This is a genomic window from Micromonospora hortensis, assembly GCF_022230935.1.
In the GTDB taxonomy this organism is placed as follows: Bacteria; Actinomycetota; Actinomycetes; order Mycobacteriales; family Micromonosporaceae; genus Micromonospora; species Micromonospora hortensis.
Genome location: NZ_JAKKFE010000033.1, coordinates 1 through 115,343 on the forward strand (window position 1 = coordinate 1; position 115,343 = coordinate 115,343).

The following is a 115,343-nucleotide window of genomic DNA, read 5'->3' on the forward strand; positions in this document are numbered from 1 at the left end:
ACCCCGCGCACCCCGCGCACCACCCAGCCCAACCACCACGCACCCCACCCACCAAGCGCTCCACCCGCCCACCCGCCCGGCAAGATCGCGCTCGATCCAGGATGTAGTGGCCTCCGCTTCTCGGGAGGCCACTACATCCATGTTCGAGCGCGATCATGGGGATAACGACGCGCATCGGCGCCGGTGTGAGGGGCTGCGGTTATCCACAGGGGCAGCGTGACGCGACCAGGTTCGGTCAGCCTGAGGCACATGCCGAAAGTCCCTCGTCGGCCGCCGCAGTTGCGGGGTCGGGTCTTCCGTGGCTCGACCGCCGTCTCTCGGGGCCTACTGACCCGCAATGAGCTACGCAGCTCGGCGTGGCGACCGCTGTTCCGCGACGTCTACGCCGATGCCCAGCTCGCAGTCACCCACGCCATCAGATGCACCGCCGTCGGACGGTGGCTTGTCCCACCCGGTGCGTCCATCGCGGGACGCGCTGCCGCCGGCCTCTACGGCTGCGCTGAGCCCAGCGCGAGCGAGCCCGTCGACGTCCTCGTTCCCGCCGCCACTCGGATCGGCCCGACCGCCGGCATCCGGGTCCACCACGGGGAGATCGACCCCGGCGACACCGTGGACCGGGCCGGGATCACTGTGACCAGCCCGGCGCGTACCTGCTGGGACCTGGCCCGCTGGCTCGATGTGATCGAGGCGGTGGTCGTCATCGACGCCATGCTGGCTCACCGGCTCACAACCGCGCCAGCCCTGCGCGAGTACGCGCTGAGCCGGGCCGGTCGACGCGGCTGGCGGTCGCTGCTACGCGCGGTCGACCTGGCCGACGCGGGCGCGGAGTCCCCTCAGGAGTCCCGCACCCGGGTCGGGCTGGTGCTCGCCGGCCTGCCGAGGCCGGAGACCCAGTGGGTCGTGGCCGAGCAGGGCCGATTCGTGGCTCGCCTGGACCTGGCCTGGCCGCAGTTCAAGGTCGCGGTGGAGTACGACGGGCTCTGGCACGACGACCCTGAGCAGTTCCATCGGGACCGCCAACGCCTCAACCGGCTCCTTGGCGGCGACTGGATCGTGCTGCATCTGACCGCCAAGCGCCTCCGGGACGACTTCGACGGGTTCCTCGCCGAGGTCCGAGCCGCCCTGAGGGCACGCTCGCGCTCCCCCTGGTGACGATGATCGCGCTCGAACATGGAAGTAGTGGCCTCCCTGGACGAGGAGGCCACTACATCCTGCATCGAGCACGATCATGAGCCGGCGCGGTGGTGCGTGCCCAGCGCGGGTGCGCGGGGGCGGATGACTTCGCGCGGGTGCGCGGGGGCGAGTGACTTCGCGCGGGCGGTGCTGGTGGGGTGTCAGGCGGCAGGGAGGTACTTGGCCAGGTCGTCGAGGATCTTGTTGGCGGCGCCGACGCCGATGCCGGTCATCCAGACCTCGTCGGAGACGGGGTACGCCTTGCCGGCCTTGACCGCGCCGAGGCCCTTCCACAGCGTCCCACCGGCGACCTTGGTCTGCTCGGCGGCGGCCTTGTCGCCGTACGCGGTCACGAAGATGACGTCACCGTCGACCTCGTTGACCCGCTCGGGGCTGACCAGGTCGAAGCGCTTGTCCTCCTTGTTGGCGAGCAGCTGCCGCTCGGGGCGGCCCAGGCCGGTGTCGCCGATGACGATGCCGGAGAACGAGTCCGGGCCGTACACCCGGATGTTGCCGGGCAGGAACCGCACGATGGAGACCTTGCGCGCGGCGGCGTCGCCGAGCGTCGCGCCGAAGTCCTTGGCCCGCTTCTCGTACGTGGCGAGCAGATCCTTGGCCTGCTGCTCGCGGCCGAGCGCCTTGCCGTCGAGGAGGAGGTTGTCCTTCCAGGTGATGCCCACCTTCTCGGTGAACACGGTCGGCGCGATGGCGGCCAGCTCGTCGTAGAACTTCTCCTGGCGGAACTTGCTGCCGAGGATGAGGTCCGGCTTCAGCGCGTTGATCGCCTCCAGGTCGGGCTCGGTGAGCACCCCGACCTCCTTGATGCCGGCGAGCTTGTCCGCGCCGAAGTACGTGGGCCAGCTCTTCGCCTCACCGGCGGTGGCCGCGCCGACGGGCGTGATGCCCAGCGAGAGCGCCGTGTCGATCTTGTCGGTGTCGAGCACGACGACGCGCTTGGGCTCGGCTGGGACCTTGGTGGTGCCCATGGCGTGGGTGATCTCCCGGGTGTCCCCGGTGGTGGAGCCGGCGACCGGGTCGCTCTCACCGCAGGCGGTGAGGCCGGCGCCAAGGGCGACGGCCGCGGCGAGAGCTGCGACGAGACGACGCATCAGAGTCCTTTCGAGGGGTGCGAGCCGGCGAGCGGGTTGGCCGCGTCGCCGGTGGCGGGTCGGGCGTCCGGTACGGACGCCGTCGACGAATTGGGGTCTTTCGCGCCGGCGGGCGCAACGGCCGGGCCACCCGAGGAAGCGACCGGGCCACCCGACGCGACAACGGGAACCGGAGCGTTGCCGCCGGTGTACGCGGGCACCACCAGCGGCGCGCCGGTCACCGGGCAGGGCACGACCACGCAGGCCAGCCCGAAGACGTCGCGGACCAGGTCGGCGGTGAGGATCTCCCGGGGCGGGCCGGCGGCGACCACCGCGCCGGCGCGCATGGCGACCAGGTGGTCGGCGTAGCGGGCGGCCTGGTTCAGGTCGTGCAGGACGGCGACCACGGTGCGGCCCCGCTCGGAGCGCAGCCGGTGCAGAAGGTCCAGCACCTCCACCTGGTGGGCCAGGTCGAGGAAGGTGGTCGGCTCGTCCAGCAGCAGGGCGTCGGTGTCCTGGGCGAGGGTCATGGCGATCCACACCCGTTGCCGCTGACCGCCGGAGAGGCTGTCCACCGGTCGGTCGGCCAGGTCGGTCACGTCGGCGAGGGCCATCGCCTGGTCCACCGCCGCGCCGTCCTCCGACGACCACTGCCGCCACCACCGCTGGTAGGGCTGTCGGCCGCGCCCGACCAGGTCCGCCACGGTGACGCCCTCGGGCACCAGCGGGCTCTGCGGCAGGACGCCGAGGCGGCGGGCTACCTCCCGGGTCGGCAGGTCGCGGATGGCGGTGCCGTCCAGCAGCACCGTGCCGCGGCGGGGGGTGAGCAGCCGGGCCATCGTGCGCAGCAGTGTGGACTTGCCGCACGCGTTGGGCCCGACGATCACTGTGAACGCGTCGGTGGGCAGGTCGAGGTCGAGCCCGTCGAGCACGGTCCGCTCGTCGTAGCCGGCGACCAGGTCGCGGGTGGAGAGCATCACACGACTCCTTGAGGCGTCACGACGACCGCCGCCGGCCACGCAGCAGCAGGAAGATCAGGTACGGGCCGCCGATCGCGGCGGTCAGCACACCGGCGGGTAGTTGGGTGGGTGCGAACAGGCGCCGGCCGGCCAGGTCGGCCAGCACCAGCAGGAGCGCGCCGAGCAGCGCCGCGCAGACCAGCGGTGGTCGTTCGGCGCGTACCAGGCGACGGGCCACCTGCGGGGCGACCAGCGCCACGAAGTCGACGGCGCCGACCTGGGCGGTGACCATCGCGGCGACGAGCACGCCGGTGCCGGCGAGGCCGATCCGGCGGGCCACCGGGCGCAGCCCGACGCCCCGGGCGGTGTCGTCGTCCAGGGCGCTGCTGTTCAGCGCCCAGCCGGCCCAGGCCAGCACCGGCAGCAGCACCAGCAGCGTGCCGGCGATCCAGGCGGCCTCGGTCCAGCCCTTGCCGGCCAGCGTGCCGATCAGCCAGATCTGCGCGCGCAGACCGTCGATCGGATCGGCGGTCAGCATGACCACCTCGGTGAGCGCCCGGAAGCCGAACGCGACCGCCACCCCGGCGAGCACGAACCGCTGCGCGGCCAGCCCGTGCCGAGCACCGAGAGCGAACAGCAGCACCGCCGCGAGCAGCCCGCCCACCAGCGCGGTGGGCGCCACCAGCACCGCGGCCATTCCGCTGGTCAGGGCCACTGTCGCGGCGAGGCCGGCGCCCTGGGTGATGCCGATGACGTCCGGGCTGGCGAGGGGGTTGCGGGCCACGCTCTGGATCAGCGTGCCGGCCACGCCGAAGGCGGCGCCGGCCACGGCCGCCAGCACCACCCGCGGCAGCCGAAGATCAAAGACCACGAGGTCGTACGGGGTGCCCGCTCCGGAGAGGGCGCGCAGCACGTCGGCCGGGGCGACGTACGGGGTGCCCAGCGAGAGGCTGAGCACGACGGCCAGCAGGAGCAGCACTGTCAGCGCGGCGGCCACCAGCACCGAGCGGCGGCGGATCAGCAGGCTGACCGGGCCGATCCGCAGCAGCGACCGTCCGGGCAGCCGAGCCGCATCGGCACGAGGCGTGCCCGCGCGCTGCGTGGTCGTCACGCGGTCACCACCCGGGCGCGGCGGACCAGCACGGCCAGCAGTGGCGCGCCGATCAGCGCGGTGACGATCCCGGCCGGGATCTCGCCGGGCGGGGCGACGAGCCGACCGACGATGTCGGCGGCGAGCAGCAGCGCCGGTCCGAGCAGGGCGGAGACGGCGAGGGTCCAGCGGTGGTCCGCGCCGACCAGGGCACGGGCCAGGTGCGGCACGGCCAGCCCGACGAACGCGACAGGTCCGGCGGCGGCCACCGCGGCGCCGGTCAGCAGCACGGCGGCGAGGCCACCACCGAGGCGGACCAGACCGATCCGGTGGCCGAGACCACGGGCCACGTCGTCGCCGAGGGCCAGCGCGTCCAGGCCCCGGGCGACCAGGGCGGCCAGCACCAACCCGACGAGGACGAACGGCAGCACCTGCGCGGCGACCGACAGGTCCCGTCCGGCCAGCCCGCCGACCACCCAGAAGCGGTACTCCTCGAAGGTGCGGGCGTCGATGCTGAGCAGGGCGTACACCCCGGAGGCCAGGCTGGCGTCGAGCGCCGCGCCGACCAACGCGAGGGTGACCGGGCTGGCGCCCTCGCGGGCGCGGGTGGCGATGGCGAAGACCAGCAGTCCGGCGATCAGGGCCCCGGCGATGCCGAACCAGACGTACCCGGCGAGCGTGCCGACGCCGAAGACGGAGATCGCGAGCACCACCCCGAACGACGCGCCCGCGCTGATGCCGAGGATGCGCGGCTCGGCGAGGGGGTTGCGGGTGAGCGCCTGGAACAGCACCCCGGCCACGGCGAGCGCGAGCCCGACAGCGAGGCCGAGGGCGGTCCGGGGCATCCGCAGCTCACGGACGATGGTGCTGGCGTCGCCGCCGTCCGGCGCGACGAGCGCGTGCCAGACCTGGTCGACGCCGAGTTGTCGGCTGCCGAGCGCGAAGCTGGCCAGCACGGTGAGCAGCAGCACCAGCGCGGCCGCGACGGTGACGGCCACCCGACGGCCGGTGCGGGTGCCGGACCGGTTGCGGGCCGGGGTCGGCCGGGTGGCGAGGGTGGTCACGAGTCTCCTGCACGTTCACGCTTAGGTTCGCCTAACCTTAGCCGCTCAGTTGAGGGTCACCTAACTGGCGCTCATCGATCCGCAGGAGGCTGAGCAGGGCAGACGCCCGCGCGAAGGGAGCCGCGCGCCTACTGTTGGCTCATGCGATTCGACCAGCACACGGTCGTCCTGCTGACCCGGCCGTCGGATCCGCCGGAGTTGCCGCAGGACGCGATCGACCGGTTGCGGGACGCGCACCTGGCCCACCAGGCGGGCCTCGTGCAGCAGGGGCTGGTGCTCGCGGCCGGGCCGTTTCTGCACCCCGACGACGAGCAGCTGCGGGGCTTCGTGGTGTTGTCCATCGCCCCGGACGAGGCCCGCGCGCTGTTCGCCAACGACCCCGCCGTGCGGGCCGGTCGCCTCGTCGCGCGGGTCACGTCGTGGCTGCTTCCGGAGGGCACCCTGCGGTTCGAGAGCGTGCCGGTGCCGCAGTCGATGCTGGAGGCGGCCTCCGGGGACTGACCCCGGGCCCGGTCAGCCGGCCGATTCGCTGCCGGTCTCCGCCGGCAACTCACCGAGCGGGACCACCCGCAGGGCGTCCATCGGGCCGACGACCACCCGCAGCTCGGGGAAGTAGTCCCGCAGCACCTGCTGGCACCGGTCACAGGGCGCGACGACCTCGCGGCCACGGTCGGCGACAGTGACGATCGTCTCCAGCGCGGTGACGCCCTGCGTGGCGGCCGTGCCGATCACGACAAGCTCGGCGCAGGCCCCTCCGGTGGCGTGCTGGACGTTCACGCCGGTGAAGACCCGCCCGTCAGCGGTCCGGGCCGCCGACGCGACAGTGTGGTGCTGGCTGCGGCAGCGCAGCTTGGAGACCGCGGTGGCGGCCTGCACCAACGCGCGGTCGGTGTCGCGCATCTCCATCCGGCTCCCCCAGCGCTCGACGTCGGCCGCCAACTCTAGGGCCCGCTCGTGGCCGCCAACGGACCGGAGGTGGCCGTCGGAGAGCCGGCCGCTCGGTAACCCAGGGGCGGTGCGCCGCCGGGCTGCCTATCCTTGGGCACGACATGCAGAATCCAACCGCCTCCGTCGCGTCCGACTCCGTTCGCGAGCTGCACCGCCGCCTCACACCTCTGATGTTCCGCGACCAGCGCCGGCTCCAGCAGCGACTGGACGGTGCCCGCAAGCTGCGCGACCCGCAGCGTCGGGAGGCGGCGCTGACCGAGATAACCGCCGACCTGGTCCGGGCCGAGCAGCGGCTCGCCGCCCGGCAGGCGGCGGTGCCCGTGATCACGTACCCGGTGGGCTTGCCGGTCAGTGAGCGCAAGGACGACATCGCCGCCGCCATCCGCGACCACCAGGTGGTGATCGTGGCCGGCGAGACCGGCTCCGGCAAGACCACCCAGATTCCCAAGATCTGTCTGGAGTTGGGGCGCGGGGTGCACGGCCTGATCGGGCACACGCAGCCCCGCCGGTTGGCCGCCCGGACGGTGGCCGACCGGATCGCCGACGAGCTGGGCACCGAGTTGGGCGACGTGGTCGGCTACAAGGTGCGCTTCACCGACCAGGTCAGCGAGCGCAGCCTGGTGAAGCTGATGACCGACGGCATCCTGCTGGCCGAGTTGCAGACCGACCGGATGCTGCGCCAGTACGACACGCTGATCATCGACGAGGCACACGAGCGCAGCCTCAACATCGACTTCATCCTCGGGTACCTGCGGGAACTGCTGCCCCGCAGGCCCGACCTCAAGGTCATCATCACCTCGGCGACCATCGAGACCGACCGGTTCGCCAGGCACTTCGCCGGTCCACCCACCGCCGACGAGCCGGAGGGCGTACCCGCGCCGGTGGTCGAGGTGTCGGGTCGCACCTACCCGGTGGAGGTGCGCTACCGGCCCCTCGTCGAGCTGGCCGAGGGCGAGGAGGACGGCGACGGCGACGACGAGAACGTCCGCGACCAGATCCAGGCGATCGGCGACGCCGTCGAGGAGCTGGCCGCCGAGGGCCCCGGCGACATCCTGGTCTTTCTCAGCGGCGAGCGGGAGATCCGGGACACCGCCGACGCGTTGGGCAAACTGGTGCAGAAGAAGCGCTCGCTGCTCGGCACCGAGATCCTGCCGTTGTACGCGCGGCTCTCCTCCGCCGAGCAGCACCGGGTCTTCGCCGCGCACTCCTCGCGCCGGGTGGTGCTCGCCACCAACGTCGCGGAGACCTCGCTGACAGTGCCCGGCATCAAGTACGTGGTGGACCCGGGCACAGCCCGTATCTCCCGCTACTCCAGCCGGCTCAAGGTGCAGCGGTTGCCGATCGAGCCGATCTCCCAGGCGTCGGCCAACCAGCGCAAGGGCCGCTGCGGCCGTACGTCGGACGGCATCTGCATCCGCCTCTACGACGAGCAGGACTTCCTCTCCCGGCCCGAGTTCACCGATCCGGAGATCCTGCGGACCAACCTGGCGTCGGTCATCCTCCAGATGACAGCGATCGGGCTCGGCGACCTCGCCGCGTTCCCGTTCATCGACCCACCGGACAAGCGCAACATCACCGACGGCGTCAACCTGCTGCACGAGCTGGGCGCGTTGGACCCGACCGAGGCCGACCCGGCGAAGCGGCTCACCGCGCTCGGCCGGCGGTTGGCCCAGTTGCCTGTCGACCCGCGCCTGGCGCGGATGGTGGTCGAGGGCGAACGCAACGGCGCCGCCACCGAGGTGCTGGTGATCGCCGCCGCGCTCTCCATCCAGGACCCGCGGGAGCGGCCGGCCGAGAAGCAGGCCCAGGCGGACCAGGCGCACGCCCGGTTCGCCGACAAGGAGTCGGACTTCGTCGCCTTCCTCAACCTGTGGCGCTACCTGCGCGAGCAGCAGCGGGAGCTCTCCTCCAGCGCGTTCCGTCGGATGTGCAAGGCGGAGTACCTGAACTATCTGCGCATCCGCGAGTGGCAGGACATCGTCAGCCAGCTGCGCCAGGTGCTGCGTACCCCGTCTGAGGGCGACCGGCGTGGCGGGCGGCCGGCACGCGACAGCTCTGACGACGCGGACGCCGGCCGGGGCCGCCGGGGTGGCGCGGACCTGCCGGAGGAGATCGACACCCCGAAGGTGCACCAGTCGCTGCTGCCCGGCCTGTTGTCGCACATCGGCCTCAAGGACGCCCAGAAACACGAGTACCTGGGGGCGCGGGGCGCCAAGTTCGCCCTCTTCCCCGGGTCGGCGTTGTTCAAGAAGCCGCCGCGCTGGGTGATGGCCGCCGAGTTGGTGGAGACCTCCCGGCTGTGGGGGCGCATCGCCGGCCGGGTCGAGCCGGAGTGGGTCGAGCCGCTCGCGCAGCACCTGGTCAAGCGCAGCTACAGCGAACCGCACTGGGAGAAGAAGCAGGCCGCGGTGATGGCCTACGAGAAGGTCACCCTGTACGGCGTCCCGCTGGTCAGCTCCCGCAAGGTCAACTTCGGGCGGATCGACCCGACGCTGAGCCGGGAGCTGTTCATCCGGCACGCCCTCGTCGAGGGCGACTGGCAGACCCACCACCAGTTCTGGACGGACAACAAGCGGCTGCTCGCCGAGATCGAGGAGTTGGAGAGCAGGGCCCGGCGCCGGGACATCCTGGTCGACGACGAGACCATCTTCGGCTTCTACGACCAGCGGATCCCGGCCGACGTGTCCTCCGGCCGGCACTTCGACAGCTGGTGGAAGAAGACCCGCCGCGAACAACCCGACCTGCTCACCTTCACCCGCGACCTGCTGATCAACGACGGCCGGCCCGGGGTGGACGAGGACGACTACCCGGACGAGTGGCAGGCCGACGGGGTGAGCCTGCCGCTGACCTACCGGTTCGAGCCGGGCACGCCGGACGACGGCGTCACGGTGGACATCCCGCTGCCGCTGCTCAACCAGGTGCCGGCGGAGACCTTCGACTGGCAGGTGCCGGGGCTGCGCGAGGAGACGGTGATCGCGCTGATCCGCTCGCTGCCCAAGGCGATCCGCCGCAACTTCGTCCCGGTGCCGGACTACGCCCGGGCCGCGCTGGCGGCGATCACCCCCGGCGAGGAGTCGCTGCTGGACGCGCTCACCCGGCAGCTGCGGCGGATGACCGGGGTGACAGTGCCCCGCGACGCCTGGGAGCCGGGCAAGCTCCCGGCGCACCTGCGGGTGACCTTCCGGGTCCTCGGTGACGACGAGAAGCCGGTCGCCGAGGGCAAGGACCTGCCGGCCCTGCAACGCCAACTCCGCCAGGAGGTACGCCAGGTGGTGGCGGCCGCCGCACCGGAGGTGGCCCGCACCGGGTTGCGCGAGTGGAGCATCGGCACGCTGCCCCGGACCATCGAGCAGGTCCGCGCCGGTTACGCGGTCACCGCGTACCCGGCGCTGGTCGACGAGGGCGCCACGGTCGGGGTGAGGGTGTTCGACTCCCCCGCCGAGGCGGAGGCGGCGCACTGGGCCGGCACCCGCCGGCTGCTGCGGCTCACAGTGCCGTCCCCGGCGCGGTTCCTGCAGGGGCGGCTGGACAACGAGGCGAAGCTGGCGTTGAGTCGCAACCCGCACGGCGGCGTGCAGGAGCTGATCGAGGACGCGGCGGGCGCTGCCATCGACCGGCTGATCGGTGTGGCCGGCGGGCCGGCGTGGGACGCCGACGGCTTCGCTGCCCTGCGCGAGAAGGTACGCGCCGACCTGGTCGACACCGTCGTCGAGGTGATGGACCGGGTCCGCAAGGTTCTCGCCGCCGCGTACGCCGTCGAGCAGCGGCTCGGTGCGACCCGCAACCTCGCCGTGGTGGCGGCGCTGGCCGACATCCGCAACCAGCTCGCCGGGCTGGTGCACGCCGGTTTCATCACCGAGACCGGGTACGCGCGCCTGCCCGACCTGCTGCGCTACCTCACCGCCATCGAACGTCGGCTGGAGCGGCTGGGCGGCAACCCGCAGCGGGACCGCCAGCAGCAGGACCGGATCGCCGTGGTGCAGAAGGAGTACGCCGACCTGCTCGCCAACCTGTCGCCGGCCCGCCGTCAGGAGTCGGCCGTCCGGCAGATCCGCTGGATGATCGAGGAGCTGCGGGTGAACGTCTTCGCCCAGGCGCTGGGCACTCCGTACCCCGTCTCCGAGCAGCGGATCTACCGGGCGATGGACGACGCCGAGGGCCGCTGAGCCGACGGCCGGGCCGCTGCCGGCCTCTTCGCGGCAGCGGCCCCGGCTGGCCTCTTCGCGGCCGGCGGGCCCCGGCGGGTCAGGTCAGTGGCTCGACGCCCGGGGGCAGTTCGCCGAGGTCGATCGCCGACTGGATGTAGTCGAGCAGGATGCGCCGAAGCTCCCGACCGGCGTGGGTGGGTACGACGTCGCGCCGACGGGCCACCGCGATGGTCCGCCGCACCCCGGGCGGGGCGAGTGGTGTGATCCGCACGCCCGGCCGGCGAGCCAGCACGATGCCGGGCACGAGAGCGATGCCGAGCCCCGCCTCGACGAAGCTGAGCACAGCGTCCATCTCGCCGCCGTCCACAGCGAAGGTGGGTTCGAAGCCCGCCTCCCGACACGCCTGGATTGTCGCGTCGCGCAGGTCGTACCCCTCGCGGAACATCACCATCGGCTGGTCCCGCAGGTCGGTGATGCGCAGCTCCCCGGTCGTCGACGCGGTGGGCACCTCCCCCACCGAGGCCACCACCAGGCTCTCCCGCAGGATCGGGTCGACCCGCAGCCCCGGGTCGGCCCCCTGCGCCGGCATGATGATGAGGGCCAGGTCGAGGTCACCGCGGAGCAGGTCGCGCACCAGGTCCTGCGAGCCACCCTCCTCGACCTTGAGGTCGACGGTGGGGTGCGCGTCGCGGAACCGGCGCAGCACCGGCGGGGCGAGTGAGGTGGCCAGACTGGGGGTGGCCCCGAGCCGCACCCGGCCCCGGCGCAGCCCGACCAGTTCCTGGACCTCCCGGGTCGCGGTCTCCACGTCGGCGAGGATCCGGGTGGCCAACGGCAGCAGCACCTCACCCGCCGCGGTGAGGGCGATGTTGCCCCTTACCCGCTCGAACAGTGGTGCGCCGAGGTCGGCCTCCAGAGCGTGAATTTGCTTACTGAGAGAAGGCTGAGTGATGCCGACCAGGTCGGCGGCTTGGGTGAAATGTCGTACTTCGGCCACCGCGACGAAGTACCGAAGCTGATGGAGCTGCATCTACATAGCCTACGGCTATCAACACTGCGAGTTTGATGCATTGGACGACTGGTCGAAGTGCTCCTAGCGTCGGTCCTGTGGTAATCACGAAGACTCGGTCGCCCATCCGCTCGAACGTCGGCCTCAAAGCCGTCATGGCGGTGACGGGCATCCTGCTGGCGCTGTTCCTCATCGCCCACATGCTCGGCAACCTGAAGGTGTTCACGGGGGAAACCTCGTTCGACCACTACGCGCACTGGCTGCGCGACATCGGCAAGCCACTGCTGCCCGGCGTCTGGTTCCTGTGGATCCTGCGCACCGTGCTGGTCGTGGCGGTCGTCGCCCACATCGTGGCCGCCACCGTGCTGGCCCGGCGGGCCCGCGCCGCCCGCCCGGTCAAGTACGCCCACCGCAAGAAGGTCAACGGCAGCTACGCGGCCCGCACGATGCGCTGGGGTGGAGTGATCATCCTGCTCTTCGTGATCTACCACCTGCTGGACCTGACCACCGGCACGCTGAACCCGGTCGGCAACGAGAGCAAGCCGTACGGCAACGTCGTCGCCGACTTCGCCCCGGAGCGCTGGTACGTCACGCTCTTCTACACGCTGGCCATCCTCACGGTGGGCTTCCACCTGCGCCACGGCGCGTTCAGCGCGTTCCGCAGCCTCGGCCAGCAGACGCCGCGCGGCGAGCGCAGGGCGCGTACCGCGGCTCTGATCTTCGCCGTGCTGCTCTGCGCCGGGTACCTGGTGGTCCCGTTCGCCGTACTCACCGGATTGGTGTCCTGACATGGAACTCTTCACCGAGGGCGACCCGATCGCCGACACCAAGGCTCCCGCCGGCCCGGTCGAGAAGCGTTGGGAGACCCGGCGCTTCGAGGCCAAGCTGGTCAACCCCGCCAACCGCCGCAAGATGACGGTGATCGTGGTCGGCACCGGGCTGGCCGGCGGCTCGGCCGCCGCGACCCTGGCCGAGCAGGGCTACCACGTCAAGTCCTACTGCTACCAGGACAGCCCGCGCCGGGCGCACTCCATCGCGGCACAGGGCGGCATCAACGCGGCGAAGAACTACCGCAACGACGGCGACTCCGTGCACCGGCTCTTCTACGACACCGTCAAGGGCGGCGACTTCCGCTCCCGGGAATCGAACGTGCACCGGCTCGCCGAGGTGTCGGTCAACATCATCGACCAGTGCGTCGCCCAGGGAGTGCCGTTCGCCCGCGAGTACGGCGGCCTGCTGGACACTCGCTCCTTCGGTGGCGCCCAGGTGCAGCGCACCTTCTACGCGCGGGGCCAGACGGGCCAGCAGTTGCTACTCGGCGCGTACCAGGCCCTGGAGCGGCAGATCGGCCTGGGCAACGTCGAGATGAACACCCGGCACGAGATGCTGGAGCTGGTCCTCGTCGACGACAAGGCCCGGGGCATCGTCGTCCGGGACATGGTGACCGGCGAGATCAGCACCGAGATGGCCGACGCCGTGGTGCTCGCCTCCGGCGGCTACGGCAACGTCTTCTACCTCTCCACGAACGCCAAGGGCTGCAACGTCACCGCCACCTGGCGGGCGCACCGCAAGGGCGCGTACTTCGCCAACCCCTGCTACACGCAGATCCACCCGACCTGCATCCCGGTCTCCGGCGACCACCAGTCGAAGCTGACCCTGATGAGCGAGTCGCTGCGCAACGACGGCCGGGTCTGGGTGCCGAAGACCAAGGGCGACGACCGCAGCCCGAAGGACATTCCGGAGGACGAGCGGGACTACTACCTGGAGCGGATCTACCCCTCCTTCGGCAACCTGGTCCCCCGCGACATCGCCTCCCGCGCCGCCAAGAACGTGTGCGACGAGGGTCGGGGCGTCGGGCCGACGAAGCTCGGCGTCTACCTCGACTTCGCCGACGCGATCGGCCGGCTGGGCCGCAAGGCCATCGAAGCCAAGTACGGCAACCTCTTCGAGATGTACGAGCGGATCACCGGCGAGGACCCGTACGAGGTGCCGATGCGCATCTACCCCGCCGTGCACTACACGATGGGCGGCCTGTGGGTCGACTACGACCTCCAGTCGAACATCCCCGGCCTGTTCGTGATCGGCGAGGCGAACTTCTCCGACCACGGCGCGAACCGGCTCGGCGCCTCGGCGCTGATGCAGGGCCTCGCCGACGGCTACTTCGTGCTGCCCACCACCATCGCCAACTACCTGGCCTCCGGTCCGCTGGAGAAGGTCGACGCCAGCCACCCGGCGGCCGTCGAGGCGCGCACCGACGTCGAGGACCGCGTCCAGCGGCTGCTCGCCGTCGACGGCGACCGGACCGTGGACTCGTTCCACCGGGAACTGGGCCAGATCATGTGGGAACACTGCGGCATGGAGCGCAGCGAGGCCGGGCTGCGCAAGGCGATCGACGAGATCCGTGCCCTGCGCGAGCAGTTCTGGCAGCGGGTCAAGGTGTCCGGCACCGGCGAGGAACTCAACCAGTCGCTGGAGAAGGCCGGCCGGGTGGCCGACTTCTTCGAACTGGCCGAGCTGATGTGCATCGACGCCCTGCACCGCGAGGAGTCCTGCGGCGGCCACTTCCGGGCCGAGCACCAGACCCCCGACGGTGAGGCGCAGCGCGACGACGACCGGTTCGCGTACGTGGCGGCCTGGGAGTTCACCGCCGACGGCGAGCCCTCGGTGCTGCACAAGGAAGACCTGAAGTTCGAATACGTCCACCCCACGCAGCGGAGCTACAAGTGAACCTGACCCTGCGCATCTGGCGCCAGAAGGGCCCTGAGGACAAGGGTCGGATGGTGACCTACCCGGTCGACGACGTGTCCCCGGACATGTCGTTCCTGGAGATGCTCGACGTGCTCAACGAACGGCTGATCCTCGCGGGCGAGGACCCGGTGGCGTTCGACCACGACTGCCGCGAGGGCATCTGCGGCATGTGCGGCCTGATGATCAACGGCGACGCGCACGGGCCGCAGCGCGGCACCACCGCGTGCCAGCTGCACATGCGGCAGTTCACCGACGGCGAGACGATCGACATCGAGCCGTGGCGGGCCAGCGCCTTCCCGGTGGTCAAGGACCTGGTCGTCAACCGGAGCGCCTTCGACAAGATCATCGCGGCCGGCGGTTACGTCACCGCGCCGACCGGCAGCGCGCCGGAAGCCCACTCCACCCCGGTGGCCAAGGCCAACGCCGACGCCGCCTTCGAGTCGGCCGCCTGCATCGGCTGCGGCGCCTGCGTGGCAGCCTGCCCCAACGGCTCCGGCATGCTCTTCACCGCCGCCAAGCTCACCCAGCTCTCGCTGCTGCCGCAGGGCCAGCCCGAGCGCTACACCCGGGTGATCGGCATGGTCGACGCGCATGACGAGGCCGGCTTCGGCGGCTGCACCAACGCCGGCGAATGCACCCCGGCCTGCCCGAAGGGCATCCCGCTGAACACCATCGGCCGGCTCAACCGCGACTACCTCGCGGCCACCGCCAAGGGAGCCAACAACACCCCCGGTTCCTGACGTCCGCCGTACCGACCGCCGTATCCCGCTTTCCCCGGGGGTACGGCGGTTTGGCGTTCGGCTCTGGCTCTTTGGCTTTGGCTCTTTGGCTTTGGCTTTGGTTGCGGTGGGGGCTGGGGCGACCGTCCCCGGCTCCGGGCGGTCAGGCTTGATCCCTCCGCCGGGGACGGTCGCCCCAGCCCTGACCCTGGTCACGGCTCGTCCGCACCACCGGCCCCCTCGCCTTATCTCGCCTCGTCTCGCATCGCTGCGCATCGCCGCGCTTGCCGCGCGCATGGCCACGCATGGCCGCACCGCGCCTCACCTCACTGCACCGCATCTCACCGCGCCTCACCTCACCTCACCTCGCCTCACCTCGCCTCGCGTGATCCACTCGGGTTTCAGGAAATCGGCCTGTTGCCGGGCGCCGGATACCGCGACTTCAAGGAACGCGAGTGGATCAGCTCGATCTCGGCCCGGACGAGCCGTACAGCAGCGCGACAAAGACCGTTAAGGCGCGCATATCGCCGCCTCGATGCGCTGGCTCGTTGACTCCCCCGGCGAAGCGCACAAGCAATAGCCATCCATGCACCCAAGCCACAGGCCCGAACCCGGCCCACAAACCGGCCCACGGACAGGGCCACGAACCGGGCCGCAAACCGGGCCACAGACCGGGCCACAGACCGGGCCACAGACAAGGCCACGAACCGGGCCACAGACCGGGCCGCGGAGCGCACGGGGTTGATCGACTCGCGTTTCTTGAAGTCGCGGTATCCGAGGCGCGTTGACAGGCCGATTTCCTGAAACCCGAGTGGATCATGTGCCGCTTGGGAGATGCGGCGGGCGCACCGCGTTGGGCTCGCTCCGAGGCACGGGGCACACCGGGCAAGGGCACACCGAGACACGAGCCAGACCGAGACGCGGGTCAGGCCGAGACGCGGGGCACACCGCGGGATGGGGTCGAGCCGGCTACGGGCAGTGGCCACCCACGGGCTGGGGGGCGACCGTCCCCGGCGTAGGGATCAAGCCTGACCGCCCGAAGCCGGGGACGGTCGCCCCCCAGACCCCCACCGCAACCGACAAGAGCGCAACCGACAAGAGGTCGCCCTCCAGCCCTCACCGCAACCACTCACAGGCCAGCGACGGGCGGCCGGTTCAAGTGCCTGAGCCCGGGTAGCAGTCTTTCGAGACGGCAGTGAGAAGGGATGAGGGACATGAAGGCACTCACCTGGCAGGGCAAGCGAGACGTACGGGTCGAGGAGGTCCCGGACCCTCGGATCGAGGAGCCGACCGATGCGATCGTGAAGATCACCTCGACTGCGATCTGCGGTTCCGACCTGCACCTGTACGAGGTGCTCGGGCCGTACCTGAAGCCGGGTGACGTGCTCGGACACGAGCCGATGGGCATCGTCGAGGAGGTCGGTTCGGAGGTGACCGGGCTCAAGCCGGGCGACCGGGTGGTGGTGCCGTTCAACATCGCCTGCGGCAGTTGCTGGATGTGCCAGCGCCAGCTCTACGCGCAGTGCGAGACCACCCAGGTCACCAGCGAGGGCAAGGGCGCGTCCCTGTTCGGCTACACCTCGCTCTACGGTTCGGTGCCGGGCGGGCAGGCCGAGTACCTGCGCGTTCCGCAGGCCCACTTCGGGCCGATCAAGATCCCGCAGACCGGCGCGGACGAGCGCTACCTCTACCTGTCCGACATTCTGCCCACCGCCTGGCAGGCGGTGAAGTACGCGGACACCCCACCGGGTGGCACCCTGGCCGTCTTCGGCCTGGGCCCGGTCGGGCAGTTCTGTGCCCGGATCGGCCGTCACCTCGGCGCGGGCCGGGTGATCGGGCTGGACCTGGTTCCCGAGCGACTGGAGTTGGCCCGCCGGCACGGCATCGAGGTGCTCGACGTGAGCCAGCTGTCCGACGTGCCGGGCGCGTTGATCGATCTGGTCGACGGGCGCGGCCCGGACGCGGTGATCGACGCGGTCGGGATGGAGGCGCACGGTTCGCCGGCGGGGAAGTTGGCCCAGACCGCCGCCGGGCTGTTGCCGGACAAGCTGGCCCAGACGATGACCGACCGGGCGGGCGTGGACCGGTTGTCGGTGCTGCACGCCGCGCTCAAGGCGGTTCGTCGCGGCGGCACCGTGTCGCTCTCCGGGGTGTACGGCGGCGAGGCGGACCCGATGCCGCTGATGGAGATGTTCGACAGGGGCATCCAGTTGCGGATGGGGCAGTGCCACGTGCGCCGGTGGACTGACGAGATCCTGCCGCTGCTCTCCGGCGACGACGACCCGCTGGGCGTGGAGGACCTGCGTACCCACCGGGTGCCGCTGGTTCGGGCGCCGCAGGCGTACGAGATGTTCCAGAAGAAGGAGGACGGCTGCATCAAGGTCGTCCTCGAACCATGAGTGCGAGGAGTGAGCCGGGGTTGCGAGCCCCGCAGTCACGAATTCAAGTGGCACCGTGAGCCGGGTGGTCGTGATCGTTGGCGCGAGCAGCGGGATCGGCCGGGCGACGGCCCGGGCGTTCGCCGAGCGCGGCGACCGCCTGGTCCTCGCCGCTCGCGCCACCACGACCCTGGCCGAGGTACGCGCGGAGTGCGCCGACGTCGACGTGCTGACCGTGCCGACGGACGTGACCGAGCCGGACGCGCTGGACGCGCTCGCGGGCGCCGCTGTCGACCGCTTCGGCCGCATCGACGTGTGGGTGCACACGGCGGCGGTGATGGCCTACGGGCGCTTCGACGAGCTGCCGGAACGGGTCTTCGACCAGGTGGTACGGACGGATCTGCTCGGCGCGGCCGGCTCGGCGCGGGTGGCGCTGCGGCACTTCCGGGCCACCGGGGCCGGCACGGTGATCCTCACCGGTTCGGTGCTCGGGCACATCACCGCGCCGTACATGAGCGCGTACGTGGCGAGCAAGTGGGGGTTGCAGGGTCTGGTCCGGACGGTCCAGCAGGAGTTGCGTGACAGCCCGGAGATCCGGCTGTGTCTGGTCAACCCGGGCAGCGTGGACACACCGGTGTACCAGCAGGCGGCCAACTATCTGGGCCGGATCGGGCGGCCTCCGCCGCCGGTCGCCGGCCCGCAGCGGGTGGCGCGGGCCATCGTGGACTGCGTGGACCGACCCCGCCGGGAGGTCTCGGTGGGCCGGCTCAACGTGGTGCTGCGGGCCGGCTTCACAGTGCTGCCGGGGGTCTACGACGTCCTCGTCGGCCCGCTGATGCGGGCGGCGGGACTGAGTGGACAGCCAGTCGCCGCGCACGACGGCTCGGTCTTCGCTCCGAACCCCCCCGGTGAGGCAGTCCGCGGCGGTCACCTGCCCGACCTGCGGCAACTCCTGTTCGGACCGGTCGGAGCTGTGCACGCCGCACTGCGCCGACGGTTCGGTTGACCTGTTCGGGACTGTTCGGGACATATTCGGGGGCATCGTGCGTCGATCAACTCGCCTAGGGTGGTGGGCCAGCAAGCGCTCAGGCACACCACGATCGGGGAGACGATTGACCATGCGACTGAACCGCAGAACGGCACTCGGACTGGGCACGGTGGCCACCGCCGGCACGGTGCTGGGCGCCGCTGCCCCGGCGAGCGCCGCCGAGACCACCGAGGCGTCGCCGACCACCCCTGCTCGGGCCGCCCTTCGGGTCGCCTCCGTCTTCACCAAGCACAGCGTCGCGGCCGGCGGAAACTGGCAGGCGTACGTCAGCGTCGCCGACCCGGCCGGTGCGCCGGTGGTCGCGGTCGAGGCTGACGCGGACCGGCGGATCGAGGCGTACAGCGTCAACAAGATCGCCGTCGCCACGGCGGTGCTCGACAAGGTCGACCGGGGGCTGCTCACCCTGGACCAGCAGGTCGAGGTGAGCGCGGCGATCGTCGTACCGGGCGGTGACGGCATCTTCAGCCTGGACGGCGCGTACCCGAGCCTGGTGACCATCGGGCACGTGCTGGCCAACCTGCTGACCGTCTCGGACGACACGGCGGTGCGGCTGTGCGGGCTGGTCGCCCCGGCCGCCGAGATCAACTCCATCCTGGTCGCCAAGGGCTTCCCGAACACCCAGGTGCAGCCGGTGGCCAACCCGAACCGGTTCTTCCTCGGCACCAGCACCCCCCGGGAGACGCACGACCTGCTGCGCGCCCTGGTCGCTGGCACGCTGCTCTCCCCCGCCTCGACGACGTACCTGTTGGGCATCCTGCGCTCCCCGGTGGCGTTCACCGACGGCATCCGGCGCACCATGTCCTCCGACGAGCGGGCCCGGATCGCCACCAAGGCCGGTTGGTACGCCGACGCCCGGCACGAGGCCGGCGTGATCTTCGACCGCTCCGGCGCGGCGGTGCTCACCTACGCCCTCTTCGCCGACGGGCAGGCCAACCCGGAGGACTTCGGCGCGACCCACCCGGCGGTGCAGGCCCGGGCCGCCATGGGCCCGAAGTTCCTGGCCGCCGTGGACCGGATCGCGGGCGTGGGCAAGACGTTCCGGATCACCGCCCGACGCCCCAGCAACGGCGGCTAGGGCACCCCCTGAGCGCGTCCCGGGTCGGTCGCCGCTGCCGGCGACCGACCCGGCGTGGCCACCACCGAGGCACGGGTCGGTCCGGGTGACTACCGTGTAGGGCGGACACGTCGGAGGGACGGCAATGGCACGAGCGCAGAACACGGACGTCGAACGGTCGCTCGGGCGGCGGATGCGGGGCGCCGCTGGCCTGGCCGCGCTGGCCGGCCTGGCCTGGGTCGCCCGGGATGTGCCGGCGGCGCTGGGTGGCCGGCTCAGCGGGGCGCGGGCCGAGCGGGCGGCCCGCTCGCCCCAGTTCCGCGAGGGGACCTTCCACAACCGGGCCGGCACCCGCACGATGATCGCCGAACCGGGGCGCAACCTGGTCCGCGAGCTGATCTTCGGCAAGCAGAAGCGGCGTCCCACCACAGCCGTCCCGCTGCTGCGCCCCAGCGCCGGCGGACCGGAGGCCGCCGACAGCGCCGACGAGCTCAACATCGTCTGGTACGGCCACGCCTCGACCCTGATCGAGATCGAGGGCCGGCGGGTGCTGCTCGACCCGGTCTGGAGCGAGCGGTGCTCCCCCTCGGGTCTCGTCGGCCCACGCCGGCTGCACGAGCCACCGGTGGGCATCGACGAACTGCCCCCGCTGGACGCCATCCTGATCTCGCACGACCACTACGACCACCTCGACATGGCCACCGTGCGGGCCCTGCTCGCCGGGCAGTCCGCGCCGTTCCTGGTGCCACTCGGCGTGGGCGCGCACCTGGACCGCTGGGGCGTACCCGCCGAACGGATCATCGAGCTGGACTGGTCCGAGTCGCACCGGGTGGCCGGCCTGGAGATCACCGCCACCGCCGCCCAGCACTTCTCCGGACGAGGACTACGCCGCGACGGCACGCTCTGGAGTTCGTGGGTCGTGGCCGGTGCGCGTCGCAAGGTCTTCTACACCGGCGACTCCGGCTACTTTGACGGGTACGCCGAGATCGGCGCCGAGCACGGGCCGTTCGACGTGACGCTGATGCAGATCGGCGCGTACGACAGGGCCTGGCCGACGATCCACATGTTCCCGGAGGAGGCGGTCGACGCCCACCTCGACCTGCGCGGCGGGCTGTTCGTGCCGGTGCACTGGGCGACGTTCAACCTGGCCCTGCACGACTGGTCCGAGCCCGTCGACCGGCTGTGGGCCGAGGCGAAGGCCCGCGACGTGCGGCTCGCCGTGCCCCGGCCGGGCGAACGGGTGGTGGTCGACGAGCCGCCCGCCGTCGACGGTTGGTGGCAGGCCGTCGCCTGAGTCAGGCCGAGCACGCGTCGCCTGACCTCGGGCCGCCGCCTGACCTCGGGTCAGAGCACGAACGCGTCGGTCCAGAGCGCGCCGGACCGGCCGGAAAGCGCGTCCAGCATGGCCACCGCCTGACCGTCGGTGAGCTGCGCGACGAAGTCCACGATGGCTCGGCCCCGGGCACGACCGATCCGGTCCGAGGTACGCGGGTGCAGCTCCGCCTCGGCCAACTCGACCAGATCGTGCAACCGCCGGGGGAGGCGGGACTCCTCCTCCGGGTCCAGCAGCCACTCCCAGAGCGCCTCGACCAGGGTGCCCAGCAGTCGGGCCTGGCCGCGCTGGTGCAGGGCGAGGTCCGGGCGGGCCAGCACGAACCGGTGGTGGACGAACTTGAGCACCTGCACCTCGTGCCACTGGGCGCAGCCCAGGAGCACGTGCCCGGAGCGCACCGACGGCTGTTCGGTGACCGTTATCGCCTCGACGAAGCGGGTGGACCAGCGGGCGGAGAACCGGGCCACGTACTGCTCGGCCTCGATCGAGCCGTCGAACGGCATCGCGAGCAGCCCGTCCACCAATTCCTCGCGGACGTGCTCGACGGCGGCGGCGAACGCGTCGTCGTCGGCGATCCAGGCGTCCTTGCGGTGCAGTTGCCGGCGTAGCCGCTCGATCGCCGCCCCCGGTCGCCGGGCAGCCGTGGCCAACGCCGCGTCGGTGATCGCCCGCAGTTGCCCGCTCTCGCGCTGCCAGGCCATCAACTCAGCGGAGACCGAGCCCTGCTGGAGCACCCCGACCCGGTAGAAGTCCTCCACGTCGTGGATGGCGTACGCGATGTCGTCGGCGGTGTCCATCACGGACGCCTCCACCGTCTGCTGCCAGTCCGGGATGCGACCGGCGAACGGGGCTCGGGCCTGCCGCAGGTCGTCCAGCTCGGTCCGGTACGCGCCGAACTTCGAGGAGCCGCTGTCGGGGTCGTCCGGCGGCGGGGTGGCGCCGCGCGGCGGCGGGTCCATGGCGCGAGGGTGCGGATCCGGGTGATCCAGCCGGGTCCACGGGTACTTCAGCATGGCCGCGCGGACCGCCGCGGTCAGGTCCAACCCGGTGGTGGCGGCGCCGCGGATCTCGGTGCTGGTGACGATGCGGTACGACTGCGCGTTGCCCTCGAACCCGTCGGAGAGGCCGAGACGCTGTCGGGCCAGCCGGTCCAGCACCCGCTCCCCCAGGTGCCCGAACGGTGGGTGGCCGAGGTCGTGGGCGAGCGCCGCCGCCTCCACCACGTCGGGGTCGCAGCCGCCGAGCTTGTCCAGCAGGTCACGCCACCGTTCGTCGGCGCTCAACCGCTCGGCGACCGCCCGGGCCACCTGGGCGACCTTGAGGCTGTGGGTGAGCCGGTTGTGCACCAGCAGCCCCGAGCCGACCGGGCTGATCACCTGGGTGACACCACCGAGGCGGGCGAAGAACGGCGAGCCGACGATCCGGTCCCGGTCGGCACGAAACGGGTTGGCCGTGAGGTCGCCGAGGGCCCGGGCGCTGCCGCCGAAGAGCCGCCGGGCGCGCGGCTCCGCAGCAGATTCCATGATCGCCACGCTAGCGCAGGCCCGACGGGACCGCCGCCGGTCACCCCGGCCGGGCGCCGCGGTTCGCTCCCCCGCCCCGGCCGGGCGCGGCGACAGCACCCGGGCGCGCCCGGCAGAATGCAGGCGTACCCACTCCCGAAGGCGGATCGAGATCGTGACCCAGTCTGTTCATCAGCGGATCGCCGACGAGCTCGGCGTGGCCGAGCGTCAGGTGCGGGCGGCCGTGGAGCTGCTCGACGGCGGCGCCACAGTGCCGTTCATCGCCCGCTACCGCAAGGAGGCCACCGGCCTGCTCGACGACACCCAGCTGCGCACCCTGGAGGAGCGGCTGCGCTACCTGCGCGAGCTGGACGAGCGGCGGGCCGCGGTGCTGGAGTCGATCCGCGGCCAGGGCAAGCTGGACGAGGCCCTGGAAGCGCAGATCATGGCCGCCGACTCGAAGTCCCGGCTGGAGGACATCTACCTCCCGTACAAACCGAAGCGGCGGACCCGTGCGCAGATCGCCCGCGAGGCCGGGTTGGCGCCGTTGGCCGAGACACTGCTGGCCGACCCCGGTCAGGACCCGCGGGCCACCGCCGCCGGGTTCGTCGATGAGGACAAGGGTGTCGCCGACGCCGCCGCCGCACTGGAGGGCGCTCGGGCCATCCTCATCGAGACCTTCGCGGAGGACGCCGACCTGATCGGCACGCTGCGCGAGCAGATGTGGTCGCGAGGCCGGCTGGTATCCCGGGTACGCGAGGGTCAGGAGGCGGCCGGCGCGAAGTTCGCCGACTACTTCGAGTTCTCCGAGCCGTACCCGAAGCTGCCCTCACACCGGATCCTGGCGATGTTCCGGGGCGAGAAGGAAGGCGTGCTCGACCTGACCATGGAGTCGGAGGAGGCGGGCGAGGCGGACGCCGTACCGACCGGCCCGACCCGGTACGAAGCGGCCATCGCCGGCCGGTTCGGGGTGTCCGACGCGGGCCGCCCGGCCGATCGTTGGCTGACCGACACGGTCCGCTGGGCGTGGCGTACCCGGATCCTCATCCACCTCGGCGCGGACCTGCGGATGCGGCTGTGGCAGGCGGCCGAGGAGGAGGCCGTCCGGGTCTTCGCCACCAACCTGCGGGATCTGCTGCTCGCCGCGCCGGCCGGCACCCGACCCACGATGGGCCTGGACCCGGGCCTGCGGACCGGCGTGAAAGTGGCAGTGGTGGACGCCACCGGCAAGGTGCTCGCCACCGACACGATCTATCCGCACGAGCCGCGCCGGCAGTGGGACGCGTCGGTGGAGACCCTCGCCCGGCTGGCCGGGGCGCACGGGGTGGAGCTGATCGCGATCGGTAACGGCACGGCCTCCCGTGAGACCGACAAGCTCGCCGGTGAGCTGATCGCCCGGCATCCGCAGCTCAACCTGACCAAGGTGATGGTTTCCGAGGCCGGCGCGTCGGTCTACTCCGCCTCCGCGTACGCCTCGCAGGAGTTGCCCGGGATGGACGTGTCGCTGCGCGGCGCGGTCTCCATCGCCCGCCGCCTCCAGGACCCCCTCGCGGAGCTGGTCAAGATCGACCCGCGCTCGATCGGCGTCGGCCAGTACCAGCACGACCTGTCCGAGGTGAAGCTGTCCCGTTCCCTGGACGCGGTAGTGGAAGACTGCGTGAACGCGGTCGGAGTGGACGTCAACACCGCCTCCGCGCCGCTGCTGACCCGGGTCTCCGGGATCGGCGCCGGCCTGGCCGAGAACATCGTGCTGCACCGGGACGCCAACGGGCCGTTCCGTACGCGTACCGAGCTGAAGAAGGTGGCCCGGCTCGGGCCGAAGGCGTTCGAGCAGTGCGCCGGCTTCCTGCGCATCCCCGGTGGCGACGACCCGTTGGACTCCTCCAGCGTGCACCCCGAGGCGTACCCGGTGGTGCGCCGCATCCTCTCCACCACCGGGCAGGACCTGCGCTCGGTGATCGGCAAGAGCGGCATTCTGCGCGGGCTGCGGGCCACCGACTTCGTCGACGACCGGTTCGGCCTCCCTACCGTCACCGACATCCTCGCCGAGTTGGAGAAGCCGGGCCGGGACCCCCGCCCGGAGTTCCGCACCGCCACCTTCGTCGAGGGGGTGGAGAAGATCAGCGACCTGACGACGGGAATGGTGCTGGAGGGCGTGGTCACCAACGTGGCCGCGTTCGGCGCGTTCGTCGACGTCGGGGTGCACCAGGACGGTCTGGTGCACGTCTCGGCGATGTCCCGGACCTTCGTGAAGGACCCCCGCGAGGTGGTGAAGTCCGGCGACGTGGTCAAGGTCCGGGTGCTCGACGTGGACGTACCCCGCAAGCGGATCTCGCTGACCCTGCGCCTGGACGACGAGCCCGCGGCCGGCGGTGGTGGTGGTAGCCGGACCGACCAGGAGGGACGTGGCGGCCCGGCGCAGCGTGCGCCGCAGGGTGGTCGCGGTGGGCAGGGCGCATCCGCTGGCCCGCAGGGTGGTCGCGGCACCGGACAGCAGGACGGTCGTGGAGGCCAGGACGGTCGTGGAGGCCAGGACGGTCGCGGCGGACAGGGCGGTCGCGATGGACAGGGCGGTCCTGGCGGACAGGGCGGTCGTGGTGGACAGGGCGGTCGCGGCGGGCAGCAGGGCGGTCGTGGCGGCGGGCAGCAGGGAGGTCGCGGCGGGCAGCAGCGGCAGGGCGCGCCGGCGCCAGCCAATGACGCGATGGCCGAAGCCCTGCGCCGCGCCGGACTGGCCTGACCCCGTTCGGCACGTAAACCCCGTCCCGTCCCGTCGATCATGGAGTTGTGGTCGGGCGACAAATCGCCCGAATAAGACCAAGCCCCGGCACCACAACTCCATGATCGACGAAGCCGATCCGCCCTTCTCCGTCGATCTTGCATTTACTGTCCCGACATAAGTTGGCATTCCGCCTATTTCGACGACCGAAAGTGCAAGATCGGCGCGGGTGCCGCACCCCCTGACCCAGCCCGACCGGGCCCACCGCGGGCGGTGGCCCGCGTGGGCGGTGGGGGCGGTGGGAAAACCGCTCGCTTGGCCGCGAGGTTCGGGGTGATGATCTCGCGGTGAGGATGCACGCCGATCAGGTGGACGTGAGCGTGGACGTGGTTTCCGCGCTGGTGGCCGAGCAGTTTCCGCTGTGGCGGGGCCTGCCGGTCCGGCCGCTCCCCTCGACCGGCACGGTGAACGCCCTGTTCCGGCTCGGCCGGGACATCGTGCTGCGGTTTCCGCTGCTCCCCTCGACCGATCCCGAGCTGCGCGCCGAGCTGCGGCGCGAGCAGGCGCACGCCGTGCTGCTCGGCGGAAACCTGCCGGTCGCGGTGCCCGAACCGCTCGGCCTCGGCGAGCCGGGCGACGGCTACCCCGGGCCGTGGACGGCGTACCAGTTCATTCCGGGCGAGACGGCCCAGCCCGACCGGATCGCCAACCTCGACGTCTTCGCGCGGGACCTGGCCGGCGTGGTGACCGCCCTGCGCGGCATCGATACCGGCGGGCGGGTCTGGTCCGGGGACGGGCGCGGCGGGCGGCTGGCCGCCGAGGACGACAGCGTGCGGGCCGCGCTCGCGCTCAGTGGCGCGCTCACCAACACGACCGCGCTCAGCGAGGTGTGGGAGCGGTGCCGGGACGCACGCCGCGACGACCTCGCCGACGTGTGGATCCACGGCGACCTGATGCCGGGCAACCTGCTGGTCCGTGACGGCCGGCTGGCCGCCGTCATCGATCTGGGTGCGGTCGGTGTGGGCGACCCCGCGGTGGACCTGATGCCGGCGTGGAACCTGTTCGACGCGGGTTCCCGCGAGACGTACCGGCGGGCGCTGGGCGTGGACGACGCGACGTGGGAGCGGGGGCGCGGCTGGGCCCTGGAGCAGGCGATCAACGCCCTGCACTACTACGTCGAGACCAACCCGGTGATGGCCGGCATCGCCCGGCACACGCTGCGGGCCGTGCTCGACTGAGTCGGCTCGCGTACCGTCGGCGTCGTGGGTGAGCGAGACGCCGGGGAGTGGCGGGATCGGCAGCGGCAGGCGGTGCGGGCGCACGCCGACGCGGACGCGCGGCGGCGGGCCGCCGAGCACGCGGAGGCGGCGGAGCTGGTGGCCTGGTTCGTGGCCGAGGCGACCCGGCGGGGGCTGCGCACCACCCGGCTGGTCGCCCGGGGGTACGACGGGCGTGGGCGCTACCGGACCGGGTTGACCGGCTGGTACGTCGACCGGGCCGAGACCCGGGCGGTGGACGTCGCTGGCCGGTTCCATCTGCTGACCGTGCCGGGCGGTCTGCGGGCTCGGCTGTTCGGCGTCGATCCGCAGCCCAGTCCGGCGCCGTTGGTCGTCGGAGCGGGAGGCCGCGACGGTGAGTCGATCCCGCTGCGGACGCTGCTCACCCGGCTGCTGGGCGACGGGACCGCCGGGCCAGGCTCCACCACCACGCCTGCTGCACCACGAGGGTGAGCAGGCCGGCAAGGACGATCGCGGACAGGTTGATCACCAGTTGCAGCGCCGAGCCGCCCGCTTCGTCCCACACTCCGTAGGCGGCCGCTACCGCCACGTTCGCCGCCGCCGGAACCGTGGTGACCGAGATCAGCACGCCGACCAGGCTGCCGGACTTCTTCGACGTCAGCGAGAGCATGCCGGCGACACCGGCGAGTAACCCGACCACCCAGGACAGCGCGTCCGGCCGCCAGATGAAGTCGGTGAGCGGGCGTTCGGCGAGCAGCATCTCCCGACTGACCAGGCCGACGGCGGTCAGCGCCCAGGTGCTCAGCACGGTCGCCACCATGGCCGTCAGGAAGCCGACCGCGAGAGCCTGCACCGAGCGGCCGACCACCCCGAGTTCGCGGCGCAGCAGCGCCACGCACAGCGCGGCGAGTGGGCCGAACTCCGGGCCGACCACCATCGCCCCGACGATGAGGATCGGCTGGTCCAGCAGCACACCGATGCCGGCGATCATGGTGGCCACCACGATCAGCACGAGGTAGGTGCCGGACAGTTCGGTCTGCTCGCCGGTCTTCGCGGCGATCTCGTCCCAGACCACCGCGTCCGCGCCGCTGCCCGGTGCCGTGTCCGCCGCCCGGTCGGCCGACGCGGAGATGGTCAACTCGACGTCCTCGGCGGCGATGCCGCCGCTGGTGTCCACGCCGATCCGCTGCAACTGCCGCAGTACGCGGTCGGCGCTCTCCCGCACCACGTCACAGAGGATCAGGTCGCCCGATGGCTGCCGGGCAGCACCGGGCAGCACGGCCAGATGGGTCACCCCGGCCTCCGCGGTGAGCAGGTCGACGACCTCCGCCGACCGGTCCACCGGGGCGATCACCCTCAGGTGCAACACGTCATTCCCCCTCGCCCGACCGGCCAGTTCTTCCCTCGCCCGACCGGCCGCCGCGACTCTACCGCTCGGTCTATTGGCCGCAAGAGCTGCACAAGGCCGCGGATCTGGCCGTGTCCGACTACGGGGTTTCGGGGTTGATCGGGGGAATGCGGACCGACCGTCGCTATTCAGCATCGGCGCACGGTCTGTCCTGGTATGACGAATACATACCTTTTTGAAATATCGCGTGGGAGGTCACAACGTGCCGGTGCCTGGTCTCGTCGACGCCGACCTGTCGCTGCCCCGGACCAGCCCGGAGCGGGGTAAGCGAATCATCGACGTCGTCGTGGCGGCGGTCCTTCTCATCCTGGCGTCACCGGCGTTGATCGTGGTGACGGTGCTGGTCGCGGTGGGCCTCGGTCGCCCGGTGCTGTTCCGCCAGTGCCGCGCCGGACTGCACGGCCAGCCCTTCGAGATGGTCAAGTTCCGCACCATGCGGCCACCCAACCTGAGCCTCGGTCTGCTCGGCGACCGGGACCGACTCACCCCGCTCGGACGCTGGCTGCGCGCCAGCAGCCTGGACGAACTGCCCACGCTCTGGAACGTGCTGCGTGGCGACATGAGCCTGGTCGGCCCACGGCCACTGCTGCCCGAGTACCTCGGTCGCTACTCGCCCCACCAGGCCCGACGACACGAGGTGCGGCCCGGCATCACCGGGTTGGCCCAGGTGCGAGGACGCAACAGCCTCAGCTGGGACGAGAAGCTGGACTTCGACGTGCGGTACGTGGACAGCCACAACATGAGAACCGATCTGTCGATTCTCGCCGCGACAGTGCGGACCGTGCTGCGCCGCGAGGGGATCTCCGCGGCGGGGTTCGTCACGGCTCCCGAGTTCATGGGTACGTCGCACTGGTCGCCGCCCCCACGCAGCGACTCGAACACCGCGACCACAGGCTCGGGCGGCGCCCGATGAGTGAAACCGTCTACCTGTCCCCGCCGGACGTCGGGCCGCTGGAGGAGTCGTACCTGGTCGCCGCCCTCCGCTCGGGGTGGGTTGCCCCGGTCGGCCCCGATCTCCAGGCGTTCGAACACGACGTCGCCGAGCGGGTGGGCACCGGCGGGGCCGTCGCCGTCAACTCCGGGACGGCCGCCCTGCACCTGGCGCTGCTCGGCGTCGGCGTCGGACCAGGCGACGTGGTCATCGTGCCCACGCTGACCTTCATCGCCACCGCCAACGCGGTCCGCTACACCGGGGCCCGTCCGGTCTTCGTCGACTGTGATCCCCGTACCGGCAACGTCGACGTGGGTCTCGTCGACGACCTGGTGCGACGGCTGCGGTCCCGCGGCGAGCGGGTCGGCGCTGTCGTGCCGGTCGACATGTTCGGCAGCTGCGTCGACTACACCCGACTCGTCCCGCTCTGCGCCGAGGCCGGTATCCCGCTGGTCGAGGACGCCGCCGAGGCGCTCGGCTCGCACCATCGAGGCCGCCCGGCCGGGTCCTTCGGGCAGGTCGCGGCGCTCTCCTTCAACGGCAACAAGATCATGACCACCTCCGGCGGTGGGATGCTCGTCTCCGACGACGCGGCACTGCTCGCCAAGGCCCGCCACCTCGCCACGCAGGCGCGGGAACCGACGCCGCACTACGAGCACCGCGAGACCGGCTACAACTACCGGCTGAGCAACCTCCTGGCCGCGCTCGGCCGGGCCCAGTTGGTCCGGCTCGACGGGATGATCGCCCGCCGCCGTCAGCTACGTGACCAGTACGCCAAGGTGTTCGCACCGGTGCCCGGTGTCGAGTTGGTCGGCGTCGAGGACACCGACTCGAACTGCTGGCTCACCGTCATCACAGTGGACGAGGAGCACTGCGGCTGGCGGGCCGCCGACCTGGCAGCCCACCTCGCGGGGCGGAGCATCGAGACGCGGCCCGTCTGGAATCCGATGCACCGCCAGCCCGTCTTCGCCGGCGCCGAAAGTCTGCTCACCGGGGCCTCCGACCGACTCTTCACCCACGGACTCGCCCTGCCCAGTGGCAGCGCCCTGACCGAGCACCAGGTCGGGCGCGTCTTCGAGGCGATCGACGAGTTCCTGACCAGCCACAGCGGGGTGCGGGCGGCATGACGACTCCACTGGTGATCGTCGGCTGCGGTGGCCACGGACGCGAGGCGCTGAGCATCGCCCGAGCGATGAACGCCGCCGCGGGCCGGCCGCGATGGCACCTGGTCGGCTTCGTCGACGACCGACCCAGCGAGGAGAACCTCAAACGGGTGCAGAAACTGGACGTCGCGTACCTCGGCGGGCTGCCGTGGCTGCGCGACGCCCCTGCCGACACCCATCACGTCATCGGCATCGGGGACCCTCGGACCCGACGGGCAGTGGCCCAGCGCGTCGACGCCTACGGCACGCCGGCGACCAGCCTCATCCACCCGGCCGCGACGGTCGGGCCGGACACGGAACACGGCAGCGGGTTCGTGGCGTTCGCCGGGGCCCGGGTCACCACCAACGTGGCCATCGGCCGGCACGTGCATCTCAACCAGAACGCGACGGTCGGCCACGACAGCGCTCTCGCCGACTTCGTCTCGGTGAATCCACTCGCTGCCGTCTCGGGCGACTGCCACCTCGGCGAGGCAGTGCTGATCGGCACCACCGCCGCGGTGCTCCAGGGGCTGCGGATCGGTCGCGACGCCACCGTCGGCGCGGGCGCCTGCGTGACCAGAGACGTTCCCGCCGATGCCGTGGTCAAGGGCGTACCAGCGCGCTGACCAGCACTGACCGAGACCAGACGGGATCGACACCGACGCCGCGCGCCCCTGTGGTCCGGCACGAGGAGCAGGACGTGAGCACAAACCGCCGCGGTGCCAGCAACAGGCCACTGCGCGTTCTCCAGGTGACGAGCACAGCCGTCGGCGGTGACTGGTTCTACGACCAGGTGACCGGGTTGGCGCGGCTGGGGCACGACGTCTGCGCTGTCGTACCGGGCGAAGGTCCGCTCACCGACCGCCTCCGGACGGCCGGGGTCCGCACCGAGATCGTGTCGATGTCAGGTTGGCGCCCGGGGCAGCTCCCCCGGGTCGCGGCGGCACAACTGCGTCTCGTCCGCCTGGTCCGGCGCTTCGACCCCGATGTGGTGCACGGCCATCTGGTGAAGGCGAACATCTTCTGCCGGTTGGCCAGTCTGGCCGCCCGCCGACCGCTGCTGGTCAACCAGATCGCTGGCGTCGTCCACCTGCGCAGCCCGATGTTCAACCGCATCGACCGCGCGACAGTGCGCCGGGTGGACGTCCTGATCGGGTCGTGCCACGCGTTCGCCGAACAGTACCGACGCTTGGGTGCGCGGGCGGTGACGGTCAGTCACTACGGGTGCGACGTGCACCGGCTCGACCCGACAGCGAGTGGGGAGTCCTTCCGGGCGGAGTTCGGGCTGGCCGCCGGCACCCCCACCGTCGGAATGCTCGCGCACATGTACCGCAGCCGACTCCAGGCGTTCCAGGACATTGGTTTCAAGGGCCACGAGGTCTTCCTCGACGCGGCCCCGCGCCTGCTGGACCGGGTGCCGGCCGCCCACCTCTTCGTCGTCGGCGACGAGTTCACCGGTGACGTGGGCTACCGGCGTGAGCTGGAGGAACGCGCCGTCCGGCTGGGAGTGGCCGAGCGCGTGCACTTCACCGGTCGCCGGAGCGACGTGCAGACCGTTCTGGCCGGTCTCGACGTGGCGGTCACACCGTCGCTCGAGGAGTCCGCGTCGTACGCCACCATCGAGGCGCTGCTGATGGAGCGGGGCGTGGTGGCCAGCGACGTCGGCGGGTTGCCCGACACCGTGCAACATGGCGAGAGCGGCCTGTTGGTGCCTCCGGCAGACCCGGACGCGCTGGCCGACGCCGTCGCCGACCTGTTGGAGGACCCTCAGCGGCGGGCTGCCATGGCTCGGCTCGGGCGCAGCCGCTGTCTGGACCTGTTCGACATCGAACGGACGGTCGCCGACGTCGAGGCGATCTACCGGGCGGCGCTCGACCGTCGTCCACTGCCGCAGGCCGGACGCCTACCCGAGGCGGCCCGGTGACGGCCGCGAGGCCGCCCCTCGGTCCGGGCGCCAGCCCCGGTGCCGACGCCGGGCCGGCGGTGACCAGCGGCCGGGACCTCGCCGACAGCGGCCGACCCACCACCGATCCGGGCGCTTCGGCGCGGGTCTCGGAGCAGAGTGTGTCGGCCGCCGCCGCCGGGTCCGTCGGGACCAGGGTCGTGCTCCTGGCCATCAGCCTGGCGACCGGCGTGTTGGCGGCCCGGGTCCTCGGCCCGCACGACCGGGGCGTGGTGGCGGTCGTGCTCGCCTGCGCGGCGATCTTCGGAGCGCTCCTCACAGTGGGAATGGAGACGGCCAACCTCCGCTACGCGGGGGCTTCGGTCGCCGCCCATCGGCGAACCGTGTGGTGGAGTCTGCGCCACGTCGCAACGGTGGGAGTCGGCGTGGCAGCCGCCTGGGGGGCGCTGGCGCTGGTGGTCGGGCCAACCGTTCGGGTCGGGCTCGACCCGGTCACCTTCGCCCTCGCGCTCAGCCTCGGCCCCGTGGTGCTGCTCTCCTCGCTGCTCGGCACGGCCGAGATCGGCCGCAGTCGCGCCTCGGTCTACAACTGGACAGTCATCGGAGGACTGCTCGTCTACGGCCTGCTGCTCGTCGCCCTGACGGTGACCGACCGCGCGGACACCGACACCGTCATCGGCGCGTACCTCGTGGGCCAGGTGTGCGCCGCGACGGTGCTGCTCGTCCGCGCTCTGCCGTTGAGCCGCGACCCCGGCACACCCCAGGACTCGGCCGCCTACCGGGCGTTCGCCCGCCGGGTGTACGCACCCAACCTGGCCCAGTTCGCGATGGTGCGCAGCCAGGTTCCCGCCATCCACCTGGTGGCCGGTGCGGGCGCCGTCGGCGTCTACTCGGTGGCGGTGCCGTTCGCCGAGATGCTCCTGGTGCTCCCGGTGGCGCTCAGCCTCATCCTGGTGCCGGCGCTCGCACACGGCGGTGCCGACTGGCACACGGTCCGTCGGATGTCGGTGCAGACACTGCTCATCACCGCCGTCGGGGCGGGACTGCTGGCAGCTGTCGCGCCGCTGGCCTTCCCGCTGCTCTTCGGCCCGCAGTTCGCCGAGGCCGTACCGGTGCTCTGGGCGATGCTGCCCGGCCTCGTCGTGCTCGCGGTAGCCCGCACCGCGCAGAGCTACCTGACGGCCGTCGACCGTCCGGGGCCGCCGACCCTGGCTGCCGTGAGCGCCGCCATCGGCGGGCTGCTCGCCATGGTCGTCCTGATCCCACGCTTCGGCACGCTCGGCGCGGGCCTCGCCGTGTCGGCCGGATACGTCCTCTACGGCCTGGTCGTCGGCTGGGCCTTCCTCGATCACCGGCCTGTCCAGGGCCGGAGAAACGGTCCGACCACAATGACGACTGAACGCGGCGGCCGGCACTCGAGGCCAACGACACGGGACCGCGACTCCCTGCTGCCGGCGTGGGGAAGAGCAGCCGGCGTGCTCGTCGCCGGCGTGACGGCCGGTGTGGTGGCGGTGCAGGACACGTCGCTCCTGCTTCGGCTGGCCGCTCTCGCCGTGGTGGTGCTCGTCATCACCCTGCCCGGCTTCGGCCTCTACTGCATCGCGCTGGCGGTGCCCGCGTCGCAACTGCCCATCGCCCCGGCGGCAAGCAGCACCACACCGTTGCTGGCGCTGATCCTCTGCACCCTGCTCGGCACGTTGCTCCGCGGCCGTACGACCCGCCGCAGCACCCCCGCCGTCCTCATCGTGGCTGGCCTGACCTGCGTCCTCGCTCTCGGCGTGACGGTCGGTGGCCAACCCAACCAGGCCTTCCGGTCGGTCGCCGCGATCGCGATACCCCTGGCCTGCATACCGCTGATCGACACCGCCCGAGCCCGCTCACGGTCCGTCCTGCTCGTGTTCGCGGTCGCGGCGACCGGCGTCGGCCTGTTCCATGCCGCACTCGCCCTGATCGGTACACCGGTGCTTGCCGAGGAGAACCCGGCCCTCGCCGAATCCCTGAGCAGCCTGAACCACAACGCGTGGGGGCCAATGTTGCTGCTGGCGCTGGCGGTGTTGCTGGCCAGGCTGCGACCGGGCGTGTCGGGCACGGCCCGCGTGTTGACGGTCGCGGGGATCGCCGCCGTTGTCGTCAGCGTGGTGCTGTCATACAGCCGTTCGACGTACATCGGCGGAGCGCTGCTCCTGCTCTGCTTCGTGATCCAGCGACGACGCACGGTGGCCCTGGCCCTCACCGGCATGGTCGCCGTCCTCACCATCGGCCTGACCGGGGTTCAACTGGTGCCGGATCAGGTGGCCGAGCGGATCGCGTACACCACTGTGGACGGCCGACTGGACAGCTCCAGCAGCGTACGTCTCGACCTGTGGCTCAGTGCCCTGCGGATGGCCGCCGACCACCCTCTCGCCGGCGTGGGCTTCCAGAACTTCCGGGCCCACCTGCCCGAGTACTTCCAGCCCGAGGTCACGGTGGCCGCTGTCGACGTCCAGCTCGACAGCCTCAACCACGCCCACAACACCTACCTCACGGTGCTGGCCCAGACCGGGTTGGTCGGCGTCCTCCTGGTGGGCGGCCTCCTGTTCATCGTGATCCGCCAGGCCCGCCGACGCCTGCTCGCCGGCGACCAGACCGCGGAGGCGGCAGTGCTCGGCATGGCCGCGATCGGGGGATGCAGCCTCTTCGGGGAGCCGCTGCTCACCCTGCCGGTGCTCATCCCGTTCGTGCTCCTCCTGGCCGTTGCCACAGCCCGCTCGCAGGCCGAGCCGGAGCCCGCGACCGACAGGCGTCCCGCCGGACCGAAGCACTCCGTGCGGACCCGACCGGCCTGGACGCCCGGCCAGAGCGGCTACGGCGTGCGCCGCGGACGGTCCACCGCCGACAAGGTCCTGACGTGATCATGAAGGAGACGAAGGTGACCGCGACGCGTCCCGACACACCGAGGGTCGACAGCCACGACCAGCCGCGCCGGCAGCGGGCCGTCCCGGGCTCGGCCGCCGCCCCCGTCCTTCCGTCCGTGATGTTGCTCTGCGGCGCGAGCTCGCTGCACGCCCGCAAGTGGGCGGTCGCGCTGGCGGAACGCGGTCATCCGGTCATCGCCGTCAGCTGGATCGACGCGGAGCCGATCGACGGCGTCGAACTGCGCGTGGCGCCCGGGACCGGCCGGACCCGCAACGGGCGGTGGGGGGCGGTGTGGCAGCTCGCCGCCGCCGGCTGGTGGCTGCGCCGGCAGACGCGCGAGGCCCGCCCCGACGTGCTGCACGTGCACTCGGTGGGGATGGCGGGTCTGCTGTCGCTGCTGGCCTCGCGCCGACCCGCCCGGGTGGTCACGCCCTGGGGGGTCGACCTTCAGTCCGCGCGTCGGTCCCGGGTCCGCCGATGGGTCGCCCGGGCCGCCCTGCGCCGCTCCGACCTCGTTCTCCCCACCGCGGAGTCGGTCCGCACGGAGATCATCGAGCGCTACCGGATACCGGCGGATCGCAGCCGCACCGTGTCGTGGGGCGTGGACGACAAGCTGTTCGCGCTCCGCGACACCGTGACGCCGGCGTCGGTGCGGGCCGAATTCGGCATCCCGGCCGACGCGACGGTGCTGTTCGCCGCCCGGACGGCCGGTCCCGTCTATCGCACGTCCGAGGTGCTGCGGGCGTTCGCCCGGGTGGCCGCCGCTCGTCCCGACCTTCACCTCGTCGTCCTGGCCGGGCACCGTCCCGCCGAGGCGGCGGCCGCTCAGGCGCAGCGGCGGTGCGTCACCGAAGCCCACGAACTCGCCGCGAACCTACCCGGACGAGTCACGGTGGTGGACCGGTCACTGACACCGGAGGACACCTTCCGGCTGATGCGGGCGAGCGAGGTGAGCATCTCGGTTCCTCGCTTCGACCAGCGCAGTTGCACGGTGCTGGAGGCGGCGCTCGCCGGTTGCCGGCTGCTGCTCGCGGACCTGCCGCCGTATCGCGAGATGGTCGAGGACGGCATGGCGGCCGACATCCTCACCGGGCCGTTGGAGGCCGCGCTGGCGGAACAGCTCATGGCCGCCCGCCCGCTGGAGCCGACTCTGCAACAGCACAACCGGCGCTTCATCGAGACGTCGGAGTCCTGGTCCCGCCAGGTCTCCGTCGTGCAGGAGTTCTACCGGCGGCTGAGCGCCGACCGCGCCGGACAACGTCGGGACGGGGTGGCCCGGTGAGGATCGTCTACCTGCACCAGTACTTCCGCACACCGGCCATGTCCGGTGGCACCCGGTCCTACGAGTTCGCCCGGCGTCTGGTCCGTAACGGCCACGACGTGCACGTGGTAACCAGCGACACCGAGTCCTCGTCGGGCGCCGCGAAGACCTGGCGGACCACAGTGGAGGCGGGTGTGGTGGTGCACTGGGCGGCCGTCCCCTATCGCAACGCGATGTCCTTACGAGAGCGGCTCTCGGCCTTCGGGCAGTTCGCCCGGTTGGCAGCTCCGCGAGCGGCGTCGCTGGAGCAGGACGTCGTCTTCGCTACCAGCACGCCGCTGACCATCGCGTTGCCCGCTGTCTACTCCGCCCGCCGCCGCCGGACGCCGATGGTGCTGGAGGTACGCGATCTCTGGCCGGAGGTGCCGATCGCGCTGGGCGCGCTGCGGTCGCCGCTGACGCGGCGCGCTGCCACCGGTCTGGAGGGGTGGGCCTACCGCAACGCCGCGCACATCCTGGCGCTGTCGCCGGGAATGGCGGCGGGCGTTCGGGCGCGGCACCCCGAGGCCGCGGTGACAGTCATTCCCAACGGCTGCGACCGTCAGTTGTTCGCCGACGCGGACGCTGCCGGCCGAGCGCTACGGGATCGCACGCAGTGGTTGGGCGACCGTCCTCTGATCCTCTACGCGGGGACGCTCGGTTTCGTCAACGACGTGGGTTATCTGGTGCGGATGGCCGCGACGCTGCGTCGTGACCACCCGGACGTGCGGATCGCTGTCGTCGGGCAGGGCGCGGAGACGGCGCAGGTGCGCGCACAGGCAGCCGCGTCCGACGTCCTGGACCGGAACCTGTTCATGTTCGACCAGGTGCCGAAGGCCGAGGTGGTGGCGTTCTTCGGTGCGTGCGATCTCGCCGTCTCGACGGTGCGCGACGAGCCCGCGTTGCACGCCAACTCGGCAAACAAGGTCTTCGACGGGTGGGCCGCCGGTCGACCGGTAGCGGTCAACCACGAGGGGTGGATCGCCGACATCCTGCGCCGCAGCGGTGCCGGACTCGTGCTGCCCGCGGGAGATCCCGCCGCCGCGGCGACGCTCGTGGGCGCGTTCCTCAGCGATCCGGCCAGGACCGCCACAGCGCGGGCCGCGGCGCGGCAGGTCGCGGCCAACGAGTTCGACCGCGACCTGCTGTTCGAACGGTTCGAGGACGTGCTGCGGGGGGCGGTGGTGCCACGACAGTCGGCCAGGTCAGCAGCCGGACAAACGTCGTAATCAGCTAAAAACCAGTCATAAAGTGATTAGTTTTGGTAGGACGTAAATAAGACCATTTGGTGGTTTCCCCCGGATGGGCCGCTATCGCAGCAGGAGTTTCCACATGCAACTTTTGGGGACAAGCCCCAGCGAGTCCACACGCCTCGGTCGGTCGCATCGCAACCTCCGCCTGGCCGGCGGCCTCCTCGCAGGGGACGCCCTCGCCTGGATCGCGGGTTTCGCCGTCGCCGCGTGGGTGCGCTTCGAGTTCTCGCTCACCGGCCCCGCCCTGGCCCGCGCGATCGGCATGGGAGTGGTCGCCGCGGTCGCGCACGTCGCAGTGTCCGCCGTTCGCCGCAACCTGTCCGGCCGGCATCCCCTGGGCAGCGTCGAGGAGATGCAGGGGCTCGCCAACACGGCCCTGACCACCGGCGTGCTCCTGCTGATCGCCCTCGTGCCCATGACGTCCCGGCCGGTGCCCGCGAGCACGCCACTCGTCGGCGCGGCGATCGCGCTGGCCGTCATGCTCGGCACCCGCCTGGCGTACCGCAGCCGCAGCGACCGGACGTTGCGCCCGGACGCCGGCCGAGCGGAACCGGTCCTGCTCTTCGGCGCGGGCTCGGCCGGTCAGGGGCTCCTGCGGGCCATGCTGAGCGATCCGGCAGGACAGTTCCTGCCGGTCGGCATGATCGATGACGACCCGCAGAAACGCCACCTGTCGCTGGGGGGCGTGCGCGTGCTCGGCTCTCGCGCTGACATCGACACTGTCGTGCGGCGTACCGGCGCGAAGATGGTGATCTTTTCCGCCGCCAACGCCGACTCCGAGCTGATCAACGAGGTCCGCGAAAGCACGCTGAAGACCGGAGCGACGTTCAAGATCCTTCCTTCGGTACGGGAACTGGTCGACCATCGGATCACCGTCAACGACGTTCGCGACCCGGACATGGCGGACCTACTCGGACGACGACAGGTGATCGGCGACCTCCGGGATGCGGAGTCCCAGCTGCGCGGACGCCGGATCCTGGTGACCGGCGCCGGTGGGTCGATCGGCTCCGAGCTGTGCCGCCAGATCATGCGGGCCGATCCGGGCGAGCTGATGATGCTCGACCGCGACGAGTCGGCCCTGCACGCCCTGCAACTGTCGATGTCGGGTCGCGCGATGTTGGACAGTCCCGAGCTGATTCTCGCCGACCTGCGCGACGAGGAACGGATCCGGCGCGTGATGGCGGAACGCCGACCCGACATCGTGTTCCACGCGGCGGCCCTGAAACACCTGACACTGCTGCAACGCCACCCGGGCGAGGCGGTCAAGACGAACGTGTTCGGCACGCAGACGGTGCTCAACGCCTGCCGCGACGTGGCGAGGTTCGTCAACATCTCGACCGACAAGGCCGCCGACCCGGTCAGCGTTCTCGGCTACTCCAAGCGGATCACGGAGCGGTTGACAGCGAACGCCGCCGCGACGCACGGCGGCACGTTCCTCAGCGTCCGCTTCGGCAACGTCCTGTCCAGCCGAGGGTCGGTGGTCACGGCGTTCCGGGCCCAGATCGAGGCGGGACTGCCGATCACTGTCACTCACCCCGACGTGACGCGCTACCTGATGACAGTGCAGGAAGCGGTGCACCTGGTGCTCCAGGCCGCCGGCATCGGCCGCGACGGCGAGGCGCTCGTCCTCGACATGGGCGAGCCGGTACGGATCGACGACATCGCTCGCCAGTTGGCGAGCCAGGCGCCGGGGCCGGTCCAGATCGTCTACACCGGGCTCCGGCCGGGCGAGAAACTCCACGAGGCTCTGATCGGTGCTGGCGAGCGGGACCTTCGCCCGCTGCACCCGCTCATCTCGCACGTGGCAGTGCCCCCACTCGATCCCATCGAGATCACCACGCTGGACCCGTTCGAAGACCCAGACAAGATCATCGACCGTCTCGCGTGGCTGTGCGGTCAGTCGACCGGCGTCGTCGCGCAGCAGACCGTCAAGTCGACAGCTCCGGCACCCAGCGCGAGCTGAGCCGACGCCGACCCCGCAGGTGACGTCCGGGATGAATTCTCGACGCGCCTGCGGGGTACGGCTTGCCGGCCCGCCTCGAGCATCGCGGGGTGGCCTGGCGAACGCCCGCCCGCGCCGGCAGCCCGCGTCGCGGTGAGCGTCACAGTTGGCACCAACGCCGACACGGTCAGCAACGAAGCTCCCATCGACTGATTGACATCGATAACGGCACGCCGAAGGCTCGCGCCTACAAGGTCCTTCACCCAAGGAGGCGCGATGAGACCGAGACGACTGGCGATCGCCGGCGTGGTCACCCTGCTCGGCGCACTGGCACTGACCCCACCGGCCAGCGCGCGGCCGCCGTCCGACCCGGGCGTCCGCGACGGCCTGGAGGTGTACGTCGGCACTGTCGACCCGAAACAGCGGGAGCAACTGCGCGCCGCGGGGGTCGACCTCGGCCACGACGCGAAGACTGACGCGGCCGGTCGCACGACTGTCGAGACGGTCCTCAGCCGACGGCAGGCGAAGCGGTTGACCGACAAGGGCGTACCGCTGTCGGTGAAGAAGGTGCGCGGCAAGGACGCGTCGCAGGCGCTGCGGGAGCAGGCCGCGGCCGGCTGGACGAGCTTCCGTCCCTACGGTGAGCCGGGCGGCCTGCGAGACGAGCTGAACGCCACGGCGGCCCGGTATCCCAAGCTGACCAAGGTGGAGACGATCGGTCGCAGCCAGCAGGGGCAGCCGATCGTCGCGGTCAAGGTCACCAAGAACGCGCGCACCGTTGCGGACGGCCGGCGACCGGCGGTGCTCTACGCCGGTGCGCAGCACGCCCGCGAGTGGATCACGCCGGAGATGACCCGCCGGCTGATGCATCACGTGCTGAACAGCTACGGCACCGACCGGGAGATCACCCACCTGCTGGACACGACCGAGCTGTGGTTCCTGCCGGTCGCCAACCCCGACGGCTACGACTTCACATTCACCGCCGGCAACCGTCTGTGGCGCAAGAACCTGCGGGACAACAACGGTGACGGGCAGATCGGCTCCGCCGACGGCGTCGACCTCAACCGCAACTTCAGCTACAAGTGGGGCTACGACAACGAGGGCTCGTCACCGGAGCCGAACAGCGAGACCTACCGGGGCCCCGGCCCCAACTCCGAGCCGGAGACCAAGGCGCTGGACCGGCTCTTCAAGCGGGTCGGGTTCGAGTTCTTCGTCAACTACCACTCGGCGGCCGAACTGCTGCTCTACGGCCTCGGCTGGCAGGTGAGCACCCCCACTCCGGACGACGTGATCTACGAGGCGATGGCCGGTGACGACGCGCACCCCGCGGTGCCCGGGTACGACCCGGACATCTCCGCGGAGCTGTACACCACTAACGGCGACACCGACAGCCACGCCACCGTCAGGTACGGCACGCTGGGCTTCACCCCGGAGATGTCCACCTGCGAGGCCGCCTCGGCCGTCGACCCGGACGACCAGTGGCGCCCGGAGGACTGCGTCAGCGGCTTCATCTTCCCCGACGACGAGGCGCTGATCGCCGGCGAGGTGAGCAAGAACCTACCGTTCGCGTTGGCAGTGGCCCGGTCGGCGGCGGACCCGGACGACCCGGTCTCGGTGGTCGGTCGGAGCACTCCGGACTTCGTCGTGGACGCCTTCGACACCTCGTACGGACGCACCCAGCAGGTCGCCGCGATCACCCGTCGGGCGCTGCGGAACGTGCGGATGCACTACACGGTCAACGGTGGGCGGCCGAAGACGGTCGCGGTCCGCGAGTGGCGCGGCGGCGAGCGGTACGGCGAAACACACGACGACTACTACGCCGAGCTACGGGGCACTGTCAACGGCGCGAAGCCGGGCGACCGGGTGGAGGTCTGGTTCACCGGGAACAAGCCGCGTGCCGGGGTGGTGGCCAGCGAACACTTCACCTATCGGGTGCACGACGACATCGGCGGCGACGTGCTGGTCCTCGCTGTGGAGGACGTCACCGGCCTCAGTCCGGCGCAGACCGGCACCACAGCGAAGTACGCCGACGAGGTCGCGGCGTCGCTGGGCGCCGCCGGGCGCAGCAGCGACGTGTACGACTTCGACGCGATGGGCCGCAAGGCGCCGCACCCGCTCGGCGTGCTGTCGCACTACGAGGCGGTGGTCTGGGAGACCGGCGACGACGTGATCCTGCGCTCCCCCGGTCAGGTGGCCGGCACGACGGCCAGGGCGGCGCTGGAAACCGAGCTGGCCGTTCGGGACTACCTGAACGAGGGCGGCAAACTGCTGGTCAGCGGCCAGTACGCGTTGTTCGCGCAGGGCGCCAACGGGTCGTACGTCTATCACCCGGACGCGCCACCGGAGTGCACCGACGCCGAGGCCGCCAGCTGTCTGCCGCTGCTGAACGACTTCCAGCAGTACTGGCTGGGCGCGTACACCTATGTCAGCGACGGCGGGACCAGCCCGGACGGGGAGCCGTACCCGGTCGCCGGGACCGACGCGGCGTTCACCGGCTTCGACGGGCAGCTGAACGCCTCCGGCTCGGCGGAGAACCAGGCGCACACCGCGTCGTTCCTGACCACGTCGAGCTTCCTGCCACCGGACGAGTTCCCGCAGTTCGCCAGTTCCGCGCCGGTGGGCTGGTCCCGACCGGGCGGCGCGCCGTTCGATCCGCGTACGGGTGAGTGGTACCTGTACAGCGGGCAGACCGACGAGTCGTACAAGCGCCTCACGCGCACTGTGGATCTCACCGGGGCGAGCAGCGGGGAGTTGCGCTTCTTCACCTCCTACGAGATCGAGCAGGACTGGGATTTCATGTTCGTCGAGGCGCACGAGGTGGGCAGCGACGACTGGACGACCCTGCCGGACGCCAACGGCAATACCAGCACTGTCACCGGGGACAGTTGCACGCAGGGTTGGGTGGAGCAGTTGCACCCGTTCCTCGCGCACTACCAGGGCGCTGACTGCTCCCCCACCGGGAGCACCGGCAGCTGGAACGCGGCGAGCGGGTCGTCGGGGGGCTGGAAGGAGTTCGTGGCCGACCTGTCGGGCTACGCCGGCAAGCAGGTCGAGGTGTCCATCACGTACGCCTCGGACTGGAGCACCCAGGGTCTCGGCGTCTTCCTGGACGACGCCCGGGTGCTGGTTGACGGGTCGACAGTGGCGGAGACCTCGTTCGAGTCGGCCGACCTGGGTGGCTGGACGGTGGCCGGCCCACCGCCCGGCTCCGCTGGCAACGCCAACGACTGGTCACGCAGCCAGCAGGCGTTCGAGGAGGGCTCGGTGGTGGTCACCGGGGACACCGTGTATCTGGGCTTCGGGTTGGAGGGTCTGCCTCCGGCGGCCCGCGACGACCTGGTCGCCCGCTCACTGACCCACCTCACCGGGCAGCCCCGCCCCTGATGGCGGCGAGGTGCGCCGACGGTCCGCGGACCGTCGGCGCACCTTCGGTGTACGCCGGGTACGGTCGCCGCCGATGTGGTGAGCTGTACGGGTGTCGGGGCTGGGACTTGTGCTGCACCCCACCCGGGATGTCACCGAGGTGGTCGGGATCATCGAACGGTGGGCGACGCGTCACCACAAGACGCTGATGGTGCGCGAGGAGGACCAGCACCGCGTCTCGTCCTGCATCGTGCCGGTGCCGGCGGACGAGGTGGCGACCCGCTCCGACGCCCTGATCAGCATCGGCGGCGACGGCACCATGTTGGGTGCGCTGCGATCCGCCGTCCTCGACCCGAAGCCGGTGCTCGGCGTACACCTGGGTCGTGTGGGTTTTCTCGTGGAGATCGAGCCGCCGGAGCTGCCTGAGGCGCTGAGCCGGTTGCTGTCGAAGGAGTTCACCGTCGAGTCGCACGCCTGCCTCGCCTGCGACGTGTGTGGCGACGACGTGGTGGCGTTCAACGACATCGCGCTGGTGCGCCAGCCCGGCTCCGGCTTCGTCAACGTCACACTCGCCATCGACGGCCAGCAGTACGGCTACTACCGGTGCGACGCCGTGGTGGTCAGCACCCCGATCGGCTCCACGGCGTACAGCTACGCCGCCGGCGGCCCGCTGATCTCCCCCGCGGCGGACTCGATGGTGGTCACGCCGTCGGCGCCCATGGCCGGCATCTCCCGGTCGGTGGTGCTCTCACCGGACGAGAAGATCCGGCTGGAGCTGGAGCCCGACTCGTCCCCAGTGGTGGTGGAGATGGACGGGTTGGTGTTCCGCGACCCGGCCACCGAGGGAGCTGTGGAGATCAGCTACCGCCGCAACGCCGGCCTGGTGGTGCGCTTCGACCCGCTGCGCTACCAGGAACGCAACCAGTTGAAGATGACGCTGCTCGACCTGCCGTTCCTACCCGAGCAGCTCCGCGAACTGCTCCCCGAGGAGCTGCGCCGCGCCCAACGAGAAATACCCCCACCCTGCTGACCCCGCCCACCCTGCTGACCCCGTCCACCCCTCCCCGTCGTCCGGGTTGATCAAGAGGTTTGCGTCACGACACGCCGGGTGGAGTGACGCGAACCTCTTGATCAACGGCGATAAGCCGGCGGGGTGGGGTGCGGCGGGGTGGGCGGGTTAGGACTGGGTTAGGGCTTGGTCTACCAGGGCTTTGGCTTCTTCTTGGATCTGCTTGAGGTGGTCGGGGCCCTGGAAGGACTCGGCGTAGATCTTGTAGACGTCCTCGGTGCCGGAGGGCCTCGCGGCGAACCAGCCGGACTCGGTGCTGACCTTGAGGCCACCGATCGCCGCACCGTTGCCGGGGGCGGTGGTCAGCGTCGCGGTGATCGGCTCACCGGCGAGCTCGGTGGCGGTGACCTGCTCCGGGGAGAGCTTGCCGAGCACTGCCTTCTGCTCCCGGGTGGCCGGGGCGTCGATCCGGGCGTACGCGGGCGCGCCGAAACGCTCAGCCAACTCCGCCCAGTGCTCGCTCGGGCTGCGGCCGGTGGTGGCCTGGATCTCGGCGGCGAGCAGGCAGAGCAGCAGGCCGTCCTTGTCGGTGGTCCAGGTCGAGCCGTCGCGTCGCAGGAACGACGCCCCGGCGCTCTCCTCGCCGCCGAAGCCGACTGCGCCGTCCAGCAGGCCGGGCACGAACCACTTGAAGCCGACCGGCACCTCCAGCAGCGGCCGACCCAGGTCGGCGGCGACCCGGTCGATCATCGACGAGGAGACAAGGGTCTTGCCCACCGCGGCGTCCGGCCCCCACTCGGTGCGGGTGCGGAACAGGTGACGGATCGCCACCGCCAGGTAGTGGTTGGGGTTCATCAGCCCGGCGTCCGGTGTGACGATGCCGTGCCGGTCGGCGTCGGCGTCGTTGCCAGTGGAGATCTGGTAGTCGGCACGGGCGGCGATCAGCGACGCCATCGCGTTCGGCGAGGAGCAGTCCATCCGGATCTTGCCGTCGCCGTCCAGGGTCATGAACCGCCAGGTCGGGTCGACAGTCGGGTTGACCACTGTCAGATCCAGGCGGTGCCGCTCGGCGATCTCACCCCAGTACGCCACGCTCGCCCCGCCCAGCGGGTCCGCGCCGATACGGATCCCCGCGTCGCGGATGGCGTCGATGTCGATCGCGGTCGGCAGGTCGTCGACGTAGTTGGCGAGGAAGTCGTACTCCCCGGTGGTGTCGGCGGCCCGCGCCCGCGCGTAGGTGATCCGGCGGACCTCCTTGAGCCCCGCGGCGAGGATGGCGTTGGCCCGGTCCTGGATCCACCGGGTCACGTCGGTGTCGGCCGGCCCACCGTTTGTGGGGTTGTACTTGAAACCGCCGTCGTCGGGCGGGTTGTGCGACGGGGTGATGACGATGCCGTCGGCGAGCCCGCTGGTCCGCCCACGGTTGTGCGTGAGGATCGCGTGCGACAGCGCCGGGGTCGGGGTGTAACCGTCGCGGCTGTCCACCAGAACGGTGACCCCGTTGGCGGCGAGCACCTCCAGGGCGTCCACCGCAGCCGGCGCGGAGAGCGCGTGGGTGTCCCGGGCGAGGAAGAGCGGCCCGTCCAGCCCCTGCTCGCGCCGGTAGTCGCAGAGCGCCTGGGTGACCGCCAGGATGTGGTCGGAGTTGAACGCGTTGCGCAGGCTGGAGCCGCGGTGGCCGGAGGTGCCGAAGGAGACCTGCTGGGCCGGGTCCGCGGGATCCGGATGCTCGGCGTAGTAGGCGGTCACCAGGCGCGGCACGTCGACCAGGTCGGCGGGCTCGGCGGGCTGGCCGGCACGGGGGTGGGTCACTGCGGGATCCTCCTCAGGAAGTGCTGGTCGGTCACGGCACGACCTTCTGGCCCTTGCCGATCACCACGATGCCGTTGTCGGAAACGGTGTAGCGCTGCCTGTCCTTCTCCAGGTCGACGCCGATCTCGACGCCCTCCGGGACGAACACGTTCTTGTCCAGGATGGCCCGCCGGACCACGGCGTGCCGGCCGATCTCCACACCCTCCATCAGCACCGAGCCCTCGACGTGCGCCCAGGAGTGCACCCGCACCTTCGGGGAGACGATCGAGTTCTCCACCAACGAGCCGGAGATCACCACACCCGGGGAGACCATCGAGCCGACCGCCCGGCCGACCCGCTCACCCCACTGGTGCACGAACTTCGCCGGCGGCCACGGCGGCTGCTCGGTGTAGATCGGCCAGTCGAAGTTGTACATGTTGAAGACGGGGTGCACGTTGATCAGATCCATGTGCGCGTCGTAGAACGAGTCGAGCGTTCCCACGTCCCGCCAGTAGCCGCGATCACGGTCGGTGCTGCCCGGCACCTCGTTGTCGCGGAAGTCGTAGACGTTGGCCTCGCCGCGTTCGACGAGCATCGGGATGATGCTGCCGCCCATGTCGTGCTTGCTGGACTTGTCTTCCGCGTCGCGCTCGACCGCCTCGCAGAGCGCCCGGGTGGTGAAGACGTAGTTGCCCATCGAGGCGTAGATCTCGTCCGGCGCGTCGGGCAGACCGACCGCGTCGGTGGGCTTCTCGCGGAACGCGCGGATCCGCTTGCCGTCCTCGCCGACCTCGATGACGCCGAACTGGTCGGCCATCGACAGCGGCTGGCGGATGCCGGCCACTGTCACCGCCGCGCCGGAGGCGATGTGGTCCTCCACCATCTGCCGCGGGTCCATCCGGTAGATGTGGTCGGCGCCGAAGACGATCACGTAGTCGGGCTGCTCGTCGTTGATCAGGTTGAAGCTCTGGTAGATGGCGTCGGCCGAGCCGGCGAACCACCACGGACCACGACGCTGCTGCGCCGGCACCGGGGTGACGTAGTTGCCGAGCAGCGTGGACATCCGCCAGGTCTTGGTGATGTGTCGGTCGAGGGAGTGGGACTTGTACTGGGTCAGCACGACGATCTTGAGATAGCCGGCGTTGGCCAGGTTGGAGAGGACGAAGTCGACCATGCGGTACATCCCGCCGAACGGGACGGCCGGCTTGGCCCGATCCGTGGTGAGTGGCATCAGGCGCTTGCCCTCCCCACCCGCCAGGACGATCGCGAGCACCTTGGCAGCCATGCCCCGACGCTATCCACCCGCGTCCCACTTCACCACTCGTACGGGGAGTCTTCTGCACTAGGGTGCGCACATGACCGACTCCTCCCCGGCCACCGGATCCCTGCGCGTCGATCTGCTCACCCGCGAGTACCCACCGGAGGTCTACGGCGGCGCGGGCGTGCACGTCGAGTACCTGGCTCGGGAGCTGCGCAGCCTCGCCGACGTACGGGTGCACTGCTTCGGCCTGCCGCGCACCGAGCCGGGCGTCACCGCGTACGCCGAACCGCCGGGCCTGACCGGCGCGAACGCCGCGCTGCGCACGATGGGCGTGGATCTGGAGATGGCCGCCGGCGCGGCCGGCACCGATGTGGTGCACAGCCACACCTGGTACGCGAACCTGGCCGGCCACACCGCGAAGCTGCTGCACGGGGTGCCGCACGTGGTGACCGCGCACAGCCTGGAGCCGTTGCGGCCGTGGAAGGCCGAGCAGCTCGGCGGCGGTTACGCGCTCTCCTCCTGGATCGAGCGCACCGCCATGGAGGCCGCCGACGCGGTGATCGCGGTCAGCGGCGGAATGCGCAACGACGTGCTCACCGCGTACCCGCAGATCGACCCCGACCGGGTCCGGGTGGTCTACAACGGCATCGACACCATCCAGTACGCCCCGGACCAGGGCACCGACGTCCTCGACCGACTCGGTGTCGACCCGTCCCGCCCCAGCGTGGTCTACGTGGGCAGGATCACCCGGCAGAAGGGGCTGCCGTACCTTCTGCGGGCCGCCCGGGAGTTGCCGGCGGACACCCAGCTCGTCCTGCTCGCCGGCGCGCCGGACACCGCCGAGATCGCCGCCGAGGTGGAGGAGTTGGTCGCCGAGCTGCGGGCCAACCGTTCCGGCGTGGTCTGGGTGGCCGAGATGCTGCCCAAGCCCGAGGTGATCCAGGTGCTCACGCACGCCACCGTCTTCGTCTGCCCGTCGGTCTACGAGCCCATGGGCATCGTCAACCTGGAGGCGATGGCCTGCGAGACGGCAGTGGTGGCCACCGCGACCGGCGGCATCCCCGAGGTCGTGGCCGACGACGAGACCGGCCTGCTGGTGCCGATCGCGCAGGCCACCGACGGCTCCGGCACCCCACTGGACCCGGCCCGCTTCGTCGCCGACCTGGCGGCCGCGATCAACACGCTGCTCGCCGACCCGACGCGCACCGAGCGGTTCGGCCTGGCCGGCCGGCGGCGCGCGGTGCAGCACTTCTCCTGGGACGCCATCGCCCGACAGACACTGGAGGTCTACCGCTCCGTCGGCGCGGCCTGAGGCAGACGGACGTCAGATCGCCGTGCCCGGCGGCGACTTGAACAACGCTGTCGCCTCGGCGGCATGACCACCACGCCCGTTCCGTAACGCGCTGGCCGCGATGCGGATCAGGTCGATGTTGACACCGGCGGCGCCGCTCGGGTCGTGCACCTTCAGCTTCACGTCGAGGCTCACCGCTGTCTCACCCCAACCCTGCGCCTCAAGGTTGAGGTGAGCCACCTTCTGCGACGCCAGATGCGGCAGGTACCCGAGCGGGGCCACCTCGACGCTGTCCGCCTCCGAGAGAGCGTTGAGCTTGGACTGCTTCTTGGTGTTCGGGTTCTCGACCAGGTTGCGGAAGTCTTCGGTGCCGCCCAGATTGACCTGGTAGGAGCTGACCAGCGTGAGGCCCCGCTCCCTCAGGAGCCGCAGCAGCGCGTTGTGCAGCACCGAGGTGCCGAACTGGCTCGCCAGGTCGTCGCCGAGCAACGGCAGACCGGCAGCCTCGAAGCTGTCCAGCAGCTCTGGATCGCGGGCGACCGGGTCGGCTGTGGTGTTGATGAAGGCGACACCCGCCGTGCGGGCTGCCTCGGCGTACGCCCGGGCGGTCTCCGGCCGGCCACTCGGCGCCGAGTAGAGCAGCACCTCCGCCCCAGCCAGGACCGCTGCCACCCGTCGCACCTCGCTCGCGTCGACGAGGCCCTTCGTGACCGGCACACCCGCTCTGGGCAGGTCGCAGTCCAGCCGGGGGAAGTTGTTGGGCGCCAGGAAGATCGCCTCGGTCAGGTCCCGACCGATCTTCTCCTCGGAGGTGGCGAAGGCCGCCACGACGTCGATGTCCCCCACTCCGAGCCCGTCGATCATCGGCCTGCGGATTCCGACCAGGCTGCCGCTCTGGCGGTAGAGAGCAAGCCCCTGCACCAGTGCGGAGGTGTTGTTACCGACACCGACAACCGCGACCTTCACCCGTTCGATCATGGCCGGAGGCTACGTCACCCTCGGCTCGGTGGTGTGCCCCCAACACCGGAAGATGTCGTACACGAGCCGTCCGGCAAACACCCGTCCAACTGCGCCTCCTCCCGGCACGACGATGTCGGGTCACGGAGGCCGTGCGTGATATCGGTAGTGGATGACACCGCCTCCGAGACCGGAACCCGGGCCTGGGGTGTCCACCGCCATCAAGGTCACGCTCGAACCAAGATTTAGTGGCATCTCCGACGCGGCGACACCACTACAACCAGGATTCTGCGTGATCTTGCAGTTTTTCGGATCGTCGCGGCGGAGCGGGGCGGGGCGGGGCGGGTCGGAGAGAGGTGCTTGGCCGCGCGCAAGCGGACGACGGCCGGACGACGAGAACGGCGGTCAGTTGTCTGGCGTGGTCAGTGTCAGGGTCGGGAAGTACGTGCGGTATCGCGCGCCGTCTCGGGTCAGCAGGTTGTACCGGCACACGGCCGCGTGCGCGCCGATGTAGAAATCGGCAAGTGGCGAGCGCTTCACGCCGCCCAGCCTCCGATACCGCGCGTACGCCTTGCCGGCGAGGAAGCCCGCCAGGTAAGGCAGTTCCTCGCGAAGGAAGTCCCTCGCCGGCAACGCCTCGTCCAACTCCTCGATCCGGTCGAAACGGACCGACACCTCGGCGTACACGATGGGGTTGATCACCAGGTTGCCCGCGTCGCGGGCCTCGGCGAGGGCGCTACCGGACCAGTCGGCCCACTTGGGGTCATCGGTGAGGATGTCCAGCAGCACGTTGGTGTCGACCAGGGTCGTCACCGCGTCGGGCGGACGTGGTGGCACTGCCCGACGCCGGTCACTCGCCACGCAGCAGCTCCATCAGCTCCTCGGTGGACATGTGCTCGGTCTCCTTGGCGCTGCCCCGGCCCCGCATGTGACCGACGAGGCGCTGGCCCCGGGTTTCGGCACCGTGAACTCGAACGATGCGGAGGGCACCACCCTCCTCGACCACGTCAACCTCGTCGCCCTCATGCAGGTTGTATCGAGCCCGCAGCGCCGCCGGGATCGTCACCTGGCCCTTGCTGTTCAACCGCATGCTCTGAACCTCCGTCACGTAATACCAACGATACGTGACACTCCCCGACTCGCGGTCTGAGCGATGTCACTGCGGTTAGCAGCGGGTGGGGTGCTTGGCCGCGCGCGAACGGATCTCGCGCAGTAGGTTGGCGGGGTGACTGGACGGTTCCCGATCGAAGACGTCTCCCCCGTCGTCTCGTGCGGGCGATACCCGGCCAAGGCGGTGGTCGACGAGCCCATTCCGGTGTCGGCGCGCGCCTACCGGGAGGGGCACGACGCGCTGGGCTGCAACGTGGTGTGGGCTGGGCCGGACGGCGCGAGCCGGCCGTTCACCCGGATGCGCCCCGGCGAGCCCGGCCAGGACCGCTGGCACGCCACCATCGCACCGGACGCCGTCGGCTCGTGGACCTTCTCCGTCGAGGCGTTCCAGGACCCGTACCTGACCTGGCAGAACGCGGTGACCAAGAAGATCGCCGCCGGGCAGGGGCCGGAGGACCTGGCCAACGACCTGGCCGAGGGCGCGCGGGTGCTCGCCGCCGCCCGGGGCCTCGTGCCGACCGCCGACCGGCCCCGGGTCGCCGACGCGCTCACCGCGCTGGTCGACACCGACCTGCCGCTGGCGCAGCGGGTCGGCCCGGCGCTGGCGCTGGCCGACCTGCTCTGGGAGCACCCCGTCCGGGAGTTGGTCACCGCCGGTGACACGTACTCGATCTGGGTTGACCGCAAGCGCGCGCTCTACTCGGCCTGGTACGAGTTCTTCCCCCGCTCAGAGGGAGCGGCGGGCGGCCGATCCGGCACCTTCGCGACCTCCACCGAGCGGCTGCCAGGGGTGGCCGCGATGGGCTTCGACGTGCTCTACCTGCCGCCGATCCACCCGATCGGCCGGGTCAACCGCAAGGGCCCCAACAACGCGCTCACCGCCGGGCCGACCGACGTGGGCTCACCGTGGGCGATCGGCGCCGCCGAGGGCGGCCACGACACGATCCACCCCGATCTGGGTACGCCGGCGGACTTCCGGGCCTTCATCCAGGCGGCGGCGGCACAGGGCCTGGAAGTGGCGATGGACCTGGCGTTGCAGTGCGCGCCGGACCACCCCTGGGTCACCGAGCACCCGGAGTGGTTCACCACCCGGGCCGACGGCAGCATCGCGTACGCGGAGAACCCGCCGAAGAAGTACCAGGACATCTACCCGGTCAACTTCGACAACGACCCGGAGGGCATCCGGGCCGAGGTGCTGCGGGTGGTGCTGCACTGGGTCGGCGAGGGCATCCGGATCTTCCGGGTGGACAACCCGCACACCAAGCCGTTCGACTTCTGGCACTGGCTGATCGCCGAGGTGAAGGCCGTCGACCCGGACGTGCTGTTCCTGGCCGAGGCGTTCACCCGGCCGGCCATCATGCACGGCCTCGGCAAGATCGGTTTCACGCAGTCGTACACCTATTTCACCTGGCGCACGACGGCGGCCGAGATGCGGGCGTACTGCGAGGAGCTGATCGAGGCGGCCGACTACATGCGGCCGAACTTCTGGCCGAACACCCCTGACATCCTGCACGAGTCGTTGCAGCACGGCGGCCCGCCGATGTTCAAGATCCGGGCGGTGCTGGCCGCGCTGCTCTCCCCCTCCTGGGGCCTGTACGCGGGCTACGAGCTGTTCGAGCACGTGGCTCGACCGGGCGCGGAGGAATACCTGGACAACGAGAAGTACCAGCTGCGGCCGAGGGACTGGGCCGGCGCCGAGGCGCAGGGCCGCTCGCTGGCACCGTTCCTGGCCACCCTCAACCGGGTACGCCGAGACAACCCGGCCCTGCACCAGCTCCGCAACCTGGTCTTCCACGAGATCGACAATCCGGCGTTGCTCTGCTGGTCGAAGCACGATCCGGAGACCGGCAACACGGTCCTCGTGATCTGCTCGTTCGACTCGCGCGAGGTGCAGTGGGGCAACACCACCCTCGACATGCCGGCGCTGGGCTTCGACTGGCACGAACGGTTCACCGTTTACGACGAGCTGACCGGCACCAGCTACGACTGGGGTCAGCGCAACGCGGTACGGCTCGACCCGTACCTGCAACCCGCCCACGTGTTGACGGTGCGTCGCCCGGCCCCGCCGACCGAGCCGCAGCCGGCGGGCATCGAGCCGGCCGACCTCACCGTCGCCGACGTGCCGGACGACCTGTCCGGTGGCACCGCACCGACAGCCCCCGTCCCGACACCTCCTGCGCCGACACCTCCTGCGCCGGCGCCTCCTGCGCCGACAGCTCCTGCTCCGGCGCCTCCTGCGTCGACAGCTCCCGTTCCGACTCCGCCCCGCCGGTCGGGCCCGGTTCCGACCCCACCGCGGCGAGCGGCCACCCGCCCGTCCGCCCCCGTACCGACCGACGCCGCTCCGAAGGACGCCCGATGGACCAGCTGATCTCCGGCGCGACGCACGACCCGCACGCGCTGCTCGGCGCGCACCCCGCCGACGGCTCGACGACGATCCGCACGATGCGCCGTGGTGCTGGCGACGTCGCGCTGCTCGTCGGCGACGAGCGGCACCCGATGAAGCGGGTGCACGACGTGGGCGTCTTCGAGGCGCAGGTCGACGGCACAGTGCTCGACTACCGGGTGGAGGTCGACGGCACCGCCCACGACGACCCGTACCGCTACCCGCCAACCCTCGGTGAGCTGGACCTGCACCTGATCCGCGAGGGCCGGCACGAGCGGCTGTGGGAGGCGCTCGGCGCCCGGGTCTTCGACGAGGGCGTGGCGTTCAGCGTCTGGGCGCCCAACGCCCGCGGGGTTCGGGTGATCGGCGACTTCACCGGCTGGGGCCCCGACGACGGCTGGCCGATGCGGTCGCTCGGCTCCAGCGGGGTGTGGGAGCTGTTCGTCCCCAACGCCCGGGCCGGGGCCCGCTACAAGTACCGGGTGCTGGGCGCCGACGGGCAGTGGCGGGACAAGGCCGACCCCCTCGCGGCGTACGCCGAGGTGCCCCCGGCCACCGCCTCGGTGGTGCACCACTCGACGTACCGGTGGGACGACGCGGACTGGCTGGCCCGGCGTGCCGAACGACAGCCGCACCAGGAACCGATGAGCGTCTACGAGGTGCACCTCGGCTCGTGGCGGCCCGGCCTGGGCTACCGCGAACTGGCCGAACAACTCACCGCCTACGTCACCGAACTGGGCTTCACGCACGTGGAGTTCCTGCCGGTGATGGAGCACCCGTTCGGCGGCTCCTGGGGCTACCAGGTGACCGGCTACTACGCGCCGACCTCCCGGTTCGGCGACCCGGACGAGTTCCGCCACCTCGTCGACCGGCTGCACGCCGCCGGCATCGGCGTACTCCTGGACTGGGTGCCCGCGCACTTCCCGAAGGACGAGTGGGCCCTCGCGCGCTTCGACGGCACACCGCTCTACGAGCACCCCGACCCGCGGCGCGGCGAGCACCCCGACTGGGGCACCTACGTCTTCGACTTCGGCCGCAACGAGGTCCGCAACTTCCTGGTCGCCAACGCGCTCTACTGGTGCGACCAGTTCCACGTCGACGGGCTGCGGGTCGACGCGGTCGCTTCGATGCTCTACCTGGACTACTCCCGCAACCACGGCGAGTGGGCCCCGAACAAGTACGGCGGCCGGGAGAACCTGGAGGCCATCGCGCTCATGCAGGAGGTGAACGCGACCGTCTACAAGCACCACGCCGGCGTCGTCATGATCGCCGAGGAGTCGACGGCCTGGCCGGGGGTCACCCGCCCCACCGCCGACGGCGGGCTGGGCTTCGGGTTCAAGTGGAACATGGGCTGGATGCACGACACCCTGCTCTACACCTCGAAGGACCCGATCTACCGCCAGCACCACCACCACCAGCTCACCTTCTCCCTGGCGTACGCCTGGAGCGAGAACTACGTGCTGCCCATCAGCCACGACGAGGTCGTCCACGGCAAGGGCTCACTGGCCGGCAAGATGCCCGGCGACACCTGGCAGCGGCTGGCGAACGTACGGGCGCTGCTGGCGTACATGTGGGCGCACCCCGGCAAGCAACTGCTCTTCATGGGCTCCGAACTGGCCGACGACCGGGAGTGGAGCGAGGAACGCGGCCTCGACTGGTACCTGCTGCACGACCCGGCCCGCGCCGGCGTGCAACGACTCGTCGGTGACCTCAACCGGGTCTACCGGGACACTCCGGCGCTCTGGGCACAGGACACCGAGCCGGCCGGGTTCCGCTGGATCGCCGGCGACGACGTCGCCAACAACACCGTGTCGTTCGTCCGGATCGCCCCGGACGGCTCGACGCTGGTGTGCGTGGCGAACTTCTCCGCCCAGCCACTGCACGACTACCGGGTCGGATTGCCCGCCGGCGGGACGTGGCAGGAGGTGCTCAACACCGACGCGCACCACTACGGCGGTTCCGGGGTGGGCAACATGGGTGCGGTGCACGCCGAGGACGTGCCGTGGCACGGGATGGTCGCCTCGGCCGCCCTTCAGGTGCCACCCCTGGGCGTCGTCTGGCTGCGGTCCGCGACCACACCGGCATAAGTAAGTGTCCAGGCGCCGATAAAGCGCGAAAACTAGGACAAGGCTGACGAAAGCTTCGGGTGCGGCGTAATCGCCGCACCCGAAGCTTTTTCTAACCTAATCCGCACCCCTAACGCTGGATATCAAAGATTGAACCGCAGCTACCAGGCCAGCCAGGAGCAGGAAGGCCAAGATGAGAATCGAGTAACGCGGGTATCTCTTGATCTGTGCCAGGGGATCCCAACGGGAGGGCGATGAAACCCCCTCACGCCGCATGGAGCGCCTTGCAACCCAGATCAGAAAAGCACTGGACAGTACGACAAATACGCTGCATACCAGGTCCTGAGCGGAGTTGCCAGAGTTCACGATTAGACACTCTCGAGGTAGAAGGAATTACCAGCCAATAATTTTCTTACTCCAGGCGGTTCCGCCGCTAAAGTATCCGATGCCTCCACCGAATCCGATGCCACCGCCATGCCAGTAACTGCGATGCCCTTCCACGGAACCATTGCGCTCACCCCCCACATAACATGGGCCAGCATAGTAGACGACACAAGCCCCATACGAAGTGGGTTTTACGGGCACGCCGAGGAAGTTGGCATCATCGGTTTGTTGCTCTTCCGGTGGAGCGGTTGTGATTCCGATTGCCCCGCCCACCTTGCAGCAACCATGGCCGCCGAGGTTCAGATAGGCCCCCGTACTGTTCACCTGGACTTGGGCGCAAAGAACTAGGCAGTATCCTGCCTCACCGTAAAGACCGTCGAGTGCCCGGTCTTCAACGCGCTGAAGCCGGCGCCCGGCCTCCATCAACGCGCAGTCCAGGCACCAGTTGCCCGCTTGCCAACCCGTACACCGATTGAAGACACACACCTGAGAGGACGTAGCGCTTGGATCCACGCCAGGACCGGACCGGGTGGTTGGCTTCGTCGGCGGCGGTGTCCTCCTCGCGGGCGGTACGTACTTCGCCTTCGTCGATGACCTGTGGTGCTTTTTGCCCCAGCTCACGTTCTTCTTCGTGCCGCAGCCGCCGGGGCAGCCACCGGCGCCGCGTCCGTCGCCCTTCTTAAGCGGCCGCGGATCGTAGCCGTAGCAGTCGAAGTGCCGGCAGTCCTCGGGGATGAGTCCCGTCGGGTCGCTCAACGTGACCGGTGTGTTGTTGGCGTACGAGTAGCCGTTCCACTGCTGGGGCTGCTGAGCGTCCTGCAGCGGGTCCACCGAAACGAACTTGCCGATGGTCGGGTCGTAGGAGCGTGCGCCGACGATGGTAAGACCGGTGGGGCTCATCGGCTTGTTGAGGAAGCCGTGGTTGTCGGGCCCTGTGATAGCGGCGCCGCGTTGTCCGCCGTAGGGGGTGTACTGCCGCCACGTCGGGTTCTGGGCGGTGCTGTCGAGATAGAGGGTCGGCGTTCCCTGGTGGTCGGCGATGGCGAAGGTGTAAGCGGTGCTGCCGGTGCGGATGCAGGTGCCGCCGCCGGGAAGGGCGTAGTAGCGGCTGCCGGTGACAACGCTGCTGGCGGTGTTGAGGGTGAGTTGCTGTCCGGGCAGGTAGAGCGTGTTCTTGCCGGGTTCCTTCTGCAACAGAAGGTTGCCGTCGGCGTCGTAGATGAAGGAGTTGTTGCCGCTGGTGCCTCCGGTGACCGTGCCGAGCTTGCCGGCGTCGTCCCAGGTGAGGGTTTGGTTCCCCTGGGCGGCGTTGCGGCCGGTGGTGTTACCGGCGTTGTCGTAGGTGTACGACGTGGTGCCGGTAGACCCACCGGTCTTGGTGGTGGAGGTCAGGGTGTGCGGCTTGTTCTGACCGTTGCCGTTGTAGGCGTAGGTGGTGGTCGTGTCGGTGCCGCCGGTCAGGTTGTGCTCGACCTGCTTGGTGCGGTTGCCGATGAGGTCGATCTGCCAGCTGGTCCAGTAGGCGCTACCGGCGCCGATGGTGTTGCCGACCATTGACTTGTTGGTGTCGGTGGGTGTGGTGGCGCAGGCGTCGGTGCCGGTCCACGCTTCGGTGAGCCTGGCCAGGCCGTCGTAGCCGTAGCACTGCGTCTCCGCCGGGGTGGTGGCGCCCAACCGCTTGCTGATCTTGCGGGTGATGTTCCCGACCAGGTCGTACCTGTACTCCTGCTCATCCACAGTCGTCGGGGTCGTCGTGGAGCGGGTGACGAGTTGGTTGGTCAACCGGGCGGTGTGCGGGTCGTACGTGTTGGTGACGAAGGCATGGCTGCTCGCCGAGCCGATCTTCTGCTGGTCGACCCGGCTGTAGGCGTCGTAGCTGACGCTCTGGCTGTATCCGGCGAGACCGGCGAGCGTGGTGGGCAGGTCCAGCACACCGGTGTAGCCGTGCAGAACGGTCTCCGAGGGCAGGCCGCCCTTGGACGGGTAGGTGTCCGTCAGGGGCAGACCCAGCACTGAGGAGTAGGTGTGCCCGAACACGTACGACCCACCGAGCGCGCCCTCGGTGTCCGGGACGGTGACCGTCGTGCCGAGAGAGCTGCCGAAGACGTTGAACGCCTTCTGCTGGGTGACGTACGCCTGCCCATCACGGTAGGCGGTCGTGGTGGTCAGCTTCCCTAGCGCGTTGGTGACCCCCGCGACGCTGTTGCTGTTGTCGTACACCCAGGTCGCCCGCCGGTTCGCCGTCGACTGGTTCGCCACCGTCGCCGCGAACTCGCCGATCTTGCGGTCGAGGGAGTCGTAGGTGAACGACAGGGTCTTACCGCGCCCGTCGGTGGACTGCTCGAGGTTGCCGTTGGCGTCGTAGCTCATGCTGCTGGTGCCGGCATCCGGGTCGACCCTGCTCACGACCTGGCCGAGCAGGTTGTAGGTCGAGGTCCACACGTTGTTGCTGGCATCGGTGAGCGTCGACTGGTTGCCGTGCTCGTCGTAGCCGTACTTGCTGACCGTCGCGGTACCACCGGTGACGGTGAACATCCCGGTGAACGTGTCCGCCGGCGTCGTCACCGTCGGACGAGCGCTGTACTCGTGCAGTTCCTTCTTGCGACCGATGGGGTCGGTGAGGGTGGCGGAGACGACCCCGCCGGTAGGCGGAACAACGGTCGTGCGGTCACCGGCGTACACGGTGGTCGTCGTCGAGACGGTCACGCCGTTCTTCGCGTTGGTGACGACGACCGCCCTGCCCAGGCCGTCGTAGGTGGTGAGGGTCTGGTTCGGCACCTGCTTGCCCAGGTTCGCAGCCGATACCGGAGTGCTGACGGTCGGCAACGACCCGTCATCCCACCAGCCGTTGTACGACGCGCGAGTCCCACCACGGGTGTCGTAGAACGTGTCCGTGATCATGCGGCCACCCGCCGGGGTGATCGACTGGGTCTGCCGCGTGCGCAGCAACGCGTCGTAGATCGCAACGGACGTCTGATAGCCGTTGGAGTTGTTCAGCGTCTGCGTGGTGGTAGCCGACACGCCCGTCTTCGACACGGTGTAGGCGAACTTGTGGTTCGCCGCGACGCTGGTGGCGCGCGAGTTCAACCACACCGACGTGGCGCGGCCGAGCGCGTCGTAGTGCTGGGTGGTGACGATGCCGTTGGCGTCGGTGCTGACCAGCGGGATGCCGCGCTTCGTGTCGAGCGTGACGGACCCACCGTGTCCCGCGGCGTTGGTGCTGGAGGTCGCGGTGACCAGTTTGACGGCGTTCATGGTGTAGCCGCTGGTGGTCTTGTTGCCCTTGGCGTCGTACGAGTCGGTGACCCGGCCGTAGCTGTCGTAGGTCGACCGTCCGGTGGTCTGCCAGGCGTACGCCCCGCCGGTGTAGTCCTTGGCGACCTGGGTCATCGTGACGTTGCCCTTGGACGGGGCCGCCGCCTGCGGGAACGTGGTGGAGAAGTCCGTCACGTCGTAGAAGCTGCGTTCGGCCTTCACCACCTGGGCGGGTCGGTTGACGCTGCCCGGGGCGGTGAGGGTGTTGACGCTGCCGGGCACCGAGGCGGGGCTGCCCTGGGTGAACCCGCCGCAGGCCACGGAGACGGTTTCGGTCTGGCTGACCAGCCCGGCGAGGTTCTTGGTGGTGTTGGCCGGGGCGTAGGTGTAGGTGGTGCACTGGTTGTACGCCGCGTCGACCGGCACCGTGTAGGTGTAGGTGTTCTTCAGTTCACCGAAGGTGGCGCTGGCGGTGTTCGCGTCGTAGCTGCTGTCCGTTCCGGTGTTGCGCCACGTCACCGATCCGCTGCTCGTGACGGCCTGACGGGTGTAGGTCTTGATGGGGGCGACCCACTGCGCCGTCAACGCCGGCAAGCCGGTGCGGGAACGCGTCGCGGTCGCCCCGGACACCCAGTACGAGGTGATGGTGGAGGAGTCGACGCGGCCGTTCTCGCCGAGGTACTGGGTGGTTTCCAGTTCCTTGCCGGCGAGTTCGTCGATGTCCTCGTGCAGGCCACCGGCGGAGTCGGTCAGGTTGACCACTGTCGTGTTGTTGTTCTTCGACATGCCGCGGTAGTAGGCGGTTTCGGCTTGGGTACGGCGGTCGTTGACGCCGTCGCCGGTGAAGGTTTGCACCTTCGCGTAGCCGCGGAACTGCCCGTAGCTGCGGTACTTGGTCTTGACGACCTCGTTCTCGTCGAAGTGCCAGGCCGCCCCGCCGAGGTACTTGTAGCTGGTCGACAGGGCAGCGGCGCCGCCGGTCGGGTCGGTGGAGGTGACCCGGGTGACGGCGTACTTGTTGAACCAGTCCTTGAACGGGTCCGTGTACCCGTCCGGGGTCCAGTACACCGGGTAGCAGGACTTCGTGTTCGCCGCCGGGTCGGTGGTGACCGGGGCGGTGCACGGCACCGGCAACTCGTAGCTGGGACTGATCACCGATCCGGTTTCGGTGGTGATCGTCGCGATGCGCTGCCGGTAGAACGACGGCAACCCACCGGCGGTGTCGACCCGGTTGGGCAACTTGATGCCGGTGAACGACACCGACGGCAACGTGATCGCCGCCGTCGACCCACCCGCGCTGGTGTCATGACCGGTACGGACGACCCCGGTCAGCCACAACGTCGGCGACGTGCCGTCACCGGTGGCCGGCATGCTGTGTGACAGGGCGTACGAGTCGACCTTCTCGTAGGTCGAGGTCGCCGTGTTGTACTGCCTCGCCTCGATCGACGTCAACCGGACGGTGGAGAAGAACGACGGGCTCCAGTCGTCACAGTCGGCCCCCGAGGCGCAGATCAAGTCGAACGGCACGTCCGGCCAGTTCGCCTTGTTCGCCGCATTCAACGGCTGACACGTCCCCGACAGGCACCGGTCACCGGTGTTGAAGACGATCTGGTTCGCCACCGTGCCGTACGCGCCACCGTCGGTGAACCCGTAGTCGATGCGCGCCAGGTTGCTGTCGCGGATGTAGGACACATCCGTCGCGCCCTTGTTACGGCCGTAGAAGTTGGTGGCCTGGTTGTAGTAGTACGCCATCGCGTTGCCGTTGGTGTCAGTGACGTAGTCAAGGTTCCACCGGTACGCCATCGTGCACACCGACGACGAGAACCCCGCCGAGTTGTAGCACGGGTCGCCCGAGTGCGGTGAATACACCGGCGAGTGGTCCACCGACTTCGTCTCCGCCTTACCTGAGGCCCACCCCGGCAACCGGTTACGACCGAACTCGTAACTGGTGCCGTCGCGCAGAGTCACCCGCCAGTAGTCGGTGTTGTACGTCCCCGAACCGTTGTTCGCGTTCTCGACGTGCGTGACGACCTCACCGTTGTCCGACTCCGGCTTCCACACCTTCTTCGCGGCATCCCACACCAACGCCGTCGAGGAACCATTCAACGACAACGTCAACAACGGGCCGTCGTAACAGCGGTCCGGGGTCTTCACCGGCGACGCGCTGCCACCCGGCTCGTCCATGCAGGACGCGAACGTCTGCTCCACGTACGAGCGCGGCGTGGACCAACCGTCACCCACCCACGACGCCTGCGCGTTCGTCGACGCGGTCTGCCCATCCACGCTGCCCGAGTCATACGACAACGCCACCGTCGGCACCAGATCCGACGCCGCCGGCGGCACCGTCACCGGATACGAATACGTGAACGAACCCGTACTCCCACCACCGGTCCACGATCCCGACGGCTTCAAGTCCGTGGCCGCGTACGTGCCACCCTTGCCGCCCTCCTCAGCAGCCGCGGCAACCGCCGCCAGCACGGTCACGCCGCCGGCCGCCCGAGCGCCCGCATCCGCCGCCAGCGGCACCTCGGCAGACACCGACCTCGCCCCGGCGTCGTTCGTCGAGGCCAACGGCTGACCCGTCCGACACTCGCTGCGCGTCGGCGTCGTCAGCGCACACGCCGGCAACCGGACCAACCGCAACCGCGACCCGTAGTTACCGCCGAACGCCTCGGCGAACCCCGCGTAGTCCACACCAACCCGTACCGAGCCGGAGCCAGCGTCCGGAGACACCGACAGCAGCACGCCATCCACCCCAGCGGCCTCGGCGGCCTTGCGGTCGGCCACCTTCACGTCCAGGCGCCGCGCACCGACCGACTCACCGGCCTTCGCCGCCACCGACTCGGCCCACACCGGTGTACCGGCGGCACGTACCCGCGCCGGCGACGCGGCCCGCGCACCGGCGGGAACCGCCTCCAGTTCCACCCGCGCCGAGGCGGCCTTCGGCCACGCCGTCCGCGTCGGCGTGAACGTCGACTTGGCGTCGTCCGGCGGCGTCACGAACTTGGTCGGCAGCGGCTTCACACCCTTGACCGACTGTCCCGGCGACGTCGCCGGCGCCTTCGCCAGCTCCGGTTCCTTCGGCTTCGCCAGGGCGGGCGCGCCCGACAGGAGACTGGCGGCGAGCGACGCGGCCGCGACAACCGCGACCAGACGTCTGGGACGTGTGAGCAGGCGTAATCCCCCGTGGACGGCCATGCGTACCTCAGCTCTACGAGACGGGATGGGGGCCACGCAGAGTGATCGATCACGCACCCCCGTGGCGCGAACAATGTTTCATGTTTGATCACCCAAGAAGGTCACGGAGTCATAACGATGATTGGCTTCCGATGCCATCAAAACCGTCTCACTGAGTGCTAAAAGGACAGCATTTAGTGACCGGAGACGTTCCCCGTAGGCCGGCGTGACTGCTTCACTGTGGCCGCTCGGTCGGACGCGCCCTCGCGTTCACGTCACTAACGGGGAGAACTACATATGATCAAGAGACGACTGCGCCTACGCGCCGTCGCGTCGGTTGCGGTGGCCGCTGTCGCCATCGCCGCGGCCGCAGTGCCCCTCACCCTGCCAGCCGCCGCTGCTGCTCCGGCGAAGCCGAAATCCGCCGCTGAACCGGCCGGACCGCTCGGGGTGGACGCGGCGCTGGCCCACGCCAAGCGGACCGGCAAGCAGGTCGAGGCGACCGCCGCCGGCACCTCGACGGAGACCCTGACCGCCCGCCCAGACGGACGGCTCCTGCTCAGCCAGAGCGCCATGCCGGCCCGCAAGCGTGTCGGGGACACCTGGAAGGCGCTGGACCCCACCCTGGTCCGACGGGCCGACGGTGCCATCACGGCGACCACCACCACGCATGACATCACGCTCTCCAGTGGTGGCACCGGACCGATGGCACACCTGGTCAGCGGGGACCGCTCGCTCACCCTGACGGCGCCCGTGGCCCTGCCCGTGCCCACGCTTGCCGGGCCGACGGCCACCTACGCCAACGTACTGCCCGGTGTGGACCTGACCGCGACCGTCAACGCCCAGGGCGGCTTCTCGCACGTCTTCGTGGTCAAGGACGCGAAGGCCGCAGCGAACCCGAAGCTGGCGACGCTCGAGCTGGCCACCGCCACCAAGGGCTTCACCCTCGGTGCCGACTCGGCAGGAAACATCAGCGGGCAGAACCGGGCTGGCGACGCGGTCATCACCGCACCGGCGCCGCTCATGTGGGACTCCTCGGCGTCGGGCACCAACGGACCGACCGCCCGCAGCGGCGCCGCGTCGACGAGCGCTGCTCCCGGCCGGGTGGCGCGCACCGCCGCCATCGGGGTCTCCATCGCCCCCGGCAAGCTTGGTCTCAAGCCCGACCGCAAGCTGCTCACCGACGCCGCGACCGTCTACCCGGTCTACATCGACCCCAGCTTCAACTGGAGCGCCACCGGCCCGCGGATGTCCGGCTGGGCCAGCATCTCCTACCAGCACCAGTCCACCAACTACTGGAACAACACCCCCGACCCGATCGGTCGGATGCAGGTGGGTAACTCCGGTGAGCAGCGCTCGAACACGCTGATCAACTTCCCGGTGCCCTACAGCGCCCTGAAGGGTGCCGAAATCAGCTCGGCCATCTTCAAGATCACCAACACCCGCTCGTGGTCCTGCACGGCCAAGCGGGTGAACGTCTACGCCCCGAACACGGTGCTCACCAAGTCCAACGCCACCTGGAACTACTGGGAGACGCAGAGCAACACCCGGCTCGCGGCGTCGGCGAGTTTCGCCCACGGCTACAGCGGCTGCGCCGCGGCCGGCGTTGCCTTCGACATCACCAGCCAGATCACTACCGACCTGGCGAGCAACCGGACAGCCGCCCGGACCCTGCGGCTGGTCGGCGACAACGAGGGCAGTGACGCACAGAGCTGGAAGGAGTTCCTCCAGACCAGCCCCACGCTGGAGATCCTCTACAACCACAAGCCGAACAAGCCGGCCGGTATGACCACCTCGCCGCGGACCGCCTGCGCCGGTGGGTCGACCGTCGGCGACAACCCGGTCTACCTCTACGCTCCGGTGTCCGACCCCAACGGCGGCACTCTCGGGGTGAGCTTCAAGCTCTGGAAGACCGCCGACGCCTCGCAGACCGCCCTGGCGTCGTCCAACCCGAACCTGCTCACCTACTCCTCCGGCAGCACCGGCGTGCTGATCGTGCCGTCCGCCACGCTGCGCGCCGCCGCCGGTGGCACGATCACCAACTTCTCCTGGAAGGTCCAGGCGACCGACTTCCGGAGCGCCAGCGACTGGTCGGCGACCTGTAACTTCACCTTCGACCCCACCCGGACCGGCGCGCCAGAGATCAGCCAGCCGCAGGGCGAGTCGAAGATCGGCCAAGAGGTCAGCTTCGCCATCACGCCGCCCAGCACCGGCACCCAGCCGACCAGCTACAGCTACCAGCTCAACGGCCTGCCCCCGGTCACCGTCTCCGCCGCGGCCGGCGCTGCCACCGTCCTCACGACGCCGACCCGGTTCACCAACACGCTCGCGGTGACCAGCCTCTCGGCCGGTGGCAACTTCGGCGAGACCGCCACCATCACCTTCAACGCGGACCCCGCCGCCACGACTGCCGACGCGGACCTCACCGGTGACGGTGTCGCCGACCTGTTGACCGTCGGCGCCCGCAACGGGCTGCCCTCCGGCCTCTGGCTCGGCACCGGCATGAACAGCGGCGCGGTGCGCACCACTGTGAACGACATTGGGGCGCGGGGCAACGGGGTCACCGGCAACGAGGACCCGTCCGACTTCAACGGAGGCCAGGTGCTCTCCGGTCACTTCTTCGGGTCCGGCCTGCAGGACGTTCTCGTCTACTACACGGCGGGCACCAACGCCGGCAACGGAACCATCCTGCGGGGCAGTGGCGACGGCTCGGTCATCCAGCCGTACAACAACCAAGTCAGCGTCCTCGGTGACCTGCTGCTCGACGGCAACGGCAACGCGCCGCTGCAGCTGGCCAACGCCGGCGACTCCCGTGCCACCGGATCCACCCTGCCGGACCTGATCGGCACCAGCGGCGACGCCGCCAACGGTTACTACCTCAACTACTACCCGGTGTCCTCCGCGCCCGGCCTCTACTACTACAGCGCCAGCACCCAGACGCCGACGCCGACGGGCGGGGTGGACTGGAACAACTGGACCATCTCCACCGCCCAGGTCAACGGCAGCACCTCGATGTTCCTGTGGAACAGCGGCACCGGGGCCCTGCACCTCTGGACGAACCTGGCCTACAACCAGGACACCGAGCAGCTCACCTACACGCCGTACACGCTCTCGACCAACTGGAACCGCAGCGCCGCACTGAGCCTGCGGGCCGCCGACGTCAACTCCGACGACACCCCCGACCTGTGGACCATCGGCGCCAACGGCCTGACCACGGCGTACCTGGTGACCGGCCTCGGCGGCACGCCCGCCATCGCCACCCAGCAGGCGCAGGGCCTGGTCACCGCCAAGCACACCTGGGCGCTCAACGACGGCGCGGCCGGAGCGACAGCGGCGACCGCGGCCGACACCTCCGGCGGCAGCACCCTCACCGGCACCGGCAACGCGTACTGGCACGAGGGTGACCTCTTCAGCCCGGACCTGCGGCTCAACACCGATGCCACCGGCACGGGCGTGGACGCCAACGGCACCGGCAGCCTGGTCAGCGCCAACAGTCCGGTACTGATCGACACCACCAAGTCGTTCAGCGTCGCCGCCTGGGTGAAGCCCACCACCGCCGGCAAGATCATCCTCTCCGAGGAGGGAACGCGCTCCGCTCGGTTCATCCTCTGGCAGGAGCAGAGCGACAACACCTGGCGCTTCGGGATGGCCCGATCCGACAGCGACGCCTGGTCGTACGACCAGGCCATCAGCGCACCGAACGCGCAGCTCGGGGTGTGGACGCACCTGGTGGCCACCTACAACGCCACCACGAGCACGATGGCTCTCTACGTCAACAACAACCTCGCCGGCACGGCACAGCACGCCGCCGCCGCCGTGTCCTGGCCGAGCACCGGCCGGTTCGTCATCGGCCACTACCGCTACAGGGGCGCACCGAGTTCGTACTACTCGGGGCAGGTCAGCAACGTGCAGCACTGGGACCGCGCGTTGAACCCGGCCGAGGCCACCGCACCGGGCAACTACGCCCAGACGCTCCTCGCACCCAACGTCCGCGACGTCACCGGTGACGGCCGGAGCGACATGTTGATCAGGCAGAGCAACGGCGACGTGCTGCTGCGCCGCGGAACGAACCTGGACAACACGCTCACGTTCGATGCCGGCGTGGTGGTCTGCGGCAAGTGCGGAGGCTACGACTCGTTCAACATCGCCGATGCCAACAACGACGGCAAGCTGGACCTCTTCATGCGCCAGATCAGCACCGGCGACATGTACGTCTACCCGAACACGGTCGCCAACGGCGACCCGGTCTGGGCCACCCGCCAGCTGGTCTGTGGCAAGTGCGTCAACTTCGGCACGTCCGACCTGGCCGATGTGAATCGCGACGGCAAGACCGACCTGTTCATTCGGGAGAACAGCACCGGGGACATGTACGCGTACCTGGGCAACGGCCCGACCGGCGGCGCAATCACCTGGAGCAACCGGATTCTGCTCTGCGGCTCCTGTGGTGGATACGACAACGTGCACATCGAGGACGCCAACAACGACGGCAAGCCGGACCTGTTCATGCGCAACTCCGGCACCGGCGACATGTGGGTCTACCCCAACACGGCCGCCAGCGGGGCCCCGGTGTGGGGCCCCCGTGTCCTGGTCTGCGGCTTGTGCCGGGACTTCGACATGAGCAGCCTCGGCGATGTCAACAACGACGGGAAGATGGACCTGATGGTCCGTCGCAGGAGCAACGGCACCCTGAACCTCTACACGGGCAACGGCGCCCCCGGCACCGTCACCTGGGGCTCACGGTCGTTCATGTAGTCCGAAGGGCCGAAACCCCCGGGCACCGCGAAAGCGGTGTCCGGGGGTTTCGCATGTGCGGGCCGAGCTCCCGGCCTCGGGGGCGGCTGTGCACCGCGAGGACAGGCCGTGGCACGGGACGGTGGCGTCGGCGGCCCTGCAGGAGCCGCCGCTGGGCGCGGTTCGCCTGCGGCAGGGCTGAGCTGGCCGGGTCATGCCGCCGACGTCGACGAGGGGTCGCCCCTCAATTGACGAACGAGGAGATGTCGGCGGCTATCTCGTTCGGGTATTCGCCGTTGATGGCGTGTGAAGCGTCCGGGTAGGTCTTCACCGTGCCGTGGGTCAGGGACCGCTTCGCCAGCTTCGCGGCCTCGCCAGCGTCGTGCAGGCGGGACTTTCCCGCCATCAGGACGAGCACCGGGACGTCGACCGCCGCGAGCTGGTCCTCGGACGGCCGGGTCGGGGCGGACAGCTTCATCACGTACGCCTGCATGCCGGCCTCGATCATCCGTGCGACCGGTACGTCCTCCACCGGGGCGCCGTTCGCCGTCCAACTGGTGAAGCTGTCCCGCCAGGATCGGGGTGCCCAGCGGACGCTCAACGGGATGGACCGCAGCACCACCTCCGTCGACAGACCAGCGAAGACCAGGACCGGATCGAGCAGTACGACGCTCCCCACCTTCTGCGGCCGGTGCACGGCGAGGTTCATCGCCGTCCAACCGCCGAACGACACGCCGACCAGGTGGATGGTCGGCTCGGGCAGCGCCAGCAGGACCTCGTGCAACCACTGCGCGTGCGCGGTCGTGTCCGTGATGGGGCGCTGCTGGATGCTCATGCCCGGCTCACCGAGCAGGTCGACGGTGTAGACGTTGCGCGACCGCAGCAGCGACGGCAGGTTGTCCGCCCAGACCGGTGACGCCGACGCCCGGCCGGGCAGAAGCAGCAGGGGCGCGGCCGCCGGGTCGGTGCCGCCGCTGAAGTGGTAGAGCCGTACGACGCCGTATCCGGTCCGGACGTCGAGGGTGCGGTCGGGCTCGGGCAGGTCCGCCATCGCCTCCCGGTACGCACCGACGAAACGATCGTGGGACTGCGTCGACGTGAAGTAGCCGACGGGTGCGGGGTCGCGCAGCGCGTACGCGATCGCCACCGTGATCACCGCGAGCACCGCGGCGGCTCGGAGAAGGCCGCGCCGATGCGCTCGCAGGAATCTGCCCACCCCCCGCACGACCTTCGTCACCATGAGGTCAGATTACTAACCGCATGGTAGAAAATACAACCGTCAGGTCAGAGAGTGGTAGGCGAAGGGGCCGGTACGGTAAGCGGGTGCACCCGAACGACGCCACGTCAGCCCAGGTCCGCGCCGCCAAGCCACTCACGATCACCGAGCAGGCGCGACGGGCGCAACTCATCGGCGTGACAATCGATCTGGTTGCCCGGCACGGCTATCGGGGCACCTCACTCGCCCGCATCGCGGAGGGGGCCGGCATCTCCAAGGCCGCCGTCCTCTACCACTTCCCGTCCAAGGACGCGGTCGTGCGGACCGCCTACGCCTCGGTCCTGGAATCCCTCACCGCGTACGTCGGCGCCGAAGTCGGGGCACGATCCGGTGCGTCCGCGGTGGAGGCCTACGTCCGGTCCCTGGTGGCGTACCTGCGGGACCACCCGGACCACACCCGGATGATCGTGGAGGCGTTGAGCGAGGACACCGGCATCAATGACACGCCGAACGCGCGCAGTCGGCGGGAGGCGGTCGCCGGTCTGATCAGCGCGGCGCGGGCGGCCGGCGACTACCGGCCCAGCGTCGACCCGCAGGCCACCGCCGTCATCGTGAACGGGGCCATCGACGCGATCGTGTCGGAGTGCCTGGCCGACCCCGACTTCGACAGCCGGCACGCAGCCGAGGAACTGGTCACCATGCTTCGCCGGTCCCTCGGCACCGCACCGAAGGCCGGGAATCCGTCGTCCTGATCGGCCGTCAGACCAGGCCGGCGTCGCGCAGCAGCTGCCACAGGCCGGCGCCGTCCGGCGCGGACAGCCACTTCTGCCCGACCGGACCCGACGACGGGCGGCCGGCCGGGGCGGGCAGGGTGCCGGCCAGCACCGACTGGGTCGGGGAGAGCCGGCGGATCGCCACGCCTGCGACGTTCTCCGGGTGGGCGGCGGCGAACTCCCGGTAGATCTCCTGGTCGTGCTGACCGTCGTCGCCGACGAGCAGCCAGCGCACGTCGGGGAACTCCCGGGACAGCCGTGCGAGGGTGACCCGCTTGTGTTCCATGCCGCTGCGGAACCAGCGGTCGGCGGTCGGGCCCCAGTCGGTGAGCAGGAGCGGCCCGGCCGGGTAGAGGTGCCGGGACAGGAAGCGGGTCAACGTGGGCGCCACGTTCCAGGCGCCGGTGGAGAGGTAGAAGACCGGTGCGCCGGGGTGCGCGGTGACCAGCCGCTCGTAGAGCACTGCCATGCCGGGCACCGCGTTGCGAGCGTGCTCGTCGAGCACGAACGTGTTCCACGCGGCGAGCAGCGGCCGGGGCAGCGCGGTCACCATCACCGTGTCGTCGATGTCGGAGATGATGCCGAACTTGACCTCCGGGTCGAGGATGCGCACCGGCGCGTCGACCGGCTCGGCGTCCGGGACACTGAGCCGGACCGTACCCCAACCGGGCGGCAGGTCCGCCTCGACCAGGGTGTCGACGAAGCCGCTGCGGTCGGCCCGCGTCTCGTGCCGCACCCCGCCGGCCTCGATGGTCACCGTGACGTGCTTGTTCGGCAGCGTCGTGAAGCTGCGCCAGCCCCGGACCTTGTCCAACCGACCCCGCTGGCGGGTGTCCGGACGGCCCAGCAGCACCCGGCACATCACCCGCACCCAACCCGGCGCGCCGTAGCCGGTGTACGCGACGATGTTGACCCGCCAGCCGGTGCGCCGCAGCCGGCGCTCGACGAGCTGGTGCACGGCGTCCTCGATCCGCGCAGCCCGGTGCAGGTTCGGAACGGCCAGTTGGCCGGCGGGAGTGGGTGGCACGCGCCAACCCTGCCACACGTCGACAGCCACGGCCACGCGAGCCGACCCCGGCAGCGCCGGTGCGGCCCGGCCACCGTGGAGCCGATCCAGCCCCACCCCGCTGCGCCGATCCGCCTCGGTGACCCGGCTGAACGTGAAACACTCCGGTCGGGACGACGACGGGGGCGTTGGTCGTGTCGCATCCAGAGCAGCACCGTGGGCGATGGCGCCCGCGACTCGATCGGCCGGCGCTCGTCGCGCTGCTGTTCGGGCTCGCCGGGGTCGTCTACCGGCTGGTCCTGACGCTGTTCACGGTGCCGGTGTCGAACAGCGACGAGGCGACCTTCGGCTTAGCCGCGCTGCACATCGGGCAGGGCCGGGAACACCCGGTGTTCCTCTACGGCCAGCACTACATGGGGATGTTGGAGTCGTACCTGGCCGCTCCCCTGGTGGCGGTGTTCGGGCCGAGCTGGCCGGTGCTGCGGCTGCCGATGCTCGCGCTCTACGCGGTCTTCCTCTACCTGATCCACCGGTTGACCCGCCGGCTCGGCACCCCGTGGTTCGCCGCCTTCGTGGTGGGTCTGCTCGCGCTCGGCCCGGAGCGGGTGGTGCGCGACCAGCTCACCGTCGTCGGTGGGCGGCCGGAGGTGAAGCCGGCGGTGCTGCTGATGCTGCTGATCACCGTGGGGTTGGCCGTCGGCACGGTCCACCGCCGACGGCTCGCGATCGGCCTGTTCGGGCTGCTCGTCGGGCTGTCCGTCTGGTCGGACTGGCTGATCCTGCCGTACCTCGCGGTGGCCGGGCTGGCACTGGTGTGGGCGGTGCGGCGGGAGCTGCTCGGCTGGTCCGGTCTGCTGCTGGTGGCGGGGGTGGTCGTCGGCGTGGCCCCGATGATCGTCGACAACCTGCGGGCCGGGCCCGGTGAGGACTCGCTGTCGGTGTTCCGGGAGGTCAGCACCAAGGCCGGGCCGCAGCCGCCGTGGTCCGACCGGGTCCGGGGCGGCCTGCTGGAGGGGGTGCCGCTCGCGCACGGGCTCTGCCCGGTGGACGGCTGCGGACGCTGGCAACAGTGGTTCGGCGTGCTGTACCCGGTGCTGCTGCTGGCCGGCGCGGCACTCGCGGTGCTCGCGTACCGTCGCGCCGCCGGGGCGCCGCGCGGGGAGCGGAGCGGACGCGGGGCCGAGGCGCTGCGCGGGGAGCGGGTCGGGCCGGTAGTGCAGCTCGCGCTGATCGCCGGCGCGGCGTTGACACTGCTGTCGTACGTGCGCAGTCCGCTCGCCGCTACCAGCCCGCTGGACAACGCCCGGTACCTGTCGGTGCTGCAACTGTCGCTGCCGGCGGTGCTCTGGCCGCTCTGGGTGGCGGCGCTGACCGCCTGGCGAGGCACCAGCAGCGTGCTGGGACGGTTCACCGGCGCGCTGTCCGCCGCCGTGCTGGCCGCGCTGACAGTGACCACCCTGGTGATCACCGTGCTGTTCGCGACCACCGGCACCGCGCCGTCGCGGACCGAGGAGCGCCAGGCCCGGGAGTTGGCCGCCGCGCTGCGCGCCGACGGACCCCACGAGGTGTACGGGGACTACTGGACCTGCAACCGGTTGATCTTCAACACGGATGAGTCGGTGGTCTGCGGGGTGCTCGACGGGGACCTGTCGCCGGGGCAGAACCGCTACCGGCCGTACTGGCGGCAGGTGGGGCGGGCCGAGCGACCGGGCTACGTGGTGGAGGTCGACTCGCCGATGGACCGGCGGTTGCGCCGGTTGCTCGCCGACCGGGCCGACGCCACGCCGGTGCGGGAGGTCGGCGGCTATCGCGTGTACCACCCCGACACCCCGGTGCGGCCCTGGCGGTAGGGGCTGGTCGTACGCTGGCCGGGCCGGCGCGTGGGGCGCCGCCGTTTCGCCCGTCGAGGAGACCCATGCTCATCCTGTTGCCGCCCTCGGAGGGGAAGGCCGACGCCGGCACCGGGCGGCGCTGGGCCCCGGACCGGCTCTCGCTGCCCGAGCTGAACCCGGCCCGCGAGCGGGTGCTGGACGCCCTGGTGACGCTGAGCGCCGGGCCGGACGAGGAGGCCGCGCGAGCGGCACTCGGCCTCAGCGAGGGCCAGCGGGGCGAGCTGCGGCGCAACGCCCGACTGCGGGAAGCGGCCACCGCACCGGCCGAGCGGCTCTACACCGGTGTGCTCTACGAGGCGCTGGACCTGGCCTCGTTGCCGGCCACCGCGCAACGGGCGGCCCGCCGGTCGATCCTGATCAGCTCCGGGCTGTGGGGCGCGGTCCGGTTGGCCGACCGGATCCCGCCGTACCGCTGCCCGATCGGCGCCCGCCTGCCCGACGTCGGGGCGCTGTCGACGTACTGGCGCAAGGAGCTGACGCCCGCTGTGGACGCCGCCGCCGGGCGCGGCCCGGTGCTGGACCTGCGCTCCGGCGCGTACGCCGCCACCTGGACGCCGCGCGGCGAGCTGGCCGAACGCACTGTCACGGTGCGGGTTCTGCACGAACGGGAGGTCGACGGCGTGCTGGTCCGCTCGGTGGTCAGCCACTTCAACAAGGCGACCAAGGGCCGTCTGGTCCGGGACCTGCTCGTCGCCGGCGCCCGGCCGCGCACCGCGGCGGAGCTGGTGGGCACCCTGCGGGAGTTGAAGCACACGGTGCTGGAGCAGGCCACCGCCGCGGGCCGGGTGCGGCAGGTGGATCTGGTGGTCACCGACCTGTAGGGGCACCGCAGCCGCAAGATTTGCTCAAGGCTGGGCCGGACCGGTTCCGTAACGGCGTGGCAGGGGCCACGGTAGGGCAACCCAGACTCCGACAAGGGAGCCTCCGTTGACCCACGAACCCGCAGTGCTCGACCGGCCCCACACCCCGACCACCCCATCCCCGCTGGGCTGGCTGACACTGGGCGACGCGTTCGAGGCTGCCTGCCTGCTGCGGTGCACACCGCCACCGACCGCCGCCCGGCCCAACGCGGTCCGTGCCGAGCACACCGCCGGTGTGGAGTTCAACAGGGAGGACGCCGCGCAGCGGATGCGGCAACTGCTCAACCGGCTGGAGATCCCGGTCACCCACGAGGTGGCCGTCGGCGGCCTGCGTCGCCGCTACGAGTTGCACCGGCTGTGGGTGCCCCGGGAGCACCAGGGCGCGTACACCCGGATGTTGGACGCGGGCTGGTGGCAGGGGCGACGCGAGCTGCTCGGCGGGCCGCTGCCCGGCGCCTCACCGGCCCGCCGACGGTTGGTGACCCGCCTGGCGGAGGCGGCCTGGCGCTCGGCGTTGCTGGCCGCCGGGCGGCACGTCCGCCGGCACATTCTCGGTGTCCGGCTCACCGACCGGGAGCTGGCCGCGGTGCTCATCCGGGGCGCGGCGGTGCTCGACGTGCCGGCCCGGCTCCGCCCCGGCACCGGTTGCTTCCTGGTCAGCGTGGCCGACGGCCCGGACCGGCAACGGATCCTGCGCAGCGCGGCGTTGGAGCCGGCGCGCGGCCCGATGGCGGAACCCGGGACGACGACGACGCGCGGGGTGACCCCGACGTCGGCGCGGGGCGCGGGCCTGGCGCCGGCAGGTCGCGCGGCCTGCTGAGCGGGTTCCGACCGTCCGGCACCTCGCCAACCCGGGCTTGCGCGCACCCGCCCGACGGCGCACAGTGCACCGCGTGAGTCGTACCTCGTCCCGCCGCGCCGGCCTGGCCGCCCTGTCGACGGTGCTGCTGATCGCGAACCTGGCCGTCGCCAGCTGCCGGGACGCCCCGACCGAGCCGACGTCGATCCGGATCGCCACCGGTAGCCCCACAGCTGTCTACTACGCGTTCGGGCAGTCCCTGGCGGCCATCCTCAACCGGGAACTCCCCGACGTACGGGCCAGCGTGGTGATCACCGCCGCCTCCGCGGAGAACGTTCAACTCGTCGGCTCCGGCGGGGCCGAGCTGGGCTTCACCCAGGCCGACGTGCTGCCCACCAGCACGGCGGGAAGCCCCACTGTCGACGCCGTCGCCCGGGTGTACGACGACCAACTGCACCTGGTCACCACGAGCGGCGGCCCGGTCCGCACGGTCGCCGACCTGCGCGGCCGGCGAGTCTCCGTCGGCGCGGCCGGCTCGGGCACCGAGATCACCGCGACCCGGCTGCTGGAGGTGGCCCGCCTCGGTGGTGACGAGGTGCGGCGGGAGCGGCTCGGACTGGACGACTCGGTGGCGGCGCTGCGCTCCGGGCGGATCGACGCGTTCTTCTTCTCCGGCGGGTTGCCGGTCCGGGGCATCGAGGAGTTGGCCGAGGCCAGCGCCATCCGGATCGTGGACCTCAGCGAGTGGACCGAGCCGCTGCGCTCGCGCTACGGCCAGGTCTACGTCTCCCGGGACATCCCCCGCTCGGTGTACGGGGTGGACGCGGTGACCACCGTCGCCGACCCGAACTACCTGATCGTCCGGGCCGACCTGCCGGAGCCATTGGTCCGGGAGGTGACCCGGCTGCTGATGGAACGCCGGGCCGAGCTGGCCGCCGCCCATCCGGCGGCGGGCCGGATGAGCCCCCGCTCGGCGATCGTCACCGCGCCGCTGTCGCTGCACCCGGGCGCCGCGTCCTGGTACCGCGCCACCAAACCGTGACGGCCGGGCCTCACAGTGCCGGTGAGGGGCGCAGGTCGGCGGCCGGTTCCTCCTCCGCCGACTCCGCCGCAAGGGTCGGCGTCGGGAACCACAGGGCGGCGATCAGCCCCCGCGACTCCCCCGGGCGCATGGTGAGCCGCCCGTCCGAGGCGTCCACCAGCACGGCGGCGATGGTCAGACCGAGCCCAGCGCCGTCCACGTTCTGCGCGTCCGGGGCCCGCCAGAACCGCTCGGTGGCCTGGCCGAGCTGACTCTCGGTCATGCCGGGGCCGGAGTCGCTAACCTCCAGCGCCACCCCGCCGTCGCGGCTGGCCACCGTCACCGTCACCGCCCCGCCTGCCCCGCTGAACTTCACCGCGTTGTCGATGAGGGCGTCCAGGGCCTGGTCGACGGCGGTCGGCACGGTCTGGGCGTACGCCGGGGCGTCGGTAGTGGCCAGCCGCAACGCGACCGACCGGTGCCGGGCCAGCGGCGCCCACGCGGCCACCCGGGAGGCGGCCACTGCGGCGGCGTCAACTGTGACGCGCTCGTTCTCCTCCCGTTCGGCCCGAGCGAGGGTGAGCAGCGCGTCGAGGACCAACGCGAGTCGGTCGGTCTCCTCCAGGGCCAGCCGGTGCTCGGACCGACCGTCCGGGTCGGTGAGGCTGGGCCCCAACTCCTCCACCCGCAGCCGCAGCGCGGTGAGCGGGTTGCGCAGTTGGTGGCTGGCGTGGGCGACGAAGGCACGCTGCCGGTCCATCACGTCGGAGACCACGTCGGCCATGTGGTTGAAGCTGGCCGCGAGGCGGCGCAGCTCGGGCGGTCCCAACCGGTGCTGCACCCGGGCGCCCCGGTCGCCCTCGGCGATCTCGTGGGTGACCGCGTCCAGTTCGGTGACCGGGCGCAGCACCCAACCGGCCAGCCCGAACGCGGTGAGCACGCAGGCCAGCACGGCGAGCAGACCGGCCAGGGCGAGCAACAGCCACCACGCGATGACGGCTCGACGGATCGGACCGGCCGGGGTCACGATCACCACCGCTCCGAGCACCTCACCCCCGTCGTTTATCGGTACCGCCACCATCACCGGGTCGGTCGTCCAGGGCCAGACCGACTCGGGGGCGCTGGTCTGCTGCCCGGACAGGGCGACGTCCAGCACCGTCGCGGTCCCTGGGCTGGCCTGCCACCTCGGCGACGAGACTGGGATGTTCCGGTCCCGGTCGACGATCGCGGCGCTGATCGCGTACAGGTCGTCGTAGCTGGTCAGCTCCGACTCGATCGGGCCGGGCCCGCCGTCGCGCAGCGCCGGGCCGGCCAGCGAGGCGAACCGGGTGGCGTCGGCGAGCCGGTCGGCGCGGACCCGTTCGGTCTCGCGGCTGGCCATGGTGGCGGCCAGTGGGGTCTCCAACGCGATGAGGACGAGGACCATCAGCAGCAGATAGCTGATCACCAGGCGACGGCGCACGTCAGCTCCTCACGCGTCGCGCAGCCGGTAGCCGACGCCGCGCACGGTCTCCACCAGGCGGGCGTCGCCGAGCTTGCCGCGCAGCGACCCGACGTGCACCTCGACGGTGTGCCGGTCGGCCCAGGTGGTGCCCCAGGCGTCGAGCAGGATCCGATCGCGGGGCACCGCCACCCCGGGCTGGCGGGCCAGCGAGAGCAGCACATCGAACTCCTTGCGGGTCAACGTGACGGCCCGGCCGTCGACGGTCACTGTCCGCGCGGCCACGTCGATGCGGACCGGCCCGGCCTCGATGAGGTGCCGCTCGGGCGCCGCGTTCGCGGCGCGGCGCAACACCGCCTCGATCCGGGCCTGCAACTCCACCATCGAGAACGGCTTGACCACGTAGTCGTCAGCGCCCAGGCGCAGACCCAGCACCCGGTCACGTTCCTCACCCCGGGCGGTCACCGCGATGATGCCGAGCTGACTGCTGCGCCGACGCAGCTCCCGGCACAGGTCAGTGCCGTCCCCGTCGGGCAGGGTCAGGTCGAGCAGCACCAGGTCACAGGGTGCGGCGGAAAGCGCGGCGGCGACGGTGGCGGCGTGCTCGACCTCGTACCCCCGGCGGGTGAGGGCGGAGGACAGCGCGGCGGCCACCCGGCGGTCGTCCTCCACCAGCAGGATCCGCACCCGTGCCCCCGTCCCTCGCAGCGCTGTTCTGCGAATGGTGGCAGAAGTGCGCGCGGACCGGGAGGCCGCCCACCCGCGCTGGGCGGGCAGCCGGCCGCTACAGGCCGAAGGTGTCGTCGGCGGTGGCGTCCCGGACGCCGTCGGTGAACCCGCGGAAGCCCGGGTCCTCGTGGCTGGCCGGCACGCTGGTGACGTTGACCCCGCTGGCCTGGGTGACCGCGTCGACCAGGGCCGGATAGTCGATTTCGGCGTCCTGGAAGGCGTCGTCGTCCGCCTCGGCCAGGTTGATCACGTGCTGCACGTCGTCGGACGACGTGTCCGGGTCGTCGGCCCACTCGCCGCCGGCCTGGTAGCACTCGTCGTACAACGCGCGCTGGCTGTCGGTCCAGTCATCGTCGTAGCTCTTCATCGCCCATCCCTCCGCGGCCCGTGACCTGAGCATGCCCGGCGGGAGGCGACGGGCGCGGCGGTACCGGCGAAAACCGGGCGGGCGCGCCGACCACTGCCCCGTACGCTGCTGTGGTGATCTACAAACTGCTGTCGAACGCCGAATGGGACGACGCCCTCGCCGCCGGCGCCTTCACCGGCTCCGCGGTGGACCGGCAGGACGGGTTCATCCACCTCTCCGGCGCCGACCAGGTGGTCGAGACGGCGCGGCGGCACTTCACCGGGGCGACCGGGTTGACACTGCTCAGCGTCGAGGAGGAGCGACTGGGCGACGCGCTGCGCTGGGAGCCGTCGCGCGGCGGGCAGCTCTTCCCGCACGTGTACGGCCCGCTGCCGGTCGCGGCGGTGGCGGAGTCGCGGGCGTTGCCAGCGGACCTTCCGGCCGCCGACGCGGTGGCCGCCCTGCTGGGCTGACCGGTCGCGGCACTGCTGGGTTGACCCGGTGGCCGCTCTGCTGGCCGACACGGACGCGCCCGGCCCGACAGTGTCGGGCCGGGCGCGATGCCGAAGGGACGGGGGCTCAGTGGCAGAGCCTGGCGATCTCCTGCTGGAACCGGTCCATCGGGTTCGCCTCGGCCGGGCCGAGCAGGTAGGTCTTGAGCTCCCGGCGGGCCTCGGTCATCGGGTCGTCACCGGCCCGGGTGACCGACACGATCTTCTCCAGCTCGCCGCAGTCCTTCGAGAGCAGGTACGCGGCCCGCGCCGTCGGGAACTCGCGGCGGAAATCGTCCTCCGACAGGCCCGCCGGGTTGGCCACCACGTACGGCCGCTGGCTCTGCACGAAGTCGGAAACCACACTGGACACGTCGCTGACCAGCAGGTCGGTCTGGTTGAAGCAGTCGAACAAACCCGGTGTGCGGCCGGTGACCACCAGGTGCGCGGTGCCGTCCAGCGAGGACGCGTCCGGGTTGCCGCCGGCCGCGCGGATCGCCGTGACGATCCGGTCGTGCACGCCCTTCGCCGCCTTGGACCGCGAACCGGTGAGCGGATGCGGCTTGTAGATCAGGCGGACCCGCGGATTCGTGGCGAGCAGCCCCTTGACGATCCGCTCACCCATCAGCACCAGCGAGGTGTGGTACGGGTCGTCGTCGAGCCAACCCTCCCAGGTGGGCGCGTAGAGCACCGTGAACGGCCGGTCCACCGACTCGGCGCCGAAGGTGTGCACCCCGGCGAGCTGCGGCCGGCCGATCTCGACGATGTCCGCGTCGAGCACCCCCACGCCGGCCCGCGCGTAGCGCTCCCGGCCGGCCAGGCCAGCGACCCAGACCTCGTCGTACACCTTGCTGTAGGGGTTGACGCTGGCCTGCTTGTCGCTGTCGCCGTGCCCGACGAAGACGTGCTTCGTACCCGGCTCGCGGAGCATGTGGATGTTCGCGCCGACGTTCGCGGAGTAGAGCGCCGCGCGGATGCCGCCGAGGTCGAGGTTCATGAAGTCGACCCCGGCCGGTACGCAGATCACCGGCAGCCGGGTGTCGGCCAGTTCCAGGAACGCCTCGCGGCTGCGCATCAGCACCACAGCGCGCTGCTGAAGCGCCTCGGTCGGGGCGAGCCACATGTTCGCCTGGTAGACGTCCTTGGCCGGGCCGGCGAAGTAGAGCGCCACCTCCGGCCGGTAGTTGTCCAGCCAGCGCTGCACCGCGGGCAGCAACGGACCCTGCCCGGCACCCCGACCCCGCAGCCAGGTCAGCGCGATGATGGCGCCCACCAGGCCGGTCGCCACGACCGCCACCGCGCCGGCCACGAAGAACGGCGTCGAATCGTGCTGCACCGCGGCGGCCACGCCGGCCGGCACCAGCAGCAGGTTGAGCAGCGGCATCCGGTCACCGGCGACCGCCGCCGCCCAGGCAGGCGGTTGGGGGGCGCCGGACAGTGGACCCAGGTCGATGTTGCGCACCATGGCGGAGAGCGGGTTACGACGATCGATCATGGTGGAGAGCGCACCCGCGAAGACCGACACGACCCACACCGCTGCCGGCAGCACCAGCAGCAGGGTCAGCTCGCCGCCGCTGAGCCGAACCTCGGCGACGACCAGCAACACGGCGGCGAGGTCGCGGGTCAGCTGCCGGTACGACCAGTGCAGGCCCACCTTCTCCAACAGCAGTTGCGACGGCGGTGACCAGCGGGCGACGGCGAACTCGCCGATGATGGCGGCCAACCCGGCGACGGCGAACAGGCCGATCCAACCGAATACGCCACCGACGAGCATGACCAGGTAGGCCAGTACCAGTAGCGCACTCTGGGCGGCCACCCCGAGGCGTCCTGTCAACGTGCCGAACAAACGAGTTCGCTCCCTACGAGTTCCATGACGGGCTGAGCCCGTGGTGTGGTCGACGTCAACCTCGGCGGCACTGCGGTTGCGGCCCGGGGCTGTCGGCCGGCATGGCGCGTAGCCTCCGACCGGACGACGCCGGTCGACCTTTCCGCGCAGGTCACATGCCGTGCCCCAGGTCCGCAGCGCAGTTTGTCAGGAAGTGGCGACCGAACTTGTCTGCTCGGGCCCCAGTCACTGACTGCGACCTTAACGCGAGACGACGGGCGGGCGTCACTCGGGTATCGACACAGCTTAAGGACAAACCGCCCGGGTGACCGGCGCACCGGCCACCCGGGAGGAAGCGGACCCGAAGCTGGTACCGGGCGCGGACCCCGAAGCGCCGACGGCGGTGGGCTTCCTGAGGTCCACAGCGGCCAGCCGTCGGTGGTGGAAACGATGAGCGGCCCGCCACCGATACCGGCGCGCCCACACGCTGGGCCGGGGCCGACACACCATGGCCAGGACGCGGCGCGCGTCCTGGCCATGGTGACGACATGTTCCGGCAGGTCAGCGGCCAGCGGTCGGGGACGCGGTGGTGCGGTAGCAGTACATCGCACCGGGTGGGTTGCGCGACGCGATCCGCTCCAGGCCCAGGTACGGCGCGGCGTCGGCGACGAGGGTGTTGGATTTCCAGACGCAGACCAGGCTGACACCCACCCGGCGGATCGCGGCGTCCACCTCGTAGATCGAGACGGTCCGATCGGCGTCGGCGAACCTCGCCAGCAGCAGCCGGTCCCGGGAGAACTCCGTGTCGATCCCGTAGTCGGTGAGGTAGAGGTCACGGGGAAGCACCACCCGGACCTCGGTCGTGACCTGTGGGAGTGCCCGCATGACCGACGACGGCGCGAGCACCAGGCCCGGTGGGCGATTGTCCAGGTTCTTGATCCAGAAGGACGAGGCCTTACGGGCCTCCGGCATCCGCCAGGTCGGCTTCGTCTGGACCAGGTCGTCGGTCCACATCGGCTTGCCCTGGGTGTAGAAGGCGCACACCAGCACGGCGGGGAGCGCGAAGGCCAGGACGCGATTGACTCGGGCCAACCCGGGCAGCCGGATGACGGCCAGCATGCCGACGAGCGCCGGCACCGGCAGGATCCACGGCACCCGCCAGAGCACCGCGCGCAGACCGCTGAGGTCACCGGCGAGCTTCAGCAGGCCGGGAATCATCAGGACCGTCACCGCGAGCACGGCACCGGCGGCGAGCTGACGGGGCGCGCCCGCGCGGAGCACCAGGGGCGACCACCACACGGCGAGCCCGGCGATGACACCGAGGATGCCGAGCCACAGGGTGAGCTCGTAGATGGTCCGCAGCGGCAGCAGCGGCGTATAGGTGGCGACGGTCGTCTCGATCCCGCCCCGCAGGACCTGGACGAGCGCGCCGGACAACACGGGGTAGAGCGACACGGCCGCGAAGCACAGGACGGCCTCCCGCACTCGCCGGGTGAACAGCAGCACGGCCGCCGCCGCAGCGCCGAGCAGGGGCAGGAGCATCACGGCGGTGGTGGTGTAGCCGACGCTGGCCACGGAGAGCAGGGCGAGCAGGATCAGCGCACGTCGGGAACGGCGCTCAAGGTAGTCGGTGAGATACACCCAGGCCAGTGGGATGAGCGCGTGCACGAAGACGCTCTTGCCCTGGGTCAACCGCGGCAGGTGGTAGGTGTTCAGGGAGTCGGCGTAGTAGGCCACGAGCAGGATGTAGGCCGCCGCCACACCGAACGCGACCAGTGGACGGCGCGGCGCCCACCGCTGCACGAGTCGCCACAGCGCGAAGATCGCGAAGACGGCCAGCACCGGCAGGAGCAGATACCACGTCGCGGTCGCGGCGTGCACGTGCAGGACGCGCGCCATCGCCCCGATGAAGACCTCGAAGGACGGCAGTGGCGGGTTCGCCGAGCCCGCCGGCAGGACGCCCTCGGTGAAAAGGAAGTCCCGGAAGGGGATCTCGTCCCGCTCGGCCACCCAGACCGACTTGCCGACGTAGAAGACGTCGTCGAGGGAGACACGGCCGATGAGCGTGGCGAAGTAGGCGGCGGCCAGCGACACGACGAGGACCACCCAGCCCTGCCTCGGCGTGGTCTTTCGGCTGACCGGAGCGGCACCCGCGTCGGTCGGCCCACCGCGACGGGGCACGGCCAGCCACGCCGAGATGACCGAGACCAGGCCGAGCGCGGCCGCCAACCACCAGGTCACCATGCCGGTGCCGAGGGCCGCGAACAGCGCCGCACCCAGCGCGGTGCCGATGGGCAGGGCGTACCGGCGCAGCAGCGCTACCCGGTTGGCGGGCGCCTCGGCCGGCGTGTCCGCCGGCTCGTCGTCTGTGAGTCGGCCTCTCGTGTCACGCCGCCGGAGCTTCCGGGACACGTACGCCACGATCGGCAGCAGGGCCACCCAGCCGAGGAAGACAACAGAGGGACGCAGGTCGAGGCCGAGGTTGAGGTGGTAGAGCAGAGTCCAGAGGGCGAAAGCGACCACCGCCGCGTCGGTGAACAGCACGGGTGCGGCGGCCACACCGGCGTTGAGTCGCCCGATCAGATTCAGGCCGCGCCCGGATCGGCTGGCGCCCTCCACTGCGGTGTCCGCAGTCGGGGCGTTCTCTCGGTCGGCTGGCGCTGGCGCCACGACAGCGTCTTCGACTTTCGTCACGGGTCGTCCTTGTCGTCCGGCGGCGGATGAGGGGGCGAAAAGCGGGTGTCGGCTCGGTGACAGCCGGGTGTCAAGGGGGCAGCCTAGCGGAGGCGAACCGGGGTTCCGGGCCCCCGTTCGGCGGGTGTCGCGGGCCCGGTCAGCCTCAGATCGGAGCCGCTCGCGGGGCCGACAGGGCCCTGTTCGCGCCCATCCCGGCGACGACGGACTCGACCAGACGGTCCAGGTAGCCGTCGGTGAGTGGGAGACGGGCGATGGCGAGCCGCCAGTAGAGCGGCCCCACGATGAGGTCGACGGCGGCGTCCAGCTCCGTGTCGGCGGGCAGTTCGCCACGTTGCACGGCCCGGGTGACCAGGTGACCGCCGATCTCCTGCTGCCTGGCGTGCAGCACCTGACGCAGCGTCGCGTCGATGCTGGGGTTGCGGGCGGCCTCGGCCAGGAGATCCGGAATGATCTGCGACGCCAGTGGGTGGCGCAGCGCGTGCGCCACCGCCTGGAACAGCAGCGCGAGGTCACCGCGCAGCGTGCCGGTGTCCAGTGCGGGGAGCTTGCCGTGTGCCGCAGCGGCGACGACCTCCAGCACCAGGTCGAGCTTCGAGCTCCACCGTCGGTAGATTGCCGTCTTGCTGACGCCGGCCCGCCGGGCCACCGCCTCGATGGAGAGCCGGCCGTAGCCGACAGCGGCGAGCTCCTGCATCAGCGCCCGGCGGATGGCCGTGGTGATCTCGTCGCGCAGCACCGCCGCGCCGGCCGGTGCCCGCCTCTTTTCGGTGGTCATCGAGGGCTCTTATCGCAGGTCACGCCGGACAGCGTAGCGCAACGACGGTACGGTTGCGTCCCGACGTGTTTCGGACTACTGTCCTCGCAGCGACGAGGCGGCGCCCCGCGCATATTTCCCACTAGGATTCGATCGTCGCGAGCAACCCCCGTCTGCACGAAAGATCGGAGCGCCATTTCCATGGCCACCACCGCGCTGGTCGACCCCGACACGGGCCTGACCCAGGCGCAGCTGGCCGCTCGGCACGGGCTACGGGTCGCCGGTGAGCGACCCAGCCTCGTCGAGTACAGCCGCCGACTCTGGGCCTACCGGCACTTCATCGCCGCGTACGCCAATGCCAAGCTCGTCGCCTCGTACAGCAACGCCAAGCTGGGTCAGCTCTGGCAGGTGCTCACCCCGCTGACCAACGCGGCGGTCTACTACCTGATCTTCGGGGTGGTGCTCGCACAGAACAGCATCCCGAACTTCATCGCCTACCTGACCACCGGGTTGTTCATCTTCAACTTCACCCAGAGCGCGGTCCTGGCCGGCACCCAGTCGATCAGCAGCAACCTGGGGCTGATCCGGGCGCTGCACTTCCCCCGGGCCAGCCTGCCGTTGTCCACCACGATCACCCAGTTCCAGCAACTGCTGGCCTCGATGGTGGTGCTGGTCGGCATCGTGCTGGTCACCGGCGAGCCACTCACCTGGGAGTGGTTGCTGCTGGTGCCGGCGTTGCTGCTGCAGGCGGTGTTCAACGCCGGAGTGGTGCTGCTGGTGGCCCGACTGGGCGCCAAGTCGAGCGACCTGAAGCAGGTCATGCCATTCATCATGCGGACCTGGATGTACGGCTCCGGCGTCCTCTACAGCGTGAGCCTCTTCGACCGGCTGCCCGGCTGGGCGACGACACTGGTGCAGTACAACCCGCTGCTGGTCTACATCGAGCTGGCACGGTACTCGCTGCTCGAGGAGGCGCCGCTGCTCAACGAGTCGCTGACCCAGCTCTGGCTGGTCGGCGCCGGTTGGGCGCTGGTCGCTGGCATCGGCGGTTTCATCTACTTCTGGCGCGGCGAACAGGAGTACGGCCGTGGTTGATCACTTCGACGCCCCCACCGAGGCGAGCGCGACGATGACCCGAACCCAGGAGCGCATCCCGACAGTGGTCGTGGACGACGCGCACATCATCTACCGGGTGCACCAGGGTGCCGCCGGTGGCACCACGCCGGTGGCCGCGCTGCGCCGGCTGGTCAAGCGCACCCACGCGCCGAACGTCCGGGAGGTGCACGCGGTCAAGGGCATCTCGTTCACCGCGTACCGGGGCGAGGCGATCGGGCTGATCGGCAGCAACGGCTCCGGCAAGTCCACCATCCTGCGGGCCATCGCCGGTCTGCTGCCGGTGAACCGGGGCGCCATCCACACCCAGGGGCAGCCGTCGCTGCTGGGCGTCAACGCCGCCCTGCTCAACGACCTCTCCGGGGAGCGCAACGTCGTCCTCGGGTGCCTGGCCATGGGGATGCACCCCGACGACGTGGCCAAGCAGGCCGCGGGGATCATCGACTTCTCCGGGATCAACGAGCGGGGTGACTTCGCCAGCCTGCCGATGCGGACGTACTCGTCGGGCATGGCGGCCCGGCTGCGGTTCTCCATCGCCGCCGCCAAGAAGCACGACGTGCTGCTCATCGACGAGGCGCTCGCCACCGGCGACAAGGGCTTCCGCAGGCGCAGCGAGCAGCGGGTGCGGGAGCTGCGGGAGGGCGCGGGGACGGTGTTCCTGGTCAGCCACCAGCTCTCCTCCGTACGGGACACCTGCGAACGGACGATCTGGCTGGAATCGGGCGTCATCCGGATGGATGGCCCCACCGACGAGGTCATCCGGGCGTACGAGGCGTACGCGAACAGCAAGTAGAGTTCCGGCGAACGTCCGGCACCGACATGCACCTGAGGACCGCGTCGCCCGCGTTGGGGCGACGCGGTCCGCGCGTTAAGGTTCATTCCGTCGCCGCTCGGGCGGAACCTTCCGTTAACGCATCCCTGAGAGTGAGGATCCGGCAATGACGCAGGACCAGACCCCTGGCCCGGACGCCGAAGCGGAGACCCCGACGCCGTGGCGGCCCTCGCGGACAGTGGCGGTGGTTCTGGCCGGCGGCACAGGGACCCGGCTGGGCCTCGGCATCCCGAAGCAGCTGCTGAAGATCGCCGGTAAGCCGATCATCGAGCACACCCTGGCGGTCTTCGAGGCGGCACCGGAGATCGACGAGATCATCGTGTTGATGGCCACCGGCCACGTCGAGGACGCCCAGCAGATCGTCGAGAAGGCCGGCCTGCGCAAGGTCACCAAGGTGATCGAGGGCGGTGACACCCGCAACGCCACCACCCGGATCGCCCTGGACGCTGTCGGCCCGGAAGACTGCAACATCCTCTTCCACGACGCGGTGCGCCCGCTGCTCAGCGGCCGGATCGTGCGCGAGTGCGTCAACGCGCTCTGGAGCTACGACGCCGTGGACGTGGCCATCCCCTCCGCGGACACGATCATCCAGGTCGACGACAACGACTGCATCACCGACATCCCGGTGCGCTCTCGGCTTCGCCGTGGTCAGACCCCGCAGGCGTTCCGCTCCCCCACGATCCGGGCGGCGTACCAGATCGCCGAGGACGACCCGGACTTCGCCGCCACCGACGACTGTGGCGTGGTGCTGCGCTACCTTCCCGGCACCCCGATCAAGGTGATCGACGGTTCGGACGAGAACATCAAGGTCACCCACCCGGTCGACGTGCACCTGGCGGACAAGCTCTTCCAGCTCGCCGCCGCGCAGGCCCCCCGACTGACCGACCACCGCAGCTACAGCGAGGAGCTGACCGGCCGCACCATCGTGGTGTTCGGCGGCAGCTACGGCATCGGCCACGAGTTGACCGAGCTGGCCCGCCGCTACGGCGCCCAGGTCTTCCCGTTCAGCCGTTCCAGCACCGGCACCCACGTGGAGCGGGCCAATGACGTCGAGGCCGCGCTGACGACCGCCTTCGAGGCCACCGGCCGGATCGACCACGTGGTGGTGACCGCCGGCATCCTGGAGAAGGGCGCCCTCGCCGAAATGGACGAGGAGACCATGGACCGGCTGCTCCAGGTCAACTTCGTCGGCCCGGTGACCATCGCCCGCCAGGCCCTCCCGTACCTCCAGCAGACCAAGGGCCAGTTGCTGCTCTACACGTCCAGCTCCTACACCCGGGGCCGGGCCCGCTACGCGCTCTACTCGGCCACCAAGGCCGCCCTGGTCAACCTGACCCAGGCGCTCGCCGACGAGTGGGCCGACGTGGGCGTGCGCGTCAACTGCATCAACCCGGAGCGCACCGCCACCCCGATGCGGACGCGGGCCTTCGGCGAGGAGCCGGAGCACACCCTGCTCGCCGCGGAGGCCGTCGCCCAGTCGTCGCTGGACGTGCTGATCTCCGACCTGACCGGTCAGGTGATCGACGTACGCCGGGCACCCGGCGACGGGCCCACGCCGAGCGTGCCGGCGCAGTCCGGGTCGGGTCGGGTCGAGGCACCGGCCGGCGCGACGTCCGCCAACTGACGCCGACGGCTGCCGAACCACGAACGGAGCGACATTGCGCGGCGACCTGGTCCGAAAGCTGGCCGCCCGGTGCCTGACCACCGGGTTGGCCGTGCTGGCCTTCGTCGTGCTGGCGCTGACCGGCGCCACCGGCTGGGGGCTGGCGTTGGCCGTCGCCGCGCTGGCCGCCTCGGCCGCTGAGCAGCGGATCCGGCCCAGCGCCGACCTGGTGGCGGAGACCGCGTTGATCGCCGCGGCGATCCTGGTCGGTTACTCCCGGCGGCTGGACGACGGGCTCAACCTCGCGCTGGTCGCCACCGGGCTGGTCCTGCTGGGGCTGGTGCTGCTGGTGGGGCCGCTGCGCACCGCCGGCGGTCTGGAGATCAGAACTGCCAATCTGCCGGTACGCGCCTGGACGCCGCTGATCGCCGACCAACTCGGCACGGCCCTGCTCGGGCTGCTCGCCGCCCTGGCGCTCGCCGCCACGCTCGCCCTCCCGGCCGGTGTGGCGCTGGCCGCCAGCCTGCTGGTCGGCGCGGGCGCCGGTGCGGTCGCGCTGGACCTGGCCCGGCGACGGTTCCGGCCGCGCGCCGGTGGCGGGTCGGTGGCCGCAGCGCTGCGCCGGCACCAGCCGGAGTTCCTGCTCTACTTCTCCGCGCCTCCGGGCTCGGAATACCAGGTCACCATGTGGCTGCCGTACCTGCAACGGATCGGCCGGCCGTTCCTGGTCGTGCTGCGTGAGCCGGAGTTCCTGGCCCCGATCGCGGCGGCCACCGACGCGCCGGTGGTCTACTGCCCCACCCTGGGGGCGATGGACGAGGCGTTGGTGCCGAGCCTGCGGGCGGCGTTCTACGTCAACCACGGTGCGAAGAACAGCCACTGCGTCCGCTTCACCCAGCTCACCCACATCCAGCTGCACCACGGCGACAGCGACAAGGCGCCGAGCGCCAACCCGGTGTCGGGGATCTTCGACCGGATCTTCGTGGCCGGGCAGGCGGCGATCGACAGGTACGCCCGCGCCGGAGTGCAGATCCCGACTGACAAGTTCGTGGTGGTGGGTCGCCCGCAGGTCGAGTCGATCGAGGTACGCCCAGAACCCGCACGAGGGTTGGCGCACCCGACGGTGCTCTACACGCCGACCTGGACCGGGCACCACGCCGACGCCGACTACTGCTCGCTGCCGGTGGCCGAAAGCCTGCTGCGCCGACTGTTGGAGCGCGGCGCGACGGTGATCCTGCGAGCCCACCCGTACACCACGCAGAACCCGGCATCGGCCCGCCAACTGGGCCGCCTGACCGAACTGCTCGTCGCCGACCGGGCCCGCACCGGCCGCCAGCACGTGGTCGGCGCGGCGGCTCGGGAGCTGAATCTGACCGAGTGCGTCAACTCCGCCGACGCGCTGGTCTCCGACGTGTCCGGCGTGATCTCGGACTTCCTCTACTCCGGAAAGCCGTACGCGGTCACCGACATGGGCGACGAGGGCGACCGGTTCGTGGAGCGGTTCCCGCTGGCCGGGTCGGGTTACGTGCTGCGTCGGGACATGTCCAACGTGGACGAGGTGCTGACCGCCCTGCTGGACACCGATCCGCTGGCCGAGGCTCGCTGGGCCACCCGCCGCCGCTACCTGGGTGACTTCCCGGCCGAGGCGTACGCCGAGGCGTTCCTGACCGCCGCCCGCCGGGAGCTGACACCGGCTCAGACACTGGCCGCGTCCACACCGGCGTAACCGAATCAGCGGTACGGGTCGAGCAGCGCCAGCACCGCCGCCGGGTCCTCCACGTGCGCGTTGTGCCCGAGGCCCGGAAGCGTTTCCACCGGTACGCCGTACTCCTTGAGCTGTTCGTCGGTGACCATCGGGTCGTTCTCCCCGCGCGCCAGCACCACCGGCACGTCGGTCGCCGCCAGGAGCGCGGCCAGGTCGGGCTCGCCGACGGCGAAGGCGGCCGGGTCCATGGCGAGGCGCCACCGGCCGTCGACCTGGCGCAGCCCGGCGTCCACCACCGGATCGTCCGGCGGGACCAGGCCGGCCAGCCCGGAGACCCGCAGGTAGCGGCGCGCCGCCTCGGTGCGGCTGGCGAACCAGCTCACCGGTCGGGCGGCGACCTCGGCGGCGCGGGCCAGCTCAGCGGGTGACCAGAGTGCCTTGATGCCCAGCCCGACCACCGCGTCCACCGGCGTTCCGGCGTCGCGGGCGGCAAGCACCAGGCCGACCACCCCGCCCAGCGAGTGCCCGAGCACTACCAGCCGGTCATCGGGGGCGAGGGCCTGCGCGATCTGCTGAGCGAAGCCCGGGAAGGAGTACGACGGCAGCGGCGACGCCCAGCCGTGGCCGGCGAGGTCCGGTGCCAGCCACCGACCGGGCCAGTGCTGCTCAAGGTACGGGGCCCAGGGCAACCACACGTCCCCGGTCGCTCCCATGCCGTGCAGCAGCAGCAGGACCGGCCTGCGGCCGACGTGACCACCCGTTTTCTCCACCACGGCCGCAGTCTCCCACGGTTCACTGTCGGGTACGAGAGCCGTCGACGCCGGACCGCGCGCACAAACGCCGCGGGCGCCGGCCCCTTGTGGAGGACGGCGCCCGCGGCGGTCAGCGTGCCCGGGTCAGGCGGAGTAGCCCCGGCTGGTGATCCAGTTGGCCAGGTCGATCGTGGTGATCCAGTACGACGGGTCGGCCGGGTTCGCCGAGTCGGCGATCCGAACGGTGCGGCCGTTGTCCTTGTAGCCCACGACGGCGATGTAGTGCCCGCCGCCGTAGGAGTGCCAGCCGCCGTCGGTGTCGGTGGCGTCCCCGACGACGTTCGCCACCACGCCCCGACCGTCGGTGATGGCCTTCACCACGTCGGCCTGGAGCCGGTCCATCTGGGCCGGGCTGGGCGCTCCGGGGAACATCCGGGTCCGGTACGGGGAGCCCTTCACCTCGGCGTTGAGCACCCGGGTGGTGTCCTCGGCCGAGTTGGTGCCCATCTCGGTGGTGCCCAGCTCGGCGCCGAGGTCCTCCTGGGTGCGGTCGATGCCGGCGGCGCTGAGCGCGTTCCGGGTGGCAGCCGGGCCGCAGTTGTAGTAGGTGTTCTGCGCCTCGTAGTCGTAGTCGAGCACCTTGGTCGCGGGCGGCTTCGGCCGCTCCGGCTTCCGGGTGAGGTCCGGGTTGCTGCTGGCCTTGGCTGCGGGCGACGCGGCGCTGGTGGCCGGCGCGGCAGTGGTCGGCGCGGCGCTGGCCGAGGGGGACGCGTCCCGAGCCTCGCCGCGGGAGGCGGTGAGGTCGCTGCGCATCTCGGCGACAGTGGTCGCGGTGCGCTGGCCGGCCGGGGCTTCGTCGGCAGTGGTGAGCAGGGCGCCGGTGGTGGTGGCGATCGCGAGGGCAGCGGCGGAGGCGGCGACGATCTGGTACGGGCGCTCGGTGGCGAGGCGGCGGAGCTGACGCTGCAGGGTGTGCTTCACGGGGTCCTCCACGGATCGGGGGGAGAGCGGCACACCGGGGCCGGACCGGTATCCGGGCAGGCGCCAGCGCGCGGACCGTGGTCCGCGGATGGTGAACCGCTCAGGGGAACGCCCGGCGCGGCCGGGCGGGGAAGGCGATGACCCGGGGGTCAGCTCACCGTCACGGGACGAATGAGCGGGTGCACCGCCGCGCCGTGGAGGCGAGGGAACAGCCGAGGGGTGGAAAGGTGCTGCACGAGGATGGGACTCCTTCCGACACCGCCTACCGGGTTAGCTGACGGATTCGGGCGGGAAGACGCCCTACCGCGGGCCGTGGCTCGCGGATTCACCCCGGACTTACTGGTGGGTCCCCGGTTCGTTGATCACGATTAAGCGGGTCGATGCGGCGTCGCGTCTTGCGATCGGTTACCGCACCGGACGGGACGACACTACTGGCGTCTCAACGCCCTGCCAAGCAAGGTTCACCTGCGTAAACCCCAATTGGCGCGACAATTTCTGCGCGTATTGCCGCTGATGTGACTCGATGGGACAACCGGTTACGGTGACGCCTACGGGCGACAACCGGACAGGCCGTAAAGAACGCGGCCACAATCGCGGGAACAATCCCACCGAACGCGCCGGACGTCGGATTTCCCGATTGGGTGACCGGCCTCACATCACGGATTGGGCTCAACCCACCCGGGCCGGGCGCCACAGTGCCACGACGGCGGGACGCAACGCCCCGGCCACGGTGCGGCGCGCGGGGACCAGGATCGGGCGGAGCCGGGCCGCCGCCGCGTACGCCTCCTCGGCGAGGGCACGGGCCGAGGAGGCGGCCAACTCCGCGTCGCGCCAGGCGACCCGCTCACTGTCGGCGGCCACCTGGTAGTCGGCCAGCCGCGCATCGCGGACCACCCGGCTGATCAGCACCTCCTGCTCGACCGGGTGTCGCCGGGGATCCCAGCCGCGCCGGTGCCCGAACACGTCGCCCAGCTGCGCCATGGTCAGGTCGCCCCGCCAGTACGCCGCCATCGCCGCCCGGTGCAGATAGCGTTCCCGGGCGGCGTACTCGGCGGGGGTGTGCGAGGTCTGCGGGGTGGGCAGCGCCCCGGCGTCGGCGAAGCGACGCGCGGCGGTGTCCGCCTCGTCGTACCCGGTCCAGGCCTGCTCCATCTGCTCCTGAGCGGTCAGCCAGGCGGCGCGCCGCCGCTTGGCGGTGATGGCCGCACGGGCCGCGGCGACGGCCACCTCCTCGGCGTAGCGGCGCAGGTCGACGGCCTCGGCGGCGGCCAGCTCCCGACGAGTGGGCCCGGCCGGGAGCGGGTCGTCAGTGGGGAGGTCCCGTTCGGGGCGGGCGGCCAGCACGGTGAGCAGGCCCAGGGTCAGCAGGAACAGCGTCGACCAGATGGCGGCGGCCCGCGGCATCTCGGTCACGAACTGGTAGAAGACGACGGTCTCCATGGTCGGCACCTCGGGGAGAGAGCAGTGCGATGGGGAGCCGCGCCGATCAGCGGGCCACTGTGGGCCACGGGTCGGCGGGTCAGGGAGCGGGTGTGTCGACAGGGCGCTGTGGCGGGACGGTCGTCCCGGTGGCTCAGCGCGCGGGTGGGGCCCGCGAAGCCCGACCGCCCGTACCGTCGACGAGGGGCAGCCGGTCAGATTCGGCCGCGCCGACCGGCAGCACGACGGCCGCCATGGTGCCCTGATCACCGAAGAGCGCCACCGGCGTGTGGACCGACCAGGTCGGGGCCGACTCCTCTGCGGCTTCCGGCGGTGTCGCCGCGGCCGGGCGGGCCGCGCTGGATGCCCAGGAGTGCCGGGAGGAAGCCGCCAGCGACCCGGCGGCGGCCGAGGCCGGCACGGCGCTCGACGTCGGCACCGGGCCGGGTGTTGGCGTGACGGCCGTGGCCGGGCCTGCGCCGAGCGCCAGGGCCGCGACGACGGCGAGGCTGGTCAGCACCCGAGTCGCCCAGCGCGCCACCCACCACAGCGGACAGGTGAACGCGACCGGAAGCACGCCCCAACGCTACCGTCGCGCCGACCCGGGCGCACCGACCACGGGCGTGTCGGATCACGCCGCGCCGACCCCGTTGACCAGGGTGGACGTTGTCAGCGCAGGTCGACGTACGGTGATCGACCGTCAGCCTGACCGACCTCGTCGGCAGGTCCGTCGACAGTGCCGTTGGCGCTGCTTCCGGGATCCCGAGCGTCGCCGTCGCCGGCCTGGCTGGCCCCGTCGGCCCCGTCGCGGGCGCTGCTTCCGGGATCCCGAGCGTCGTCGCCGCCGGCCGCCCGTTGTCGGGGGACGGGCGCCGGACGGGCCGCACGGCGCGGCGCGAGCCGGCGCATCATCGGGGTTTCGACGAAGCGGTGCAGCAGCCCGGCGAGGATCAGGTTCGCCGCCAGGAAGCCGAGCACCACGGCCGGGCCACGCCAGCCCGCGAAGCCGATCCCCCAGGTGCCGCTCCAGCGCAGCACGCTCGTCATCACCAGCACGTGCACCAGGTAGAAGGCGAACGAGACCTCACCGAGCCAGACCAGCGGCCGGGACCGCCACGGCGAGCGCCGACCCCGCACGTCCGCGTCCGCAGCGGCGGTGATCACCAACAGGTACGCGACCGCGAGCAGCGTGGTCCACAACTCGGCACGGATCCACTGCGCTGCCGCCACCCAGGTGACCAGGAAGATCCCGCTGGCCACCCTCAGACCGGGACCGCGCCACAGCCCCCGGCGCATCAACTCGGCAGCCACCGCGCCCAGCCAGAACTCCAGCGACCGTACCGGCGGGAATATCTGGGTGAACCACCAGCGGCTCACCTCCGGCACCAGCTCCTGCGCCGGCCAGAGCGCGAGGATCAGCAGCGGCAGCGCGACGATCAGCGCCCAGAGCAGCTTCGGTCGGGCCCGGCGCAGCAGCGGCAGCGCCAGCGGCAGACACAGGTAGAAGAAGAACTCGCAGGACAGCGACCAGCTGACGGTGTTGATGCTGTAGAACCAACCCGGCCGGGGGTCCCACGCCTGCAACAGCAGCAGGTTCTCCAACGCCGCCGCCGGCAGGACCGGGTCGGCGAACCACCAGGCGACCACCAGCGTCGCCGCGAACAGCACCAGGTGGTTCGGGTAGATCTTGGCGATCCGTCGCCGCCAGAAGGTACGCCGGGAGTCCCCCTCGCGGGCCGACCAGACCAGCACGAAACCGCTGAGGATGAAGAAGAACTGCACCCCGGAGAGGCCGAGGGTGAACAGTGCGTCGATGACGGCCTTGTAGTCCGGCTCGGCGATGATCCGCATGGTGCCGGCGTGGAAGCCGAAGACCAGCAGAGCGGCGATCCACCGCAGTCCGGTCAGCGAGGGCAGCCGGGGCAGGGCCGGTGCGGGCCGGGCGGCCGACGTCGCGGCGACGCTCGTCATGCCGGGATCCCGGCGCTCGGCAGGGTCACCAGCACGGTCGTAGCCTCCTCGTCGCGGCGTCGGACGGCGCGACGGCGACGCCCACGACGACCCGGCAGGGCCGCACCGAGGCACCCTACCGGGTCACTCCCGGGTGAACCGGACGCGTCCCACCCGCCCCACGAGCCCGCGTTCCCCGGGCCGGAAACCGCCCACCGGCCCGGCGTTAACCTTCCGCTCGGCGGGAGTTCAGAGAGTCCACCATCGGCGGCAACGTCAGGTTCCGGGTCCGGCCACCCGGGTCGTCGAAGGTGGCGGACGTGGTCAATGAGCCGACGCACGCACCGCTGCTGAGCATCGTCGTGCCCGTGTACGGCGTCGAGGCGTACCTGTACCAGTGCCTCGAGTCGATCCGGGCCGACATCCCGGCGGGCGAGTCGGACGCGGTCGAGCTGATCGCCGTCGACGACGCCTCCCCGGACGGCTGCGGCGACATGCTCCGCTCGTACGCGGTCAGCCGCGACGGCGTGCGCGTCGTGCACCTGAGCAGCAACGTGGGTCTGGGGCTGGCCCGCAACGCCGGGCTCGACGTCGCCACCGGCCGGTACGTCTGGTTCGTCGACAGCGACGACTGGTTGCCACCTGGCACGATCGCGGCGGTGCTGGACCGGCTGCGCCAGCACCAGCCCGACGTGCTGATGCTCGACCACCTGCGGGTGCACGAGGACGGCCGGCGGGAGATCGACGCGAGCAGCCCGCTGCTGCGTGGGATCACCGGCGTGACCCGGTTGGCCGACCAGCCGCAGCTCCTGCGGGTGCAGCACACCGCCTGGAACAAGGTGGTCCGCCGGGACTTCATGGACGAGTTGGAGCTGCGGTTCTTCCCCGGCTGGTACGAGGACATCCCGTTCAGCCACCCCCTGCTGATCGGGGCCGAGAAGATCTCCGTGCTGGACCGGGTCTGCTACCTGTACCGCCAGGGCCGCCAGGGCGCGATCACCTCCACCCGCAGCGGCCGGCACTTCGACGCCTTCGCCCAGTACGAGCGGCTGATGGACTGGGTCGCCCGAAAGCACCCGGACGAGCGGTTGCAGGCCGAGCTGTTCGAGCTGATGATCAGCCACTACCTGGTGGTGGTGGGCAACGACGGCCGGCTGCACCCACACCTGCGGCGCGACTTCTTCCACCGGGCCACCGCGCACTACCGTCGCTACCTGCCCACCGGCGGCTACCCGCTGCCCCCGGGCGTGGCCGGGCTCAAGCACCGCCTCGTCGGGCGGGGTGACTGGGTGGCGTACTCGGCGCTGCGCCAGGCCCACCGGGTCGCTGGTCGCCTGCGCCGCTCCGGCCCGGTGGGCGGCGCCGACGGCGGTTCGCTCGCCGCCGACGAGGACCCGGGGCGAGGGGCGAGCGCCGAGAAGACGCGCGACGATGGGCTCGCCCCGGAGCGGCGCGACGCGCTGGCCGTCGGCCGCCTGCCGTGATCGACCCCACCACGGAGCACGCCGGTAGCCGGGGCGGCTCCCGGTGCCCTGATTTCCCAGGTCGTCCGCCCGCCGGGTGGACGACGACAGCATCACCGCACCCCGGTGCGGGCGTACCCGAGCAGAGGTCGGAATGACAGCGACAATCAAGATCGGACCGCACGCGGTCGGTGCCGGGGAGCGACCGTTCGTGGTCGCCGAGATGTCCGGCAACCACAACGGCGATCTGAACCGGGCGCTGGCCATCGTCGACGCGGTAGCCGCGAGCGGGGCGCACGCGCTCAAGCTCCAGACGTACCGGCCGGACACCATCACCATCGACGTCGACACCCCGGCGTTCCGAATCTCCAGCGGTCACGAGTTGTGGGGCGGGGAGAACCTGTACCGCCTCTACGAACGCGCGCACACCCCGTACGAGTGGCACGCCCCGATCTTCGAGCGGGCCCGCGAGCGTGGCCTGACCGTCTTCTCGTCCCCGTTCGACGCGACAGCCGTGGAGCTGTTGGAGTCACTGGACGCGCCCGCGTACAAGATCGCCTCGTCGGAGTTGGTCGACCTGCCGCTGATCCGACTGGTGGCCAGCACCGGCAAGCCGATGGTGATCTCCACCGGGATGGCGACGGTCGCCGAGATCGACGCCGCCGTGCGCACCGCCCGGGCCGGGGGCGCGGCGGGCATCGTCCTGCTGGCCTGCACGGCGTCCTACCCGGCCCCGCCGGCCGACAGCAACCTGCGCCGGCTGCCCGTGCTGGCCGGGGCGTTCGACGTGCCGGTCGGGCTCTCCGACCACACCCCCGGCATCGGGGTGGCGGTCGCCTCGGTGGCGCTCGGCGCCTGCTTCATCGAGAAACACGTGACGCTGGACCGGGCCGACGGCGGCGTGGATTCGGACTTCTCCCTGAACCCGGCGGAACTCACGGCCCTGGTCGCCGAGTCCGGCCGCGCGTACGAGGCGCTGGGCGGCACCGCGATCGGACCGACCCCCGCGGAGCGGGAGGGCCTACGGTTCCGCCGATCGCTCTTCGTGGTCGAGGACGTCCGGGCCGGCGATCCGGTAACCGCGCACAACGTCCGCTCGATCCGGCCGGCCGGCGGGCTGGCGCCCGTGGAGATCGACCGGGTCCTGGGCCGCACCTTCACCACCGACGTCCCCCGAGGCACCCCGTTGAGCTGGGACCAGATCTAACCCCACCCCACCCCACCCCACCCCGCGATCTTGCAGTTACTGTCCCGACGAAAGGCGTGTAAGCCGCGATTCGGCGTCAGAAAGTGCAAGATCGCGGGGCGGGAGGGTCGGGGCGAAGCCGACGGTGAGCACCAGGTCGGCCAGCCGGAGGGTCCGCCAGACCGCCGAGCCGGCAGCCGGCGTACCCAGGCCGTGACGCCGCCACCAGGCCGCCACCGGCACGTCGGCCAGCTTGCAGCAGCACTCGGCCCTGGTCCACCGGGCCCAGAAGTCACCCGTGCCGAACCGACGGGCCAGCGCCGGGGGCACCGGGGCGTCGGCGCGTTCCGCGTCGACTGCCACCCGCCAGCCGGGCGCCGGTGGGCCGTACCAGCCGACGCAGCGGCCGTCGTCGAGGTGGCTACGGGTCACCGCGTCGGCCAGGTCGGCGGGGGCGCCGACGCGCAGGTGCCGCTCGGCGGCGGCGAGCAGCCCCGGCACCGGACGCGGCACGGCCCTGCCGCCCGCCCCGGACGACAGGGGCGGCACGGCCGCCCCGCCGTGCCGTGCTGGTCGCATCGGCAGGGCAACCGGCCGCAGGTCAGATGGCGGCGGCACCGTCCACCACGATGACCTGGCCGTTGATGTTGGTGTGCTCCCGCAGCAGCATCCGCACGACAGGGGTGACCTCCACCGGCTCGGTCAGGTGACCGGTCGGGGTGCGGCGCACGATCTGGTCGAGCTGGGTCGGACCGAGCACGGCGGACATCTCCGAGGCGAAGAAGCCGGGCGCCACCGAGTTGACAAGCATCCGGCCGCCCAGTTCACGGGCGAGCGAGCGGGTGGCAGCGTCCATGCCGCCCTTGGTGGCCGAGTACGCGACGAGACCGGGGAAACCGCGTTGCCCGCAGATCGAGGTGATGTTGACGATCCGCCCGCGCAGCCCCTTGGCGAGCATCCGGCGGATCACCAGCCGGGTCAGCTGTAGCGGGGCCGTCAGGTTGGTCTCGATGATCCGGGCGATGTCGTCGGTGGCGGTGTGCGCGTGCAGGGAGTCCTGCCCCATGGCGGCGTTGTTGACGATGCCGTCGATCGGGCCGAGGCGCTGCTCCACCTCCCGGACGAAGCTCTGCGCGGCGCGCAGGTCGGTGACGTCCACCGCACCGACGTGCACCCGGTCGGGGTGCTCGGCGGCGAGCTTCTCCAACTCCGGGGTGATGGTGCGGGCGAACGCGGCCACGCGTACGCCGGCGTCGAGCAGGTCGGTGACGATGGCCAGGCCCAGGCCACGGGAACCACCGGAGACGAGGACCACGGAGCTGGGCGGGACGAGCTGGGTGTCGGCGGGCTCAGACATCGCTCTTCAGGGTCTCCTTGACGGGAATGTCGGTCAGGACGCGAATGCGGCGCGGCACCGCGTGCTCGGGGAGCCGGTCGGCGCACCAGCGGACCAGCGCGGCCTCGTCCGGCACACCGGTGTCCGTGCGGGACGGGTCGGCAGCGGCGAGGACCACCTCGGCCACCACCATCCGCCCGAGCACCGGGGCGCGGCGGCCGGTCACCCGGGCCCAGGCCACCGCCGGATGACCGGCGAGCACGCCGCGGACCACACCGGCGGAGACCTTGCTACCACCGACGTTGATCTCGTCGGAGTCCAGTCGGCCGGTGATCAGCACCCGGCCGTCGAGCACCTGCACCCGGTCCCCGGTGCGGACGGGACCGGCGAGACCGGCCCCGTGGTACGGGGAGGTGACCACCAGCTCGTCGTCGCGGACGGAGAGCGTCGGCCGGCCGGGGGTTTCCCGGTCCAGCCAGTCGACCGGGAAACCGGCCCGCCCGTCGTGCACCACAATGGACGCCCCCACCTCGGACGACGCGTAGATCCAGGAGATCCGGGCCGTCGGGAAGACCTCCCGCAGTTGGTCCAGGATCGCCTGGTCCACCGGTTCCCCGCCGAGGGTGATCTGGCGCAGCGGCACCCGAGCGAGGGCCTCGGCGTCGCGGTAGAGGGTGCGCCGCCAGAAGGTCGGGGTGCCGGAGGCCGCGTCCACCCCGTGGGTGGACGCTACGGTGGGCCAGTCGTCCAACTCGTCGGGCTCGACCACCACCAGGTGCTGGCCGGGCTGGGTCAGCGACAGGGTGACGACCTGCCACCAGGCGTACGTGCCCGGGGCGTACGGGCAGAGCCAGGTCCGGTCGGGCTGGTCGGCCCGCACTGTGGTCAGCGTGTCGAGGGTGTGCCCGACCCGCTTCGGACGCCCCGTGGAGCCCGAGGTCAGTAACCAGAGCCGGCCCGGCTCGGCGGCTCGCGGCCGGGCCGGTGCGCTCGGATGCACGCCGTCGTCGTCGAGGACGCCGACGGTGAACCCGGCCTCCAGCAGCTCGGTGCGCAGCACCGCGTCGACCCGACTCGCGGTGCTGAGCAGCAGCTCGGTGCCGTACACGGCGTGCTGCCGCGCCGCGGTGAGCGCGTGCACGGCCGACCGGGCGAGCACCGCCGCCGGGTCGGGCAGTGTGGGCGTCGGCAGCGAACGCCAGGTCAGCGCGGCGCCACCGACGACGAGCCGGTTGTCGACACCGGCCGGCTCCGGGCTGGCGGGGGTCGGGGGGCGCGACGTCGCGACGGTCACTGGTGTTGAAGCTCGACGAGGAAGTCGAGGACGTCCCCGACGGTGGCGATGCGACGCAGCCCTGGGGCGTCGAAGTTGAGCTCCTCCCCCGTCTCGTCCTCCACCCGCAGGGCAAGCTCGGAGAAGTCGAGCGACCGGAAACCGATCTCCCGCAACTGCGCCGCGTCGTCCGCGGGCAGCTCCTTGTCCTGATTCTTCAGCACCTGAGCCATGAGGTCGCGGATCTGCACGCGACTCAATTCGTTCATGCGCCGCAGTCTACAACCCAACGAATGCATATCTGCTTTCCCGGTAGGCCCGGGTAAGGTGCCGGAACCCGATGTGAACGGCTAGGAAAGCGAGACGCACGTGCTGCGCGAAGCGACGACGGACGACGTTCATCTGATGTTGTCCTGGCGTAATCAGGAAACCAATCGACAGGTCAGCAAGACGAGTCACGAGATCACCGTCGAGGAGCACGCCAGGTGGTGGTCGACGGTCCGCGACGACAGGTCCCGGCGGGTGCTGGTGTACGTCCGCGACGACCGGCCCTGCGGTGTGGTCACCTTCTTCGACCTGCGGTTGGACGGCCCCCGCACCGGCGCCTGGGGCTTCTATCTCGACGCCGACGGGCTGGACGGGCGGGGCGAGACACTGCCGGCCTGGCTGGGGGTCATGCGGGAGGCCGTCGAGTACGCCTTCGACGGGCTGCACCTGGACCGGCTCGACGGCGAGGTGCTCGGCCACAATACCGTCGTACGGCAGATGAACCGACGTTTCCGATTCGTCGAGGGCACCCCGCGACAGGAACTGTCGGACGGCCGGGAAATCACCGTCGTCCCGATTTCCCTGGCTCGGGCGGACCGCCGCCAGCGCTGATTGGCGGACACTTTTCCGTAATGGACGGGAACCATTAACCGACAGTGCTCCCGGTGGACATCCGCCGTTAACGGACAGCGGTGTCCACCGGGCGCGGTGGGTCAGGCGCGCCGCCAGGCCGCCCAGTGCTGCTCCGGGTTGCCGCCGAGTCGGACGAAGCCGTACGCGGCGCCGTTCCAGTCGTCGACCTGGCCGGGCGCCCAGCGGGCGAACACCACCTGCGCCGCGGCCGGCGGCTGCTTGTCGCCGAACCACCGGACGTCGGTCCAGGTCACCTGGTGGCTGAGGTTGAACCGGAGGACGTAGTGCACGCCGGTCGAGGCCCACACCCGCTCACCGGGGCGTACGCCGACGTCGGCCACCCGGGGCGTCGGGGCGGTGCTCTCGGCGGCCGGGCGCACGATCCGTTCGTCGATCACCTGCATCGTGACGAGGTTGACCACCACGAGGGCGCCGAGGATCGGCAGCCGTAGGCGGTGCACCCGGGCCGCGGCGACGAGCAGCACACAGCCGGCGATGCCGACCAGCGACCCGACCACCGGTCGCAGCTCACGCCAGCCCCCGGTCAACGCCACCAGGTCCGGCGCGCTGAAACCGCCGTAGCGCAGCTGGTGGCCCTGGCTGGCCACGTACGCGAGTCGGGCCGCGATCAGCGCGCCGCCACCGACCAGCAGCGCCACCGCGACGGCAGCCCGGCGCAGCACCACCCGCCATCCGGCGGTGAACAGCACCCCCAGCCCGACCAGCAGCCAGAACGGCGCCAGCATCTGCACGTACCGGCCGTAGATCGCGTCCAGCGGCTTGCCGGTGATGCCGGACAGGATCACCGACGCGCCGCCGGCCACCCCGACGGTCACCACCAGCGCCACGCCCATCGTCCAGCGGGCCGCGTCGCCGTGCCGGGGGCGCCACAGTTCGCGGACGGCCCCGGCCCAGGCCACCCCGGCCAGTCCGAACGTGATCACCACGAGGTACCAGAGCTGGGTGGTGACAGCGGCGCTCACCCGGACCACGCCCTGGACGGAGGCGATCGCGTCGAGCGTGCTGCCGCCGGGGGTGCTGCCGAGCAGGTAGACCCTGCCGCCGAGGTAGCGGATGGCGGCCTCGTTGACCAGCGCCATGGCCAGCACCGGCAGCAGCGCCGCGAGCACGACGGGCGGGCTGATCCGACGGCGGACGAACAGCAGCAGGACCAGCCCGGCGTGCACGGCCACGATCACCAGGCCGCGGGAGTGCAGCAGGTGGAACCCGCCGACCAGCAGGCCCACTGTGGCGGCGGCGAGCGGGCCGGGCCGGGTGATCCAACGGTGCACGGCGAGCAGCCAGGCGACCACCAGCGGTGCCATCACCGCGTCGATCATGGCGACGCCCGCGTAGAAGGCGGTGGCCGGCAGGGTCGCCGCCGCGACGGCGCCGAGCAGCGCGTACGAGCGGCGCAGTTCGAACAGGCGGCGACCGAACAGGTACGCCAGCGGCAGCAGCGTGGAGTTCACCATCGCGTTGATCAGCTGGACGATCCGGTAGCTGTCGGTGAAGTCCCGGTCCCCGAGGAACGCCGGCGAGATCAGCATCGGGTAGCCGACCCGGCGCAGCAGGTCGTTCTCGCTGCTGAAGCCCCCCGGGCCGCCGGCCAACGCGCGGGCGGTGTTCAGGTAGCTGTCCTCGTCGGTGTGAGCGATCGGCAGCACGATGTGCCGGGACCACCACATCCGCCAGGCCACGCTGAGCACCCAACCGACGACCAGCAGCAGCGGCACCAGCCAACGTCGGGCGGGTGAGCCGCTCGGCGTCTCGGCCGCCACCACCGGTCGTTCGATCACGTCACTACCGGGTGCCATGAACGCCTCCAGAATTGCCGGCCGGACCGGGCCCGCGCTGATCCGACGGGCCCTCCGGCCGGCGTCGGTGACGCCCGGGGTGGCCCGCTCGCACCGAGCCGGTGTGGATGTCGGGTGAACGGGGGACCCGGCTGCGCGCCGGGCCGCCGGGTCGTTCGCGCGGTCACTGTAACGGCCCGATCCGGCCAGGTCAGCCCACATCCGGGGCGGTCGGAAGTGTTCGCCTACGCGGTGTTCGGCATTCACGGGAGCAGAGGTTGTGGTTCACCCGCGAGCGCCGAGGAGTTAACCCGCCATGGCTAGCGTGTCACCCCGGTCGGCCGGCCCACTGCCGCTCGTTCATCCACCAACACGGGAGCACCACATTGAGTGAGTTGAATGGATCGTCCATTCTGATCACCGGCGGAACTGGTTCCTTCGGCAGGACGTTCCTCCGGCACATCCTCAACGAGGCCGACCCCGCCCGCGTGGTGGTGTTCTCCCGCGACGAGCTCAAGCAGTACGAGCTGCGCCAGCAACTCGGCGACGACCCGCGGTTGCGCTGGTTCATCGGCGACATCCGGGACCGGCACCGCCTCACCCGGGCCATGCACGGCGTCGACCACGTGGTGCACGCCGCCGCGCTGAAGCAGGTGGACACCGCGGAGTACAACCCCTCGGAGTACATCGCCACCAACATCACCGGCTCGCAGCACGTCGTCGACGCGGCGATCGAGGCCGGCGTCAAGAAGGTCATCGCGCTCTCCACCGACAAGGCGTCCAGCCCGATCAACCTGTACGGCGCGACGAAGCTGGTTGGCGACAAGCTGTTCGTCTCGGCCAACCACTACGCCGCCCAGCACCCCACCCGGTTCTCGGTGGTGCGCTACGGCAACGTGGTGGGCAGCCGAGGCTCGGTGGTCCCGCTGTTCCGCCGGCTGGCCGCCGAGGGCAAGAGCCTGCCGATCACCGACAAGCGGATGACCCGCTTCTGGATCACCCTGGACCAGGCCGTGCAGTTCGTCATGGACTCGTTCGACCAGATGCAGGGCGGCGAGCTGTTCGTGCCGCGCATCCCGAGCATGCGCATCCTCGACCTGGTCGAGGCCGTGGCCCCGGACGCCACCACCCACGAGATCGGGATCCGGCCCGGCGAGAAGCTGCACGAGGAGATGATCGCGCCCGACGACAGCCGGCGAACGCTGCGCGCCGACGGCCGGTTCATCGTCCAGCCGACCATCGCCACCTGGGGCTACCAGGCCCCGGTCGACTGCGACCCGGTGCCGGACGGCTTCGCCTACCAGTCGGACACCAACGACGAGTGGCTCACCGTCGAACAGTTGCGCGACATGCTCGGCATCAACTGATGACGGGGATGCTCCCGTACGGCCGGCAGTCGATCAGCGAGGACGACGTCGCCGCCGTCGCCGACGTGCTGCGCGGCGACTGGCTCACCACCGGTCCGCAGGTGGACGCCTTCGAGGCCGACCTCGCCCGGTGGACCGGCGGGGTCGGTGTCGCCGCCGTCTCCAACGGCACCGCGGCGCTGCACGTGGCGTACGCGGCGGCCGGGGTGGGGCCGGGCGACGAGGTGGTCGTCCCGCCGATGACGTTCGTGGCGACCGCCAGCAGCGCTGTCGCCCTCGGCGCGACGATCGTGTTCGCCGACGTCGACGACGAGACGTTCTGCCTCGACCCGGCGGCGGCCGCCGCCGCTGTCACCTCGCGGACGAAGGTCGTCGCCGCTGTCGACTACGCCGGCCACCCCGCCGACTACGACGCGCTGCGCACGTCGGTCGAGGGCAGCGACGCGCTGCTGCTCGCCGACGCGGCGCACTCGATCGGCGGGACGTACCACGGTCGGCCGGTCGGTTCGCTCGCCGACCTGACCACGTTCTCGTTCTTCCCCACGAAGAACCTGACCACCGCCGAGGGCGGTGCCGTCGCGGCGCTGGACCCGGCGCTCCTGAAGCGGGCCCGCCGGTTCCGTGGCGTCGGCGTGGTCCGCGAACGCGACGACCTGCGTTTCCCGGACGAGGGCGGCTGGCACCAGGAGGTGCACGAGTTCGGGCTGAACTACCGGCTGCCGGACGTGCTCTGCGCCCTGGGTCGCAGCCAACTGCGTCGGCTCGGCGAGTTCACGGCCCGCCGCGGCGCCCTGGTCGCCCGCTACGACGAGGCGCTGGCCGACCTGGACGGCGTCCTGCTGCCGCACCGCAGGTCGTGGGCCGACCCGGCCTGGCACCTCTACCCGATCCGGGTGCTCGACGGGCGCCGCCGCGAGGTGTACGACAGGATGCGGGCCGCCGGCATCGGCGTCCAGGTCAACTACATCCCGGTGCACTGGCACCCGGCCTTCGCCGACCTGGGTTACCGGCGCGGGTCCTGCCCGGTGGCCGAGTCGTTCTACGCCCAGCAGCTGTCGCTGCCGCTGTACCCGGGGCTCAGCGACACCGACCAGGACCGCGTCATCGACGCGCTGACCGCCGCGGTGCGGGGCGGTCCGGTGCGTTCCGCCGCCTGATGGGAACCTGATGCACCACGCCAACCACTTCTACGGCCACGCGCACGTACTGGCCCGGTACGCCGGCCTCGGCGACCGGCACCCACCCCGGATCAACGGGTACGTGCAGCACGGCTGGAACATCGGTGACGGCCTGGCCCCCGGCCACCCGTACGCCGAGCTCACCCCCAGCCTGCTCTGGTCGGAGCAGACCCGCCGTCGGGCCTGGTCGGTGGGGCGACGCAACGTTGTCGTCATCGGCGCGCCGTTCAGCTACCTGTTGGCCATGCGCCCCGAGGAACCACCGGCCGAGGAGCGCGAGGGCACCATCTGGTACCCGTTCCACGGCTGGGAGGGTCAACACGTCAAGGGCGACCACCGCAAACTGATCGCCCTCATCAAGGACACCGAACCCGGCCCGGTCACCGTCTGCCTCTACTGGCACGAGTACCGGATGCGCAACGTGCGCCGGCTCTACGAGCGCGCCGGGTTCCGGGTGATCTGCCACGGCTACCGGGGACACTGGTGGAAGGACACCGATCCGGAGTTCCTCGACCGTCAGCTCACCGAGCTGCGCCGTCACCGCCGGGTAGCATCCAACCGGCTGACCAGCGCGATCTTCTACGGCATCGCTGCCGGGTGCGAGCCGGCGGTCTACGGCGACCCGATGATCCTGTCCAACGAGGACCCCACCTTCGGCGGCACCGCTCGGATCCGACGGCAGTGGCCGCAGCTGCACGGCACCACCGTCGACCTGCCCACAGCTGTCGAGATCGCCCGCGCCGAGCTGGGCACCGACCACCGCTGCACGCCGGCCGAGCTTCGCGAGCTGCTCGGTTGGGCGAACCTCCAGGAGGAAGAGGAAGACCGTGACGACTGAGACGGCACCCGTCGACCGGATCACCCTGCCGGGCGGCGAGATGCTGGCCTGGTCGGACCTGCCGCAGGAACGGCTGGCCGACGGTGGGCCGCTCGCCGCGCTGGCCGCACGGTTGGTGCCGCCCGGCGCCCGGGTCCTGGTGGCCGGTCCACACGACCCGGCACTGCTCGACCAGCTCACTCACGCCGAGGTCACCTGCCTGCTGCGCAGCCACCCGGACGCGGTGGCGCTGGCGCACCGGGCCGCCCGCGTGGTGGTGGGTGGCCCGGCCGGGCTGTCCGACGACGAGACGTACGACGTGGTGATCGCGGCTGCCGGGCTGGACCCGGTGGAGTCGGTGGAGGGCACCCGGCTCGGCTGGGACGGTGTGCTGGCGCGACTCGTCGCCGCGGTGCGACCGGGCGGCGCGTTGCTGCTGCGCCTGGACAACCCGTTGGGCCTGCACCGGCTGGTCGACACCAGCCCCTGGTACGCCCGGCGGGACGACTCCGCCTGGGTGATCGGTGGCGTGCTGGACCGCGCCCACCCGGCCAACCGGGACCAACTGCGTGAGCGGCTCGGCGCGGCGGGGCTGCGGCCGGTCGCGTGCTGGGCGGCGTACCCCGGTGTCACCACCCCGACGGCGCTGTTGGACGCCGACCACCTCGACCGGGACGCGGGCTCCGGCCTGTTCGACGCCGTGCTGCACGGCGCCTGCGCCGGGGGTTTCAGCAGCGCCACAGTCCTCCAGGACCCGGCCCGGCTCGCGGTGGACGCCCTGCACGCCGGGCGGGCCGCCGACCTCGCACCGGGCTGGCTGACCCTCGCCCACCGACCCGCCGACCCCACGGACCCGACCACGCCGACCGTCGAGGCGGACCTGCCGGTGGCCCTCGTGCAGACCGGTCGCCCCGGGATCGGCGTGCTGGAGGTGCTGCACGGCCCCTCCGGTTGGCGCTGGGGGCTCATCCCAGCGACCGACGCGACGACGACGCCGGCCGTCGCGCCGTTCGCCAGCCGCGAGGCCGCGTACCGCGACGCGGACGCGCTGTCCGGACCGGTGCCGTCCGGCCGGCTGCTGCGTACTCTGCTGCTCGACGCGGCAGTGCGCCGCGACCTGGCCACCCTGCGCGCGCTGCTGCGCGGTTACGCGGGCTGGCTCGCCGACCAGGCCGACACGGACGGCCGGATCGCCGGGGCGGCTGCGCTGGCCGGCACCGACAACGTGGTGGTCGACGGCGAGCGGTACGCGGTGCTCGACCCCAGCTGGCGGGCCACCGCCGCGCTGCCCGGCGACGTGGTCCTCGCCCGCGGGATGTGGCGCTTCGCCACGGGCCTGCTCACCGGCGGGTACGCCCACCCGTGGTCGTCCACTCTCGACATCGCGGGCCTGACCGTGGTGCTCGGCGGACTCGCCGGCCACGACCTCGACCGCGCGACGGTCAGCGACGCGGTCGAGGTCGAGGCGGCCATCGCCGCCGCGCTGCACGGGCTGGACGCCGGCGCCACTGTCGGCCTCGCCACCGAACTGCACGCCGTCACGCCGACCGACCCGCCGGTCGGCGGGCACAGCTACCAGCAGCTCCGCGAGGCGTGGCTGCGCCAGCGCGAGGAACTCACCCGGTTGGCGGCGCTGACCGCGTGGACCGAGGAGTTGCTCACCTCGCGGGAACGGGCGCTGCGCCGGGCCGAGACAACGATCGGCCTGCTCAGCGGGTCACTCAGCTACCGGGTGGGCCGGCTCGCCATCACCCCGGCCCGGCTGGCCAAGCGGGGTGCCCGCGCCGCCAAACGTCGAGCCACCGCGGCGTTGGCCCCCAAGCAGGAGGAGCAGCAGTGACCGCCGGGGTCGCCACGGACGCCGCCGGGCCACGGATCGTCGGCATCGTGCAGGCGCGCATGGGTTCGTCCCGGCTGCCCGGCAAGGTGCTCCGCCCACTCGCCGGACGGTCCGTTCTGGGCCGGGTCGTACGCGCCGCCTCCGACAGCGGCGTCCTGGCCGACCTGGTCGTCGCCACCAGCACCGACGCGGTCGACGACGCGGTGGCCGCCGAGTGCGCGCGGCTCGACGTGCCGTGCCACCGCGGGCCGGTCGACGACGTGCTGGACCGGTTCGTGGGTGCCCTCGCGGCGCGCCCGGGAGACGCCGTCATGCGCTTCACCGCCGACTGCCCCCTGCTCGACCCGGAGATCATCACACTGGTCGCGTCGGTCTACCGGGCGGTCCCCGGGCTGGACTACGCCAGCACGTCGATCGCCCGGACCCTGCCCCGAGGACTGGACGTCGAGATCATCCGAGCGGAGACGCTGCGCACCCTGGGCCGGGTCGCCACCGACCACCACCGGGTGCACGTCACCTCGTACGCGTACACCCATCCGGAGCTGTTCCGGGTGCTCGGGGTGACGCTCACCCCGGACCGTTCCGCGCTGCGGCTCACCCTCGACACCGAGCGGGACTGGGCGCTGGTCAGCGCGATCATCGACCACTTCGGCGACGTCAGCGTGCCGCTGGCCAAGCTCGCCGACTGGCTCGACGGTCAGCCCCGGCTGCGCGCGCTCAACGCCGACGTACGACAGAAGCACCTGGAGGAGTCCTGAGCACCCTGCGGGTCGGGTTGCGCTGCGACGCCGGGCCACGGCGTGGCGTCGGCCACCTGGTCCGCTGCTTGGCGCTCGCCGAGGAGTTCCTCGCCCGGGGCGCCGACGTCACAGTGTTCGGCGCCGTCGAACGGCTCGACTGGGCAACCGCGGAGCTGGCCGCGCGGGGCATCCCCCTGCTCCCCGGCCCGGACTCGGCGGCCGAACTGGTCGAGGCGGCCCGCCGACACCACCTGGACGTGCTGGTCCTCGACTCCTACGAACTGGACCCCGCCGGGGCCGGCGCCCTACGCGCCGCCGGCGTCTACACCCTCGCCATCATCGACGGCGACAGCCGGGGCCAGGTCGCGGACCTCTACGTCGACCAGAACTTCGGAGCGGAGCTGCCCAGGCCGGGGTCCGTGGCGGCACTACCCGGCCGGCTGCTCGCCGGGAGCGGGTACGCCCTGCTGCGCGACACGGTGATCAGCGCCCGGCCGCCGCTCGCCCCGCCCACCACGGCGGTCAGCCGCCCCCGGGTACTGGCCTTCTTCGGCGGCACCGACGCGGTCGGCGCGGCCCCGCTCCTCACCCGGGTACTGGTGGCCACCGGTCACCCGATGGACCTCACTGTCATCGTCGGGCGACCCGAGATCGAGGCGGAGATCGACGATGTCGCTCCCGGCCGGGGGCAGACCATCCGACCGGTCCCGCCCACCACCTCACTGCCGGCACTGATCACCGAAGCCGACCTCGTGGTCAGCGCCGCCGGCACGTCCACCTGGGAACTCTGCTGCCTCGGCGCACCCAGCGCACTGGTCTGCGTGGTCGACAACCAACGTGAGTCGTACACCCGGGTGGTGCGGCACGGCCTGGCCGCCGGCCTCGGCGAGTTGCCGGAGCTGACCGCCGTCGGCGTCGCCGGACGAGCCACCCGCGCGACGGCGGCGCGGACCCTGCACGGGCTGCTCAGCTCGCCGCAGCGACGCGCGGCCCTCGCCGAGCGGGCCTGGTCCACCGTCGACGGGCAGGGCCGGGCGCGGGTAGTGGACGCGGTGTTCGACGCCGTACGCACCGCCGCCGTCCCCGGCTGACCGCGGCAGGCCAGGCCACGGTCCAGGGCTAGCACGGGTGTACGAAAGTGCTGCTAGGGTGGCTGCATGACGCAGGCCGCCTACCAGCCGTCGATGCTCGACCTGGCCGACGCCGGGCCGACCCTGGGGCCACTGCCCGGCCAGATCCGCCGGCACCAGCTCAGCCGGGGCGCCTGGGTCGACCACCTCCCCGGCTGGGTGCGCGGCTCCGACACCGTCCTCGACACCCTGCTCACCGAGGTGCCCTGGCGTGCCGAACGGCGCACCATGTATGACGCCGAGGTCGACGTGCCCCGCCTGCTCTGCTGGTACGACGCCGCCAGGCCACTCCCCCACCCCGTCCTCACCTCCGCGCGAGCCGCGCTCACCGAGCACTACGCGCCCGAGCTGGGCGAGCCCTTCGTCACCGCCGGCATGTGCCTCTACCGGTCCGGGCGCGACAGCGTGGCCTGGCACGGCGACACCATCGGCCGCTCGGCCCACACCGACACGGTCGTCGCGATCGTCTCCTTCGGAGCACCCCGACCGCTGCTGTTGCGCCCACGCGGCGGTGGCGAGAGCCTGCGCTTCCCGGTGGGCCACGGCGACCTGATCGTCATGGGCGGCTCCTGCCAACGCACCTGGGAACACGCCATCCCCAAGACCACCCGACCTGTTGGCCCCCGGGTGAGCGTCCAGTTCCGCCCCCACAACGTCGCCTGACTCCGGCCCCGCACTAAGAAGAAGCCAGACGTTCAAGGCGATGGCGGACCTCCTCGGCCGCCGGGTCGCCCACGTCCTCGTAGATCCGCGCCGCCAGGCGCCACGCGGCAGCGGCAGCGTTCCGGTCGCCCATCCCTTCCCGGGTGTCCCCGAGTCGGATGAGGGTCTCCGCCTCGTGATACCGGTCCGCGGAGTCGCGGAAGAGTGTGATCGCCTGCTCGTAGCAGTCGGCCGCGCGGTCGCGTTCACCGAGGCGGTCGTAGGCGAAGCCGAGGCTGTCCAACGTCGCTGCCTGACCGTTGCGGTCGTCGGTCCGTCGTTGCTGCTCGAGGGCCTCGGTGCAGCTGGCGATGGCCTGGACGTAGTCGCCGTTGCTGGCGAGCAGCCAACCGATCGCGTTCAGGGTCCGGGCTTCGCCCGCGTGATTGCCGACCTGCCGATAGAGCCGTAGCGCCTCACGACCGTGCGCGAGCGCGTCGTCGAGCCGGCCGTCCAGGTAACAGAGTTCGCAGTAGTTGTGCAGCGTCTGAGCCTGGCCGATCGGGTCGCCGAGACGTTCGTGCAGCTCAAGCGCGCGCTTGAGCCGAGACTCGGCAGTGGTGCGGTCGCCCAGTCGGGTCAGCGCGCGGGACACCAGCCGGTTGGCGACGGCCTGACCGGCAAGGTCGTCGATCTTCTCTGCGGCCCTCAGCGCGACCTCTTGGATGTCGAGCTGGTCCTGCCAGAGGCCACGCGGCGCCACGAAGGCGGTCAGCGCCCAGGCGATCTGCCAAGCGTACGTTTCGAAGCCGTTCTCGGCGGCCTGTCGGACCACCCGGACCAGCACCCGATGCTCCGCCGTGAACCAGGCGAGCGCGCCGTCGTGATCAGTCACCGGCCGCCTGGCGGGTACGGGCAGCGGCGCCACCGGCTCGATCGAGGGCCACTGCGGCTGGAGTAGCCGGGCAGCTGGATAGGCGGCGTGCAGATAGTGGTCGTACAGGCGCTGTCGGGCTGCGACGTGGTCGTCGCCGCGCTCCGACGACTGTGCGAGCTCGGCCGCGTACGCCCGCAGAAGATCATGGAAGGTGAACCGGCCGGGCGCGTGCTCCGCCAGCAGATGGAGCCGGGTCAGCTCCCGCAGGATCGGTGTGACGACAGCGGCAGACACACCGGCGAGCGCCGAGGCCGCAGCGGTGGTCAGGTCCGGGCCCGGATGCAGCCCCAGCAGGGTGAACAGCCGGGCCGCGTCCGCCCCCAGGGCGAGGAACGACCACGAGAAGACGCGCCGGACGTCGCCGTCGGCCAACGCGTCCAGCCTCGCCTCGGCCGAGCACAGTTCGGCGGCGATCGCGCTGAGCGGAAAGGTGGGATGGGTCGCGACGCGCGCCGCCACTATCGACAGCGCCAACGGGAGCCGGCCCGAGGCCTCGATGATGTCGGCCACCGCCACCGACTCGGGAGCGATCCGGCTGACCCCGAGGCGTCTGGCGAGCAGGCTCCTCGACTCCTCCGCCGTGAGCACGTCCAGTGTCAACGGCGTGGCACATTCGGCGGCGATCAGGCCGCCGAGCCGGTCACGGCTGGTCACCACGACCATGCAGCGGCCCGCACCGGGCAGCAGGGCCCGCACCTGGGCGGAGTCGCGAGCGTTGTCCAGCACCAGGAGCATCCGCCGCGAGGCCAACAGGCTGCGGTAGAGACCAGTCCGGGCCTCCATGTCGGAGGGTATCCGGGCGTGGGGCACCCCGAGCGCTTCGAGGAAGCCGGACAGGGCGTCGGGCGGGGACACCACGCCGGCTTCGTCGTAGCCGCGAAGGTTCACATAGAGCTGGCCGTCCGGGAAGCGGTCGGCAACCGAGTGCGCCCAGTGCAACGCCAGGGCCGTCTTGCCGACCCCGGCCATGCCGGACACCACAGAGATGGCGCCGCTCGTCGGGGCCTCAGCCCTGCCACGCAGAAGCCCGTCGAGGCTGGCCAGCTCGGCGCTACGTCCGACGAACTCCGGCACCGCACGCGGCAGTTGCTCGGGGCGCTGGGTGAGCGGCCCCACTGCCGTATCCGGCACCGGCCGGTCCGACCCCGTTGGCGGTTGCGCCGCCAGTCCCGGTCGGTGATGCAGGATGTCGTCGTACAGCGCGACGAGCTCAGGTGCGGGATCGAGGCCAGTCTCCTCCGCTAGCGTCTGCCGGGCCTGCCGGAAAGCATCCAGTGCGCCAGCTACGTCTCCGATGCGGTACAGGCCCACCATCAGCTGGCCCCACGCCCGCTGCCGCAGCGGGTGCCGGTCGAGCAGGCCGCGCAACCGGTGCACGACATCGGCCGACGCGCCGAGGGCCAGCACCGCCTCGGCGTAGTCCTCCTCGACGAGCAGCCGGCGCTCCTCCAACTGCGCCACCCGCCGAGCCAGCGTCGAGCGCAGCGGCAGGTCCGACAGCGGTGCACCACGCCACAGGCGCACCGCGGCCGACAGTTCGGCCTCGGCCCGGTCCAGATCGGAGGCGGCGAGCGCCTCGCGCCCCCGCGCCGCCGCGGCGTCGAACAGGTCCACGTCCCGTTCGCCCGGGCCCACCCGAAGCTGGTAGCCGCCGGCCGCAGCGGTTATCCCGTCCCAGGTCGCCCCATCACCCAGCGACCGCCGCAACCCGCGCACATAGGTGCGCAGATTAGCGGCGGCCGACGCCGGCTCTTCGTCACCCCACAGCATCGCGGTCAACTCGTTGGTGCCGACGACCTCGTTCGGGCGCAGCAACAGGGTCGCCAGCAGGAGACGCTGCTTCACCGAGCCCAGCGGAACCGGCCGGCCGTCGCGGTACACCCGGAACGGGCCAAGGAGTTCGAAACGCAACCAGGGACCTCACCTGTGGGCGCTGCCATGTGCCGCCACGCGTACCACACCCGGACAACCGGGCGAGCAAATGAGCTGTGCGTGAGTTGTGCGGGGGTTGTACCGGCCCCACCGTACCTTCTCCAACGGGGGACCCGGAGCGGTGAGGACGGCAGAACCGTCCTCACCGCCCCATCCACGAGCACCAATCACCTGGCCTGGTCGCACGACGACGGGGCGAGGTCGAACGGGACCGTCTGTCCACACCTGCCGCGAGGTCACCTCGTCTCGTCGTGCCGGGCCTGACACCGCCGGCTGGCACGACGCCCCAGCACCGCCGCCCCCTCATGATCACCGACCAGAGGAGATACATGTCGTCGCTCCGCTCCACCCGCCGCATCCTCCGGAGAGTCGCCGCGCCCGCCATCGGCGCGGCATTGGCCATCGGCGTCAGCGTCACCATCGCCACGCCGGCCGCGGCCAGCGGCTCCTACACGGGCCGGGCCTTCGTCCATGGCGCCGGCGCGGTGTCTGACGACTTCGATGACGAAGGCGTCACCAACGTCACCACGCACCGCAACTCGAACGTCGCCTGTCTCTGGCAGACCATTCTCTGGGCGAACGGCTACCTGCCCTCGTCCGGAGTCGACGGCGTCTTCGGCGACCAGACCGATGCCGCGACGAGGAACTTCCAGCGCGACAAGGGCCTCTCCGCGGATGGCTCCGCAGGCCGGAACAGCTGGACGAAGGCCGGCGACAAGCTGGTGCAGCACGACAACCAGAACGGATGGCTGTACGTGGTGTACCACGGGGCGACGGGTTCCCGGAGCCCGTACGGCTCGCACCAATTCGTCCTGCAGCGTTCGCCCGACGGGAACTACCGCTTCTACCCGCCTCAGGGCAGCGGCCCCTACTGGGCCGCCTACAACTCCCGCACCTGCTGACCAACAGCTGGAAGGCGATGCAGCGCTACCCGGCCACCTGGCCCGGTCAGCCCTCTGCCTACCGGGGCACCATCGCGAGTGGCCCGACAGCCACGCGGTGACCAGCGACCTGCACGGTAGGTCCGGACGCGACGGGACCCTTGTCCGGACCTACCGTGCAGGGTGCTTCGCGGTGCACCCGGACCCGCACCGACAACAGAGGGCGCCAACGTGCCGCTCTGGCGGGCAGCCCCACTCCGCATGATCGTGCTCGATCCGGGATCGAGTGGCATCACCGCGTCGGTGAACCACTACCTCCAGGATCGAGCACGATCTTGGCGTCGGCCGCGCCGGCCGCGCGCCAGGAACACCGGACGCCCATAGGGCGCGGGCACCGGTGACGGCGCGACAGGCGGATGGGGTCAGTCCCGTTCGATCAGGTGGCCTACGACCGTTGGGCCGAGCATCACGGCGAAGCCGCTGCCGTCGCGGCGTGGGTCCGCCGCGGGCAACTCCACCGGGTCGCCGGTGGCGGTCGCACCGACCGGTCGCGGGCCCACCCAGGCGACGGCCACGTCCGTCTCACCCTTGAGGAAGCGGTGCGCGCGCACGCCGCCGGTCGCCCGGCCCTTTGCCGGGTACGCCTTGAACGGCGTCACCTTGACCGTCGCGCCGGTGGAGGTGACCACCATCGGCTCGCCGTGCCCAGGGTCGTCGGTGCGCACCGCGCCGAAGAACGCGACCCGTGCCCCGGCCGGCAGGTTGATGCCGGCCATACCGCCGCCCTTGAGGCCCTGCGGCCGGACCAACCCGGCGGGGAAGCGCAACAGTGACGCCTCCGAGGTGACGAAGGTCAGCGTCTCCGTGCCGTCGGTCAGCCAGGTCGCCCCGACCACCTCGTCACCGTCGCGCAGACCGATCACCTCGAACTCGTCGGAGCGCACCGGCCACTCCGGCGAGCAGATCTTCACAGCGCCCTGCCGGGTGCCCAACGCCAGCCCCGGTGAGCCCTCGGCCTGCCCGCCGAGCGGGGCCAGGCCGACGACGGTCTCCCCCGCCGCCAACGGCACCAGCTCGGCCGCGGACATACCGCCACGCAGTGACACGGTGCCCGCCTGCTCGGGCAGCACCGGCAGCGGCAGGACGTCGACCTTGAACGCCCGACCGGCGCTGGTCAACAGCAGCACCCGACCACGGGCGGTGGAGTGCGCGATGGCGCGTACCGTGTCGTGCTTGACCCGGCCGTTGCGTCGGCGCCCCTCGGAGCTCTCCTCCGACTCGGCAGCGGTCCGGGCGACCAGCCCGGTCGCGGAGAGGATCACCTGGCACGGGTCGTCGGCGACCTCCAGCGGGCCGGCCGGCGCGGACGCGGCCAGCACCTCCTTCAGGTCACCGTCGACAAGCGTCGTACGACGTTCGGTGCTGAACTGCTTGACCACGGCGGCCAGCTCGTCGGAGACCACCTTCCGGAGCACCCGCTCGTCGTCGAGGATCTTGCTCAGCTCGGCGATCTCGGAGCGCAGCCGCTCCTGCTCGGCCTCCAGCTCGATCCGGTCGAACTTGGTCAGCCGACGCAACGGAGTGTCCAGGATGTACGTGGCCTGGATGTCAGAGAGACCGAACCGGCTCATCAGCCCGTCCTTCGCGGCCTGCGCGTCGTCGCTGCCCCGGATCAGCCGGACCACCTCGTCGATGTCCAGCAGCGCGACCAGCAGACCGTCGACCAGGTGCAGCCGCTCCTGGCGCTTGCGCCGACGGTACGAGGTGCGCCGGGTGACCACCTCGTACCGGTGGGCCAGGAAGACCTCCAGCAGCGCCTTGAGGCCCAGCGTGCGTGGCTGCCCGTCGACCAGGACCAGGTTGTTGACGCCGAACGACTGCTCCAGCGGGGTCAGCCGGTAGAGGTCGGCGAGCAACGCCTGCGGGTTGACCCCGACCTTGCACTCGACGACGAGCCGGGTGCCGCTCTCCCGGTCGGTGAGGTCCTTGACGTCGGCGATGCCGGTCAGCCGCTTGGTCTTGGTGACCTCGTTGGTGATCGCGGCGATGACCTTCTCCGCGCCGACGCCGTAGGGCAGCTCGACCACTGTGATCGCCTGACGGCCCCGGCTGCCCTCGATCGGGCCGATCTCCACCTTGCCGCGCATCCGCACCACACCACGCCCGGTCTCGTACGCCCGCCGCACCTCGTCCAGGCCGAGCAGCACCCCACCGGTGGGCAGGTCGGGGCCGGGGACGAACTCCATGAGTTTGTCCAGGGTGGCGTCCGGGTGGTTGATCAGCCAGCGGGCCGCGGAGACGACCTCCGCCAGGTTGTGCGGGATCATGTTGGTGGCCATCCCGACCGCGATCCCGGACGCGCCGTTGACCAGCAGGTTGGGGAAGGCCGCCGGCAGCACTGTCGGCTGGGTCAGCGACCCGTCGTAGTTGGGCTCGACGTCGACGGTGTCCTCGCCCAGCTCACCGACGAGCAGCATGGCCTCGCGAGACATGCGGGCCTCGGTGTTGTGGTTGACGAAACCGCCAGCGAGGAAGGAGTGGTCCTCGGACTTGACCCGAACCGAGTAGACCTCCGCCGGCTCGCAGGGCGTCACCTCGGTGACGCGCTCGAACCGGTAGCCAGAGTCCATGATCGGGAGAATGGTCGCCAGAAGTTCCGGCTCTTTGATGCGATCGATGATCCGGAGGCGCTCGGTCTCCCATCGCTCGACGCGATCGAAGTTGTGCGTCGTCAGCCACTTGCGGCCGCTACCACGACGGTCGAAGTCCAAGGTGTCACGCACGTAACTGGCAACGAAGGGAACGTGGTCCTTGCTCAGCCGATGTGGGCGCAACGGCGCGTGTCGCAGAACCTTGTTCAGCTTTGCCTGTTTGGTGCGGAGGAAGCCCACCCGATTGGCGAATGCCTTGATGTTTCGCAGGCCGGAAATCACCAAGCGATGCTCGACCGAGCCGCTGGGGCGCGTGTAACGGCGCCAGCAGGCAACAACCCCGAATTCGGTGAGCAGCTCCTGGACCTCCCTGGTGAGCCGCTCGCTGTAACTCGTGTACTGGATGGTAAAGCTGTCCTTGGCGACCCGCACCCCGCCGTCCCCTTCGAAAAGGGACATGAGGAAGGCGCGCTTAACACCCCAGCCACCGTTCCAGACGAATTGCGGTACGAACTTGTCCCGGGCCTGGTGCCCGATGAATTCGGCCAGCGGACTTGCACGGAAAGCGTCCATACCGCCGGCATAAATCTGAACATCGATTTCCTGGACACGCTTCCGGTCGCGACGGGTCTGCCGTTCGCTGACGTACCGCCGACCACCAACCACTTGATCGTACGCATGCAGAACCTCACCGAAGAAGTGCTCGTCGGTGTTGTTGAACCCGGCCCTGGACTCACTCGCGAAGCCCTCGGACGCCCACGCGCCGCCGAGGACGCCCAGCGAGTATTCACGAGCGGTGGGTATGACCTGGGACCAAGCGTTCCGTGCCACACAGACGATCGAACCAACTGCAAGCTCGTCTAGCCGTCGCCATTGGAAGAGGGGAACGCCCGCGGGCGCCTCAAGACAGAGCACGAGGTGATTCTCGCTGCCCCGGAGCGAGAACCCGGCCTCCGTGCCGATCCGGACCGTCGGATGGACGCCGGAGTTGAACACCTTGTCGACCTGGACAGCTTTACCGTCTTTGTCGAGCACCTCGAAGTCAACATCGGCTTCGCTGTCTGCAGGGAGGCTTACCAGGTCAGCAATTCGAGGGCTAGTGCCGTCAACAAGTCGAATGCGGGTATCTCCGGTAACGCAGTATCTCGACGCGGCCGGGCCATCGTCGGGGGAGCCAAAGTTTCCATGCCCGTCGATGAGCGGGACGTTGAGGGAGAAGTCCTGGGCGAGCCGGACCATGGCGTCGTAGATCGCCGTGTCACCGTGCGGATGGTACTTTCCCATTGTATCCCCGAC

81 protein-coding genes, 3 pseudogenes and 1 riboswitch (1 of these 85 running past the window's edge) are annotated in these 115,343 nt (G+C 71.1%); of the genes and pseudogenes, 48 read left to right on the top strand and 36 right to left on the bottom strand.

The window, feature by feature from the left end:
• Positions 1-249: 249 nt before the first annotated feature.
• Positions 250-1,152 (top strand): endonuclease domain-containing protein, encoded by a 903-nt coding sequence (locus tag NIE111_RS22320; protein ID WP_238686234.1) that lies wholly within the window; start codon positions 250-252, stop codon positions 1,150-1,152.
• 182 nt (positions 1,153-1,334) lie between these two features.
• Here the strand turns inward: NIE111_RS22320 and NIE111_RS22325 are convergent, their stop codons facing one another.
• Genes NIE111_RS22325 through NIE111_RS22340 form a run of 4 tightly spaced genes read right to left on the bottom strand, consistent with a single transcriptional unit; the run spans position 1,335 to position 5,374 of the window.
• Positions 1,335-2,282 carry an ABC transporter substrate-binding protein gene (locus tag NIE111_RS22325; RefSeq protein ID WP_238686235.1) on the bottom strand — a complete coding sequence of 316 codons (948 nt, stop codon included), beginning with the start codon at positions 2,280-2,282 and terminating at the stop codon, positions 1,335-1,337.
• On the bottom strand, positions 2,282-3,238 hold the full coding sequence (locus NIE111_RS22330) for an ABC transporter ATP-binding protein (protein ID WP_308193732.1): 957 nt from the start codon (positions 3,236-3,238) through the stop codon (positions 2,282-2,284). Before NIE111_RS22330 ends, NIE111_RS22325 begins: the two co-directional genes overlap by 1 nt.
• A 19-nt stretch (positions 3,239-3,257) precedes the next feature.
• The gene (locus tag NIE111_RS22335) at positions 3,258-4,331 is read right to left on the bottom strand and encodes a FecCD family ABC transporter permease (RefSeq protein WP_238686236.1); all 1,074 of its coding nucleotides are present in this window, start codon (positions 4,329-4,331) and stop codon (positions 3,258-3,260) included.
• Positions 4,328-5,374, bottom strand: coding sequence for a FecCD family ABC transporter permease (locus NIE111_RS22340; RefSeq protein WP_210781359.1), 1,047 nt, complete (start codon positions 5,372-5,374; stop codon positions 4,328-4,330). Before NIE111_RS22340 ends, NIE111_RS22335 begins: the two co-directional genes overlap by 4 nt.
• Before the next feature lie 141 nt (positions 5,375-5,515).
• Here NIE111_RS22340 and NIE111_RS22345 point away from each other — a divergent pair, with 141 nt between their 5' ends.
• A complete protein-coding gene (locus NIE111_RS22345) occupies positions 5,516-5,875 on the top strand; it encodes a YciI family protein (RefSeq protein ID WP_091402189.1) in 360 nt (119 codons plus the stop codon).
• Between the two features lie 12 nt (positions 5,876-5,887).
• On the opposite strand, the gene NIE111_RS22350 is transcribed toward NIE111_RS22345, so the two are convergent.
• A complete protein-coding gene (locus NIE111_RS22350) occupies positions 5,888-6,280 on the bottom strand; it encodes a cytidine deaminase family protein (protein WP_238686237.1) in 393 nt (130 codons plus the stop codon).
• A gap of 143 nt (positions 6,281-6,423) precedes the next feature.
• On the opposite strand from NIE111_RS22350, the gene hrpA reads away from it, so the two are divergent.
• Positions 6,424-10,488 (top strand): ATP-dependent RNA helicase HrpA, encoded by a 4,065-nt coding sequence (gene hrpA / locus NIE111_RS22355; RefSeq protein ID WP_238686238.1) that lies wholly within the window; start codon positions 6,424-6,426, stop codon positions 10,486-10,488.
• A 79-nt stretch (positions 10,489-10,567) separates the two neighbouring features.
• Here the strand turns inward: hrpA and NIE111_RS22360 are convergent, their stop codons facing one another.
• The gene (locus NIE111_RS22360; protein WP_238686239.1) at positions 10,568-11,500 is read right to left on the bottom strand and encodes a LysR family transcriptional regulator; all 933 of its coding nucleotides are present in this window, start codon (positions 11,498-11,500) and stop codon (positions 10,568-10,570) included.
• Between the two features lie 35 nt (positions 11,501-11,535).
• On the opposite strand from NIE111_RS22360, the gene NIE111_RS22365 reads away from it, so the two are divergent.
• The 7 genes from NIE111_RS22365 to NIE111_RS22395 all read left to right on the top strand — a co-directional run bounded on the left by NIE111_RS22365 (position 11,536) and on the right by NIE111_RS22395 (position 20,720).
• On the top strand, positions 11,536-12,267 hold the full coding sequence (locus NIE111_RS22365) for a succinate dehydrogenase cytochrome b subunit (protein ID WP_266303089.1): 732 nt from the start codon (positions 11,536-11,538) through the stop codon (positions 12,265-12,267).
• 1 nt (position 12,268) lies between these two features.
• Entirely contained in the window at positions 12,269-14,206 is a 1,938-nt protein-coding gene (locus NIE111_RS22370; protein ID WP_238686240.1) for a fumarate reductase/succinate dehydrogenase flavoprotein subunit, read from the top strand.
• Complete coding sequence (locus NIE111_RS22375) at positions 14,203-14,967, top strand: succinate dehydrogenase/fumarate reductase iron-sulfur subunit (protein ID WP_238677177.1); 765 nt, start codon at positions 14,203-14,205, stop codon at positions 14,965-14,967. The genes NIE111_RS22370 and NIE111_RS22375 overlap by 4 nt, the downstream gene beginning before the upstream one ends.
• Positions 14,968-16,160: 1,193 nt before the next feature.
• Positions 16,161-17,345, top strand: coding sequence for a zinc-dependent alcohol dehydrogenase (locus NIE111_RS22380; protein WP_238686241.1), 1,185 nt, complete (start codon positions 16,161-16,163; stop codon positions 17,343-17,345).
• Positions 17,346-17,409: 64 nt separating this feature from the next.
• Complete coding sequence (locus tag NIE111_RS22385) at positions 17,410-18,330, top strand: SDR family NAD(P)-dependent oxidoreductase (RefSeq protein ID WP_238686242.1); 921 nt, start codon at positions 17,410-17,412, stop codon at positions 18,328-18,330.
• Between the two features lie 112 nt (positions 18,331-18,442).
• Positions 18,443-19,447: a serine hydrolase gene (locus tag NIE111_RS22390; RefSeq protein WP_238686243.1), complete on the top strand. Its 1,005-nt coding sequence runs from the start codon at positions 18,443-18,445 to the stop codon at positions 19,445-19,447.
• Between the two features lie 124 nt (positions 19,448-19,571).
• Positions 19,572-20,720 carry an MBL fold metallo-hydrolase gene (locus tag NIE111_RS22395; RefSeq protein ID WP_238686244.1) on the top strand — a complete coding sequence of 383 codons (1,149 nt, stop codon included), beginning with the start codon at positions 19,572-19,574 and terminating at the stop codon, positions 20,718-20,720.
• Between the two features lie 50 nt (positions 20,721-20,770).
• Here the strand turns inward: NIE111_RS22395 and NIE111_RS22400 are convergent, their stop codons facing one another.
• Positions 20,771-22,282, bottom strand: a complete 1,512-nt coding sequence (locus tag NIE111_RS22400; protein ID WP_238686245.1) for a deoxyguanosinetriphosphate triphosphohydrolase family protein — start codon at positions 22,280-22,282, stop codon at positions 20,771-20,773.
• A 154-nt stretch (positions 22,283-22,436) separates the two neighbouring features.
• Here NIE111_RS22400 and NIE111_RS22405 point away from each other — a divergent pair, with 154 nt between their 5' ends.
• The 3 genes from NIE111_RS22405 (at position 22,437) to NIE111_RS22415 (ending at position 26,710) form a co-directional block, all read left to right on the top strand.
• Entirely contained in the window at positions 22,437-25,001 is a 2,565-nt protein-coding gene (locus NIE111_RS22405; protein ID WP_238686246.1) for a Tex family protein, read from the top strand.
• A gap of 332 nt (positions 25,002-25,333) precedes the next feature.
• Complete coding sequence (locus NIE111_RS22410; RefSeq protein WP_238686601.1) at positions 25,334-26,218, top strand: aminoglycoside phosphotransferase family protein; 885 nt, start codon at positions 25,334-25,336, stop codon at positions 26,216-26,218.
• Between the two features lie 24 nt (positions 26,219-26,242).
• Positions 26,243-26,710, top strand: coding sequence for a hypothetical protein (locus tag NIE111_RS22415; protein ID WP_238686247.1), 468 nt, complete (start codon positions 26,243-26,245; stop codon positions 26,708-26,710).
• Here NIE111_RS22415 and NIE111_RS22420 read toward each other — a convergent pair.
• Complete coding sequence (locus tag NIE111_RS22420; protein WP_238686248.1) at positions 26,640-27,587, bottom strand: DUF389 domain-containing protein; 948 nt, start codon at positions 27,585-27,587, stop codon at positions 26,640-26,642. The genes NIE111_RS22415 and NIE111_RS22420 overlap by 71 nt on opposite strands.
• A gap of 241 nt (positions 27,588-27,828) precedes the next feature.
• Here NIE111_RS22420 and NIE111_RS22425 point away from each other — a divergent pair, with 241 nt between their 5' ends.
• The 10 genes from NIE111_RS22425 (at position 27,829) to NIE111_RS22470 (ending at position 43,385) form a co-directional block, all read left to right on the top strand.
• Positions 27,829-28,539, top strand: a complete 711-nt coding sequence (locus tag NIE111_RS22425; protein ID WP_308193733.1) for a sugar transferase — start codon at positions 27,829-27,831, stop codon at positions 28,537-28,539.
• On the top strand, positions 28,536-29,684 hold the full coding sequence (locus tag NIE111_RS22430) for a DegT/DnrJ/EryC1/StrS family aminotransferase (protein WP_238686249.1): 1,149 nt from the start codon (positions 28,536-28,538) through the stop codon (positions 29,682-29,684). The genes NIE111_RS22425 and NIE111_RS22430 overlap by 4 nt, the downstream gene beginning before the upstream one ends.
• Complete coding sequence (locus NIE111_RS22435; protein ID WP_238686250.1) at positions 29,681-30,325, top strand: acetyltransferase; 645 nt, start codon at positions 29,681-29,683, stop codon at positions 30,323-30,325. The genes NIE111_RS22430 and NIE111_RS22435 overlap by 4 nt, the downstream gene beginning before the upstream one ends.
• 74 nt (positions 30,326-30,399) lie before the next feature.
• Positions 30,400-31,623: a glycosyltransferase family 4 protein gene (locus NIE111_RS22440; RefSeq protein ID WP_238686251.1), complete on the top strand. Its 1,224-nt coding sequence runs from the start codon at positions 30,400-30,402 to the stop codon at positions 31,621-31,623.
• Complete coding sequence (locus NIE111_RS32320) at positions 31,620-34,493, top strand: O-antigen ligase family protein (RefSeq protein WP_238686252.1); 2,874 nt, start codon at positions 31,620-31,622, stop codon at positions 34,491-34,493. Before NIE111_RS22440 ends, NIE111_RS32320 begins: the two co-directional genes overlap by 4 nt.
• Positions 34,494-34,510: 17 nt before the next feature.
• Positions 34,511-35,779: a glycosyltransferase family 4 protein gene (locus tag NIE111_RS22450; protein WP_238686253.1), complete on the top strand. Its 1,269-nt coding sequence runs from the start codon at positions 34,511-34,513 to the stop codon at positions 35,777-35,779.
• Positions 35,776-37,026, top strand: a complete 1,251-nt coding sequence (locus tag NIE111_RS22455) for a glycosyltransferase family 4 protein (protein ID WP_238686254.1) — start codon at positions 35,776-35,778, stop codon at positions 37,024-37,026. Before NIE111_RS22450 ends, NIE111_RS22455 begins: the two co-directional genes overlap by 4 nt.
• A 103-nt stretch (positions 37,027-37,129) precedes the next feature.
• The gene (locus NIE111_RS22460; RefSeq protein ID WP_238686255.1) at positions 37,130-39,013 is read left to right on the top strand and encodes a nucleoside-diphosphate sugar epimerase/dehydratase; all 1,884 of its coding nucleotides are present in this window, start codon (positions 37,130-37,132) and stop codon (positions 39,011-39,013) included.
• 255 nt (positions 39,014-39,268) lie between these two features.
• Positions 39,269-42,376: a M14 family metallopeptidase gene (locus NIE111_RS22465; protein ID WP_238686256.1), complete on the top strand. Its 3,108-nt coding sequence runs from the start codon at positions 39,269-39,271 to the stop codon at positions 42,374-42,376.
• Between the two features lie 100 nt (positions 42,377-42,476).
• The gene (locus NIE111_RS22470; RefSeq protein ID WP_274531545.1) at positions 42,477-43,385 is read left to right on the top strand and encodes an NAD(+)/NADH kinase; all 909 of its coding nucleotides are present in this window, start codon (positions 42,477-42,479) and stop codon (positions 43,383-43,385) included.
• 147 nt (positions 43,386-43,532) lie between these two features.
• Here NIE111_RS22470 and pgm read toward each other — a convergent pair whose 3' ends face one another.
• Positions 43,533-45,176, bottom strand: coding sequence for a phosphoglucomutase (alpha-D-glucose-1,6-bisphosphate-dependent) (gene pgm, locus NIE111_RS22475; RefSeq protein WP_238686258.1), 1,644 nt, complete (start codon positions 45,174-45,176; stop codon positions 43,533-43,535).
• Positions 45,177-45,207: 31 nt separating this feature from the next.
• Positions 45,208-46,440, bottom strand: coding sequence for a glucose-1-phosphate adenylyltransferase (glgC, locus tag NIE111_RS22480; RefSeq protein ID WP_091401467.1), 1,233 nt, complete (start codon positions 46,438-46,440; stop codon positions 45,208-45,210).
• Positions 46,441-46,510: 70 nt separating this feature from the next.
• On the opposite strand from glgC, the gene glgA reads away from it, so the two are divergent.
• The gene (gene glgA, locus NIE111_RS22485) at positions 46,511-47,728 is read left to right on the top strand and encodes a glycogen synthase (protein WP_274531528.1); all 1,218 of its coding nucleotides are present in this window, start codon (positions 46,511-46,513) and stop codon (positions 47,726-47,728) included.
• 12 nt (positions 47,729-47,740) lie between these two features.
• On the opposite strand, the gene NIE111_RS22490 is transcribed toward glgA, so the two are convergent.
• From NIE111_RS22490 to NIE111_RS22500, 3 genes are all read right to left on the bottom strand, one after another.
• Positions 47,741-48,685: an inositol-3-phosphate synthase gene (locus NIE111_RS22490; protein ID WP_238686259.1), complete on the bottom strand. Its 945-nt coding sequence runs from the start codon at positions 48,683-48,685 to the stop codon at positions 47,741-47,743.
• A 384-nt stretch (positions 48,686-49,069) separates the two neighbouring features.
• A complete protein-coding gene (locus NIE111_RS22495) occupies positions 49,070-49,525 on the bottom strand; it encodes a type II toxin-antitoxin system VapC family toxin (protein ID WP_238686260.1) in 456 nt (151 codons plus the stop codon).
• The gene (locus NIE111_RS22500) at positions 49,515-49,772 is read right to left on the bottom strand and encodes an AbrB/MazE/SpoVT family DNA-binding domain-containing protein (RefSeq protein WP_238686261.1); all 258 of its coding nucleotides are present in this window, start codon (positions 49,770-49,772) and stop codon (positions 49,515-49,517) included. The genes NIE111_RS22495 and NIE111_RS22500 overlap by 11 nt, the downstream gene beginning before the upstream one ends.
• Before the next feature lie 117 nt (positions 49,773-49,889).
• On the opposite strand from NIE111_RS22500, the gene NIE111_RS22505 reads away from it, so the two are divergent.
• Both NIE111_RS22505 and glgB read left to right on the top strand, forming a co-directional pair.
• Complete coding sequence (locus NIE111_RS22505) at positions 49,890-52,145, top strand: alpha-1,4-glucan--maltose-1-phosphate maltosyltransferase (RefSeq protein ID WP_238686262.1); 2,256 nt, start codon at positions 49,890-49,892, stop codon at positions 52,143-52,145.
• Positions 52,133-54,247 (top strand): 1,4-alpha-glucan branching protein GlgB, encoded by a 2,115-nt coding sequence (gene glgB / locus NIE111_RS22510; RefSeq protein ID WP_238686263.1) that lies wholly within the window; start codon positions 52,133-52,135, stop codon positions 54,245-54,247. Before NIE111_RS22505 ends, glgB begins: the two co-directional genes overlap by 13 nt.
• Positions 54,248-54,619: 372 nt before the next feature.
• Here glgB and NIE111_RS22515 read toward each other — a convergent pair whose 3' ends face one another.
• Positions 54,620-61,063 (bottom strand): RHS repeat-associated core domain-containing protein, encoded by a 6,444-nt coding sequence (locus NIE111_RS22515; RefSeq protein WP_238686264.1) that lies wholly within the window; start codon positions 61,061-61,063, stop codon positions 54,620-54,622.
• A 276-nt stretch (positions 61,064-61,339) separates the two neighbouring features.
• Here NIE111_RS22515 and NIE111_RS22520 point away from each other — a divergent pair, with 276 nt between their 5' ends.
• Positions 61,340-65,794 carry a LamG-like jellyroll fold domain-containing protein gene (locus NIE111_RS22520; protein WP_238686265.1) on the top strand — a complete coding sequence of 1,485 codons (4,455 nt, stop codon included), beginning with the start codon at positions 61,340-61,342 and terminating at the stop codon, positions 65,792-65,794.
• 223 nt (positions 65,795-66,017) lie between these two features.
• Here NIE111_RS22520 and NIE111_RS22525 read toward each other — a convergent pair whose 3' ends face one another.
• Positions 66,018-67,013: an alpha/beta fold hydrolase gene (locus tag NIE111_RS22525; RefSeq protein ID WP_238686266.1), complete on the bottom strand. Its 996-nt coding sequence runs from the start codon at positions 67,011-67,013 to the stop codon at positions 66,018-66,020.
• Between the two features lie 83 nt (positions 67,014-67,096).
• Here NIE111_RS22525 and NIE111_RS22530 point away from each other — a divergent pair, with 83 nt between their 5' ends.
• Entirely contained in the window at positions 67,097-67,741 is a 645-nt protein-coding gene (locus NIE111_RS22530) for a TetR/AcrR family transcriptional regulator (RefSeq protein WP_238686267.1), read from the top strand.
• A 7-nt stretch (positions 67,742-67,748) separates the two neighbouring features.
• Here NIE111_RS22530 and NIE111_RS22535 read toward each other — a convergent pair whose 3' ends face one another.
• A complete protein-coding gene (locus NIE111_RS22535; RefSeq protein WP_238686268.1) occupies positions 67,749-68,789 on the bottom strand; it encodes an App1 family protein phosphatidate phosphatase in 1,041 nt (346 codons plus the stop codon).
• A gap of 173 nt (positions 68,790-68,962) precedes the next feature.
• Here NIE111_RS22535 and NIE111_RS22540 point away from each other — a divergent pair, with 173 nt between their 5' ends.
• From NIE111_RS22540 to NIE111_RS22555, 4 genes are all read left to right on the top strand, one after another.
• Entirely contained in the window at positions 68,963-70,618 is a 1,656-nt protein-coding gene (locus tag NIE111_RS22540) for an ArnT family glycosyltransferase (protein ID WP_238686269.1), read from the top strand.
• A gap of 65 nt (positions 70,619-70,683) precedes the next feature.
• On the top strand, positions 70,684-71,481 hold the full coding sequence (gene yaaA, locus NIE111_RS22545) for a peroxide stress protein YaaA (RefSeq protein ID WP_238686270.1): 798 nt from the start codon (positions 70,684-70,686) through the stop codon (positions 71,479-71,481).
• A 106-nt stretch (positions 71,482-71,587) separates the two neighbouring features.
• Entirely contained in the window at positions 71,588-72,340 is a 753-nt protein-coding gene (locus tag NIE111_RS22550; protein ID WP_238686271.1) for a hypothetical protein, read from the top strand.
• Positions 72,341-72,404: 64 nt separating this feature from the next.
• Entirely contained in the window at positions 72,405-73,361 is a 957-nt protein-coding gene (locus tag NIE111_RS22555) for a TAXI family TRAP transporter solute-binding subunit (protein WP_238686272.1), read from the top strand.
• A gap of 10 nt (positions 73,362-73,371) precedes the next feature.
• Here NIE111_RS22555 and NIE111_RS22560 read toward each other — a convergent pair whose 3' ends face one another.
• The 3 genes from NIE111_RS22560 to NIE111_RS22570 form a co-directional block, all read right to left on the bottom strand.
• Entirely contained in the window at positions 73,372-74,802 is a 1,431-nt protein-coding gene (locus NIE111_RS22560; RefSeq protein ID WP_238686273.1) for a sensor histidine kinase, read from the bottom strand.
• A 9-nt stretch (positions 74,803-74,811) separates the two neighbouring features.
• Positions 74,812-75,468 (bottom strand): response regulator transcription factor, encoded by a 657-nt coding sequence (locus tag NIE111_RS22565; protein ID WP_091401433.1) that lies wholly within the window; start codon positions 75,466-75,468, stop codon positions 74,812-74,814.
• Between the two features lie 97 nt (positions 75,469-75,565).
• Positions 75,566-75,877, bottom strand: a complete 312-nt coding sequence (locus tag NIE111_RS22570; RefSeq protein WP_238686274.1) for a hypothetical protein — start codon at positions 75,875-75,877, stop codon at positions 75,566-75,568.
• A 113-nt stretch (positions 75,878-75,990) separates the two neighbouring features.
• Here NIE111_RS22570 and NIE111_RS22575 point away from each other — a divergent pair, with 113 nt between their 5' ends.
• Entirely contained in the window at positions 75,991-76,329 is a 339-nt protein-coding gene (locus NIE111_RS22575) for a DUF952 domain-containing protein (RefSeq protein ID WP_238686275.1), read from the top strand.
• 106 nt (positions 76,330-76,435) lie between these two features.
• Here the strand turns inward: NIE111_RS22575 and NIE111_RS22580 are convergent, their stop codons facing one another.
• The 3 genes from NIE111_RS22580 to NIE111_RS22590 form a co-directional block, all read right to left on the bottom strand.
• Positions 76,436-78,193: a CDP-glycerol glycerophosphotransferase family protein gene (locus NIE111_RS22580; RefSeq protein WP_238686276.1), complete on the bottom strand. Its 1,758-nt coding sequence runs from the start codon at positions 78,191-78,193 to the stop codon at positions 76,436-76,438.
• Between the two features lie 540 nt (positions 78,194-78,733).
• A complete protein-coding gene (locus tag NIE111_RS22585) occupies positions 78,734-80,866 on the bottom strand; it encodes a DUF6077 domain-containing protein (protein WP_238686277.1) in 2,133 nt (710 codons plus the stop codon).
• Positions 80,867-81,011: 145 nt separating this feature from the next.
• The gene (locus tag NIE111_RS22590) at positions 81,012-81,644 is read right to left on the bottom strand and encodes a TetR/AcrR family transcriptional regulator (RefSeq protein WP_238686278.1); all 633 of its coding nucleotides are present in this window, start codon (positions 81,642-81,644) and stop codon (positions 81,012-81,014) included.
• A gap of 180 nt (positions 81,645-81,824) precedes the next feature.
• Here NIE111_RS22590 and NIE111_RS22595 point away from each other — a divergent pair, with 180 nt between their 5' ends.
• The 4 genes from NIE111_RS22595 (at position 81,825) to NIE111_RS22610 (ending at position 86,897) form a co-directional block, all read left to right on the top strand.
• The gene (locus tag NIE111_RS22595) at positions 81,825-82,718 is read left to right on the top strand and encodes an ABC transporter permease (protein ID WP_238686279.1); all 894 of its coding nucleotides are present in this window, start codon (positions 81,825-81,827) and stop codon (positions 82,716-82,718) included.
• 34 nt (positions 82,719-82,752) lie between these two features.
• Positions 82,753-83,529, top strand: a complete 777-nt coding sequence (locus NIE111_RS22600) for an ABC transporter ATP-binding protein (RefSeq protein WP_112585647.1) — start codon at positions 82,753-82,755, stop codon at positions 83,527-83,529.
• Between the two features lie 145 nt (positions 83,530-83,674).
• Positions 83,675-85,192, top strand: coding sequence for a bifunctional cytidylyltransferase/SDR family oxidoreductase (locus NIE111_RS22605; protein ID WP_238686280.1), 1,518 nt, complete (start codon positions 83,675-83,677; stop codon positions 85,190-85,192).
• A 34-nt stretch (positions 85,193-85,226) separates the two neighbouring features.
• The gene (locus tag NIE111_RS22610; protein ID WP_238686281.1) at positions 85,227-86,897 is read left to right on the top strand and encodes a CDP-glycerol glycerophosphotransferase family protein; all 1,671 of its coding nucleotides are present in this window, start codon (positions 85,227-85,229) and stop codon (positions 86,895-86,897) included.
• Positions 86,898-86,902: 5 nt separating this feature from the next.
• On the opposite strand, the gene NIE111_RS22615 is transcribed toward NIE111_RS22610, so the two are convergent.
• The 5 genes from NIE111_RS22615 to NIE111_RS22635 all read right to left on the bottom strand — a co-directional run bounded on the left by NIE111_RS22615 (position 86,903) and on the right by NIE111_RS22635 (position 91,999).
• Positions 86,903-87,649, bottom strand: a complete 747-nt coding sequence (locus tag NIE111_RS22615) for an alpha/beta fold hydrolase (protein WP_308193735.1) — start codon at positions 87,647-87,649, stop codon at positions 86,903-86,905.
• 123 nt (positions 87,650-87,772) lie between these two features.
• A complete protein-coding gene (locus NIE111_RS22620) occupies positions 87,773-88,621 on the bottom strand; it encodes a C39 family peptidase (protein WP_238686282.1) in 849 nt (282 codons plus the stop codon).
• A gap of 232 nt (positions 88,622-88,853) precedes the next feature.
• Positions 88,854-88,994, bottom strand: a riboswitch (cyclic di-AMP (ydaO/yuaA leader).
• Positions 88,995-89,278: 284 nt separating this feature from the next.
• A complete protein-coding gene (locus NIE111_RS22625) occupies positions 89,279-90,049 on the bottom strand; it encodes a hypothetical protein (RefSeq protein WP_238686283.1) in 771 nt (256 codons plus the stop codon).
• Positions 90,050-90,182: 133 nt separating this feature from the next.
• Complete coding sequence (locus NIE111_RS22630; RefSeq protein ID WP_238686284.1) at positions 90,183-90,605, bottom strand: hypothetical protein; 423 nt, start codon at positions 90,603-90,605, stop codon at positions 90,183-90,185.
• Between the two features lie 92 nt (positions 90,606-90,697).
• The gene (locus NIE111_RS22635; protein ID WP_238686285.1) at positions 90,698-91,999 is read right to left on the bottom strand and encodes an acyltransferase family protein; all 1,302 of its coding nucleotides are present in this window, start codon (positions 91,997-91,999) and stop codon (positions 90,698-90,700) included.
• 299 nt (positions 92,000-92,298) lie between these two features.
• On the opposite strand from NIE111_RS22635, the gene NIE111_RS22640 reads away from it, so the two are divergent.
• Both NIE111_RS22640 and pseI read left to right on the top strand, forming a co-directional pair.
• A complete protein-coding gene (locus NIE111_RS22640; RefSeq protein WP_238686286.1) occupies positions 92,299-93,462 on the top strand; it encodes a glycosyltransferase family 2 protein in 1,164 nt (387 codons plus the stop codon).
• Between the two features lie 133 nt (positions 93,463-93,595).
• Positions 93,596-94,648 (top strand): pseudaminic acid synthase, encoded by a 1,053-nt coding sequence (pseI, locus tag NIE111_RS22645; RefSeq protein ID WP_238686287.1) that lies wholly within the window; start codon positions 93,596-93,598, stop codon positions 94,646-94,648.
• A 36-nt stretch (positions 94,649-94,684) separates the two neighbouring features.
• Here the strand turns inward: pseI and NIE111_RS22650 are convergent, their stop codons facing one another.
• Genes NIE111_RS22650 through NIE111_RS22665 form a run of 4 tightly spaced genes read right to left on the bottom strand, consistent with a single transcriptional unit; the run spans position 94,685 to position 97,505 of the window.
• Positions 94,685-95,206, bottom strand: coding sequence for a hypothetical protein (locus NIE111_RS22650; protein ID WP_238686288.1), 522 nt, complete (start codon positions 95,204-95,206; stop codon positions 94,685-94,687).
• A gap of 22 nt (positions 95,207-95,228) precedes the next feature.
• Positions 95,229-95,984: an SDR family NAD(P)-dependent oxidoreductase gene (locus NIE111_RS22655; protein WP_238686289.1), complete on the bottom strand. Its 756-nt coding sequence runs from the start codon at positions 95,982-95,984 to the stop codon at positions 95,229-95,231.
• Complete coding sequence (locus tag NIE111_RS22660; protein ID WP_238686290.1) at positions 95,977-97,257, bottom strand: AMP-binding protein; 1,281 nt, start codon at positions 97,255-97,257, stop codon at positions 95,977-95,979. Before NIE111_RS22660 ends, NIE111_RS22655 begins: the two co-directional genes overlap by 8 nt.
• Positions 97,254-97,505: an acyl carrier protein gene (locus NIE111_RS22665; protein WP_238686291.1), complete on the bottom strand. Its 252-nt coding sequence runs from the start codon at positions 97,503-97,505 to the stop codon at positions 97,254-97,256. Before NIE111_RS22665 ends, NIE111_RS22660 begins: the two co-directional genes overlap by 4 nt.
• Positions 97,506-97,605: 100 nt before the next feature.
• Here NIE111_RS22665 and NIE111_RS22670 point away from each other — a divergent pair, with 100 nt between their 5' ends.
• On the top strand, positions 97,606-98,115 hold the full coding sequence (locus NIE111_RS22670; RefSeq protein ID WP_238686292.1) for a GNAT family N-acetyltransferase: 510 nt from the start codon (positions 97,606-97,608) through the stop codon (positions 98,113-98,115).
• A 101-nt stretch (positions 98,116-98,216) separates the two neighbouring features.
• Here the strand turns inward: NIE111_RS22670 and NIE111_RS22675 are convergent, their stop codons facing one another.
• A complete protein-coding gene (locus NIE111_RS22675; protein WP_238686293.1) occupies positions 98,217-99,953 on the bottom strand; it encodes a hypothetical protein in 1,737 nt (578 codons plus the stop codon).
• A gap of 365 nt (positions 99,954-100,318) precedes the next feature.
• Here NIE111_RS22675 and pseB point away from each other — a divergent pair, with 365 nt between their 5' ends.
• The 7 genes from pseB to NIE111_RS22710 all read left to right on the top strand — a co-directional run bounded on the left by pseB (position 100,319) and on the right by NIE111_RS22710 (position 107,667).
• The gene (gene pseB, locus NIE111_RS22680) at positions 100,319-101,299 is read left to right on the top strand and encodes a UDP-N-acetylglucosamine 4,6-dehydratase (inverting) (protein WP_238677116.1); all 981 of its coding nucleotides are present in this window, start codon (positions 100,319-100,321) and stop codon (positions 101,297-101,299) included.
• Positions 101,299-102,456 carry a DegT/DnrJ/EryC1/StrS family aminotransferase gene (locus NIE111_RS22685; RefSeq protein ID WP_238686294.1) on the top strand — a complete coding sequence of 386 codons (1,158 nt, stop codon included), beginning with the start codon at positions 101,299-101,301 and terminating at the stop codon, positions 102,454-102,456. The genes pseB and NIE111_RS22685 overlap by 1 nt, the downstream gene beginning before the upstream one ends.
• A 10-nt stretch (positions 102,457-102,466) precedes the next feature.
• Positions 102,467-103,315 (top strand): hypothetical protein, encoded by an 849-nt coding sequence (locus tag NIE111_RS22690; RefSeq protein WP_238686295.1) that lies wholly within the window; start codon positions 102,467-102,469, stop codon positions 103,313-103,315.
• A complete protein-coding gene (locus tag NIE111_RS22695; RefSeq protein ID WP_238686296.1) occupies positions 103,305-105,134 on the top strand; it encodes a class I SAM-dependent methyltransferase in 1,830 nt (609 codons plus the stop codon). The genes NIE111_RS22690 and NIE111_RS22695 overlap by 11 nt, the downstream gene beginning before the upstream one ends.
• A complete protein-coding gene (locus NIE111_RS22700) occupies positions 105,131-105,892 on the top strand; it encodes a cytidylyltransferase domain-containing protein (RefSeq protein WP_266303131.1) in 762 nt (253 codons plus the stop codon). Before NIE111_RS22695 ends, NIE111_RS22700 begins: the two co-directional genes overlap by 4 nt.
• Positions 105,889-106,965 (top strand): PseG/SpsG family protein, encoded by a 1,077-nt coding sequence (locus NIE111_RS22705; protein ID WP_238686606.1) that lies wholly within the window; start codon positions 105,889-105,891, stop codon positions 106,963-106,965. The genes NIE111_RS22700 and NIE111_RS22705 overlap by 4 nt, the downstream gene beginning before the upstream one ends.
• Positions 106,966-107,031: 66 nt before the next feature.
• Positions 107,032-107,667, top strand: coding sequence for an alpha-ketoglutarate-dependent dioxygenase AlkB (locus NIE111_RS22710; RefSeq protein WP_238686297.1), 636 nt, complete (start codon positions 107,032-107,034; stop codon positions 107,665-107,667).
• Between the two features lie 13 nt (positions 107,668-107,680).
• On the opposite strand, the gene NIE111_RS22715 is transcribed toward NIE111_RS22710, so the two are convergent.
• Positions 107,681-110,428: an AfsR/SARP family transcriptional regulator gene (locus NIE111_RS22715; protein ID WP_238686298.1), complete on the bottom strand. Its 2,748-nt coding sequence runs from the start codon at positions 110,426-110,428 to the stop codon at positions 107,681-107,683.
• 392 nt (positions 110,429-110,820) lie between these two features.
• Between NIE111_RS22715 and NIE111_RS22720 the strand changes: the two genes are divergently transcribed.
• A complete protein-coding gene (locus NIE111_RS22720; RefSeq protein WP_238686299.1) occupies positions 110,821-111,417 on the top strand; it encodes a peptidoglycan-binding domain-containing protein in 597 nt (198 codons plus the stop codon).
• 401 nt (positions 111,418-111,818) lie between these two features.
• Here NIE111_RS22720 and NIE111_RS32325 read toward each other — a convergent pair.
• The 3 pseudogenes from NIE111_RS32325 to NIE111_RS32335 form a co-directional block, all read right to left on the bottom strand.
• Positions 111,819-113,900, bottom strand: a pseudogene (locus NIE111_RS32325) (DNA gyrase subunit A); the annotation flags it as partial.
• 393 nt (positions 113,901-114,293) lie between these two features.
• Positions 114,294-115,175: pseudogene (locus tag NIE111_RS32330) on the bottom strand (LAGLIDADG family homing endonuclease); the annotation flags it as partial.
• A 12-nt stretch (positions 115,176-115,187) separates the two neighbouring features.
• Positions 115,188-115,343 (bottom strand): annotated as a pseudogene (locus NIE111_RS32335) (DNA gyrase subunit A) (its annotated part continues 246 nt past the right edge of the window); the annotation flags it as partial.

Coding starts and splice junctions, on each gene's coding strand:
- NIE111_RS22515 (WP_238686264.1), bottom strand. CDS start 61,063: ATGGCCGTCCACGGGGGATTACGCCTGCTCACACGTCCCAGACGTCTG.
- NIE111_RS22365 (WP_266303089.1), top strand. CDS start 11,536: ATGCATTGGACGACTGGTCGAAGTGCTCCTAGCGTCGGTCCTGTGGTA.
- hrpA (WP_238686238.1), top strand. CDS start 6,424: ATGCAGAATCCAACCGCCTCCGTCGCGTCCGACTCCGTTCGCGAGCTG.
- glgB (WP_238686263.1), top strand. CDS start 52,133: ATGGACCAGCTGATCTCCGGCGCGACGCACGACCCGCACGCGCTGCTC.
- yaaA (WP_238686270.1), top strand. CDS start 70,684: ATGCTCATCCTGTTGCCGCCCTCGGAGGGGAAGGCCGACGCCGGCACC.
- NIE111_RS22410 (WP_238686601.1), top strand. CDS start 25,334: ATGCACGCCGATCAGGTGGACGTGAGCGTGGACGTGGTTTCCGCGCTG.
- NIE111_RS22665 (WP_238686291.1), bottom strand. CDS start 97,505: ATGAACGAATTGAGTCGCGTGCAGATCCGCGACCTCATGGCTCAGGTG.
- NIE111_RS22345 (WP_091402189.1), top strand. CDS start 5,516: ATGCGATTCGACCAGCACACGGTCGTCCTGCTGACCCGGCCGTCGGAT.
- NIE111_RS22435 (WP_238686250.1), top strand. CDS start 29,681: ATGACGACTCCACTGGTGATCGTCGGCTGCGGTGGCCACGGACGCGAG.
- NIE111_RS22720 (WP_238686299.1), top strand. CDS start 110,821: ATGATCACCGACCAGAGGAGATACATGTCGTCGCTCCGCTCCACCCGC.
- NIE111_RS22325 (WP_238686235.1), bottom strand. CDS start 2,282: ATGCGTCGTCTCGTCGCAGCTCTCGCCGCGGCCGTCGCCCTTGGCGCC.
- NIE111_RS22350 (WP_238686237.1), bottom strand. CDS start 6,280: ATGGAGATGCGCGACACCGACCGCGCGTTGGTGCAGGCCGCCACCGCG.
- NIE111_RS22595 (WP_238686279.1), top strand. CDS start 81,825: ATGGCCACCACCGCGCTGGTCGACCCCGACACGGGCCTGACCCAGGCG.
- NIE111_RS22570 (WP_238686274.1), bottom strand. CDS start 75,877: ATGAAGAGCTACGACGATGACTGGACCGACAGCCAGCGCGCGTTGTAC.
- pseI (WP_238686287.1), top strand. CDS start 93,596: ATGACAGCGACAATCAAGATCGGACCGCACGCGGTCGGTGCCGGGGAG.
- glgC (WP_091401467.1), bottom strand. CDS start 46,440: ATGGCTGCCAAGGTGCTCGCGATCGTCCTGGCGGGTGGGGAGGGCAAG.
- NIE111_RS22430 (WP_238686249.1), top strand. CDS start 28,536: ATGAGTGAAACCGTCTACCTGTCCCCGCCGGACGTCGGGCCGCTGGAG.
- NIE111_RS22360 (WP_238686239.1), bottom strand. CDS start 11,500: ATGCAGCTCCATCAGCTTCGGTACTTCGTCGCGGTGGCCGAAGTACGA.
- NIE111_RS22650 (WP_238686288.1), bottom strand. CDS start 95,206: ATGCGACCAGCACGGCACGGCGGGGCGGCCGTGCCGCCCCTGTCGTCC.
- NIE111_RS22525 (WP_238686266.1), bottom strand. CDS start 67,013: ATGGTGACGAAGGTCGTGCGGGGGGTGGGCAGATTCCTGCGAGCGCAT.
- NIE111_RS22690 (WP_238686295.1), top strand. CDS start 102,467: ATGCACCACGCCAACCACTTCTACGGCCACGCGCACGTACTGGCCCGG.
- NIE111_RS22380 (WP_238686241.1), top strand. CDS start 16,161: ATGAAGGCACTCACCTGGCAGGGCAAGCGAGACGTACGGGTCGAGGAG.
- NIE111_RS22685 (WP_238686294.1), top strand. CDS start 101,299: ATGACGGGGATGCTCCCGTACGGCCGGCAGTCGATCAGCGAGGACGAC.
- NIE111_RS22600 (WP_112585647.1), top strand. CDS start 82,753: ATGACCCGAACCCAGGAGCGCATCCCGACAGTGGTCGTGGACGACGCG.
- NIE111_RS22520 (WP_238686265.1), top strand. CDS start 61,340: ATGATCAAGAGACGACTGCGCCTACGCGCCGTCGCGTCGGTTGCGGTG.
- NIE111_RS22675 (WP_238686293.1), bottom strand. CDS start 99,953: ATGGCACCCGGTAGTGACGTGATCGAACGACCGGTGGTGGCGGCCGAG.
- NIE111_RS22370 (WP_238686240.1), top strand. CDS start 12,269: ATGGAACTCTTCACCGAGGGCGACCCGATCGCCGACACCAAGGCTCCC.
- NIE111_RS22460 (WP_238686255.1), top strand. CDS start 37,130: ATGCAACTTTTGGGGACAAGCCCCAGCGAGTCCACACGCCTCGGTCGG.
- NIE111_RS22320 (WP_238686234.1), top strand. CDS start 250: ATGCCGAAAGTCCCTCGTCGGCCGCCGCAGTTGCGGGGTCGGGTCTTC.
- NIE111_RS22655 (WP_238686289.1), bottom strand. CDS start 95,984: ATGTCTGAGCCCGCCGACACCCAGCTCGTCCCGCCCAGCTCCGTGGTC.
- NIE111_RS22710 (WP_238686297.1), top strand. CDS start 107,032: ATGACGCAGGCCGCCTACCAGCCGTCGATGCTCGACCTGGCCGACGCC.
- NIE111_RS22330 (WP_308193732.1), bottom strand. CDS start 3,238: ATGCTCTCCACCCGCGACCTGGTCGCCGGCTACGACGAGCGGACCGTG.
- glgA (WP_274531528.1), top strand. CDS start 46,511: ATGACCGACTCCTCCCCGGCCACCGGATCCCTGCGCGTCGATCTGCTC.
- NIE111_RS22590 (WP_238686278.1), bottom strand. CDS start 81,644: ATGACCACCGAAAAGAGGCGGGCACCGGCCGGCGCGGCGGTGCTGCGC.
- NIE111_RS22625 (WP_238686283.1), bottom strand. CDS start 90,049: ATGGAGACCGTCGTCTTCTACCAGTTCGTGACCGAGATGCCGCGGGCC.
- NIE111_RS22395 (WP_238686244.1), top strand. CDS start 19,572: ATGGCACGAGCGCAGAACACGGACGTCGAACGGTCGCTCGGGCGGCGG.
- NIE111_RS22400 (WP_238686245.1), bottom strand. CDS start 22,282: ATGGAATCTGCTGCGGAGCCGCGCGCCCGGCGGCTCTTCGGCGGCAGC.
- NIE111_RS22605 (WP_238686280.1), top strand. CDS start 83,675: ATGACGCAGGACCAGACCCCTGGCCCGGACGCCGAAGCGGAGACCCCG.
- NIE111_RS22490 (WP_238686259.1), bottom strand. CDS start 48,685: ATGATCGAACGGGTGAAGGTCGCGGTTGTCGGTGTCGGTAACAACACC.
- NIE111_RS22635 (WP_238686285.1), bottom strand. CDS start 91,999: ATGACGAGCGTCGCCGCGACGTCGGCCGCCCGGCCCGCACCGGCCCTG.
- NIE111_RS22465 (WP_238686256.1), top strand. CDS start 39,269: ATGAGACCGAGACGACTGGCGATCGCCGGCGTGGTCACCCTGCTCGGC.
- NIE111_RS22390 (WP_238686243.1), top strand. CDS start 18,443: ATGCGACTGAACCGCAGAACGGCACTCGGACTGGGCACGGTGGCCACC.